An 83,717-nucleotide genomic window follows, 5' to 3' on the forward strand; every position below is an offset into this window, starting at 1 on the left:
AGCTCTTTAGAGATTTTTTTCAAATAATCCCAACTGAATTTCAAATACGCTTCTTTTTCTAAAGCGCTAGCCCATGAGTCAAAGATCATCACCGCATTGACCCCTGCTTGGATTTGAAGGCTCAAATACTCTATCAATTCAAGGCTTAATTTTTCTAAAAGCGCTTTTAAAACTTCAGGCTCGCTATAGAGCATTTTCTTGCTTTTAGCATACGATTTGCTCCCTTCGCCTTCTATCATGTAAGTCGCTAAAGTCCAAGGCGATCCGCAAAAACCGATTAACGCTTTTTCTTTAGAAAGCTTTTGGCGCGTTTGAGAAATCGTATCATAGACATAATTCAGTTGTTTATAAGCCCCTACTTTTAGGCTTTCCACGCTTTTTAAATCCGTAATAGTTTCTAAAAAATGCGGCCCCTTTTTGGGAATAAACTCCAAATTCAAGCCCATTTCCAAAGGCACTACTAAAATATCGCTAAACAAAATAGCCGCATCCACGCCTAAAATCTCTACTGGCTGTAAGGTAACTTCTGTGGCTAAATCGCTATTTTTACACAATTCCAAGAAACTCCCCGCTTTTTTACGGCTCTCTTGGTATTCGCTAAGGTAACGCCCCGCTTGTCTCATCATCCAAATGGGCGTATAGGGTGTTTCTTTTCTAAAACATGCATCAATGAAAATCATCATAAATCCTTAAAGGTTTGTCTGACTATGGTTTTTATACTCTATAGTTAATTTTTAAAATGAATATTTTACCCTAAAAATCTAGTAAAATCATAAAAGGTGAATGTGATACCAATAGAATAGATATTCAATCGTGGCGTGCCAAAAGCTTTAGAAAATTTGCTTTGGATAAAATAAAAAGGGATACCACCCCTTGCTTCTATGCTCAAGCCAAAATTTTTAGCCGCATTGAAAAACAAGCCCACACTCCCCACCGCTGATTGGATATTGAATTGATACTTATCAATCTTAGCCCCTAAAATTTGGAGCTGATAGCCTAAGGCGATTTTAGGGATAACCCACCCCTTAAAAAGCCTAACCCCAGCGACTAGCCCAGCGCTCATGAAATACGAATCGCCCATTCCTGCATCCAAATACCCCCCTAATAAAGCTTTCTTTTTTAAAATATATCCTGCTTGAAAGCCTAAAGAAGCGTCATGGTAAATTTTATCCATTAAAATAGGAGGGCGGTTTTTAGGGCGGATAGGGGATCTTTTAGTCGTCTCTGCATGCTGATACAGATAGCCGATTTTAAAAGAGCCAAAATATTTTTTAGTAGGCTCTAAAGGTTTGAAAAAATTCCAATTCTTTTTGGCCAGTAAAACGCCTTTTAAAAGGCTTAAGATTAAGAAAAATCTAAAAATCAAAGCTTTAATTCCAATTTTTGTTTGGAAAATTCTACAATCTTTCCATGGAATCTCGCATAAAGTTGCGCTAAAGGAATGGTGTTTTCATAAAGCGCTAAGGCGGCTTTTAAATTCTCTTGAACGCCTTTTTCAAAAAAATGTTGCAATTCGTCATAATCTTCTATCTCTATGCCTAATTTTTTTAAAAAAAGATAGCTGTATTTATCCACCACCATCACTTCTTTAGCGCACACATAGCATAAAATCGCATCCGCGCTTTCTTTGCCAATGCCCTTTTGGTCTAAAAGCCACTCCCTAGTAACTTCTTGTTTAAAATTTTCAAAACTTTGAAAGTCTTTTAAAATATTCTCGCTCAAATCAATCAGTCGTTTGGCTTTTTGGTTATAAAACCCGCTAGGGCGGACACACTCTGCAAGCTTTAAAAACTCTATATAAGCGATTTTTTTAAGATTGATTTCATCATCATTTTCTAAAATGAAAGCGTTTTTTAGATTTTCTAAAGATTTCAAAACGGATTCAAATTTAGTGTTTTGCGTTAAAACCGCCCCTAATAGAGCTTCAAATTTCAAAGCGTTAGGCCACCACCAAGCAGGGGCGTTTTTCAATAAATCCAAACTCTTTAAAGCCTTTAAAATCTCAAAACTATCTAACACAATAACCGCCTATGATAAGAAAGAATCAAAAAGAGTATTTTATTAAAAAAGAAGTAAAAATTAAAGCGAAAAGCCAACGCTTAAAGCGTTAGCCCCATACAAACACCTTTCTTAAAACTAAGTTAAAAGCCTTAAGATATTTTGTTGAACGGTATTGGCTTGACTCATCGCATAGCTACCTGATTGCGCCAAAATGTTGTTTTTGTTGAAATTCGCACTCTCTTCAGCGAAATCCACATCCCTGATTTGAGATTCAGCCGCTTTAACATTCACTTGAGTGATGCTGATGTTATTCACGGTGCTAATCATTTGATTTTGCACAGAACCTAAATCAGAGCGGACTTTATCCAACATTTTCATCGCTGATTCGGCAATATCAATCACCACCATCGCGCCTCTTAAGGTAGTTACCCCAGATCCCAAGCTTTGGTTACCGCTAGCAATGACGGCGTTATAGTTCGCGCCACTGGCTGATTTGACATTAGCGTTAAAATTCCCGGTAACATCGCGCAAATTCACCGTGGTTTCTGCCACTTGAGATTCCCCAAAACCAATCGCTGTGAAGCCTAAATGTTGCGAGTCAGAAGCCGAAACCACATTGATGCTCTTAGCATCTAAGCGTGTGAGAGAAAGCCGCCCGTAGTTAGTAGAGCCTTTTGTTAAATCCTGACCGCCATTAACCATCGTTAAAGCGCTAGGCCCATTACTGACGCTGTCGGTTTTGATTTCAATCCCACGACCATCTATACTGCGCAAATTCAAGCGCCCTTTTTGATCCGTATAAGCTTCTACACCGGTTTCTGAAGTAACCGCATTGATCGCTGCGACTAACCTTCCGTCTGAGTCATTTTTCTTAATATCTGCGATATTACCCAAATGAATCCCATTTAAGGTTAAATTACTCAAACTTCCTGATTGGACCGCCACATCGCTCGTGGTGATAACGCTCGCATAAGCTTTAACCCCTGTTCGGTTAGAGTTCTTGTTAATCACTTCTGCTAACACGCCAATCCCTGTGCCTGCTGAACTAGAGACTTTTACGCTCTCTAAAGTTACATCATTCACGCCATCCACTTGTTTGAAAGTCAAGCTAATATCCCCAGAAGCCGTGATTAACGCGCCTGTAGCGATACGAACCTGACCGATTTTATCGGAAGTGGTAGAGCCGATAGAAGCCTTAATACTTTGGTTAGAATAAGCCCCTACTTGGAATTCTTTGTTAGTGAATTGACCAGACAATAACGCTTGCCCGTTATAAGTAGTCGTGTTACCGATATTGTCTAAACCTTGAATCAAACGAACGATGTCAGATTGAATCGCCTTACGAGATTCAGTAGTTTGCCCGTCTTGAGCCGCTTGAGTCGCTTTAACCTTAACGGTGTCTAAGATTTTCAACTGCTCATCCATAGCCTTATCCGCAACTTGGATAATCCCCATGCCGTCATTCGTGTTGGCAATCGCTTGACCCAAACTGCTCGCTTGTGAACGCAAAGAATCCGCCACCGTCATGCCTGATGCGTCATCAGCCGCTTTATTAATCCTTAAACCTGAACTCAATCGCTCCAATGAAGTTTTAAGTGCATTTTGAGTAAGTGCGGATTGCACATGCGCATTCATCGCATTGATATTTGTATTGACCTGAAAAGCCATTGTTGTAACTCCTTGTTATAAAAAACCCAAAGGCATCCTTGCTTTTGGTTAGAACTACTATCGGTTAAAGTTTGAAATTTTAAAGGGCTTTATTTTTTAAAAATAAAATTAGGGGCATGAAAATGGGTTATGATAAAGAAAATTTGATTATTGAATTCAGACACCGATGGATACGATAAAAAGCATTCCTCTAAGGACTTTTGTTTTACTCTATAAAAGCTCACCAAAATGTGTTGTGTTGGCGTCAATTATAGTGCTGTTTGTCGGCAACAATTTTCTATAAACATCATCACTCAGCTTGCTAATAAACTCACAAAAGTTAAAAAACTAAATTTTTTTGAAAACAAAGATCACACTATTAAGCTTAACGCTATCCATAACGGTCTACACATCCGTCCCCTAAATTATGTCAGTAATCTATTTTTTAACTTGCAACGCATTATAGGGCTTATTAGTCTATTGGGTATATTATTTTCTATTAGTATTTATCTACCCTTTATAATAATTTTTGCAACAGTTCCTTGCATGTTTATCACTAATCATATAGCAAAAAAACATAGTGCTTCCATAGATAAACTTCAAGACCAAAAAGAGAGCATGCAAAATTACCTATACTCTGGACTAGATAACCAAAAGAACAAGGACAACCTATTATTTAACTTCATGCTAAATTTTCATCATAAATTTATTGAAAACAAAGAATTATATATCAATCATTTTGTGAAAATCGCCCAAAAAAACTTAATGCTTACCATATATGCTGATATTTTAATCACCACTCTAAGTATCGCACTATTTTTTCTAATGGTTTTTATTATCCTTTCAAAATTAATTGGTGTGGGAGCAATTGCTGGGTATATCCAAGCATTTAGCTCTACCCAACAGCAACTACAAGATTTATCATTTTATGGAAAGTGGTTTTTTACTATCAATAAATACTTTGAAAATTATTTCTGTATTTTAGATTACAAAATGCCAAAACCAGAAACACAAATCAAATTAGAAGAAAAAATCCATAGCATTACATTTGAAAATATTAGTTTCTCTTATCCTAATTCAAAACTTATTTTTGAAAACTTTAATCTTTCTTTAAGCACTAACAAAATTTATGCATTAGTCGGTAGGAATGCTAGCGGAAAAACCACGCTGATTAAACTATTGTTAGGTTTTTATATCCCAAATTCAGGTCAAATTATTATCAATAACAAATACTCGTTACAGGATTTAGAGCTAAACAGCTACCACCGACAAATGAGCGCTGTATTCCAAGATTTTTCTCTTTATGCTGGGTATAGCATTAATGATAATCTTTTCATGCAAAATAACCCCACAAGAGAGCAATTAAAGCAAAAGAGAGAAATGCTAAAATCTTTTGATGAAAATTTTCAAAATTGTCTTAATGATTATAGCAACGCATTATTCGGAACACAGTATAATGGGATAGATTTTTCTCTGGGTCAAAAGCAACGCATAGCCACTATAAGAGCCTTTTTAAAACCAAATCACTGTGTTGTTTTAGATGAGCCAAGTAGCGCTATTGATCCCATTATAGAAAAAGAGTTTTTGGATTTTATTTTTAAAAAATCGCAATCTAAGATTGCTTTAATCATTACACACCGCATGGGTAGCGTCAAACAGGCTGATGAAATTATTGTGTTAGACAAAGGCAAACTTATAGAACAGGGCAACTTTGAAACCCTTATAAAGAAACAGGGCTTATTTTACGAATTGTTTTTGAAACAACAATACTAACGAGCGCTTAAATTGTTTGGTAATTTTGGGTATAATTTCAAAAGATTCAAATTTAAATAAGGAATGCCACCATGTTTGGGAATAAGCAGTTACAGCTTCAAATCAGTCAAAAAGATTCTGAAATTACGGAGTTAAAAAAGGAAGTCAATCTCTATCAAAGCCTTTTAAATTTGTGCTTGCATGAGGGTTTTGTAGGTATTAAAAACAATAAAGTCGTTTTTAAAAGCGGGAATCTTGCAAGTTTAAACAATTTAGAAGAACAAAGCGTTCATTTTAAAGAAAACGCAGAGAGCGTTAATTTGCAAGGGGTTTCTTATTCTTTAAAAAGCCAAAATATTGATGGCGTGCAGTATTTTTCCCTAGCCAAAAAAACAGGGGGTGTGGGGGAATACCATAAAAATGATTTGTTTAAGACTTTTTGCGCGAGCTTAAAAGAGGGCTTAGAGAACGCGCAAGAAAGCATGCAGTATTTCCATCAAGAAACCGGTGCTCTTTTAAATGCGGCTAAAAATGGCGAAGCGCATTCTACTGAAGGATTAGAGACCGTTAATAAAACAGGTCAAGACATTGAATCGCTTTATGAAAAGATGCAAAACGCCACTTCGTTAGCGGACTCCCTCAACCAACGGAGCAATGAAATCACTCAAGTCATTTCTTTGATTGATGATATTGCAGAACAAACCAATCTCTTAGCCCTAAACGCCGCTATTGAGGCCGCACGAGCGGGCGAGCATGGGAGAGGGTTTGCGGTGGTGGCTGATGAGGTGAGAAAACTCGCTGAAAAAACCCAAAAAGCCACTAAAGAAATCGCTGTCGTGGTTAAAAGCATGCAACAAGAAGCGAACGATATTCAAACCAACACCCACGATATTAATTCTATTGTAGGTTCTATTAAGGGCGATGTGGAAGAGCTTAAATCCACCGTGAAAAATAACATGATTGTTGCGCAAGCGGCAAAATACACCATCTACAATGTCAATAACCGGGTGTTTTGCGGTCTGGCTAAATTGGATCATGTGGTCTTTAAAAACAATCTTTATGGCATGGTTTTTGGCCTCAATTCCTTTGATATTACCAGCCATAAGAATTGCCGTTTAGGCAAATGGTATTATGAGGGCGCGGGCAAAGAGAATTTTTCCAACACTTCAGGCTATAGAGCTTTAGAAAGCCACCATGCGAGCGTGCATGCTGAAGCTAATGATTTGGTTAAAGCCGTTCAAGAAGACCACATTACCGATTCAAAATACCTAGAACATAAAGTGCATTTAATGGAAGATAGCGCTAAACATGTCAAAGAAAATATTGATAAGATGTTTTACGAAAAACAAGATGAACTCAATAAAATCATTGAAAAAATTCAAAAAGGCGAATGATTCCATTCAATGAAGTGTTTTGATGTTTTCTAAATCTTTAGAAGCCCTACGCCATGCCAAACGCTACCGCAAAAGAGAGTTGTTTGACCCTTCATTAAAGGATTACGCTTCTAACGATTATTTGGGTTTGAGCGTTAAAAAAGATTTGCTTGAAAACGCCTTTGATAAGCTCCAATCCTTTGTTTCTCATTCCCCCAAGGCTTCCATGCTAGTGAATGGCTACCACCCTTTGCATGCAGAATTGGAAGAACGATTAGCGGATTTGTTGGGGTTTGAAAGCGTTCTTTTAGTGGGGAGTGGTTTTTTGGGCAATCTGGCTTTAATAGACACCCTTTTAGTCAAAAACGCTCTCTTATTCATGGACGAACACTACCATGCAAGCGGGATTTTTAGCACCAAAATTAAATCTAACCAAGTGGTTTTTTTCTCGCACAATGACGCTAAGGATTTACAACAAAAACTCTTTAACGCTCCTAAAAATAAACTCAAATTCATCGCCATTGAGGGGGTTTATTCTATGGATGCGAGCGTCGCTCCTTATGATTTTTATGCAATCACTCAAGAGATTCCTAACGCTTTTTTAATCGTAGATGAAGCCCATAGTTTTGGGACTATCGGCGAGAATTTATTGGGTTTTTTAGAATATTATCGCATCAAAGAAAAAGACAAAATCATTAAGCTCAGCACTTTTTCTAAAGCGCTTGCGAGCTATGGGGCGTGTGTTTTAGCCCCCTTACAAACCATAGAGTTTTTAACCAATCGCGCTAAAAGCGTGATTTACACCACCGCTTTAAGCCTGTTAGACACCGCTTTAACTTTAGCCCATTTAGAATACTTTATCGCGCAAAAACAAGAATTAAAAAATGAGCTTAGCAAACACCAACAGATTATTTTTGAAACCTTAGGTATTAGAACGCTCGCAGGATTTTTTACTCTAGAATTTGAAAACAATCCCGCTCTTTTAAACGCTCATCATTTTTTGAAAGAAAAGGGGTTTTTAGTGGGAGCTATCCGCCCTCCTACGGTTTCTAAACCCCTTTTGCGCGTCTCTTTGTCTCTCAAAAACAGCTTAGAAGACACTAAAGAGCTTGCAAACACCCTTTTAAATTATTCTAAAATACAATCTTCTTTTAAGAGTGATTAAATGCTAAAAAAGATTTTTTATGGTTTTATCGTTTTATTTTTGATTGTCATGGGGTTATTAGCCATTCTTATCGCTCAAGTTTGGGTAACTACGGATAAGGATATTGCTAAAATTAAAGATTATCGCCCGGGCGTCGCTTCACAGATTTTAGACCGAAAAGGGCGTTTGATCGCTAATATTTATGATAAGGAATTCCGTTTTTATGCGCGTTTTGAAGAAATCCCCCCACGATTTATTGAAAGCCTTTTAGCGGTAGAAGACACCCTCTTTTTTGAACATGGGGGGATCAATTTAGACGCTATCATGCGCGCTATGATTAAAAACGCTAAAAGCGGTCGTTACACTGAAGGGGGTAGCACCCTAACCCAACAACTCGTTAAAAACATGGTGCTCACACGAGAAAAAACCCTAACCAGAAAACTCAAAGAAGCTATCATTTCTTTACGCATTGAAAAAGTCTTAAGCAAAGAAGAAATTTTAGAGCGCTATTTGAACCAAACTTTTTTTGGGCATGGGTATTATGGCGTGAAAACCGCAAGTTTAGGGTATTTTAAAAAACCCCTTGACAAACTCACGCTTAAAGAAATCACCATGTTAGTCGCCTTACCCAGAGCCCCAAGTTTTTATGACCCTACCAAAAATTTAGAATTTTCACTCTCTAGGGCTAATGATATTTTAAGACGGTTGTATTCTTTAGGTTGGATTTCTTCTAACGAGCTCAAAGGCGCTCTCAATGAAGTGCCAATTGTTTATAACCAAACCTCCACGCAAAACATCGCCCCCTATGTCGTAGATGAAGTGTTGAAGCAATTGGATCAATTAGACGGGCTAAAAACCCAAGGCTATACCATAAAGCTCACGATAGATTTGGATTACCAACGCTTAGCGTTAGAGTCCTTGCGTTTTGGGCATCAAAAAATCTTAGAAAAAATCGCTAAAGAGAAGCCAAAAACTAACGCCTCTAATGATGAAGATGAAGACAACTTGAACGCTAGCATGATAGTTACAGAAACGAGTACCGGTAAGATTTTAGCCTTAGTGGGGGGGATTGATTATAAAAAAAGCGCTTTCAATCGCGCCACGCAAGCCAAACGGCAATTTGGGAGCGCGATCAAGCCCTTTGTGTATCAAATCGCCTTTGATAATGGCTATTCCACGACTTCTAAAATCCCTGATACCGCGCGAAATTTTGAAAATGGCAATTATAGTAAAAACAGCACGCAAAACCACGCATGGCACCCTAGCAATTATACTCGCAAATTTTTAGGGCTTGTAACCTTGCAAGAAGCCTTGAGCCATTCGTTAAATCTAGCCACGATCAATTTAAGCGATCAGCTTGGCTTTGAAAAAATTTATCAATCTTTAAGCGACATGGGGTTTAAAAATCTCCCTAAAGATTTGTCTATTGTGTTAGGGAGCTTTGCTATCTCACCCATTGATGCGACTGAAAAGTATTCTCTATTTTCTAATTACGGCACCATGCTCAAACCCATGCTCATTGAAAGCATCACCAACCAACAAAACGAAGTCAAAACTTTCACGCCCATGGAAACCAAAAAGATCACTTCTAAAGAACAAGCCTTTTTAACCCTTTCAGTGCTGATGGATGCGGTAGAAAACGGCACAGGGAGTCTAGCTCGCATTAAAGGTTTAGAAATTGCCGGTAAAACCGGGACTTCTAACAACAATATTGACGCTTGGTTCATTGGCTTTACCCCTACCTTACAAAGCGTGATCTGGTTTGGGAGAGACGATAACACGCCTATTAGCAAAGGAGCGACAGGAGGTATTGTGAGTGCGCCTGTGTATTCGTATTTCATGCGTAATATTTTAGCGATTGAACCCTCTTTAAAAAGGAAGTTTGATGTCCCCAAAGGCTTGCGTAAAGAAATCGTGGATAAAATCCCCTACTACTCAACTCCCAATTCCATCACCCCCACCCCCAAAAGAACAGACGATAGCGAAGAACGCTTGTTGTTCTAATCCTACATGGCTATAGGGACTTTAACATCTCCGTAATTGACAGAATCTTTAAAGATTTCTTCCACTTTAGCCACAAGGATACTCACCGCTTGATCGTCTAAGCCCATTTTATGCAATCCTTCGCTCAAAGCGTCCTTATCAAAACCACGCGCGCGCACCAACGCAAACACTTCCTCATTGTTAGGATTGATATAAATCCCTAAACGATCCACATTCATCAAGCTATCATAAATAGGCTGTGTCATTTGGATAAACATTTCATTAGTGATCTTTTGCTTGATGCGGTTAGATTTGGAAAGGTAAGCCTCTTTGAGTTTGTGCACAATATTTTGCGCCACTCTTATTGTCGCTCTTTTGGTAGCGATTTTTTCTATCTCTTCAGTTTTCTTACCATCCACAATGTGCGAGCTATCCACCCCTTGCGTGATATACTCACTGCGATTTTGTAACATCCAATAAGGCACATCTTGTAAGAAAGAATTCCTTTGTGAAGTGTTTGGGCAAGTGCAAGCTTGCAACATTAAAACACCCAACCCGCATAAAACCAATTGCTTGCTTTTTAAAAAAGATTTTTCTAACACGCTATCCCCTTTGATTTTGATTTCACAGAGTGTAACATAAATCTTTAAGATTTTAAACAATAATTAGGTAAAAAATAAAAAAAAATAAAATGATTGAAACTTTATTAAAAAACCAACACGCAGTTGAGCATTAGAATAAGCCGGGTTCTGTCAATGGATGGCCATTTATCTGGGAAATATTTTGCAATATTCCTCAAGCGAAGCGCGTATCAATTTAGACTTACCATGCGCTTCTTGCTACAAATTGGGTTTACCCAAACAAGCTAAATTGCTTTAGCTCTGGTGGGCTCTTACCCCACCCTTTCACCCTTACCTTAAAAAGGCGGTTTGCTTTCTGTGGCACTTTCCCTTAGCTTGCGCTAGCCATCCGTTAGATGGAATTTTGTCTAATGTAGCCCGGACTTTCCTCTATTCTAAAATAGCGACCATCTTCTAATGCACTAATATATTAGAAAAAAGTAGCTTTAAAAGAGTTTAAAAATTAAGAGTATAGAGAATATTTTTATCATTCTCATAGCTCACAAGGATAAGCTCATTATCCCTAAACCCACAAGCGCTGATATTTTTAATCTCTTTAGGCAAGCCATAAACTTCAAGAATCTCTTCTTTTATAGGGTCTATGACTAAAAGCGTGTTAAATTCCTTACTGAACGCATAAAGCTTGTTATCTTTTAAAGCCAGCGCGCTAATGACTAGCTCGCCCAGTTCCCTTTTTTCTTTAAGTTTGGCATTACCTAGTTCAAGTAAAAACTCCCCATGCACCTGTTTGTCGCTATTGAGCATGGAGATAATCATCAAATCCTTATAACGCTTGTTAGGAGCGGTGATCAAATAAGTGAATTTAGCCCCTCTTCTTGCAGCGCTAATATAGTAGTTTTTCGCCCTAGAAGTTTTTAAGCGGCTGCGTTCCACTTCGTCAAAAGAGTTGGCCCCTTCTAAAAAATAAGGGAAGTTTTTAAGCGCGTTGGCGTTTTTGTTAGGAGTGATTTCTACGCTTGTTTTATTATTGCCCATGATCACAATGTTTTCATCTTCGTTAAAATCCGCCCCCACGAAAGCCCCCACCGTCGCGCTATAATAGCTATCCAACACCATATGGCTATGAATGGTTTTCAAATCGTTACTTACAAGATAAAGCCCTTGGTTTTCTGTTGTAAGGATCGCCTTGTCTTCATTGAAATTCAAATCCGTGATCGCTCCATTCAATTTTAAAAAAAGCTCTTCTTTTTTCCCAATCTTCAAAATTTTAGCGATTTCTAGAGGCGAATGCTCATAATCATTATCTTTAGGCAAAGCGCTCAATTTCAAAGGCTCACCCACATCTCTTCTGCCCAAAACGCTTCTTGGGAATGGGGATTTAAAATCATTCCAATTTTCCATAGACCAAACAGATTCTTTCAAATTCCAAGAAAAACGCACCGGACTGCTTTGCCCTATGTAAGGGAAAGGCCCGGTAGAGAAAAACGCTTGCACGGCGTTAGACCCCACCACAATAAAGAAAACATAAAAAGCGCTTTTTTGGAGCGTGTTTAATGGATAATCTTTAAAAAGTTGGGTATTAGGGGCAAAAAAGAGTAAAACCGCTAAAAGCACCACCACGCTAAAAAAGACAAAAAGCGCCCAAAACTGCGTGTGCAATCCCAAAATAGGGAGTGCAAAGCCTTGCCCTACATCTTCTAATGCATGGCTACCAGTATAATAAAAGCCCTCATATAACCCACTACCAGCCATGAGTAATAGCAAGGCGATGTATTTAGGCTTAAACCCAAAACGCACCACCAAAAGTGCCACAGCCCCTATTAAAATCATTTTGATGCGTAGCGCCCAGCAAAAAATACAAGGCGAATCTTGCAAAACATAGCCAAAATAAAAATTCGCCAAACCCACAGGAAAGATTAAAATCCCTAAAATCGCCAAAGAAAAAAGATTATAAAATCGGGTTTCTTTATTCATGTATCCTCCTATAAATTCATATTAGGCAAAACGCTAGAGCTGTGGGCTATAAAAATAATAAGCTCCACCAACCACACCACAATCAAAATCCCAAACGCCCAATTTTCTTTTTCAGGCTTTTTAAACGCCATTAAAACAGCGGCTAGACTTAAAAGCAGTCCTAAAAACTCCATGCCATTCCTTAAAATAAAATTCTCGTAGGGTAGGATTATACTCAAAAACAAACTAAAAAACAAACTATTGGGTAAATAAAAAAATTAGAAGCGAAACAACTCAAGCGGTTTTTAACCCCTTTTTTTTCCAATCAATACACCACGCTTAAACGCTCTTTAAAGCCGGCGTTGAGATTGAGGAAGGCTTGTAAATCTATCTCTTCATAGCCGTCTAAAAATATCATTTCGTTTTTACTTTTGGCTAAATATTCTTGCACTTCTTCATCACACACGATACAAAAGTAAGCGTCTTCGCATTGGTAGAGTTTGTCTTTGATGATGATCTCTAGCGGTTGGTTGAGCGTTTTGCCGCATTGTAAGGCTAAATTTAGGGCTTTGTCAAAGGGCGTTAAAATAGAATGGTTGAAAAGCGTTATTCCCTCTTTGTCGTTTGCGATTTGCGCTTTGTCTTGTAAAGTATAAACTTTAAAGCCACAATTCAAACCGCTCTCTTTTGATAATTGGATGATTTTTTGAGCGGCTCTTTTAACCCTTTCTGTGGTAATATCGCTAATGATAGGCTTTGTGCTTTTTAAAACATTCTTACAAAAATCATAAGCACTCTTGCTTTTATCTTCTTTTATCTCTTCATCAATTTGAACTAAAATAAATTCCCTATTGCCTTTATCTTCTGCGTTTAATTCCATCACCGCTTGCGCGGTTGTCCCGCTCCCGGCAAAAAAGTCTAAAATGATGTCGTTTGAGTTTGGCGTAGTTGAATGCAGAATGATTTTTTTCATAAATTCTACGCCTTTTGGATAAGTAAAATATTCTCCCATTCCCAAACTTAAAAGCTCTTTCGTTGCGGTTTGGTTCATGTAACAATTATCGCTAAATATCAAACTATCAAAAATCTTTTGCGTGGTTTTTAAATCCTTTAAATAGCGTTTGTAAATAAAGCCCCTTTCATTATCCTTATGCTCTTTTTTAAAGCAAATCCGCCCCTCATCAATGTGTTTTTGTATTGTATTTTGTGAAAAACGCCAAAACATACCCACAGGCGGATAATCCACTTTGTTTGTGTAAGGGTTAGTAACTCCAAAATACCCTGTTTTCATATTCCCACTTTTTGCACTAGGGTCAGCACTAATCCATGCTCCATTAGGATCGTTATCGGGGTTTTTGTAATTTTCTAAATTCTTTTCTCCTCCCAAGAGATTGACAAATTCTTTATTTTTCGCATAACAGAGCAAAAACTCATGCTGGTAATTGACGCCCGTTTTAGCGTCATTAGTCGTGCTTTTAGTTTTTCTAATGAAATCAGCCACAAAATTCTCCTCCCCAAAAATTTCATCGCATAAAAGTTTGAGTTGGGCGGCTTCGTTATCGTCAATAGAAATGAAAATCACGCCGTCCTCTTTAAGCAAATCGCGCGCTAACTTTAAGCGAGGCAGCATGAAAGAGAGCCACCCGCTATGCGTTTTACTCCCTTGAATGTTTTTAAAAAATTTCAAGCTTTCGCTTTCTATTTCCTCCCCGTTTTCATCTATTTCCATTAAGCCCACTTCTCTTAAAATCTTTTGATAATCTTGCCTGAAATTATCCGGATAAATAAAATCATCGCTTTTAGTGTTGTAGGGCGGATCAATGTAAATCATCTTTATTTTTTCGCTGTAAGCGGATTTTAAAAGTTTGAGCGCATCAAGATTGTCGCCTATGGTAATAGCGTTGTTGGGGTGTTTGCTCGCTAAAGTTTGGGGCGTAAAGCTTTCTTGTAATTTGAGTTGTTTTTGGCAAGGTTCAGAATAAAGGGCGTTAGCAAGCCCTTTGCCCGTCCAAGTGAGCTCATAGCCGCTTACATCACGCATGCTTTCATTGAAGCCTAAAAGCATTTTGATAGCGCTCAAGCTTACTTGATTGTCTTTTATCGTCTGCGGGAAGTCCTTTAAAAGCATGTCAAAAAGGGGATTCTTTTCTTGCTGGCTTTGGATGATATTGATACCCATTTTTTTGGCTTGATTTTTATCTGTCATTGCGTTTCCTTTAATGCGTTTTTAAGCGTGTTTAATAAATCTTGTTTGTTGATGCGTGTGGCAAAAACGACTCGTATTTCTTTTTTCGCGTTTTTTAAATTTTCAGATAGCGTTTCAAAAAAGATCTTAGCGTATTCAATTTTACGCCTTTCATCTTGCGGGATGCCGCTTTCTTTTTCATAACCTTTGGTTTCGCAAACAAAAAAGATTTTTGCACCCTTGTTGTCTTTAAGCAAATAAGCAAAATCGGGCTCATAGTTTTTATAAGGCGTTGGGATTTTAAATCTAGGGAGCTTGGCAAAAACTTCTATACTTCTATCTTCCACTTTTTGCACCGATTCTTTGCTCACTTCTTCTTCAATTTTAGAATCATAAATGATCGTATCATAAAGATAGTTTTGGCTTGGAGTTTGCACGCTTTTGTATTTTCCTAATTTGTGTTTTTCAATCTCAGTTTTGGGCGAGCCATCTTCAAAATAAAGCGGATCGGTTTTATCAAAAGCGGTGTTAAAAAAGGCGTTTTGGCAAAATTCATAACTCACGCAAGAAAGCAAATTCGCATGCAACTCGTCTTTAATGATGCCTTTAAGCAATTTAAAGGCTTTTTTGGGTGAGTTTGTGAAATGCTCTTTATTTAAAGCGTTGTAGAGTTCAAGCGTGAATTTTAAGGGTAACGATTCGTCTTTGGCAAAGTCAAGCAAAAGCGCGTTTATTTCTTTTTGTAAGGTGTTAGCGTAGTTTTTGGCTTTTAAAACGCTTGATGACTCTTCTGTGATGATCTTGTTGGTTTTTGGGTCATACCTTTTGCTTTCAAATTTGATCACCTCAGCGCTCACATGGCTTTCATTAAACGCTTTGGCGATAGATTCTATCAGCTTGGTTTTTTGGATATTTTGGTAGCTTATATGGCTTTGCGCGTTGATGGTTTGCCATAACTCTTTAAATTCTTTAGCTAAATTTTGGCGGATTTTGACTTTTTCTAGAGGTTGGTTAGCGTTTATAATTTGATCGCGCTTGTTGGTTGGATTTTCAGCCATTTTAAAGGCGCTTAAAACGGCGTGGTATTCTTCATTGCTTAAAAAGCTTTTTATCATTTCTTCATTGTTTTGCATCGCCTCACAAATAGGGGAAATGATTTTGTAAGCGTTGTTTGTTTCGTCAAATTCTACGGTGTTTAATTGTTCTAACGCATCGCAAAATTTATTGATCTTTCTTTCATTAAGCCCTAACTTGGCTAAATCCTCTCTGTCTAGCGCGCTGCCATTACCAATAAAGCTACTCGCTTCAATCTCTTTTTGCAAACCCTCCATAAAGCCCACTTCTTCGCCACTCACTAGCATGTCAAGGTGGTTTATTTTATAAAAAGCGTCGTCGTTTGCCTTTAAAAATCCATGCGTAATGCGCTTGCCCTCTTGATTAAGCGCGATTCTTAACCCGCGCCCCACTTGCTGATGGCGGCTTGTTTCGCTAGTGGAGTTTGCCAGTTTAACAAGGGTAAAAATATTTGGATTATCCCAACCCTCTTGCAAAGCCCACACGCTAAAAATAAAACGCAAAGGCGTTTGAAATGAAAGCAGTTTTTCTTTTTCGCTCAAAATCATTTTAATGTCGTTGGCTTCAATGTTTTCTTTGCTGCTTTCTTTTTTGCCTTTATTGAACGCTATGCTATCGCCACTAAAATAGCCTTGATGGACGCGTAAGTTACCGCTCTCATCAAAATCTCTTTTCAAATATTCTCTATAGCTTGGCGATAAATTTTCCCTTGTTAGAATTGAAGCGCGTTTGAGTTTGTAAAGCCTTTCAAATTCGGTTTTAATAAAGGGCGTGCCTTTGTTATCAATTTGCCTAAAATCCTCAATTTTTGGGATAAAAAACAGGCTTAACGCTTTAATGTTTTGGTCAAATAAAAACGCCTCTTTTTCAAAATGCAAGTCAATGGCTTTTTCTAAAAGAGTGCTGATTTCATCTTGCGTGAGTTTATAAGAAGCCTTTTCAAGCGTAGTGCCATCGCTCAAATAAACCTTGTCTTTGGTAGTTTTAACCAAGCTAACGCCGTTAAAAGAAGCGTTAATTTTGCCTAAATCCTCTCCTTTTGAAAGCGTAATTTGTTTAAGAATGCCCGCTTTGTAAAAGGCAATTTTTGCGCTTTTTGAATTCGCATTGAGCAAAAACGGGCTTTGCGCATCTTGCTTGACAGAATGGATGCGGATTTGTTTGACAAGGTAATTTCTAAACGCGCTGATTGAATCCAAACAAAAGGCGGCATTGCTTAAAGCATGTTCTTTTTCTTTGGCAAAAGTCGCCCCAAAGCGAAAATAAAGCGTGCCTATTTTACTAAAATACTTACCAAACGCTTCACCTTTAAGCAAATGCGGCTCGTCTATGATGGAAATAGGCTTTAAATCAGCGATATTTTCAAAAATGCTTTTGGTGTTGAAAAGGGTTTCGCTGTTTTTATTAAGTATGTTTTTTTCACCCTTGTCAATCGCGCTGTTAGTGAGAAGCAAAACACTCAGTTCATCTTGGTTTTTAATGTAATGATTGATAATGTTGCTTGGTGATTTAACCCCTTCATAAGTGTAGGTTTTCAGGTGGCGTTTGAATTCTAAATAAAAATAATCTTTCGTAAGGCGGATATTTTGCTTAACCGACTCCAAAATGGCTTTTCGTGGGACAAAGATGATGAATTTATTTTGCCCATAAGTCTTATGGAGTGCAAAGATCAAATTCAAGTAAGTGAAAGTTTTGCCCGTGCCTGTTTCCATTAAAACATCAACATTGAGCTTGCCGCTTAAATTTTTGACAGGAATTTCGCATGCAGCATGAAATTGATTTAAACAATCTTTTAGATTTAAGGCATCGTGGCGCTTAAAATCAAAGCCATCTAAAAGCGTGATAATGTTATTAATACACTCTTGCTGGTAGTCTTGTTTTTCAAAAATCATTGGTGTTTTTGCCTTTGGTGTTTGCGAGCGTCTTAATCTGAAAGTGGTAAAAACGCAACCTAAAGCCCCTTTTTAGAGCTTGAGTTATCTTGAACCCATCACAATCAAGTTCTCAAAAATTTATCAAAAGAAAAAATTTAAAACGAGAATTTAAGGCACTAACCCCTAACTTTCAAAGCTTCTAAAGCATGTTTTTTGCCAATTTCAAAGGCTTTTTTGTTCGTTTCAGCGACTTTTGCGGGGACTTTTTTAAGCATGGTGTCTAGCACGATATTTTCTTCTACGCATTTAGTAAGCTCCACAGTAATCGCTAACGCTACCACAGATTGCGTGATAATGTTACCCACTTCATCTTTAGCGATACTAATGATAGGGATTTTATAAAGCTGGTATTTTTCCTCATCTTCTTTAGTGGGCGTTACCAGATTGGGATCAATGACAACGATACCGCCTTGTTTAATATCGCTTTTAAACTGGTTGTAGCTGATTTGAGCGACTGAAAGCATGAAATCAATCTCGCCCTCTTTAGCATAAGGAAAAATAATTTCATCTTTGTCTAGCAAAATATCCACTTTAGTGGGCCCTCCACGCACTTGCGAAGTGTAAGTGGAAGTCTTAGTGCCATAGCCCCCACTCACAATTTTCGCTTCAGCTAAAATTTCTCCCGCTAACAGCACGCCTTGCCCTCCAACGCCCGTAAATCGTAATTGCGCTTCCATTATTGTTTTCCTTGTGCTTTTTCAATGATTTCTTGATACGCTTCACAATATTCTTTCCTGTCCGTGTCATGCTTTAAAACGCCTGTAGGGAATTTATCCACCCTTTCTTCAGGGCTCATGGCTTCAAATTGGCGTTTGCTCACCAATCGGCTTTCCATCCATTTTAGCATTTGAGACGCTTCGCCCATTTTATTCTTACGCCCTAAATTGATATGGCAATTGCTATGGACATCAAAGAAGCTAAAACCCTTATGCGTGAAACCTTCTTTAAGCACTTTTTCTAATTTTTGAGGGTCTAAGACGCTCTCTCTAGCCACAAAGCTCGCTCCTGCAGCGGTGGTTAAAGCGCATGGGTCAAATTGGTTATCAATATTCCCCCATTGAGCCGTAACCGTCCACATGCCATTAGGCGTGGTGGGCGAAGTTTGGGAGTTAGTCAAACCATAAATGAAATTATTCACTAAAATAAAATTCAAATCAATGTTTCTTCTGCATGCGTGCATGGTGTGATTGCCTCCAATCGCAAAGCCATCGCCATCGCCAGAAACCACGATCACATGCTTACTGGGGTTAGCCATTTTAATCCCTGTCGCATACGCTACAGCCCTACCATGCGTGGTATGAACGGTGTTGCAATTCACATACGAACTCATGCGCCCGCTGCAACCAATCCCGCTCACCAAGCACACATCATCCATTTTCCAACCTAAAGCGTCAATCGTGCGGATAATGGATTTCAAAATCACGCCATCGCCACAGCCCCAACACCACAAAGTGGGTATTTTATCCACACGCAAATATTCATCATAATTAAACGCCATTTTAAAGCTCCTTCAACTTTGCGATGATTTGTTTAGGCGAAATCGTGCGCCCATTGGCTTGCCCAAAGAAATGCACCTTTCTTTGCATAGCCCTTTCAATTTCTTCTAAATACTGCCCCTTATTCAATTCAATCACAAGGATTTTTTCGTATTTGTCCCCTATTTCTTTCAAGCGTTTAGCCGGGCTTGGCCATAAGGTTTTAGGCCTGAAAAAGCCGACTTTTTGCTTGCTCTCTTTGTTGTAATCTTTCAAGGCTTCTTTAACCGCTAGAGAAACCGAACCATAAGCGATGATAATAATTTCAGCGCCCTCTAAATCCATTTCCTCATTTTCATTGATAATGTCTTGCTTGGATTCAATCTTATTGAATAATCTGTCAATCAAATCCCCCCCGATTTTAGCGTCTTCAGTAGGAAAGCCAATAGGCCCATGGTGCAAGCCTGAAACATGGTAGCGATAGCCTTTGAAGAAAGGGTTTAAAACGGCCGGCTCATCTTGCGCGACCCCATAAGGCTTGTAGTCTTTTTTATCGCCCACAAATTCCTTACGATTAATAGTCATCTTTTGCACTTCTTCTAAATCCGGGATTTGCACCTTGCCATACATATGCCCCACGGTTTCATCCATGAGCAAGAATACAGGAGTCATGAGCATTTCAGCCAAATTGAACGCGCGAACGGTCTCTGTGTAAGCTTCTTCCAAACTAGCAGGAGCGAGCGCGACGGCTTTAAAATCCCCATGTATGGGGTGTCTTAAAAAATTCACATCGCCTTGAGCCACACGAGTGGGCATTCCGGTTGATGGGCCTGAACGCATCACATCAGCGATCACTAAAGGGATTTCTGCCATGAAAGAATAACCGATTTGCTCCACTTTCAATGAAATACCAGGTCCAGAGCTCGCTGTCATAGACTTCGTCCCGCTCATGCTCGCCCCTAAAGACACGCTAATCCCGCTGATTTCATCTTCCATTTGGATAAAATGTCCGCCGCATTTGGGTAAAGCCACGCTCATCGCATGCATAATATCCGAACTTGGCGTGATAGGATAGCCCCCAAAAAACCGACACCCCACTTCAATCGCCGCTTTAGCGACTAATTCATTCCCATCAGAAATAATCTCACGCATTACTTGCCTCTCCCTTCTAAAATAGTCTCTTCTAAGAGCATGTATTTATTGGCCTTAACCTTTTCGCTTCTTTCTTGGGCTTCTTTAGAAACTTTAGCGAATTTGAAATCCTTCCTGTCAGCCACATAAATCGCAAAATCCGGGCAGTGCAACTCGCATTGCACGCAACCGATACAGCTCTCTGGGTAGGCTACTTTGGCCACTTTTCCAAGCACCCTTTCTTTTTCAATCCCCATGCCAAGAACCCCAGCAGGGCATACCGATACGCAAATATCACAACCCTTACACCTATCTTCATTCACCCAAACGGCAACCCCATCTGGAGCGCTCATTTTAGCCATTCATTCTCCTTTGTGCTAAAAGCTGTATTCTAAAGCCCTAGCAATCAAAATTTGCCTAAAATTGTAGCAAGCCTTTTTTAATAAAATCTAAAATGCTTTAATAGTAGGAACTTAAAATTGAAATGAGAAAATACTAAACACTTTTTACTCAATTTAAAAGAAAAAACGCCCCATTAACCCTAATTTTAAAAATGATTATTAGAAAGATTGATATTTTTTAAATGCTCCTTATAAGTCGCGCTGAAAGCATGTTTTTTATCCGGCATTTTCACAAAATACAAGAAATCCGTTTTTTTAGGGAAAACCACGGCTTTAATCGCTTCTAAGCTCACGCTCCCTACAGGATTTTTAGGCAAGCCCTTAAATTTATAGGTGTTATAGGGGGTGTTATCGGTTTTAATGCGTTCTTTGGTTACTTTAGCGTGTGAAAATTCCTGATAATTCAAAGCCCCATCCATTTGTAAAGGCATGCCTTTTTTCAAGCGGTTAAAAATCACGCTCGCAATCAAGGGCATTTCTTCAACATTAGCGGCTTCTTTTTGCACAATAGAAGCGAGAATGATTTTTTCAAACCACTCTTCTTTATGGTAGTATCCAAGCCATTGTTTGCTTAAAGCTTCGTGTTTTTTCATGGATTGACCAATCAAAGTTTGCATGATTTTAAAAGCGTCCTCCCCTAAAGGCAAATGATAAGTGTCTGGCCATATCACCCCATCTTCTATCACAGAGCCATTCAATCGTGGAGCGATGCTTTCATAAGCCTGATTGAGTTCGCTTGTTTCTAGTTGGTAAGTCTCGCTCAAAATTTGCGTGAAAAAATAGCGGGTTTCTCCAGGGATTAAAGTAACGCTTTTTTGCGCCGCTTTCGCTTTAATCAAACGGACTAAAAAATCCCCCTTCCTTAAAGCCCCATCGCCCATGTCAATATAGCCTTTTTTAGGCATGCCCATTAGGCGCAACAAAAGCAAATCCAAAGCGTTAATATCCACGCCTTGCTCTTTCAAAGAAAAAAACACTTTTTTGAGCGAACCTTGCGGGACAACCACCACTTTGTTAGGATAAATTGGTATACTTAAATAAAAAAGAATACTGATGAATAAAAGAAAACATGTATCTAAGAAAGTGTTTAATGTCATTATTTTGTTTGTGGCAGTATTCACTCTTTTAGTTGTCATTCACAAAACCCTTTCAAACGGCATTCACATACAAAATTTAAAAATTGGAAAACTTAGCATTTCTGAATTATACTTAAAACTCAATAACAAGCTTTCTTTAGAAGTTGAGCGGGTTGATCTCTCTTCTTTCTTCCATCAAAAACCCACTAAAAAGCGTTTAGAAGTTTCTGATCTGATTAAAAATATCCGTTATGGCATTTGGGCGGTGTCTTATTTTGAAAAACTTAAAGTCAAAGAAATCATTTTAGACGATAAAAATAAAGCCAATATCTTTTTTGATGGGAATAAATACGAGTTAGAATTCCCGGGAGTCAAAGGGGAATTTTCCCTAGAAGATGATAAAAATATCAAGCTTAAGATCATCAATTTGCTTTTTAAAGATATTAAAGTCCAAGTGGATGGCAACGCCCACTATTCACCTAAAGCCAGGAAAATGGCGTTTAATTTGATTGTCAAGCCTTTAATTGAACCCAGTGCTGCAATTTATTTGCAAGGGCTAACCGATTTAAAAACCATAGAATTAAAAATTAACACTTCTGTAATGAAAAGCCTAGCGTTTTTAAAGCCTCTTTTCCAACGCCAATCGCAAAAAAATTTAAAAACATGGATTTTTGACAAGATCCAATTTGCTAGCTTTAAGATTGATAACGCTTTAATTAAAGCCAATTTCACTCCTAGCGAGTTTATCCCATCGCTTTTAGAAAATTCTGTAGTTAAAGCCACTTTGATTAAACCTTCAGTCGTTTTCAATGATGGCTTATCGCCCATTAAAATGGATAAAACCGAATTGATCTTCAAAAACAAACAGCTTCTCATACAGCCCCAAAAAATCACTTATGAAACCATGGAATTAACCGGCTCTTACGCCACTTTTTCCAATTTGTTAGAAGCCCCCAAGTTGGAGATTTTTTTAAAAACGACCCCTAATTATTATGGCGATAGCATTAAGGATTTATTGAGCGCTTATAAAGTCGTTTTACCTTTGGATAAAATCAGCATGCCATCTAGCGCGGATTTGAAACTCACCTTACAATTTCTAAAAAACACCGCCCCCTTATTTAGCGTTCAAGGCAGCGTTAATTTGCAAGAAGGCACTCTCTCGCTCTATAATATCCCCCTTTATACACAAAACGCTAATATAAGCTTAGATATTACCCAAGAATACCAATACATTTACATAGAAACTACCCACACCCGCTATGAAAACATGCTGGATTTAGACGCTAAAATCGCTTTAGATTTGAATAAAAAAACCCTTTCTTTAGATTCTTTAGTCCATAAAATACGATTCAACACTAATAATAACATCAACATGCGTTCTTATGGCTTGAATAACGACCAAGATAACCCACAGCCTACTAAATTTTCTTTAGATTTAAAAAGCTTGCATTCTGTTATTCAAGAGGGTGAAAACTCAGAGGTGTTTAGAAGAAAAATCATAGACACCATTAAAGCCCAGAGCGAAGACAAATTCACTAAAGATGTTTTCTACGCTACAGGAGACACTCTTAAAAACCTTTCTTTGAATTTTGATTTTTCTAACCCCAACCACATGCAATGGAGCGTGCCACAACTTTTATTAGAGGGCGAATTTAAAGATAACGCCTATGTTTTTAGAGTCAAAGATTTGAAAAAAATCAAGCCCTATTCCCCTATTATGAAATATTTCGCCTTAGAAGATGGCTCTTTAGAAGTTTCTACGAGCGATTTTATCAATATTGATTTTTTTGCTAAAGATTTGAAAATCACTTTACCCATCTATCATAGCAACGGCAAGCAATTTAATTCCCTCTCTTTATTTGGCTCTATCAATAAAGATGAAATTTCTGTCTATACTCCAAGCAAAAGCATATCTATAAAAGTTAAGGGGGATCAAAAGGATATTACCCTTAATAACATTGATTTGAGTATTGATGATTTTTTAGATAGCAAGATGCCAGCGATTGCGGGATTATTCTCAAAAGAACGAAAAGAAAAGCCTAGCTCTAAAGAAATCCAAGATGAAGATGTTTTCATTAGCGCCAAACAACGCTATGAAAAAGCCCACAAAATTATCCCTATCTCTACACGCATCCATGCTAAAGATGTCGTGTTAATCTATAAAAAAATGCCTTTTCCTTTAGAAAATCTTGATATTGTCGCTCAAGACGACAGAGTGAAAATTGATGGCAATTATAAAAACGCCATGATCATGGCAGATTTAGTGCATGGGGCTTTGTATCTTAAGGCCCATAATTTTAGCGGGGATTATATCAACACCATCCTCCAAAAAGATTTCGTAGAAGGGGGCTTATTCACGCTTATTGGGGCTCTTGAAGATCAGGTTTTCAACGGCGAATTGAAATTCCAAAACACAAGCTTAAAGAATTTCGCCCTCATGCAAAACATGGTCAATCTCATCAACACCATTCCCTCTCTCATTGTCTTTAGGAACCCTCATTTAGGGGCTAATGGCTATCAGATCAAAACCGGCTCCGTTGTTTTTGGGATCACTAAAGAATATTTAGGGTTAGAAAAAATTGATCTTGTCGGCAAAACGCTTGACATTGCTGGCAATGGGATCATTGAATTGGACAAAAACAAATTAGATTTGAATTTAGAAGTTTCCACTATCAAGGCTTTGAGTAATGTCTTAAATAAAATCCCTATTGTTGGCTATCTCGTTTTAGGAAAAGGAGGTAAAATCACCACTAATGTGAATGTCAAAGGCACGCTGGATAACCCTAAAACCAAAGTAACTTTAGCGTCAGATATTATCCAAGTGCCTTTTAAAATCTTGCGCCGTATTTTCACGCCTATTGACATCATCGTAGATGAAGTCAAAAAAAACATTGAATCAAAAAGGAAATTAAAATGACGCTCAATGAAGCCATTAAAGACAAAACTTATGAAATTGTAGAAATCGCTAACTGCGATGAAGCCCTTAAAAAACGCTTCCTCTCTTTTGGTATCCATGAAGGGGTTCAATGCATTCTTTTGCATTATTCCATGAAAAAAGCCACGCTTTCGGTTAAAATCAACCGCATTCAAGTGGCTTTAAGATCCCATGAAGCGCAATACCTTGTCATCAAAGAAAGCGTGTGAAAATGACCTTAAAACGCGCTAAAACTTACCAAAAAGCCCAACAAATCAAAGAGCTGCTTTTAAAACATTACCCCAACCAAACCACCGAATTGCACCATAAAAACCCCTATGAATTGTTAGTGGCTACCATTTTAAGCGCCCAATGCACAGACGCTAGAGTGAATCAAATAACGCCCAAGTTATTTGAAAAATACCCAAGCGTGAATGATTTAGTGCTCGCTTCCTTAGAAGAAGTTAAAGAGATCATCAAATCCGTTTCTTATTTTAACAATAAAAGCAAGCATTTAATCAGTATGGCGCAAAAAGTGGTTAGGGATTTTAAGGGCGTTATCCCCTCTACGCAAAAAGAATTGATGAGCTTAGATGGCGTAGGGCAAAAAACTGCTAATGTGGTGCTTTCAGTGTGCTTTGACGCAAATTATCTAGCGGTAGATACCCATGTGTTCCGCACGACGCACCGCTTAGGATTAAGCAACGCTAACACGCCCATTAAGACCGAAGAAGAACTCAGCGATCTTTTTAAAGACAACCTGTCCAAACTCCACCATGCCTTAATCTTGTTTGGCCGCTACACCTGCAAGGCTAAAAACCCCTTATGCGGCGCGTGTTTTTTAAAAGAATTTTGCGTTTCTAAAGCTAGCTTTAAGGCGTAGTGGCTTTATTTGTTATAAAATTTATAGTAAAATTAAGATTTTATAATCAAAGTCAAATCATTCTTGAAAGAGTAGAGTTTTATGCTAGAAACAGAATCTAATAAGTTAAAAATAGCTGAAAAAGAAAAAGAGAAAGCGAGTAAAGAAAGAGAACTAGAGCTTTCCACTTATTTAGAAGAACTCATTTGCGATTATAAAAATCTTTTAGACATGGAGATTGTTTTTAGCGCAGAACTTGGCTCTACGCAAATCCCTTTATTGCAAATTTTGCGTTTTGAAAAAGGCTCTGTGATTGATTTGCAAAAACCCGCCGGAGAAAGCGTGGATACTTTTGTGAACGGGCGGGTTATTGGTAAGGGTGAGGTGATGGTTTTTGAAAGGAATTTAGCCATTCGTTTGAATGAAATCCTAGATTCTAACGCTATTGTGTATTATCTCGCTAAAAATTCATGAGATTGTTATTCTTGTTATTGAGTGCTACTTTGATGTTACTGGCTGAAGAAAAAATACTTTTAAACGATGACGCTCCCATTAAACTAGCACATTGGCAAAATGCATTAAAAGAAGTCCAACCCAATTCAAACACTCCAGCAACACCACCTATAAAAGCCGTGCAAACCACGCTCACTTTTGAAACGCCTTTTAACAAAACGCCTAAAATCATGGAAGTTGAAGGGCAAAAGGTGATCGTTTTAAAAAACGCTCAATTGGATTCTAAAAAAACCATGGACTTTAAAGAAGCCTCTTTAAATGCCTTAGAAATGTTTTCCTACCAAAATGACATCTACCTCTTGTCTAAAAAAGCTAAAGTGGAATTAGAAATCCAAGCTTCAAACAGCAAGGATAAAAAACAGCTCCGCTTTCTTTTTTTGCCTAAAGGTTTTCATTTAGCCCCACCGCCTAGCTTGAAAGAAAAATCTCAGCATGCCAATCTCGCAAGCCAAGATGAAAAAGAGCAAGCCAAAAACCCCTCAAACGCTCTAGAGTTAAAACCCCCACTGGATTTAAGCCATGCTTATAAGGCGCTAGCGGTTATTGCTGCCTTACTCTTAATATTGTATATAATCAAAAAAAAAATTGTTCCCACACAAAGGTCTTTTTCTGCAAAAGATTTTAAGTTAGAAGTTAATGTTTTGGGTCGTGTTGGTGCGAACCATAAAATCATTTCAATAGAAACCAATAAGGAGCGTTACTTGGTCTTACTAAGCGATAAATACGGCCTGCTTTTAGACAAAATAAGCCCAAAAACATCTAAGGAAGAACTGATTAAAGAAGCTGAAAATAATATAAAGAATTCAAAATTAGGAAATTTATATGCCGGAAAATTCTAAACTACAACCTGCTAAGTTAGGGAAAAATTTTGACCCCGTGGATCATTCTAATAGGAATTTTTTCTTTTCTCTCATTCTGTCTGTATTGTTGCATTGGTTGATTTATTTTTTATTTGAACACAGAGAAGATTTTTTTCCTTCAAAACCCAAGCTTGTTAAATTAAATCCTGAAAATTTATTGGTTTTAAAAAGAGGCCATTCACAAGATCCCAGTAAAAACACCCCAGGCGCTCCTAAACCCACGCTGGCTGGCCCCCAAAAACCTCCAACGCCTCCCACACCCCCAACTCCGCCAACCCCACCAAAACCCATAGAAAAGCCAAAGCCTGAGCCTAAACCAAAGCCCAAACCAGAACCCAAAAAGCCCAACCACAAACATAAGGCTCTTAAAAAAGTGGAAAAAGTGGAAGAGAAAAAAGTAGTAGAGGAGAAAAAAGAAGAGAAAAAAGTAGTAGAACAAAAAGTAGAGCAGAAAAAAATAGAAGAGAAAAAACCTGTCAAAAAAGAATTTGACCCTAACCAGCTTTCTTTCTTGCCTAAAGAAGTTGCGCCACCCAGAAAAGAAAATAATAAAGGCTTAGACAACCAAACCAGAAGGGATATTGATGAATTGTATGGCGAAGAATTTGGGGATTTAGGCACAGCCGAAAAAGATTTCATCAGGAATAATTTAAGGGATATTGGGCGCATCACGCAAAAGTATTTAGAATACCCTCAAGTAGCGGCTTATTTAGGGCAAGACGGGACGAATGCGGTAGAGTTTTACTTGCACCCTAACGGCGATATTACCGATCTTAAAATCATTATTGGCTCTGAATACAAAATGCTTGATGACAACACTTTAAAGACCATTCAGATCGCTTATAAGGATTACCCACGCCCCAAAACTAAAACCCTCATTCGTATTAGAGTGCGTTATTACTTAGGAGGCAATTAAAAAATGGAAATCACGCTTTTTGACCCCATAGACGCCCACTTGCATGTGCGAGAAAACGCGCTTTTAAAAGCGGTGTTGAAATATTCTAGCGAGCCTTTTAGCGCCGCAGTGATCATGCCTAATCTCAGTAAGCCTTTGATTGACACTCCAATCACCCTAGAATATGAAGAAGAAATTTTAAAAAATTCTTCAAACTTCAAGCCTTTAATGAGTTTGTATTTTAACGATGGTTTGACTTTGGAAGAATTGCAACGAGCTAAAAACAAAGGCATTAAATTTTTAAAACTCTACCCCAAAGGCATGACCACAAACGCGCAAAACGGCACTTCAGATTTGTTGGGTGAAAAGACTTTGGAGGTTTTAGAAAACGCCCAAAAATTAGGCTTTATTTTATGCATCCATGCAGAACAAGCTGGGTTTTGTTTGGATAAAGAATTTTTATGCCATAGCGTTTTAGAAACTTTCGCCCTTTCATTCCCTAAGCTCAAAATCATTATAGAGCATTTGAGCGATTGGCGCAGTATCGCTTTAATTGAAAAGCATGACAACCTCTATGCGACTTTAACTTTACACCATATCAGCATGACTTTAGATGACTTATTAGGGGGGAGTTTGGACCCGCATTGTTTTTGCAAACCCTTAATCAAAACCAAAAAAGACCAAGAAAGGCTTTTATCCCTTGCTTTAAAAGCCCACCCTAAAATCTCTTTTGGCTCTGATAGCGCCCCGCATTTTGTCTCTAAAAAGCATAGCGCTAACATCCCGGCAGGCATCTTTTCTGCTCCTATTTTGTTGCCTGCGTTGTGCGAACTTTTTGAAAAACACAACGCTTTAGAAAATTTGCAAGCCTTTATCAGCGATAACGCTAAAAAAATCTACGCGTTAGACAATTTGCCTAATAAAAAAGCACATCTGTCTAAAAAACCCTTTATAGTCCCTACACACACGCTTTGTTTGAATGAAAAAATCGCTATCTTAAGAGGGGGCGAAACGCTATCTTGGAACCTTCAAGAAATCGCCTAAAAAACACCGCCTTTTTCGTGGGGCTTTTTATCGTTTTGTTTTTAATTATAATGAAGCGCCAAACCCCCCCCTATGCTTTCACGCATAATCAAGCCCTTGTTACTGAAAACCCCCCTTATTTCACGCAACTTATTATCCCTAAACCAAATGACGCTTTAAGCGTGCATGCGAGCTCTTTAATCAGCTTGCCTAATGATAATCTTTTGAACGCTTATTTCAGTGGCACTAAAGAAGGGGCAAGGGATGTGAAAATCAGCGCAAATCTTTTTGACAGCAAGACTAATCGCTGGAGCGAAGCCTTCATTCTTTTAACTAAAGAAGAGCTTTCTCATCATTCGCATGAATACATCAAAAAATTGGGTAACCCCTTGCTTTTTTTGCATGATAATAAAATCTTGTTGTTTGTGGTAGGGGTGAGCATGGGCGGGTGGGCCACTTCTAAAATCTATCAACTTGAAAGTGCTTTAGAGCCGATTCATTTTAAATTTGCGCGAAAACTCTCTTTAAGCCCTTTTTTAAACTTAAGCCATTTGATAAAAAATAAGCCTTTAAACACCACTGATGGCGGGTTTATGCTACCACTCTATCACGAATTAGCCACCCAATACCCCCTGTTGTTGAAATTTGACCAACAAAATAACCCAAGAGAGCTTTTAAGGCCTAATACCCTAAACCACCAGCTCCAACCAAGCCTAACCCCCTTTAAAGACTGCGCTGTCATGGCGTTTAGAAACCATTCTTTTAAAGATAGCCTCATGCTAGAAACATGCAAGACCCCCACCGCTTGGCAAAAACCCATTTCTACAAATCTTAAAAACTTAGATGATTCTTTGAATTTACTCAATTTAAATGGAATATTGTATTTAATCCACAACCCTAGCGATTTATCACTGCGTCGTAAAGAACTTTGGCTTTCTAAATTAGAAAACTCCAACTCGTTTAAAACCTTAAAAATTTTAGATAAAGCGGATGAAGTGAGTTACCCAAGCTATAGTCTTAACTCGCATTTTATAGATATTGTCTATACCTACAACCGCTCTCACATCAGACACATCCGTTTCAATATGGCTTATTTAAAATCCCTTCTCAAGTGATTAATGATGCTTATACCTTCTTCTTACACGCTGAGTTTTGTATGGGTTTTTTTAATTTTCTTTTTTTTTAAAAATAAGGCATTAAGTTTGAGGTTTTCGCTCTCTTTAATAAGCGTGATTTTAAGCAATATCGCTTTTAAAGGCTCTCTATCGCTCAATGCATTTTTAAGCAGTTTTACAGCCCCCTTAAGCCCTTTTAGCTGTCTTTTGATCCTTGCGTATGCAAGCTTTTCTTGTCATATGCTCAAAAAACCCCCTTTAGAAACCTTGCAATCTTATAGCGTCATGCTGTTTTTCAATCTGTTGCTTTTGACAGATATTTTAGGGTTTTTGCCTTTTTCAATCTATCATCATTTCATGGCTTCTCTGATTTTTAGCGCGCTTTTTTGCAGCAGTTTGTTTTTGAGCAGCCCCTTATTGGGCGTGATCGCTTTAGTAGCGTTATCCAGTTCGCTTTTGATGCGTTCTCATTTTCAAATCTTGGATTCTTTATTGGATTTCCCCTTATTTCTTTTTGTCTTTTTTAAGACTTTATCTCTTGTTAAAAAAAGGTTATAGTAACGCTTATGAAATCCCTATCTCATGCCCTATTTTCGCTCTTTTTAAAAGGTTTTTATTTCACCTTTTTTATGAGCTTGTTGTTTGTGTTCAATCGTATCGGCTTTATCCTTTATACTGGCTATTATAAGCATGCCTTAAAAAACCCTATTTTTGATGAAATCATCAAAACCCTATTCAATGGAGCCAGATACGACAATCGTGTGGTTTCAAGCTTAGCGATTCTTTTTATCCTCATCGGGTTATTAGGGTTATTGGCCCCTAAACACCAAGTAAAAATGCTTAATATTGTGGCGTGTTTTTCTATCGTTATTATCCTGTTTTTAAATATTGCGAACATCGTTTATTATGGCATTTATGGGAATGTGTTTGATGAAAATTTATTGGAATTTTTGCATGAAGACACGCTCACGATTTTAAAAATGAGTGGGGAATACCCTATTTTTTCTAGTTTTTCACTCTTTGTGATCCTTAGCGTTTTAATTTCTTTTATCTATTTCAAACTCCAAAACGCCCTTTTTAAGCCCACAAATGTTTATCAAACCACCAAACCCCTTAAAACTTTCATTTTATTTGCGCTTTTTTCGCTCACGCAAATGTTTTACATTAACGCGCAATTGAGTTTTGTGGGTGCGTCTTTAGATCTCAGCATAGAGCCAGCCAAAGATCCTTTTTTAATGAAAATCACCCCCGGGGCGTTTCGTAACCTTTATCTTTTGGTGCGCAATTACAGACAAAGCCATAACCTTAAATTCAGCGATTTTGCTAAAGGATCGCCTTTAGAAGTGGCGAAAAATTATTTCCATCTCAAAGAAAACCCTTCAAACAATCTCTATGAATTGCTTTCTCAAACAAGCCACAACAATTCTCTTCAAACCATTCAACATGTTTTCTATATCGTTTCAGAGTCCTTGAGTTCATGGCATTTTGATAAAAAATTTGATTCCATAGAGCTAACGAGTGCCTTACAAGATTTGGTTAAAAAAGAACATGCTCACATGCTTTCTGCTTTTATTGAAGGTGCCCCACGGACCGTTAAAAGCCTGGATGTCCAAATCACAGGCTTACCCTATATTAATGATAATAATTTAGTCAATTCAGGGGTGATCCTCCCTAGCTTTCCTATGGCGATTGGCAATATCATGAAGACTCTAGGGTATAGAAACAACTTTTATTATGGAGGCAGCGGGATTTGGAATAAACTCACCAGTTTCACCAAAAAACAAGGTTTTCACGCCCTTTATTTCAATAACCATCTCTTAGAATTTGTTAAAAACAAGCCCTACCCCAAACCCATAGAGAGCAACTGGGGAGTGCATGATAATATTTTATTTGACTACATTTTAGAAAACACCAACCCCCATGAAAAAACTTTCAGCATGGTCATGACTTTAAGCAACCACGCGATCAAAAACGTGAATCTCAAAGCCTTTGGCGTGCCTTTAGAAAAAATCCAACAATTTGTGGAAAAAACCCCCAAATCAGAAAATCTACCGGACGCTAATTCTTTAGGGCATATTTACTGGTATGACAAAGTGGTGGTTGATTTCATCAAAAAAGCCAGCCAAAAATTCCCTAACTCGCTTTTTATCATCACAGGGGATCACTTTGACAGGAGCTATGAATACGCTAAAAACGATTTGTATATCATTAAATCCGTGCCGCTTATTTTATATGCCCCCACTTTAAAGCCTAAAAAAATCAGTCAAGTCGGCTCGCATTTAGACATCGCCCCTACGATTATTGAATTAGTCGCCCCTGAAGGTTTTCAATTTGTGAGTTTTGGGAAGCCTTTATTTTCTAACAACACAACAAACCCCCCAAGCCACCCCAATTACGCGCTAGGCTATGAAGCGATCGCTACTAAAGATTACTTTTATAACCCAAGTTCAGGGTTAAGGTATTTGAATGAAAACCCTAAAGAGCCAGAGGATAAACAAAACGACAAGAAACAAAACGACAAAATAGAAGCTTCTAAATTTTACCAGCAATTAGAATCTTTGAAAGCCCTTAGTTATTACTTGCTCTATCATGGGGCTAATCTTAAAGATTGACAAGCTAAAGGGAGTTTTTAATTCCCTTAAACGCATGATTTTTGCTACAATAATAGGATTTTAATTATATAAAGGATAAATGGGCATGCCAAATAGGGGCGTTGTTTTATTAGACGGGCAAGCGTTAGCTTATGATATAGAAAAAGATTTGAAAAATAAAATCCAAACAATAACCGCACAAACGCATAAACGCCCCAAACTAGCCGTGATTTTAGTAGGGAAAGATCCCGCTAGTATCACTTATGTCAATATGAAGATCAAAGCATGCCAAAGGGTGGGCATGGATTTTGATTTAAAAACTCTCCAAGAAAATGTTACTGAAGCCAAATTGCTGTCCTTGATTAAAGATTACAATACCGATCAAAACATTTCAGGCGTTTTAGTCCAGCTCCCTTTGCCCAGACACATTGATACTAAAATGATTTTAGAAGCCATTGACCCCAGTAAAGATGTGGATGGTTTCCACCCCCTTAATATCGGCAAACTCTGCACCCAAAAGGAATCGTTTCTGCCAGCCACCCCTATGGGCGTGATGCGTCTTTTAGAGCATTATCACATTGAAATCAAGGGCAAGGATGTGGCGGTTATTGGGGCGAGCAATATCATTGGAAAGCCTTTGAGCATGCTCATGCTAAACGCTGGGGCTAGCGTGAGCGTGTGCCATATTTTGACTAAAGACATTAGTTTTTACACCCAAAACGCTGATATTGTCTGCGTGGGCGTGGGTAAGCCTGATTTGATTAAAGCGAGCATGTTAAAAAAAGGGGCTGTAGTGGTGGATATTGGGATCAATCATTTAAATGATGGGCGTATCGTGGGCGATGTGGATTTCACCAACGCGCAAAAAGTCGCCGGTTTTATCACCCCTGTGCCTAAAGGCGTGGGGCCTATGACGATTGTCTCGCTTTTAGAAAACACTCTAATCGCTTTTGAAAAACAACAAAGGAAGGGATTTTAATGAAATTTTTACGCTCTGTTTATGCATTTTGCTCCAGTTGGGTGGGGACGATCATTATCGTGCTGTTGGTTATCTTTTTTATCGCGCAAGCCTTTATCATTCCCTCTCGCTCTATGGTAGGCACGCTCTATGAGGGCGACATGCTCTTTGTCAAAAAGTTTTCTTACGGCATACCCATTCCTAAAATCCCATGGATTGAGCTTCCTGTTATGCCTGATTTTAAAAATAACGGGCATTTGATAGAGGGGGATCGCCCTAATCGCGGCGAAGTGGTGGTGTTTATCCCGCCCCATGAAAAAAAGTCTTACTATGTCAAAAGGAATTTTGCTATTGGAGGCGATGAGGTGTTATTCACTAATGAGGGGTTTTATTTGCACCCTTTTGAGAGCGACATGGACAAAAATTACATCGCTAAACATTACCCTAACGCCATGACAAAAGAATTTATGGGTAAAATTTTTGTTTTAAACCCTTATAAAAGTGAGCATCCGGGTATCCATTACCAAAAAGACAATGAAACCTTCCATTTAATGGAGCAGTTAGCCACTCAAGGCGCAGAAGCTAATATCAGCATGCAACTCATTCAAATGGAGGGCGAAAAGGTGTTTTATAAAAAAATCAATCACGATGAATTTTTCATGATCGGCGATAATAGGGATAATTCTAGCGACTCGCGCTTTTGGGGGAGTGTGGCTTATAAAAATATCGTGGGTTCGCCATGGTTTGTTTATTTCAGTTTGAGTTTAAAAAATAGCCTGGAAATGGATGCAGAAAATAACCCCAAAAAACGCTATTTGGTGCGTTGGGAACGCATGTTTAAAAGCGTTGGAGGCTTAGAAAAAATCATTAAAAAAGAAAAAGCAACGCATTAAGGTTTTTTGTGCAATTTTTTGATTTTTCTTTAGAAAGTTTTATCACCACCTTAATGAAGATCCTAGCCCTTTTAATCGCTATCATAGGACATGAGATCATGCATGGCTTGAGCGCGTTTTTATTTGGAGACAGGAGCGCTAAAAACGCTAATCGTTTGAGTTTAAACCCTATCAGGCATTTAGACATGATGGGTTCGGTGCTTTTACCGGCTTTATTACTCATTTTTCAAGCCCCTTTTTTGTTTGGGTGGGCTAAACCCGTGCCGGTGGATATGCGCTATATTGTTTCTCAAAAAGGCTCTCTGGCATGCGTAGTGGTGAGTTTAGCCGGGGTGGCTTATAATTTCACCCTAGCCGTTCTGCTCGCTTCCATCACGCATTTGAGCTTCCAAAAACTAGGGATCAACGCTTTAAGCATCAATGAATTGAATCTTTATCAGCTCGCTTTAGTAACCTTTCTCATTCAAGGCATTCTTTATAATCTTGTCTTAGGCGTTTTCAACAGCCTCCCTATCCCGCCCTTAGACGGATCCAAAGCGTTAGGCTTTTTAGCGTTGCATTTTAAAAGTTCGTTTTTATTGGAATGGTTTTCTAAAATGGAACGCTACGGCTTGTTGGTAGTGTTTATCTTTTTGTTTATCCCCCCTTTATCGGAGTTTTTTATCCATGCGCCCACAAGATTTTTATTTTCCTTACTCCTTTCTTAATCTTTTATCAAGGAGAGTTTATGAATAAGCCCTTAAAGTTTTCTCAAGTTTTTATAGGCAGCGATCATGCAGGGTTGCATCTTGCAGAGTTTGTTAAACATTTTTTAGAAGACAAGCGTTTTAAAATCCAAGCTTTTTTACCCACTATGAGGGTGGATTACCCTGATTACGCCAAATTAGTGTGCCAAAAGGTCTTAGAAAATCCGCAAAGCTATGGCATTTTAGTGTGCGCCACAGGGATAGGCATGAGCATGGGCGCTAATCGCTTTAAGGGTATTAGAGCCGCTTTGTGCCTTGATGCTTACATGGCTAAAATGACTCGCTTGCACAATAACGCTAATGTCTTGTGCTTGGGTGAAAAGATTAGCGGTATTGGCGTAACAGAAAGCATTTTAGAAGCGTTTTTCTCTACAGAATTTGAACAAGGCCGCCATGTGTTGCGCATCCAAAAGCTAGATGAATCGCTGAAATCATCAACCTAATGTAGTATAATTACATCGTTTCGCTAAAAGGATATTTTAATAGAATGTTTACCCAATGGTTTATCATCACTATCGCTATTGTTTTTATCCTTTATATGGGTGTGCGTACTTTCTTTTTTAAAACCGTGGCTAAACGGCAAGAACGCACCAACGCATCCATGAAGCTCACCTTACAAGAAGCTGAAATTTTGATCCAAAAACACCAGTTGCAACTCCAAAGAGCTTTGGGTAATATTGATATTCTTACCCAAGAAATGAGCTCGTTAAAAACAGAACTAAAAGCCCTTAAACAGCGCAACTCTGAATACAAAGGCGAATCGGATAAATATAAAAATCGCATTAAAGAATTGGAGCAAAAAATAGAAGCTCTCCTTTAAAAACGCTATAATAAACCAAAATTCTACAACCAATCCGTTATATTAAAGGAAATCAAAATGAATGAAACGCTCAAAGAAGAACTTTTACAAAGCATCAGAGAAGTGAAAGACTACCCTAAAAAAGGGATTTTATTCAAAGATATTACCACGCTACTCAACTACCCTAAACTCTTTAACAAACTCATTGACGCGCTCAAAAAACGCTATCTCGCTCTCAATATAGACTTTATCGTGGGCATTGAAGCTAGGGGGTTTATTTTAGGCTCTGCTTTAGCTTATGCGCTTGGGGTGGGTTTTGTGCCTGTGAGGAAAAAGGGCAAACTCCCCGCACACACCTTATCTCAAAGCTATAGTTTAGAATACGGGAGCGACAGCATAGAAATCCACTCCGACGCTTTTAGGGGAATTAAGGGGGTAAGGGTGGTGTTAATTGATGACTTATTAGCCACTGGAGGCACAGCTTTAGCGAGCCTTGAGCTTATCAAAGCCCTACAAGCTGAATGCATAGAAGCATGCTTTTTGATAGGATTAAAAGAATTACCGGGTATCCAACTTTTAGAAGAACGCGTGAAAACCTTTTGTTTGTTAGAGTGCTAGAATAAGGGTGAATTTTGGAAGAATACATCATTAACTTATGGAATCAGCATGCAGCGACTTGGGGGTATCTCATTTTATTTGGGTGGAGTATTTTAGAAGGCGAAATTGGGTTAATTTTAGCAGGGATTGCCAGCTATACCGGTCATATGCATTTAGGGTTAGCCATTTTAGTCGCAGGGATTGGGGGCTTTGTGGGGGATCAGATCTATTTTTACATCGGCCGCACCAATAAAGCTTACATCCAAAAAAAGCTAGAAAAACAACGCCGAAAACTAGCCCTAGCCCATTTATTGTTGCAAAAACACGGCTGGTTTATCATTTTTATCCAACGCTACATGTATGGCATGCGCACCATCATTCCCATTAGTATAGGCCTCACGCGCTATAGCGCTTTAAAATTCGCTATCATCAATCTCATTAGCGCGATGGTGTGGGCGAGCATTACCATTATTCTAGCGTGGTATTTAGGAGAAGAATTATTGCATGCGTTAGGGTGGCTTAAAAAACACCCTTATGCGCTAATATTACTATTAGTATCTTTCTTGGCGTTGGTTCTATGGTATTTCCAATACTATAGTAAGAAAAACCGCTAGAGTGCAATACAATTCTTGAAAGATATGAAATTAAAAAAGGAGACTTTATGTTAAAAATCAAATTAGAAAAAACCACTTTTGAAAACGCAAAAGCTGAATGCGGTTTAGTTTTTATTGTCAATAAGGATTTTGATCATGCTTGGGTCAAAAATAAAGAATTGCTAGAAACCTTTAAATACGAAGGCGAAGGCGTATTTTTAGACCAAGAAAATAAAATCCTGTATGTGGGCGTTAAAGAAGATGATGTGCATTTATTGAGAGAGAGTGCGTGTTTAGCCGTTCGCACCCTTAAAAAACTCGCTTTTAAAAGCGTTAAAGTGGGGGTCTATACTTGTGGTGCGCATTCTAAAGATAACGCGCTTTTAGAAAACTTGAAAGCGTTGTTCTTGGGCTTAAAATTGGGCTTGTATGAATACGACACTTTTAAATCCAACAAAAAAGAAAGCGTTTTAAAAGAAGCCATTGTCGCTTTAGAATTGCACAAACCTTGCGAAAAAACTTGCACAAATTCTTTAGAAAAGAGCGCTAAAGAAGCTTTAAAATACGCTGAAATCATGACAGAAAGCTTGAATATCGTTAAAGATTTAGTCAATACCCCCCCTATGATTGGCACCCCGGTTTATATGGCTGAAGTGGCGCAAAAAGTGGCTAAAGAAAACCATTTAGAAATCCATGTCCATGATGAAAAATTTTTAGAAGAAAAGAAAATGAACGCCTTTTTAGCGGTCAATAAAGCCTCTCTTGGCGTCAATCCTCCTCGCTTGATCCATTTAGTCTATAAGCCCAAAAAAGCGAAGAAAAAAATCGCTTTAGTGGGTAAGGGCTTGACTTATGATTGCGGAGGGTTGAGCTTGAAACCGGCCGATTACATGGTTACCATGAAAGCGGATAAAGGCGGTGGCTCTGCGGTGATTGGGCTTTTGAACGCGTTAGCTAAATTGGGCGTGGAAGCTGAAGTGCATGGCATTATTGGGGCTACAGAAAACATGATAGGCCCGGCTGCTTATAAACCTGATGATATTTTAATCTCCAAAGAAGGCAAAAGCATTGAAGTGCGTAATACCGACGCTGAAGGGCGTTTGGTTTTAGCGGATTGTTTGAGCTACGCTCAAGATTTAAACCCTGATGTGATCGTGGATTTTGCGACCCTTACTGGGGCATGCGTTGTAGGCTTAGGCGAATTCACTTCAGCGATCATGGGGCATAATGAAGAATTGAAAAACCTCTTTGAAACTTCAGGGTTAGAATCCGGCGAATTATTAGCCAAACTCCCCTTTAACCGCCATTTAAAGAAATTGATTGAATCTAAAATCGCTGATGTGTGCAATATTTCTTCTTCACGCTATGGCGGTGCGATCACAGCGGGCTTGTTTTTAAATGAATTTATTAGAGATGAATTTAAAGATAAGTGGCTACACATTGACATTGCAGGCCCCGCTTATGTGGAAAAAGAATGGGATGTGAATAGCTTTGGAGCGAGTGGGGCTGGCGTGAGAGCTTGCACAGCTTTTGTGGAAGAGTTTTTGAAAAAGGCTTGAAATGGGCTTGTCTGTAGGCATTGTGGGTTTGCCTAATGTGGGCAAATCCAGCACCTTTAACGCACTCACTAAAACCCAAAACGCCCAAAGCGCGAACTACCCTTTTTGCACCATTGAACCCAATAAAGCCGTCGTGAATGTGCCTGACAGGCGGCTTGGTGCGTTGGCTCAAATCGTAAAGCCTGAACGCATTTTGCATTCTGTGGTGGAATTTGTGGATATTGCCGGGTTGATTAAGGGAGCGAGCAAGGGGGAGGGTTTAGGCAATCAATTTTTAGCCAATATCAAGGAATGCGAAGTGATCTTGCAAGTGGTGCGCTGTTTTGAAGATGACAATATCACGCATGTGAACGATAAAATTGATCCTTTGAATGATATAGAGACCATTGAATTAGAGTTGATTTTAGCGGATATTGCCACTTTAGACAAAAGGATCGATCGCTTGCAAAAAGCCCTAAAAAGCTCAAAAGACGCTAAAAATCTTTTAGAATGCGCTTTGAGTTTAAAAACGCATTTAGAAGAATTAAAACCGGCGAAAACTTTCCCCTTGAATACAAGCGAGGCTTTTTTGGAGTTGGACAAGGAATTGCGTTTTTTATCTCATAAAAAAATGATCTATGTTGCTAATGTGGGCGAAGAATATTTAAACGCTCTCAATGAGCATGCCAAAAAAGTCCAAAATTATGCCAAAGATCAAAAGAGCGAGTTTGTTTCCTTGTGCGCTAAATTGGAAGAAGAAATGGTTTCTATGGATGAAAATGAAGTCAAAGAATTTTTGCAAAGTTTAGGCGTAGAAGAAAGTGGGCTAGAAAAGACCATTCGTTTGAGTTTTAAGGAATTAGGTTTGATCAATTATTTTACCGCTGGAGTCAAGGAAGTGCGATCATGGACGATTAAAAAAGGCTCTAGCGCGCCTGTGGCTGCTGGGGTGATCCATAAGGATTTTGAAAAAGGCTTTATCAGAGCTGAAACCATCAGTTATGATGATTTTATCGCTTATAAGGGCGAAGCCGGAGCGAAAGAAAAGGGAGCGTTACGCATTGAAGGTAAGGATTATATCGTTCAAGATGGCGATGTGTTGCATTTTCGCTTCAATGTCTAGTTCTATTCGTTACTATTTTCTCATAAGAATTGACACCCAACAAGAAACTTTTTAAAAAAATCTATATAGAATTAAGTGATATTTGCGGGTTGCAATGCAGTTTTTGCCCTAACCCCAAAAATATCAGAGGCGTGATGCCTTTAGAATTATTTGAAAAAGTTTGTAAAGAAGTGGCCTCCCTAACCCCAATTATCACCTTGCATGTCTTAGGTGATCCTTGCAAACTCAAAAATTTAAACCACTATTTAAGCGCCGCTAAACGCTTTTCTTTGAAAGTGGATTTGGTTACTAGCGGGGTGTATTTGCACGATTTTGAGATGCTTTTACAAGATGTGATCTATCAAATTTCTATTTCTTTAGACGCGGGGCTAGACAATCATAACAAACTCAACCAGCACCGCTATATCCAAAAAATTTTAGAATTTTGCCGCTACAAATTTGAAAAAAATAGCGAAGTGTTTTTGAATTTACGCATTCAAGATAGCACCCTTGAAAAACACCAGAATTTGATCAAGCCTTTTTTAGAAAGCTTTGAATGCGTTTCTTTAGAGGGTTTAAAATCGCAAGGCCGCGCTCGTTTGTTTAAAAAAAGTTTTTTGAATATCCAAAAGACCTTTAAATGGCCGGATTTGAACGCCCCAAACCCTTTAAACCAGGAATCAAAAATCCCCTATTGTTATGGGCTTATTAAACAAATCGCTATTTTATCTAATGGCATTGTCGTGCCGTGTTGCATGGACACGCAAGCTCATATCAGCCTTGGCGATTTAAACCATATGCCCCTAAAAGATATTTTAAACAGCCAAAAAGCTATAGCTATCAAAACCCATTTTTTAAAGGGCGAAGCGTTAGAACTTTTATGCAAAAACTGCTCCTACCCTTTGATCCGCTACAAAAAATGAAACCACTCAATAGTTTGTTGGTCATTGGTTTTGCAATTGTGGCGGCGTTTAGTTCGCTTCAATTAAAAGCTTTTACTCTTTATATTCTTATCTTTTATGTTTGGATTGGTGCGTTAGAATTGTCAAAATTTTAAGGGTTAAAAGGCAAATGGCTCTCTCTTTTTTTGTAATAGCTTGTGGGATCGGAAAATGCGTGGGCTTCTCTCGATGCCATTCAAAAACACTAATTGACCCCACTCTTTGATTTCTACGCTTTTTAGTTGTTTTGCGTTATTTCATTCAACATTCGCATGCTTTTTGATCGTTTTGGATAAAGTAATTTTCATACAATCGCAATAACGCAATAAAAAACGCCGTGATAGTAGGCCCTACAATAATCCCCCAAAAACCAAATTGTGAAATCCCAGCAATCATGGAAAAGAAAATCAACATTTCATTGATTTTAAGGGTGGTTTTAAAAATTCTTTTTTTGATGAAGACGATTAAAATTGGCTTGATCACGCTATCAATCAGCACGCTAATCAATAAAATAGAATACAAAGCGATAAATATCGCTTCATTCACATGCCCATGATAAAGTTCATAAATCGCTATAGGGATCCAAATCAAAGCCCCCCCAACAGCCGGCACTAAAGACGCCAGGCCGTATAAAATCCCCAAAGACCAGCCGTCATGCCCAAACCATACGATCATCACCCCAAACGCCACACCCTCTAAAATAACCGTGATGAGAGAAGTTAAAAGCACGATGCGTAAAATCCCAGCCACTTCTTCAAAAATCTTTTTGCTTTGATTCATTCCAAGAGGCAAGACCCCCAAAAAATAACGATAAAATCTCTCCCCATAATAAAAAAAGAAAAACAACAGCCCCAAGATAAACAAAGCGTCTGTAATGAGTTTCAAGCTGTATCTTCCCACATAGCTGCTTATTTTCAACAAATAACCCGTGATTGAAGCGGCGCTAAAATTTTCTAAAAACTTGCTAACCCCATCATGAATGGCAGGAAAATGCGACAAATTTTCGGTGATTGTCCCTTTAAGCCATTTGATTAAGGCTGAAAGTTTTTCAAAATTGATTTCAAAAATGACATTAGAACCCTTATAAACAATAAAATACAACGGCACAATCACAACGCTCGCTAAAACCAAAACGCATAAAAACGAACTGATAACATTAGAAAAGCGTTTATTCAAAAAAACTTTCACTTGAAAAAGCCCCACGCACAAAAGCCCAGCGATCAATGCATCCATTAAAAAATCTTGATACAGATAGATCATCCAATAAAAACCAATCAAAAAAAGAATCCAAAAGAAATACTGAGCTTTCATGCAATTATCCCCATTAAACTGAACCAAAAATTATCAAATGTTAGCTAAAAAACGCTCTTTTAAGGATAAAAAACCTCTTTTAACTTATAATTAAAAGCAAAAAGGCTTGTATTAATGGTGTTTTACAAATATTCAGGGAGCGGGAATGATTTTTTAATCACGAAAAGTTTTAAAAAAAAAGATTTTTCCAATTTAGCCAAACAGGTGTGCCATAGGCATGAGGGTTTTGGGGCTGATGGGCTTGTGGTCGTCTTACCGAGTAAAGATTATGACTACGAATGGGATTTTTACAATTCAGACGGCTCTAAAGCTGGCATGTGCGGGAATGCGAGCCGTTGCGTGGGGTTATTTGCCTACCAACATGCTATAGCCCCTAAAGAGCATGTTTTTTTAGCCGGAAAAAGAGAGATTTCTATTCGCATAGAAGAGCCCAATATTATAGAGAGCAATCTTGGTAACTACAAAGTCCTAGACACCATACCCGCCTTAAGATGCAAAAAATTTTTTACTAACGACAGCGTTTTAGAACATATCCCTACTTTCTACCTCATAGATACAGGAGTGCCGCATTTAGTGGGATTTGTGAAAAATAAAAGGTTATTAAATTCTCTTAACACACTGGAATTAAGGGCTTTAAGGCATGAATTTAACGCTAATATTAACATCGCTTTTATAGAAAATAAAGAGACGATTTTTTTACAAACTTATGAAAGGGGGGTTGAAGATTTCACGCTAGCTTGCGGGACAGGCATGGCAGCGGTTTTTATCGCCGCGCGCATTTTTTATAACACGCCCAAAAAAGCCACTCTCATCCCTAAAAGCAACGAATCTTTAGAGCTTTCTTTAAAAAATGATGGAATTTTTTATAAAGGAATCGTGCGTTATATTGGCATGAGCGTTTTGGGCAGTGTTTTTGAAAATGGGTGTTTTTGATCATTATTTCTTGTAATGGTAATCAAAATGATTTTGTTGTAATTAAACATAATGCGCTATCATTTGCGAGCTGTTTTTAGCAATATAAAAAATATCCTAAAGGAATAAAACCATGCAAGCGTTAAAATCATTGCTTGAAGTGATTACAAAACTCCAGAATCTAGGCGGCTATTTGATGCATATAGCTATTTTCATCATTTTTATTTGGATTGGAGGGCTTAAGTTTGTGCCGTATGAAGCCGAAGGGATCGCTCCTTTTGTGGCTAATTCCCCTTTCTTTTCTTTCATGTATAAATTTGAAAAACCCGCATACAAACAACACAAAATGTCTGAATCCCAATCCATGCAAGAAGAAATGCAAGATGACCCTAAAATCGTTGAAAACAAAGAATGGCATAAAGAAAACCGCACTTATTTAGTGGCTGAAGCTTTAGGGATTACGATCATGATCCTAGGTATTTTGGTGCTTTTAGGGCTTTGGATGCCTTTAATGGGCGTGATTGGGGGCTTGCTTGTCGCTGGAATGACGATCACGACTCTATCCTTTTTATTCACAACACCAGAAGTGTTTGTCAATCAGCATTTCCCATGGCTTTCTGGGGCTGGAAGGCTAGTGGTTAAAGACTTGGCGTTATTTGCTGGAGGCTTGTTTGTGGCCGGATTTGATGCGAAACGCTATTTGGAGGGTAAAGGGTTTTGCTTGATGGATCGCTCATCGGTGGGGATTAAAACTAAATGCTCTAGCGGGTGTTGCTCTTAAAGAGCGAATGCCTTAAAGTAGGCTTAAAGCCTACTAGAAGAATCACAATTGATAGAAGAATCTTGGTTAGTGCCTTTTTTGTAAATGATTGTTTTTAAAATGTGGCGTTTGACAAAGGAATTGACGCTTTCTACTTCTTCATCCGCTAGTCGTCTTAAAACATCATGCTCTTCTTTAGAGAGATAAAAAGTAACTGAAAAATTGCGTTTCAACTCATCTACAGCGACACGCTTACGACCGGGTTTTATATTTTTATTTCCTAATTCCATTAAAATTTCCTTTTTTAGTTAGTATGTTGTAACATCATAACGGCTATTCTAACATGAAATAAACGCCATTTTATATTAAATCTAAAGAAAAATATTTTTAGATGTGCTAGAATACCCATTTGTTACAAGATAAGCTTTTTTATCAAAAAAATGATGACATAGGGGTAACAAGTGGCAATAAACACCTTTTTAAAACATTCTTTTTTAGTCTGTTTATTAGCGGTTAATTCTTACGCTTTTGATTGGAACATTTTTAAATACAATCTGGGTTTCAATATGTTCATCATGGACCATGAAGGCTCAACGCCTTATTGGGTCAATACTAACACCAATCTTAAAACCCGTTTGACTCCAAATTTTGGAATCCAATTTTATACAAGAGGTGTGGAGCAAAGCTTGACTGTGGGGGCGTATTTCTTTCAAAACTTCCATAATTACAGCACTAATTTTCCCTACCGTTGGGGGCCTACTATGTATTATAAGGCTAGAGGGAAGCGTTTTACTTTTTATGGAGGGATTTTCCCTAGGAAAAACCTCTTAGGGAGGTATGGTTTGAATATTTTTGCCCCTTATTATTGGTTTATAGATCCCAACGCTAGAGGGTTTTTATTGCAATTTCAAAACCATTATTCGCCTTCAAAACCCTATTATGGGCATGCGGAATTCATGCTAGATTGGTTTGGAGGCAATTGTTACAACACTTGTAAATTCGGGAGAAACCCTTATGGGAATGCAATGGACAGGTTTCAAATGAACGGCTCTGTCGCTTATAATTTCTTTAAGGATTTATTGGGTATTGGAGGGTATTTTGTCTTGTTCCATAATGAAGACAAATACCTTTTAAATGGCGCTGATGGCATGCAGTTTAATGAAAAAAAAGCGATTGATAGCAATAATATTTATCTTATGGATCGCCTCTACTTTAACGCTTACATAGGGACAAGCCTTTTAGACATCGCCCCCTTTATGGAAAAGCTCAACGCCAGTTTTGGCATGGTTTCTGAATCAAGCCGATTAAGGCAAATTCACAAAAATGTGCCTTTTATGAATAGCGTGGGCGGGCAATTTGATGTGGAGATTCAATACAAAGGCTTTGGAATACACAATTTATTTTTCTTCGCCAAGACCCCAGAGATGCCTTTTTATAACCAATACCAGTATGTTGAAATGTATTGCACACCTTCGTATTGCCCCACGCCTATTTATCGTGGCGTGCCATTCTTTCAAGCCAACATGTATAACCGTTTTGATTTTTATTACAATTGGAAAAACGACTTCGCATCGGTCCGCATCAACTTCGTGCTTAATGCGATGCGTGGGGGCTTTGATAGGAGCTTGCCTTGGTCAGAATCTTACCAAGTGTATATGACGGTCGCCTTTGATCCTTATAACCTTATTAACAAAATTGCTAGAAAAAAGTGAAAATTCTTGACAATCGGTTAATCTGTCTTATATAATATTATTTCGTTTGTAGCCATTGTTAAGCAATGATTTTAAGCTATGGAAAAGAGGTGATAGCAGTATGCCAGGGATTAAGGTTAGAGAAGGCGATGCGTTTGATGAAGCTTACAGAAGATTCAAAAAGCAAACCGATCGCAATTTGGTGGTAACAGAATGTCGCGCTAGAAGGTTCTTTGAGTCTAAGACTGAAAAACGCAAAAAACAAAAAATCAGCGCTAAAAAGAAAGTTTTGAAGCGTCTTTATATGTTAAGGCGTTATGAATCAAGACTGTAAGAACTTGAACGAATTTAAAATTTAAGGATTATTGAATAATGCAATTCACAGGGAAAAATGTTCTCATTACTGGAGCTTCTAAAGGCATTGGGGCCGAAATCGCCAAGACTCTCGCTTCTATGGGGCTGAAAGTTTGGATCAACTACCGCAGTAATGCTGAAGTGGCTGACGCTTTGAAAAATGAGCTTGAAGAAAAAGGCTATAAAGCGGCCGTTATTAAATTTGATGCGACTTCTGAAAGCGATTTTGTTGAAGCGATACAAACCATTGTCCAAAGTGATGGAGGTTTGTCTTACTTGGTGAATAACGCTGGTGTGGTGCGCGATAAATTAGCGATCAAAATGAAGACAGAAGACTTTCACCATGTCATAGACAATAACCTCACTTCAGCTTTTATAGGTTGCCGAGAGGCTTTAAAGGTGATGAGCAAGAGTCGTTTTGGGAGCGTGGTCAATATCGCTTCTATCATTGGTGAAAGAGGCAATATGGGGCAGACAAACTACTCAGCGAGTAAGGGGGGAATGATTGCGATGAGCAAGTCCTTTGCTTATGAGGGAGCTTTAAGGAATATTCGTTTCAACTCTGTAACGCCCGGTTTTATAGAAACCGACATGAACGCCAATTTGAAAGACGAACTCAAAGCGGATTATGTTAAAAACATTCCTTTAAACAGGCTAGGGTCTGCTAAGGAAGTGGCAGAAGCGGTAGCGTTTCTTTTGAGCGATCACTCTAGTTACATCACTGGGGAGACTCTCAAGGTCAATGGCGGGCTTTATATGTAGTCCTAAACAAAGGGTTCTTTTAGCGATAAAAGTTTGTAAGTAGCAAAAATCATGCTAACATTATGAGGTTATTCTAAAACAAAGAGGTTATTGTCAAATGGGGATTATTTACTTAATATTGTTTCTCATTGTAATTTATTTGTTGTATAGGATTTTAGATGTTTTGGAGCAAAAATAAACGCTCCAATGATGGTTGATTTAATTTTTACAAAAACAAGGGAGTTTTAATTATGGCTTTATTTGAAGATATTCAGGCAGTTATTGCTGAGCAGTTGAATGTGGATGCAGCACAAGTTACGCCAGAGGCGGAATTTGTGAAGGATTTGGGTGCGGACTCTTTAGATGTCGTGGAATTAATCATGGCGTTAGAAGAAAAGTTTGGCATTGAAATTCCTGATGAGCAAGCGGAAAAAATCGTCAATGTGGGCGATGTGGTGAAGTATATTGAGGATAATAAACTAGCTTAATCTTTTTAACTTGGAGCGTTTGTCTTTAGGTTTTAGTCAAAAATTTGACTTTAGCTAAGTTTTATCCTAACAGCACAAAAAAATCCGTCCTTTAGGTCGCAAGATATAAGTGCATAGCTGTTAGGCTATATTCAAGCTAAAAGAGGTTAAAATAGTCTTTTTGGGGTAGGAAATATCCATGCAGACTTTAAAGAACAAAGCCTTTCGTGTTAGCATTCAATGGAATGCTTTAGTTAGGAAGCCCCTTGCTTTAGAAAGGGGCGGTTTCACTGAATTAAAGTTTTGAAATGAGGAGCTATTGGTGCGTCGGATTGTAGTAACTGGAATGGGAATGATCAATTCGCTAGGTTTAAATAAAGAAGATTCTTTTTTAGCGATCGCTAAGGGAGAATGCGGTATCAAACACATAGAAAGTTTTGATGCGAGCGCGTTTCCTGTGCGTATTGCTGGAGAAATCACTGACTTTGACCCTACAGAGGTGATGAATCCCAAAGATGTTAAAAAGGCGGGTCGTTTCATTCAATTAGCCTTGAAAGCCACAAGAGAGGCGATGAAAGATAGTGGGATTTTAGACGCTCATAATAGATGCCCTGAAGAATTGGCAAACCGCATGGGCGTAAGCTCTGGCTCTGGGATTGGCGGGTTAGGCAATATTGAAGCGAATTCCATTTTTTGTTTTGAAAAAGGCCCTAGAAAAGTCAATCCCTTTTTTATCACTTCTGCGTTAGTGAATATGATTGGTGGTTTCACTTCCATTGAGTTTGGCATTAAAGGGCCTAATCTCTCTAGCGTAACGGCTTGTGCAGCAGGCACTCATGCCATTATTGAAGCCGTTAAAACCATTTTGCTTAATGGTGCTGATAAAATGCTAGTCGTAGGAGCGGAATCCACCATTTGTCCTGTAGGGATTGGGGGGTTTGCGAGCATTAAAGCCCTTTCTACAAGGAATGATGATCCCAAAAAAGCTTCAAGACCTTTTGATAAGGATCGCAATGGCTTTGTGATGGGCGAAGGCGCTGGGGCTTTGGTGCTTGAAGAATACGAGAGCGCAAAAAAAAGAGGGGCGAAAATTTATGCAGAATTTGCCGGGTATGGCGAGAGCGGCGATGCTAACCATATCACAGCCCCGGCCCCTGAGGGTGAAGGAGCTTTTAGAGCCATGAAAATGGCTTTAGAAATGGCGAAAGTGGAAGTAGGCTATGTGAACGCTCATGGGACTAGCACGCATTATAACGATTGGTATGAAAGCATCGCTCTAAAAAATGTGTTTGGCTCTAAAGAAAAAGTCCCTCCTGTTAGCTCCACTAAAGGGCAGATTGGGCATTGTTTGGGCGCTGCGGGTGCGTTAGAAGCCGTTATTTCTATCATGGCCATGAATCAAGGGATCTTACCTCCTACCATCAATCAAGAAACGCCTGACCCAGAATGCGATTTGGATTATATCCCTAATGCGGCCAGAGAAAAGCAAGTGGATGCGGTGATGAGTAACTCATTTGGTTTTGGTGGCACTAATGGTGTTGTGATTTTCAAAAAAGCCTAGTTTTACGAAGTTAGGATTTTGAATGGCCATTTATTTAGATTTTGAAAATCATATTAAAGAGATTCAAAATGAAATTGAATTAGCCCTTATTAGAGGCGATGAGGACGCTAAAGAAATCTTAGAAAAAAGATTGGACAAAGAAGTTAAAAGCATTTACTCCAATCTCACTGATTTTCAAAAACTCCAATTAGCAAGACACCCTGACAGACCCTACGCTATGGATTACATTGATTTGATCTTAAAAGATAAGTATGAAGTCTTTGGGGATAGGCATTATAACGATGATAAAGCGATCGTGTGTTTTATAGGGAAAATTGATAATGTTCCGGTTGTGGTGATCGGAGAAGAAAAAGGCAGAGGGACTAAAAACAAGCTCTTAAGAAATTTTGGCATGCCTAACCCTTGTGGCTATCGTAAGGCCTTGAAAATGGCAAAGTTTGCTGAAAAGTTTAATTTGCCTATTCTAATGCTTGTAGATACAGCCGGGGCGTATCCGGGGATTGGTGCAGAGGAAAGAGGCCAGAGTGAAGCGATCGCTAAAAATCTTCAAGAGTTCGCTTCCTTAAAAGTCCCTACTATTTCTGTAATTATCGGTGAAGGGGGTAGTGGTGGTGCGTTAGCGATTGCAGTGGCAGACAAGTTAGCCATGATGGAATATTCCATTTTTAGCGTTATATCCCCAGAAGGCTGTGCGGCGATTCTTTGGGATGACCCTAGCAAGACTGAAGTGGCTATTAAAGCGATGAAAATCACGCCCAGAGACTTAAAGGAGGCGGGGCTTATTGATGATATTATCTTAGAGCCTAGCAAAGGGGCTCATAGAGACAAATTTTCAGCCGCTAACACGATCAAAGAGTATTTTTTAGACGCTCTAAGGACTATCCAACAAGACCCTCATTTCCTTGACAACCGCTATCAAAAATTGATGTCGCTTGGTTCGTTTGTGGAGGGCATGAATTAGATCTATAAAAAACTTTGTGTTTTTAAACTTTATTTTAAACTCATTCTCTTAAGGAAATAAGGGGCGTTTTGGAATAATTCTCCAACTAAAATCCCCCCTAAAGACCGCTTTTAAAAATACCGCTTGAATAAAATCAAACTCTCTACTATCCAATCTTAAAAAATGCAATATTTTTTTGATAACCAACGCTCAATAAAAACAAAGCCAAATTTTTCACCACTTGCTATCATTTTAGAAAAAGGAGAATATTTCACATAGTTTGTATAATAATATAAAAAATATCATTGTGTTACTAATCTGCTATATCTATCCTTTTGTTTGAATATAAAAAGACAATCATCATGCTCAGCGTATTGAATGAAAGCATTCTTATTTTACAATACAAAAGTTAGGTCTAATGGTATTTTAAAAAAGAAAGAAACCCCATGGTTATATATAAAAAAATCAAAAGCCGCTTTTCTAGAAATCGGTCTTTAAGGAATAGGGGCAGGCATTTTGCATCTGCAAGCGTGTATTTTTTCTCACTTCTTGTCATTACAGCAGTTAATAGAAGTAGTGCAGTTGCTTGGTTATTGATGCCTGAACATTTGATTGGGTGGTTTTTGATTTCTTTTAGTGGGGAATTTGTAGCAGACATGGCGTTTGGCAAAAAAAGTAAGATCTTTAAAACCCGCTTTGGAATTTCTATTGTGAGCGGCGTTTCACTATTGCTTGGTGCTTTACCAGCGCATTTATTTTTGTATGGTTTGGTTTCATTAATTGGTGGGCTGTCCTTTTTATAGAAGCGGGAGCTGATCTATTGGTGGGCTGTGTGATACAAAAGATTTTTTTTGGTAAATATTGGGTGGATCGCTATTATTAAGGCTCTCTTTTTTCAAATTTAAAAGCGGATTTTCTCATATTCCAATCAATTAAATAAGGGTTACCCCTACTTAAGGCATCGCATCAAAAACCACGCTGATCCCATTTTTTAAAATGATAGGGTTTTTTGCGTCAGTGATCTGGATAAAACGCACGCCATCAAGCAAGTTAAGAGCGATTTCTTGTTGTCTGTTTTCTTTAGCAATGATTTGAATGATCTTTAAGTTTTCATCATAAAAAATGATTTTGGGTTGCCACAAAGGGTTATTAGAGCTTATTTTTAAATACGCGTTTTGATCCACGCTCAGCCAATATTTCCCGCTCGCTTCCTTAAACTCCACAGGATCGCTACTCAAAACTAAGGCTCTCGCATTAGGGAGCTTGACTTCTTGTAAAGAAAAATCGTATTCCCACTCTTTCAAGGATATGCGCCTAATATCCACAAAATCAAAACCATGCCTTTTCATCGTCTCTATCAAAATGTTAGGGTCTAAAACATATTCCGTTTTAAGCTCGTATGAAAAAACATTCTCGCCCAAAGAGCTTTGCATTTTAATAGGCAAAACATACGAATACCCCATCATGTTCAAAGAATTGTTGATGCTTTTGGCAAACGCTAGGGGATTGCTTGAAGCCTTGAAAGTGATTTTTAACACGCTTGGTTTGTCAAAATTAAACGATAAAAGCCCGTTTTCTTTGAGAGTGTTAAGCAATTTTAAGGAATCCAAACGCCCCATTGCATAGAAATCCTTACGATTTTTAAACAAACGCTCTAAAAAAAGCTTGTTCATGTGGTAGGATCGCTCCCCCATTAAATTCTCAACCTTATCGTTTAAAGCATCAGCGTTTAAAAGCATTCCCCCAACAATAAAAGCTAAAAAAAGCTTGTTCATTGCTGGAGCGCTTTGTATTGGGCCTCATTGATGAGCGTTAAGCCTTTATTTGGCTCGTATAAAAACCGCCTAGTTTTGCTGTCGTTATAATCTTGTTCTTGATGGTTGTTTTTAAGAATAAGATGCCCATGCCCAAAGCGTAACAACAAGCGGTGGTTTTTAGCCTCTAAAGGATAACTTTTTTTAAAAACCTTTTGAAAAGAGTTTTTTTTCTCATCTAAATCAATCACTTCTACCCAAATATCTTTTTTAGGGATAATGTAAATGGTATTAGGATTTTCTTTGATCGCTTCTTTGCCTTGCTTGTCGTGTTCTTTGTGTTTTTCTTCTGGTTTAGGCGTTGGCTCTGGCTTATTTTCTTCTGTAGGACTAACTTCATTGAAAGAACTATTTTTAGTGTCGGGCTTAATAGCGCTTTCTTGCTCTCTCTCTTCTTTTAAAGAAGAGCTGTTTTGAATGATAACGACCACTAAAATAATGACAACCACCCCTAAAACGATAACAAAGGGTTTCCATTTGGAAGACTTTTTGGATAATGAAGTATTGGCTTGATTGATGCTGTAATCCAATTCAACCTTAAGGGGTTTTTTTGCTGTTTCTTCAGGGCTTGTTTCTTGTTTTTGCTCTTCTCCCACGCCCTCTTTAAAAACACACACTTTGTCAAATTCTTTCACCCATGCGCTCAAATCAATTTTATACTCGCGCTCTAAAATCTGTATAAAACCCCTAGCATGCACCCTTGATAAAGACTCATAGCGTTTTTCCAAGATAGAATGGATATTTTTAGAAGCGATTTTAGTCGCCTTGCAAATTTCTGCCACTCCAACTTCTTTTAAAATCTGCAAATTTTTATCTAAATTTTTAAGCGATAATTCTTCTAAAGCCGCACCAGAAATATCTTTAGAAATGTTTTGAACATCAGAAAGATCTAAATTTTCTAAACTTTTTTTATTCTGTTCCATTCAATTGACCACCTAGTTGATTTTATCCATTAAGATCCCTGCCGCCACGCTCACATTGAGCGAATCAAAATCCCTTCGCATCTTTACACTTAATATCATATCCATTTTAGCAAGGATTTTTTTAGACAACCCCTCATGCTCGCTCCCCAAAAAAAGAGCACATTTTTTTAAGGATAGATTTTCTGCTTGGCTAGAGCCTTGCATGCTCGCACCCAAACATAAAAACCCGCTCGTTTTCAATTCATTGATTAAATCCAGCGTGTTAGGCATAACGCTAAAAGGCAAATCATACATAAGCCCCAAGCTGGATCGCACAATCCCCTCATAAGCCAATTCTTTAGCAAAATCTAAAATAACGCCATCCATTCCTAAGCAATACGCGCTCCTAAAAATACCTCCAATATTCCCCACATCCGTAATCCCGCAAAGCACCAAAAGTTTTTGAGCTTTTTTAATTTCTTTTAAAGAAACCGCTAAGGGCAGTTCCACTTTAGCTAAAACCCCTTGATGATTGCCCCCCTTAGCCAAGCTTTGCGCTTTTTTATTATCCACTTTGATGATATTAGGGCATGCTTTTTTGAGCGCGAAAAAAAACTTTTTGTCTATTTCTTTAGAAAGATAGATTTCTTGCAATTTTTCTTGATGAGAGTTTAGAATATGCATAACCACCTGCTTGCCATAAATTACTGCTTGCATGCTAAACCCCTTTTATTGATTTTTTTCTTCTAACAAACGCTGGAAATAAAGCTCTTTAGCGTTTTTTTGTGTTATAGCGGCTTCAATTTTAGCCTTAATTTTAGGAGGCAAATCCAACTCCAATAACGCTGATAGCCCCATGCAAGGCTCTATTTTTTTCTCGTTCAAAAGCACTAAAACCCATTCCCCTTGGATATTGCTCTTTTGCAATTGCGTCATGATTTGAGAAACCTCTCCTAAATAATATTGTTGATGAAGTTTGGTAAGCTCCTTAGCCGCAAACAAATGCATGCCTTGAGCCAGATCGTTTAAATCCTTTAAAGTCTCCAACAATCGGTGCGGGCTTTCATAAAAAACCACCGGGGTTTTTTCCTCCAAATACGCTAAAGCGTTTAAAATTTTAGCGATTTTTAAGCGCCTTTCCTTGCTCTTATGGGGTAAAAAACCGGCGTAAAAAAACCGCCCTTCTAAAAACCCGCTCGCGCAAAACGCCGTAATGAGCGCGTTAGCCCCGGGCAAAACATCGTATTGGAGGTTGTGTTTTAAAGCGTAAGCGGCTAAACTCATGCTCGGATCACTCAAACTAGGCATGCCCGCATCGCTCATCACAGCGATTTCTTTGTCAAAAAAAGAAAGCTCTATTTGGTTTAAAAATTCCTGGTCATTGTGCGAATGGAAAGCGATAAACTCCCTTTTTTTAGCCGCAATATTAGGGAAAGAATGGCTAATAATAGGGTTTTTTGCAAGCAAATGCAACAGCCTCTTACTCACCCTTGTATCTTCGCACAAAAAAACCTCGCAACGCTCTAAAACTTCTAATGTGCGTAGCGTGATGTCAGCGAGATTACCTATTGGGGTGGGCAAAAAATACAACACAAAAAGCCACGCTTTTTAAAAAAATTACTTCAAATTGTAGCGTTGCTTGAATTTCTCTACTCTCCCTGCAGTGTCAGCGATTTTATCGCTACCGGTATAGAAAGGGTGGCAAAAGCTAGAAATATCAATACGCATTTCAGACTTGGTGCTTAAAACTTCAATTTCTTTCCCGCTAGTTACGCAAGTAACTTTGCATGGGATATATTCGGGGTGAATGCCTTTTTTCATCAAGTATCCTTTATTCTTAAATTTAAACCTAAAATTATAGCATAAGTCATAATAAATTAAAACCACTCTAAAGTTAAAATAAAATTTGACTTTGTTAAAAAAATTATGATAGCATAACGAAGCATTACGAAATTCAACGCTTGTGGCATGCGCCACTTATTAGCATCTTTTGATTACACTAATTCTTTAAGAATGCTTTAGCTTTTTGTACTTTTATCTTAATTGAAACAACTAGAAACCTCTTTTTAATTAAAAGGAAATTTAATGAACGAAAACGCGCCTACGCACAAAAGTTCGCACAAGGTCAAAACCCACACGCCAGTGAGCGGTTATCACATTGAAGATTTACGCACCTACCCTACTGAAAAGCTTTTAGAAATCGCTAACAAGCTCAAAGTGGAAAACCCCCAAGAATTCAAACGACAAGACTTGATGTTTGAAATTTTAAAAACCCAAGTCACGCAAGGCGGATACATTCTTTTTACCGGGATTTTAGAAATCATGCCTGATGGCTATGGCTTTTTAAGAGGGTTTGACGGGAGTTTTTCAGACGGGCATAACGACACATATGTTAGCCCTTCTCAAATCAGGCGTTTTGCTTTAAGGAATGGCGATATTGTTACCGGTCAAGTGCGATCCCCCAAAGACCAGGAAAAATACTACGCCCTTTTAAAAATAGAAGCCATCAATTATTTGCCTTCAGATGAGATTAAAAACCGCCCTTTGTTTGACAATCTAACCCCCCTATTCCCTGATGAACAGATCAAATTAGAATACGAATCCACTAAAGTTACCGGCAGAATGCTAGATTTATTCAGCCCTGTGGGGAAAGGGCAAAGGGCTTTGATCGTCGCGCCGCCAAGGACCGGGAAAACAGAGCTGATGAAAGAGCTCGCCCAAGGCATCACTTCTAACCACCCTGAAGTGGAACTGATTATCCTTCTAGTGGATGAGCGCCCTGAAGAAGTTACGGATATGCAACGAAGCGTTAAAGGTCAAGTCTTTAGCTCCACTTTTGATTTGCCGGCCAATAACCACATAAGAATCGCTGAATTGGTTTTAGAAAGGGCTAAAAGGCGAGTGGAAATGGGCAAAGATGTGGTGGTTTTATTGGATTCTATCACCCGTTTAGCCAGGGCGTATAACGCTGTAACGCCTTCAAGCGGTAAGGTTTTAAGCGGGGGCGTGGATGCGAACGCCTTGCACAGGCCCAAGCGCTTTTTTGGGGCCGCAAGGAACATTGAAGAAGGTGGGAGCTTGACGATTATCGCTACGGCGTTGATTGAAACGGGATCCAGAATGGATGAGGTGATTTTTGAAGAATTTAAAGGCACCGGGAATAGCGAAATCGTTTTAGCGAGGAATATTGCAGACAGGCGCATTTACCCGGCCTTTGATATTTTAAAATCCGGCACACGAAAAGACAATATCTTGCTTGGCAAAGACCGCTTGACTAAAGTGTGGGTTTTAAGGAATGTGATGCAACAAATGGACGACATAGAAGCCTTAAGCTTTGTGTATTCTAAAATGCAACAAACTAAGGACAATGAAGAATTTTTAAATTTAATGAATGAAAAATAAAATCCCTAATTAATCCCATTAAATTAAAAATAGTGTCATGAAAATAGGCGTTTTTGATAGCGGTGTGGGAGGGTTTAGCGTTTTAAAAAGCCTCTTAAAAGCGCAACTATTTGATGAAATCATCTATTATGGCGATAGCGCTAGAGTGCCTTATGGCACTAAAGACCCCACCACGATCAAGCAATTTGGCTTAGAGGCTTTGGATTTTTTCAAACCGCACCAGATTAAATTATTGATTGTAGCATGCAACACAGCAAGCGCTCTAGCTTTAGAAGAGATGCAAAAGCATTCCAAAATCCCTATTGTGGGCGTGATTGAGCCAAGCATTTTAGCGATCAAACAACAAGTGGCAAATAAAAAAGCCCCTATTTTGGTGCTAGGGACAAAAGCGACGATCCAATCCAACGCTTATGATAACGCTCTGAAACAACAAGGCTATTTGAATGTTTCGCATTTGGCCACTTCTCTTTTTGTGCCTTTGATTGAAGAAAGTATTTTAGAGGGCGAATTGTTAGAAACTTGCATGCGTTATTATTTCACTCCCTTAAAGATTTTACCTGAAGTGATTATTTTAGGTTGCACGCATTTTCCCTTAATCGCTCAAAAAATTGAGGGCTATTTTATGGGGCATTTTGCCCTTCCAACGCCCCCCCTACTCATCCATTCTGGCGATGCCATTGTGGAATATTTGCAACAAAAATACACCCTTAAGAAAAACGCATGTGCATTCCCTAAAGTGGAATTTCATGCGAGCGGTGATGTGATCTGGCTAGAAAAACAAGCTAAAGAATGGCTCAAATTGTAACGCTAATAAAATAACTCAACTCCAAAAAGGGGCTATAGCTCACATTATAAAGGGTATTGTGTTGATTATAAAAAGCGCTTTAGAGAGATTTATGAAAGCGTTTTGAAAAAGCGTTTTGAAGCGAATAATATCTGATGATTATCTTTGGAAAAGATTACCTATCTGAAGACTTGCAAAATAGTGCTAAAGATATTCTTCTCATCGCTTCGCAAATTCTCAAAGAAAGACTTTTTGCCCACAAAAATGAGATTTTCTTTTGCCCTAGAAATAGCTACATTCAAGCGTTTAGAATCTAGCAAGAAAGAAAGATTACCATAAGTTTTCACGGTGGAATAAATAATAATATCTGCCTCCTCGCCTTGAAAGGCATCCACAGTGTCTATCTTGAGTTCATCAAAATTCTTGAAGCCGCATTTTTCCACTTCTGATCGCAAGCGTCTTTTTTGGGCATTATAAGGTGTGATAATTCCTATGGTTTTTCTGATTTTTCTTTGGTTAAGAGCGCGATTGATTTGCTCTAAAAGCTCTATGATTTTTTGAACTTGATCTTTGTTATAGCTACTTGTTTTTTCTAGTTGATGCTCTCTTTATAACCCTTAATTAATTCTGCACTATAAAGCACGAACGCACAATCAAATTTAATTTTAAGCAAAGGGTTAAGTTTTTTTGGGGTAGGAAATATCCATGCAGACTTTAAAGAACAAAGCTTTTCGTTAGTGTCTGTCGGGATATTTTAAGTTAAAAAACCCCTTGTTTTTAGCAAGGGGTGGTTTTTGCGTTTTTGGTATTCCTTAATCCTTTAAGATTTTTGGAAACCACCTTTTGTATTAACATTTTTGATTCCATGCTCTGCATTTTCCCCCGCCAAGCAGTAATATCCTGTAGAAAATGCATTGGCTAAAAATTGCGTAAAGCCAGACTTAACGTCTTTTACAGCATTGTTCAACTTGGTGGAAAACTTGAACGAATCAGAATAATCTTTCATATTCTTCTGGTTGAAGCCAATTTTATCATACTCTGACAAAGGAACGCTTCCCACATTATGCGCAACTATCTTATCATTCACGAGCTTGAGCCACTCAGGGTTTTTTTGCGTTAGCATACCGGTCGCTTTTTCATTGATTGCTCCATTTTGGACATTGCTATTAATGCGTGTGTGGCTGTTAGTAGCGTAATTGTCTAGTTTCGCCGACAAACTAGCAGGCACTTTTTTTGCACTTTCAGCCCATAGATTCATAGTATTGTTTTTTGTAGAATCTTTGAGCTTGTCTATCATTCGCTCTAGATTGCCAAAAAAACCTGCTTTAGCTTCTGATACCGCTTGATTGAGATTGTCAATTTTCTGAGCCAATTCTTGATTCCTTGAAAGCCCTACCTTACTGAGATCATCAACTTTATCATGCCTTTTCAAAGGGAAAGGTCCGCCGAGATCATCAATTGTAGCATAAATGGGTTCAGGGCTAACCGATCGCCCTACCTTACTGAGATCATCAACTTTATCATGCCTTTTCAAAGGGAAGCCCGCTGCTTGCCCTACACCACCCAAACCACTTGCTATTTGATTGAGTCGGTCAATTTTTGCATTTACCTTTTTAGCAACTTGAGCGTAAATGGGTTCTTCAGGGCTAGCTACTTGTCCTGCTTTCTTTTTATTAACTTTAGCATAAATGGGTTCGTTTTTGAGTCCATTATTGTTATTGTTATTGAAATTTCCAAGTTTTGCATTCAACTCTTTCTTGATGTCCGAAAAGTTTTTAGAAAGAGTTGTGGCTTCTGCTTTAGATAACCCATTACCGACTAGGGTTCCGTTTACACCATTCTTAACGGATTGGTATATTTCAGATTTTTTTCCAATATTGAAACTTTCATTTTTTTGAGCTTGTTGAGCCAATTGCTCCTTTGAGAAGTTTTTGAGATCGGCTAACGCTTGCTCTACCCTACTGAAATCACCCGTTGCTTTAGCCACTGATACCGCTTGATTGAGATCATCAACTTTAGCCGTTATCTTTTGATTGAAGATCGCATCTTTAATGGAATTTTCAAGGTCGCTTTTTGCTTGCGTTACCTTGCTGAAATCCTTATTTTTGCCATTTTTGAAGTCATTCAAAGCTGCATTAAGGTTTTCAACTTTTGAAATCCATTCTGGATTGATACCTAAATCTTTCACCGAGCCTTTAAGGGCTTTTAGTGTTTCTTCTGCCTTGCTGAAATCCTTATTTTTGCCATTTTTGAATTCATCAAAAGATTTACTAAAGTCTTTCAAATCCTTGTTGACATTTTCAAGTTTATCAGACAATTCCCTTTTGATGCCTTTAAGATTTTGAGCGTAAGCGATTGCTCTTGCATCCCTATTAGCCTCTTTATTGATCAACGCAAAAATCTCATCTTTTTTGCTGTTAGCTTGAGCTTTTGCTTCCATTTTATTTTTGTTGCCGCTTTTGCTCTCCAATTTTTTCTCTACTTCTTTCTCCAAATGCTCTCGTTTCCTTAGAGATTTTTCAAGATCTTTCTGAGCTTTTTTCACTTCATCATAGTTGCCTGTGTTTTTAGCGTCAGCTACAGCTTTATTGAAGTTTAAAGCTTTTCCAACCAATTCTTTGTTGCTGCTCAAAAAATCTTTGATAAGCTTATTAGCTTCTTGTAGGGACAATCCTTTAGCGGCTAGTTTATCCTCTAAATTCCGCCTTACGAAACTAGTGATAGCGAGATTATTTAAATCAGGCAAATTAAAGACAGCTACCTTGTTAAAGCCTGCGTCTAAATGGGAAACGCCATTCGTAGCACCCACACCCTTATTGGGATTCTTGGAGGCGTTGGTGTATTTGAAATTAGAATAATCAACAAACATCACGCCATCATGTTTTAGGTTACCTTGAAGAGTAACATTTTTCTCCCTATCTAAAGCTTTATCTGCTTTTTTCCCATAATCTTTGAGAGTGTAGCTCAAATCCCCATTACCAAACTCAGTAATTAAAGCTGAATGTTTTGGGTCTTTTTTAGAAACAAAAGCAATACGATCATTCCCTAGGGCGTCTAAATAAGCCTTAGAGTCTTTTTGGAAATCCTTAATCTCAGTTCGGAATTTTTCTTTCTCTTTCTCGCTCAAGTTGTCTAATTTAGCATTATTTTGTGCAAGAAATTCCATGAAATCTACTTTGTTTCGGATCTCTTCTTGACTCAATGCTCGTTGTGAGCCTGTGAGTTGGTCTTCTTTGTAGAGATAAAAACTAGGATTATTAATCCCTTTCTCACCACCTGCTATGACTAAGCCACTGCCGTTTTTCATATGCACATTAATTATTGTAGCCACATTGTTACCTTGTTGGTCTTTATAACCAACGGTGGCGTTCCAATCGTGTTTGGCTCCAAAACCACCATTGCCCGCATACAATAATGAAACTTTTTCAGGTTCTATGCCATTATGACTCCCCATTAACACAGAAGACAGAGCGTTATTGTGAATCAATAATTGATTGAACTTGTAATTAGGATCAATGTCGGCGACGCCCTCAACATCTAACATTTCCATATCGCCAAGAGTGAATTTAGAAAAATTACCCCTTTCATCAAGCAAATCCCTAGCTTCAGGCGGTAAGCCTTGTATGTCGGTGGTGGTAGTGGCTATATCTGGTTGGACATGGGGAACTGGCTCTTGATTGATTGCTTCTTTGACATCAGAAGATTGTTTTTTGTCAAATATAAACGAGAGAAAAATATCCAACCAATCCCCACCAGTAGGCCCTCCATTTTTTTCTGCTTCTTGCCTTTCTTTCAAGGATTCATCAAACACGCCCATGAACTTTTGATCCGTTCGGATTTGATTCCCTATGATGATTCCTGCAAAAGATTGTTTGGCAGATTTCAAAAACTCTGCTTTTTCTTTGTCATCAGAGATAGGGGGTTGTATGATATTTTCCATAAAATTTCGGATCGATCGGGTGTTGATTTTAGACGGATCGTTTTGATGGGACACCCAACTTGTGAAAATTCGGTAACGCTGATCCCCAAATTTCTGAAAGCTCTTTGTGGAAGATTCTACATCAATGAGATTGTCTTTGTTGATTAAATCATTGCTCTTATTGATAAAGTCTGAAAAATACTGATTCTTTTTGGTAGGATTTTTGATCGCTTTATTGGAGTATTCTTCCCTTAATTGCGAGATTCCATCAAAAGCTTGCCTGTTATCCCTATCGTTCTTATCAACGATTGGTTTTTGATCAGGATCAAATGAAGCGACAGCGTTATCAAGCTTAAGAAAAGCCACTTGAAGATTATTGATAAATTGCTGCGGGTTAAAAGCCGCTTCGGTTTGTGGTTGTTGGTCAATAGTTTCGTTAGTCATTGTTTCTCCTTACTATACCTAGTTTCATACCTATCGGTATGGTATCAAAGACTGCTAAAAATCGCTACACACTTGAGTAATCAATTCATGTCTTTGAACATTATTACTATACCACAATATTGAAAATATTTGGCATTTTTTCATCAATATTGAAAAAGCCCGATCGTTGCAGGCGTCTAAAGGCTAGGGACGATTCACATTTTTACCCACAATTAACAAAAATTTGCTAAAATGGACAAATTTTAACAAGAACAATAAACTAAGAAATGAGCCTTTTTGAAGAAATCAAATGCAACGCTAAAGATGGTTGGAGAAATGGTTGGACAAGGTGAGTGCATGAAGCGTTCTAAAAATAGTTTGGTTTGTGTGTCATGCTTACTATAGCATGTATAATTAAGCGTTTGTGATCCACAGATCCGCATGGGAAACAAAATGGAAAACAAATCAATAGGACAGATTTTCAAAGACAGCTTCAAAAAAAGTTTCTTTAGTGGTCTATGGAGTTGCTTAAAGTGGAGCTTTATTCTCACTCTGATCAGCTTGGGTTTGTTTCTGCTTGTTTTTAGGTTTCAACCTGAGACGATTAAAAAATACATCAAAGATCCTAAAGATCTACAATTCTACGATGACTTGAGAAAGAAAAATGGTTGGGACAAGTAGGTTTATTGTTCCTGAATGATGTCAGTTGTCAAACAAAAGCGTCGGTTTTGATTTAAATTTATGAAGTAGTGCTTGTATGAATAGTATAAAAATACTTTTTTTTGATATACTCAAGCGATTGATTTCAATTTGAAAGGAAACGCATGAAATTTTTTACAAGAATCACTGACAGCTACAAGAAAGTTGTAGTAACTTTAGGGCTAGTGATGACAACCAATCCTTTAATGGCGGTTACCAGTCCTGCAACAGGCGTCACTGAGACTAAAACTTTGGTTGTTCAGATCATTTCTGTTCTAGCGATCGTAGGTGGTTGCGCTCTAGGGGTCAAAGGCATAGCGGATATTTGGAAAATCTCTGATGACATCAAAAGAGGTCAGGCGACTGTTTTTGCTTATGCACAGCCCATAGCTATGTTAGCGGTGGCAGGCGGTATTATCTATTTGAGCACTAAGTTTGGCTTCAATATTGGCGAGAGTGGAGGAGCTAGCTAAATTGATCAACAATAATAGTAATAAAAAACTAAGAGGCTTTTTTTTGAAAGTTCTCTTAAGTTTCGTTGTTTTCAGTTCGTATGGGTCAGCAAATGACGATAATCAAGCCAAAAAAGAAGCGCTAGAAAAAGAAAAAAACACTCCCAATGGGCTTGTTTATACGAATTTAGATTTTGATAGTTTTAAAGCGACTATCAAAAATTTGAAAGACAAGAAAGTAACTTTCAAAGAAGTCAATCCCGATATTATCAAAGATGAAGTTTTTGACTTCGTGATTGTCAATAGAGTCCTTAAAAAAATAAAGGATTTGAAGCATTACGATCCCATTATTGAAAAAATCTTTGATGAAAAGGGTAAAGAAATGGGACTGAATGTAGAATTACAGATCAATCCTGAAGTGAAAGACTTTTTTACTTTTAAAAGCATCAGCACGACCAACAAACAACGCTGCTTTCTGTCATTGCGCGGGGAAACAAGAGAAATTTTATGCGATGATAAGCTATATAATGTTTTATTGGCCGTATTCAATTCTTATGATCCTAATGATCTTTTGAAACATATTAGCACCGTAGAGTCTCTCAAAAAAATCTTTTATACGATTACATGTGAAGCGGTATATCTATAAAGAGAGGGGTGTTTGTGGCAAGCAAACAGGCTGACGAACAAAAAAAGCTAATCATAGAGCAAGAGGTTCAAAAGCGGCAGTTTCAAAAAATAGAAGAACTTAAAGCAGACATGCAAAAAGGTGTCAATCCCTTTTTTAAAGTCTTGTTTGATGGGGGGAATAGGTTGTTTGGTTTCCCTGAAACTTTTATTTATTCCTCCATATTTATATTGTTTGTAACCATTGTATTATCTGTTATTCTTTTTCAAGCCTATGAACCTGTTTTGATTGTAGCGATTGTTATTGTGCTTGTAGCTCTTGGATTCAAGAAAGATTATAGGCTTTATCAAAGAATGGAGCGAGCGATGAAATTTAAAAAACCTTTTTTGTTTAAGGGCGTAAAAAACAAAGCGTTCATGAGCATTTTTTCCATGAAGCCTAGTAAAGAAATGGCTAATGACATCCACTTAAATCCAAACAGAGAAGACAGGCTTGTGAGTGCTGCAAACTCCTATCTAGCGAATAACTATGAATGTTTTTTAGATGATGGGGTGATCCTTACTAACAACTATTCTCTTTTAGGCACAATCAAATTGGGGGGCATTGATTTTTTAACCACTTCCAAAAAAGATCTCATAGAGTTACACGCTTCTATTTATAGCGTTTTTAGGAATTTTGTTACCCCTGAATTCAAATTTTATTTTCACACTATTAAAAAGAAAATCGTTATTGATGAAACCAATAGGGATTATAGTCTTATTTTTTCTAATGATTTCATGCGAGCCTATAATGAGAAGCAAAAGAGAGAAAGTTTTTATGATATTAGTTTTTATCTCACCATAGAACAAGATTTATTAGACACTCTCAATGAACCCGTTATGAATAAAAAGCATTTTGCAGACAATAATTTTGAAGAGTTTCAAAGGATTATTAGAGCCAAGCTTGAAAACTTCAAGGATAGGATAGAGCTCATAGAAGAGCTATTGAGTAAATACCACCCCACTAGATTGAAAGAATACACTAAAGATGGCGTTATTTACTCCAAACAATGCGAGTTTTATAATTTTCTTGTGGGAATGAATGAAGCCCCTTTTATTTGCAACCGAAAAGACTTGTATCTCAAGGAAAAAATGCATGGTGGGGTGAAAGAAGTTTATTTTGCCAACAAGCATGGAAAAATCTTAAATGATGATTTGAGTGAAAAATATTTTAGCGCTATTGAGATTAGTGAATACGCCCCTAAATCACAAAGCGATTTGTTTGATAAAATCAACGCCCTAGACAGCGAATTTATTTTCATGCATGCTTATTCGCCTAAAAACTCACAGGTTTTAAAGGACAAGCTAGCTTTCACCTCTAGAAGAATTATTATTAGTGGAGGCTCTAAAGAGCAGGGCATGACTTTAGGTTGCTTGAGCGAATTAGTGGGTAATGGTGATATTACGCTAGGCAGTTATGGTAATTCTTTAGTGCTGTTTGCTGATAGCTTTGAAAAGATGAAACAAAGCGTTAAGGAATGCGTCTCTAGTCTTAACGCTAAAGGTTTTTTAGCCAGCGCAGCGACTTTCTCTATGGAAAATTACTTTTTTGCCAAACATTGCTCTTTTATCACGCTTCCTTTTATTTTTGATGTAACTTCTAATAATTTTGCTGATTTCATCGCTATGAGGGCTATGAGTTTTGATGGCAATCAAGAGAATAACGCTTGGGGTAATAGTGTGATGACGCTAAAAAGCGAGATCAATTCGCCTTTTTATCTGAACTTCCACATGCCTACTGGTTTTGGTTCAGCTTCAGCAGGACACACTTTGATACTTGGCTCAACCGGTTCAGGTAAGACAGTGTTTATGTCCATGACTCTAAACGCTATGGGACAATTTGCTCACAATTTTCCTGCTAATGTCAGCAAAGACAAGCAAAAGCTCACTATGGTCTATATGGATAAAGATTATGGTGCTTATGGGAATATTGTCGCAATGGGTGGGGAGTATGTCAAGATTGAGCTAGGGACAGATACAGGATTAAATCCTTTTGCTTGGGCGGCTTGTGTGCAAAAAACAAATGCAACAATGGAGCAAAAACAAACGGCTATTTCTGTTGTCAAAGAGCTTGTGAAAAACCTAGCGACCAAAAGCGATGAAAAAGATGAAAATGGCAACAGCATCTCTTTTAGCCTAGCAGATTCTAACACGCTTGCAGCGGCAGTAACCAACCTTATCACAGGAGATATGAACCTAGATTATCCCATCACTCAACTTATTAATGCTTTTGGAAAAGACCACAATGATCCTAATGGGCTTGTCGCGCGATTAGCGCCTTTTTGCAAATCAACCAATGGTGAATTTCAATGGCTTTTTGATAATAAAGCAACAGATCGCTTAGATTTTTCAAAAACGATTATTGGCGTTGATGGGTCAAGTTTCTTAGACAATAATGATGTTTCGCCCTTTATTTGTTTTTACCTTTTCGCTCGTATCCAAGAGGCAATGGATGGGCGTAGATTTGTCTTGGATATTGATGAAGCTTGGAAATATTTAGGCGATCCAAAGGTCGCTTATTTTGTAAGAGACATGCTAAAAACTGCAAGGAAAAGAAACGCTATTGTCAGACTTGCGACTCAAAGCATCACTGATCTTTTAGCTTGCCCTATTGCTGATACGATTAGAGAACAATGCCCTACAAAGATTTTTTTAAGAAACGATGGGGGCAATCTTTCTGATTACCAAAGATTGGCTAATGTTACAGAAAAAGAATTTGAAATCATCACTAAGGGACTAGATAGGAAAATTCTCTACAAACAAGATGGAAGCCCTAGCGTTATCGCTAGTTTTAATTTGAGAGGCATTCCTAAAGAATATTTGAAAATTTTATCCACAGATACTGTATTTGTCAAAGAAATTGACAAGATTATCCAAAACCATAGTATCATAGATAAATATCAGGCCTTGAGGCAAATGTATCAACAAATAGAGGAGTATTAAAATGAAACAAAATTTGCGTGAACAAAAATTATTGAAAATTTTAGAAAATGATGTCTTGACGATTTTGGATAGTTTTTCTAATTATCTTTTTGAACTGAGAGAAGAATTGGACTTCATAGAAGAAGAAATGGAAGGCGAAATCACTGAACAAAACCTTACCACTCTTTATGATTTTTCTAATTTCTTAGAAGACCATGTCAATGTGTTTTATGAGGATGTTTTGAATATAGATGATATCAAAACAGAACACCTTTATTCAGGTCTCATAGACAGTCTTAACGCTAATCTTCACTTTGTCAAGTCATTTCTCAGTAATCAGGATTTAGACTTCCGCTTTTTTAAAGAAATAAACGAAGGGCAAGATCCCCAAAAAACATTATCAAGATTAATTCCTCTTCAAAGTGGGAAAAATGATGCAAACTCGTTTAAAGCCAATAATTCTTTTGTATCATTAGTTTATGTTTATACTTTCTTCATGCTAGAAACTATCATGCAGTCGTATAGGATTCTCAGATTACTAGAAAAACCTATCAATAACAACATAAGCGAGGACATGCAGAGCGATATAGAGAATTTTTTTGTTCAAGCGAATTTTTTAGAATACTATGTTCAGAACAAAATATACCCAACCAATCATGCCTATGACTTCACGCATTTGATCATGGACTCCATTATTCCTAATTGGATTCAAACTGATATGAGCGTTGAAGCTAAAAAGAAAGAGCTTTTTGAAAAATATTTTCAAAACATTGATGAAGTAACAAACAAAATGCTCGATCAAGAAAATCAAAACAAAAACAGCGATTGAGTGGTGTTAATGCGCTAGAATAATGCTAAAAATAAGAATAAAGGAGTCAAAAGTATGAAAACGAATTTTTATAAAATTAAATTACTATTTGCTTGGTGTCTTATCATTGGCATGTTTAACGCTCCGCTTAACGCTGACCAAAACACGGATATAAAAGATATTAGTCCTGAAGATATGGCACTAAATAGCGTGGGGCTTGTTTCTAGAGATCAACTAAAAATAGAGATCCCTAAAGAAACCCTAGAGCAAAAAGTGGCCATACTCAATGACTATAATGATAAGAATGTTAATATCAAATTTGACGACATAAGTTTAGGGAGTTTTCAACCTAATGATAATCTAGGCATCAATGCGATGTGGGGCATTCAAAATCTTCTCATGAGCCAGATGATGGGCGATTACGGTCCAAACAATCCTTTCATGTATGGTTATGCACCAACATACTCAGATTCATCGTTTTTACCACCAAGCTTAGGAGGGTATTAACATGGCAGGTACACAAGCTATATATGAATCATCTTCTGCAGGCTTCTTATCGGAAATTTCCTCAATCATCTCAAGCACAAGTGGTGTCGCAGGGCCATTTGCAGGAATAGTAGCGGGTGCTATGTCAGCAGCGATTATTCCTATTGTTGTGGGATTTACTAATCCGCAAATGACCGCTATCATGACCCAATACAATCAGAGCATCGCTGAAGCCGTAAGCATGCCTATGAAAGCCGCTAACCAACAATACAACCAATTGTATCAAGGTTTTAACGATCAAAGCATGGCTGTGGGGAACAATATCTTAAATATCAGCAAATTAACAGGGGAATTTAACGCACAAGGCAACACGCAAGGCGCGCAAATTAGTGCTGTTAATAGTCAGATTGCAAGCATTTTAGCGAGTAACACCACCCCTAAAAATCCTAGCGCTATTGAAGCTTATGCGACGAATCAAATCGCTGTTCCTAGCGTGCCAACAACGGTTGAAATGATGAGCGGTATCTTAGGCAATATTACAAGCGCAGCACCAAAATACGCCCTAGCTCTACAAGAGCAACTGCGTTCTCAAGCAAGCAACAGCTCAATGAATGATACAGCCGATTCCCTTGATAGCTGTACCGCTTTAGGTGCACTTGTTGGCTCATCAAAAGTGTTTTTCAGTTGCATGCAAATTTCTATGACTCCTATGAGTGTTTCTATGCCCACTGTTTATGCCAAATACCAAGCGTTAGCCACTAATGCCCTAACTTCAGGCGCTAATCCTATGACCACTCCTGCATGCCCTATTGGGGATAAAGTTCTTGCTGTTTATTGCTATGCTGAAAAAGTAGCAGAAATTTTGAGAGAATACTATATAGAATTTGTGAAAAACAATACTAATTTGTTGCAGAACGCTTCTCAAATGATACTTGGTCAATCAGGATTAGCTACTAGCACCTATGACACTCAAGCGATTTCTAACATAAGTTCGCTATATAATTACAATATAGTAGCGAATAAATCTTTTTTGAAATCGCATTTGACTTATCTTGATTACATCAAAGACAAGCTTAAGGGGCAAAAAGATAGCTACTTAACAGAAAGGGTGCAAACTAAAATAATCGTGAAGTGAGGAAAGAGATGTGAAATGTTTTTTAAACATATTTTCTTTCTTGACTTTTTGTGGTTTGTCCTTGAATGGTGCAGAGGTAGTAATGACGCTTGAACCTGCCTTAAAAGCCATTCAGGCGGACGCACAAGCCAAACAAAAAACCGCTCAAGCCGAATTAAAAGCCATAGAGGCCCAATCTAATGCCAAAGAAAAAGCCATTCAAGCGCAAATAGAGGGAGAATTGAGAACCCAGCTTGCAACCATGAGCGCTATGTTAAAAGGGGCTAATGGCGTTATTAATGGTGTCAATGGCATGACAGGGGGGTTTTTTGCAGGTTCAGACATCTTGCTTGGCGTCATGGAAGGGTATTCAAGCGCGCTTAGTGCATTGGGGGGGAATGTCAAAATAATCGTGGAAAAACAAAAAATTAATACCCAAACAGAAATCCAAAACATGCAAATCGCGCTCCAAAAAAATAACGAAATAATCAAGCTCAAAATGAATCAGCAAAACGCTCTCTTAGAAGCGTTAAAAAACAGCTTTGAACCGAGCGTTACTCTAAAAACACAAATGGAAATGCTTTCTCAAGCTCTAGGAAGTTCTTCTGATAACGCTAAATACATCGCTTACAATACGGTCGGCATCAAGGCGTTTGAAGAAACCTTAGAAGGTTTTGAAACATGGTTGAAAGAGGCTATGAAAAAAGCGACCCTTATTGACTATAATTCCTTAACAGGTCAGGCTTTGTTTCAAAGTGCCATCTATGCGCCTGCTCTTAGTTTTTTTTCAAGCATGGGCACACCATTTGGAATCATTGAAACATTCACTCTAGCGCCCACAAAATGCCCCTATCTTGATGGGCTAAAAATTTCAGCATGCCTTATGGAACAGGTTATTCAGAATTACAGAATGATTGTAGCCCTTATTCAAAATAAACTGAGTGATGCAGATTTTCAAAATATCGCTTATTTGAATGGGATCAATGGAGAAATCAAAACCTTAAAAGGATCAGTAGATTTGAACGCGCTCATAGAAGCTGCTATCTTAAACGCAGAAAATCATTTAAACTATATAGAAAATCTTGAAAAAAAAGCCGATCTTTGGGAAGAACAACTGAAATTAGAGAGAGAAACGACAGCAAGAAACATTGCTAACTCTAAAGTTATTGTCAAATGAAAACACTCGTGAAAAATACCCTATTTTCTTTTTTGCTATTGTCTGTTTTGATGGCAGAAGATATAACAAGCGGCTTAAAGCAACTGGATAGCACCTACCAAGAGACCAACCAACAAGTGCTCAAAAACTTAGATGAGATTTTTTCAACCACTAGCCCTAGCGCTAATGATAAAATGGGTGAAGAAGATGCTCTAAACATCAAAAAAGCGGCCATGGCTTTGAGAGGAGATTTAGCGTTATTGAAAGCCAATTTTGAAGCGAATGAGTTATTTTTCATCTCAGAAGATGTGATTTTTAAGACTTATATGTCTAGCCCTGAACTTTTATTAACCTATATGAAAATCAATCCCTTAGACCAAAAGACTGCTGAACAGCAATGCGGAATATCCGATAAAATTTTAGTTCTTTATTGTGAAGGGAAGTTGAAAATCGAGCAAGAAAAACAAAATATAAGAGAGCGTTTAGAAACTTCCCTAAAGGCGTATCAGAGCAACATTGGAGGTACAGCTTCTTTAATCACTGCGTCACAGACGCTTGTAGAAAGCCTAAAGAATAAAAATTTCATCAAAGGAATCAGAAAGCTTATGTTAGCTCACAACAAGGTCTTTTTAAATTATTTAGAGGAGTTGGACGCATTAGAAAGATCCCTAGAACAAAGTAAGCGACAATACCTACAAGAAAGGCAATCAAGTAAGATCATTGTCAAATGATTTTTCTGAGACGACAAGCTATGATTTCTAACCTTTGGGATTTGTTTCTCTAGTTGTTTTTTGGGCTAATAATTTGGATCGCTATTTTTTTCCATGAGCGATGCTTTGTTCTATTTGATTAATGACGCTATTGGGCAGTTCGGATTTAGAGCGATTGTTTGAGGATGTTGCATCTTTTGCTTCATTTTCTTTTGTATCAGTAGTGCCAAACTCACTTGCATTTGTAGTATCTTGGTAGTTATTTTCTTGCTCCATTTCTTTTTTTCTCTTCTCACAAATAGCGCACGAAGCTATAAGAAAGGTTCTATTGTTGCTGTTATTAAGAGCGAGTTTTAAACCACTTAGGTGTTGTCTAGAAAACTTGTTATTTTCTGTCTCTATTTCTTGAATTTTTTCTAATAAGGGGGCAAGAATTTTTTGATCCTTGATGTCTTTGATCAAACACTTTCTTAACCCATCGTAATCGTTGCTTGAAATAATACACTCATTGATAATGATTTCAATTTCAGGCGTTCTCCACTCATCAGGCACAAGCGGAGCAGCATGTTTCACAAAAGCTTCATTCACCTTATTGATCATCTCATCAAAGTTATCATCTTTATTAGATTTGGTTTCAGTGGAAGAATTGCCATTAGGGTTGTCATTCAAAGGGTTAGCGTTAGTTTCGTTTAATTCTTGCAATCCTCTGTGCTTAGCTGCTCTTTTTTGAACAGAAGAGTTGTTCTTTTTTTCAAACGCTTCAATATTCTTTTGAATTTGCTCTGCTCTCGCCCTATCATTCCGTAATTTTTCTCTCAAAGCGTTAGTAGCGAATTCTTTTTCCTCTTTTGTAATTTCTTTGTCGTCATGTCTTTGATAGAGTGTTTTGATTTTTTTAAAGCCTAAAGCCACCAATTCTTTGTATTCACTCGGTAATAATGCTGTATTGATAGCGTTTAAGCCCCCATAAATAACCAAAGAATAAAGAGCGACAGAACCTAATTTTTTGAAGATACTTTTCAAGAGCGTCTCCTTTCCTATTCAAAGGGGTTATTCTTGGCAACATTGTTTCGGTATGCAGAAACCACTGTTTTAAAGAAATTAAATATCTTGTAGTGTTCTTTTTGCATAGTTGTTTTGTCGCTCATCATAGGATCGCTATCTACGAAGATATTGTATTCATTAGTCTTTTTTAATATAGATTTTTTGGATTGGGTATCAAAATTGAAGCTGTCTAAAACCAACAAACACAATTTTTGTTTTTGAGCGAAACTCAATTTTTGATTAGTAAAGTTTTTAGTCAAAGTATTCAATTCCACATCATCTTTGACATTTTTCAACAAGTTAGAAAAAGCTTCATAGCCCCTTAAGTATTTCTCATTGATCTTATCAATCGCCATGCTAAACGCCAAGCGTTCCGAGTTAAAAATAAGCGTGTTGGTGGCTTTTTGGGCAATATCTTTTGCTTTGGAGTCAAATTTGTTTCTTTCAAGCTGTAAGTAATAATCTATATTATCCAATTCTTTTCTGCTCAATAAATTAGAAACGTTATTGGAATATTCTTCAATCGCTTGCTTGTAAGATAAAGCTAGTCGGCTCGCTTTTTTGTTTTGCTCTTCATCTAAAGAAAACACACCCATTTGAAGCAAAGCCTGAGCCTTATCTTTAGTGGTAGCGGTAGTTTTTTTAAAAATACTGCTCGTTTTCACTTGGGGGTAGTAATAACTCAAACGATCCTTATCTTCTTTGGTGAATGTTTCTTGGTTTAAAACATAGGCATAGGGGTTAGGAAGAAGTTTCTTATAGAGAGGGTTATCTTTTAAGGCTTGCTCTAGATCACCATAAGCCTTTGACTTAGCAGTAAGGATTTTACCTCTTGTCTCTTTCTCTAGAGCCTCTTTTTCTTTTTTGTATTTGTTTTCTAAATCTAAAAGAACTTTAGCTCTGTAATCCACAAGCTCTTTGATTTTTTGTTTTCTAAAAACCAAGTCTTCTAAGAAATCATGCGTATTGCTTAAGAGCTTCTTGCGAGCCTTAAGAGCGTCTTCTTTTGCAGCCACTTCTTCTTGTTCTTTTTTTATCTCGTTGAAAAATGAACCAAACTGCTCCACATTAGCCGACAAAACTCCAAACGCAACCAATGAGCTAAAAACGATTTTTGCAAGCATCTTATAGTTTTTGTAACCTTAAATTTTCAAAAAATATCAACACATTTTACCACAATTTCCACAAAACTATGGATCAAAACTTTTCCATATTCAAAAGGTAAGTAAAATCTAGGTCTTATAGTATTATGTTTTGCTTGCTTATATGCGGCTTGTTGGTATTTTTTAAGTTTTTCTTAAGGTTGTTTTTATACAATGGACTTGTGTTTTTTGGATAGAAACTCCTTTATTCTTTAGATAGATGTTTTCTATTCTTTGTTTGACATAAACAAACAAATCGTTGGTTTGTGTTATATCGCATGTTAGTATCAGCATAGTAGGGTATTCTTTGGGATTTTGAGCTAGATTAAGGTGGTTTTGTAAAATACTTATTATTTCCTATGCTCCTTTGCTCCTTTATAGGTTCACCGCCTTGAACTAGTTCTTTCAAAACCAAAATGAAACGACCGATTAGCAAATTAAAACAAAACTTTTTACAATTCAAACATTCTTTCAACAAACATTTAGATAAATACAGCCTTTATTATAGGCTGTTCAATATCAGTTCTATCGTTATAGGTTTTTTAATAGCCCTTTTTTCTTATGGGGCAGGGGTGATTTTAGTTTATCCAATATTATTCCTATTTGCTCTTATAATAAAACCTAGCTTTTTTTATTACACTACTTATCTTTTGCTACTCGTTTCTCTCAGCATAATAAGCAAATACTATCTCTTAAGCCACGCAAATTTCACAATGAAGCTAATCATACTTATGACTCAATGGCAAAATTGGTTCTTATGATTCGTTCAAAAATTTCTCAAGACTTGATTTAGAGAAATTTCTTTATTTCCAAACATTAGCATAAAACCTTACTGACTAAAAACTAAAATCTTTTTAAGTGCATACCCAAAGCTAGCTTATTTGAAAAAACCAATCTATTTTTGGTATTCAAATCCTAAAACCCCATGATTTTAAATTTAAAGGAGCGTTTTTTAAAAATAATTCTGCATCTAGTGTGTTAGTAATTTGTTTTTGATATGGTGGTGGTTTTCCAAATTAATATTGAGAAAAATTTGCTATAATTAGGAGATAAAAATAAAAAGGATATGGCTTGTTTGGTGGCAAAATATTTGATTTTTTTGCGATTGGTGGTTACTTATCGCTTGATTTCATGAGTAATCTTACCAATAGATTCAAGAATTTTCTTAGTAGCTTTAGGTATGCTATTGTGAAATGCTTCCTACTAAAACACGCATTAGAGATCCGAACAAGCAAGAACTTACACAACCAAAAATAAAAGGACTGAGTATGGGAAAAATTTTAGCTTCTTTGTTGGGTGGCGGAACAAATCTTTTTACAGGTTTATCCAGTGATTTGTTTTCTATGATATTAAATTTTTTGTTCTTTCTGATGTTAATGATGGGACTTAATGAAGCATTAGGGAAAAAATTTAACTTGCCTATGGACAATATCAAGAATTTTATGGCAGAAGTGCTGAAGAATGGATTCGATAGTATCAAAAACATGGGATCTGCTTTGGTTGGTAATGGTTTTGGTAGCAGCAAATCAGACAAAACCACTAATAAAATGAATGTCTCTCAAGTAAGACTCTAGTGGTGTATTAACTATCTAAAGATGAAATTTTTTCATCTTTCATGCAGAGCTTTGTTTGATCAACAAGGCAATAGATTACTAGCTGAACATTATGATTTTATTACTTAAGACTCCTTTTTGAAAATGAGTTATCTTAACTCTTTATTTTAGTTGTAACGCATTCTTACAACCGATCTTGCTTTTTAAAAATAATTATAATATTAAAACTTTTTAAATCGGTTTTTAGGGCTATTCGTGAAAGCGTTTTTGTAGGTTTTGAAAAATAGATATAAGAGTGATTGAAACAATATTTTATGGTTAAAAAAATAGTTTCTTGCTCTTTGAATTATGACCGCTCTGAAATTTTCACACAACAGATATTGTATAATTTTAATATAAACCTTTACGATCTGAACAATCTAAAGAGAAACCAAATCCATTGAAGGGATCAAGAGCGATATGAGTAATAACATGCGAAAACTCTTCTTAATGATTGCCAACTCAAAAGATAAGAAAGAAAAACTTATTAAGAGCTTGCAAGAGAACGAACTTTTAAACACTGATGAAAAAAAGAAAATCATAGATCAAATAAAAACCATGCATGATTTTTTCAAACAGATGCATACAAACAAGGGAGCGTTAGATAAGGTTCTAAGAAATTACATGAAAGATTATCGCGCTGTTATCAAAAGCATTGGTATTGATAAATTTAAAAAGGTTTATCGTTTGCTTGAGAATGAGACTATGGAACTGTTGCATGCGATTACGGAGAATCCTAATTTCTTATTCTCCAAATTTGATCGATCAATTCTTGGAATATTTCTGCCTTTCTTCAGCAAGCCCATCATGTTTAAGATGAGTATTAGAGAAATGGACTCGCAAATAGAATTGTATGATACTAAGCTCCCACTATTGAAATTGTTTGTGATGACAGATGAAGAAGTGAATTTCTACGCTAATCTAAAAACCATTGAACAATATAACGACTATGTTAGGGATTTGCTGATGAAATTTGATCTTGAAAAATACATGGAAGAAAAAGGAGTGCAAAATGCTTGATGTGGAAAACGAACAAAAAATCTCGGTGTAACTAACAAAATTCAGTTTGAAAAATATTCGTCTTGGGCAGAGACAGAATTAAAAAATGATGAGTGCTTTAAAAAGATTACCTACCTGATCGCCTTACCTATCAAGTAAAGCTAACGCCCGTTGGCGTTGCTCTCTACCCTTAGAAAAATCTATTCTCTCCTTTTCTTTCAATCACTTACCACTGAGCAAACTTCTGATTTGATTGCGTAAGTATTCATTCTCTCTTTCTTCTTGCAACTTCTCCCTAACTTCTTCCTCTCTGGCTTGCATGTTCAAGTTGCCATTCTTAAAAATCTCAGAACTAATCACATTTTGCCTCATTTGATAACCTGCACGATTACTCAAGGTTTCTAAAATTTCTCGTTGGTTATTTTTCCTAGTGGTATATTCTTGTTCCTTGTCTTGCAAGAGAGTTTTGTAATACTGATTGATTTTTTCCAGCTGGGCTTTTTCTCTTGCCACTTCATTGATCACTTGCTTGTTGTTTGCTCCACTCACATCATAGCCATGCAAGTTTTTTGTGTTAGCTCCTAGCATTGGCTGACTCCCTTGCAACACATCAAAGGTCTGTGGTTTTTCTTTGCTGTTAGGATTATCATTGTAGTTACTCGCTATCATCACCACACCCTTTTGATTCAAAGTGGGTTGCAAGTAAAAATCAATGTCAGATCTCGCTCCATTAGCTTGGAAGTAATTCTTGTATTGAAGGATCTTATTGGCATCGCCTATGAGCGTAATCTTTTTAGAATGATGAACAAGTTTGAAAGTTAGTACAACTTGTTTATTATCCAACAAATAGTCCTTGTAATTTGGCAACTTCACTTGCACCATGAATGGTGTGTCTTTGAGTTTGTCATTTAAGGGTATCTCACTATACTTCTCTATCAGTTCATTATACACAGGCGTATAAACATGGTTCTTTTGTTTCACCACTTTTTTCGCATAGTTACTGCACGCGCTTAAAATTAAGCACAGAATTGCCGCACCGATTAAAACACTTGCTCTCAGTTTCATTAGTTGTTTCTCCTTATTGCTCTTGTTTCTTTGAAGTGAAAAGACCATTGATAAAATTTTTTATACCAATAACTTTAATAACTTTATAGATCAAATAGCCCATACCTATAAAGCAAATGTTTTTCAAAACAAAGAGCACCTTGTCGTTAGTGCTACCAATTCCTAAGATATATAGTTCATAAATCGATCTAATTGTTTCTAATCCAAAAAACAAAACCGCACCCACACCAAAGGCATAGTAAAAATACTGAAGTTTTAATTTTGTTTTTAGACTTTCCACTAGCTCTGTGTTTTTGCTAGTTCTTAAAAATACAAAATAGATTGCAAACAAAACAAATATCCCACCCATACATAATCCTAACAGATGCTCTAGTCCCCCTATATATCCTAAGAATGAATGAGCGTATGCTTCCATTATTCTTTGTTTGGCTTGTCCTATCTGCATCAGAAGTTCATACCTTTTTTCTTGCGGTAGCTTTTCTATTTCTATTAGGATATTTTTCAACTCTTCTTGATTCTTTAAAGCTTCGTGAAATCTTTGCTCCCCTAAACTCCCTTTGGGATATAATGAGTCTAGCAAATTTAAGAGATCATTGCTCTGTGAGTTGCTAGGTGGTGGGGCGTTTAGCGGATTAGGTCCATGATGCTCTGTTGTATCGTTCATGAAGCTCCTTTCAAGAATTAAATTGAGAACTTATTTTGATATTATACCATTCTCTCTCTGGGTTGCGATTGTCTTATCTCTTTGAATTAGGCGCTTCTAAAATTTCATTACTAAGTTACGACTGCTTACTCATTGCTCTTACTTTTTGAGTTGCATCGTGTTTCATCTTGCTTCTTGTTTGAAACAATCCGCTGCTTACATTGATTATCAAGGTATCTTTGTTCAACGCCTTATCCAAAAAGGTTTTTGTTAAAGGTTTTTCAAATACATAGTTTTTACAGAAATTTTGCTATAATTAGGGTTATTTTAAGGAGTTTTTAATGAAGAATCTCTCAAATTTTACAACCAACAAACCAATAATTAAACAATAAAGCTGTCGCATGTTAGGGAAAAAAAACGAGGAAGTCTTGGTTGATGAAAATTTGGTTGGGGGTGTGATAGCCCTTGATAGATTAGCAAAACTCAATAAGGCCAATAGGACTTTCAAAAGGGCTTTTTATCTCTCTATGGCACTCAATGTCGCCGCTGTAACGAGTATTGTGATGATGATGCCTTTGAAGAAAACGGATATATTTGTTTATGGCATTGATCGATACACAGGAGAATTTAAAATTGTCAAACGCTCCGATGCTAGGCAAATTGTCAATTCTGAAGCTGTTGTGGATAGCGCAACTTCAAAATTTGTCTCATTGCTGTTTGGTTATAGTAAAAATTCTTTGAGGGATCGCAAGGATCAACTAATGCAATATTGCGATGTGAGTTTCCAAACCCAAGCAATGAGAATGTTCAATGAAAATATCAGACAATTCGTGGATAAAGTCCGAGCAGAAGCTATCATTAGCTCTAACATACAAAGAGAAAAAGTCAAAAATAGTCCCTTAACGAGATTAACATTTTTCATTACCATCAAAATCACACCCGATACGATGGAAAATTATGAATATATCACTAAAAAACAAGTAACTATTTATTATGATTTTGCTAGAGGTAACTCTTCTCAAGAAAATCTTATCATCAATCCTTTTGGCTTCAAAGTGTTTGACATTCAAATCATGGATTTACAAAACGAACAGACAGTAAGCGAAATTTTGAGAAAGATTAAAGAAGTGGAAGCGAAAAATAAGGCATTAAATAAATAAGAACATGTTTAATATTAAAAGGACTTTTTTAGTAACGATCATAAGTTTTTTTCTCATTGTTCCTAATTGGTTGAAAGCTATTGATTTGCCCATTGTTTCCAATCTCAAAATTTACCAAACAGTTTATTGCATGCTGATACCAAGTTATGTTTTAACCAACAAGAGTTTTGCAGATATTTTGACAGGCTATACATCTATTGGTGCATCAGGGAGTGGAAAGAGTTCAGGGCAGGGTGTGATCGAAGCGCTTAGCACACCATTAGCCACAAGTTTAGCCGCTAGCAATCTGGTGAAATATTTGAATACTTTAGGTCCTTTATGGGGATCGGCGTGGGCAAGTGTTGCTACAGCTATACAAGGTTTTGCTCTAACGCCATCAAGTGGCTGTAATTTTGGTTGGAACGCATTGATAAATAAAAACATAGATGTATCCATGGATAGCGTGCTAGACAATTTGAGCAACAAGATTCAGAATTTTACCAAAGGCGGTGTTGAGGACAATGTGAAAGGCAATATTCTTTTGCAAATAATTGGCTCAATAACCGCTCAAGCTTCTACGAATATTACAGCTGATGGTTTAATTTGGCTGATTGGTAAAGAATTCACTGCAAATAAACTGCAAAACAACACTACAGCCATGCTTGCTTTTGCCGCATTAGAATCTGTTGTCAAAGGAGCGGACGCTGCTGTTCTTCCTGCATATGGTGTAGTCAATCTGCCTGATATTATCATAGGGCAAGGGTCATATCTTGATTTTGTTTCTTACCTAATTTATATTGTTTTTGGGATTTTTGTTTTCATTTCTTTTATGAAATTGAGGGATATTTCAAATGGCATTCAGCTTAACATAGGTTTTGAATACATGCGATTTATTGGGGGGACATTATTCAAAATGGCGATGGTCTCTTTTATCGCCTATGCAGGTTTTGGTTATCTTTATAAAATCTCTTATTCCATTTATTTTGGTTTAGCAGGCGCTTTTGGGCTGAATCAAGTTCTTTTTTGGGCTTTAGATTTAGTGCTGAATTACACTGTTAATTCAATTTTACCTGCGGTAAGAGCTGTTTTTTCTAATGTTGGCAACAACGCTCCTAGTTTGTTACAAGGCTTGCAAGTGGCAGGTATTTCTTTATTTGCTATTTTTATGCAAGTAACTATCATTATGAGAATAAGCACTGTGGTTGTGAAACCTTTGATAGCTGGGGCTTTTAGCGGTATTGTGTTCCCTATTGCGGTATGTTTGATCGTGCTAGATTGGTTCAAAGATTCTATGAAAAACATATTGATATGGTTTATTAATAATTTGTTTATCCTGGTTCTAGCTATTCCTATTTTGCTCTTTGGTGTTTTGGCATTATTGGCATTCAATTTGACCATAACGCCCTCTGTTGCTATACAAAACATCAATCAAGGGGGACTGGGCATCGATTCAACTATTGCGAGTTTGATCACTCTATTTATTTTAAAAGGTTTCATAGAGACGATTATTGAGAGTGTCAATGCGATCGTTAATACCATTTTCAGCTCTGTCTCTATGGATGGCAGCAGGATGGATAGAGAAAGAGATGCCTTAATGGTAGGAAGAGTTGGTGGATCTATGTTTAAAGGATAAGCCACTTTATTCTTGTGTTACAATTACAAATATTTTTTAAGAGGAATTGTTGATGGAGCAGGCATTTTTTAAAAAAATTGTTGGCTGTTTCTGTCTTGGTTATTTATTTTTATCTAGCGTAATAGAAGCAGCAGCACCTGACATTAAAAATTTTAATCGTGGTAGGGTGAAAGTGGTGAATAAGAAGATTGCTTATTTGGGAGATGAAAAACCTATTACGATTTGGACTTCATTAGACAATGTTACCGTGATCCAACTTGAAAAAGATGAAACTATTTCTTACATCACAACAGGTTTCAATAAAGGTTGGAGTATTGTGCCTAATTCTAATCATATATTCATTCAACCTAAATCGGTAAAAAGTAATCTCATGTTTGAAAAAGAAGCAGTGAATTTTGCCCTAATGACAAGAGATTACCAAGAATTTTTAAAAACAAAAAAACTTATCGTAGATGCGCCTGACCCTAAAGAATTAGAAGAACAAAAAAAAGCTCTAGAAAAAGAAAAAGAAGCTAAAGAACAGGCGCAAAAGGCGCAAAAAGATAAAAGAGAAAAAAGAAAAGAAGAGCGCGCAAAAAATAGAGCCAATTTAGAAAATCTCACTAACGCTATGAGTAACCCACAAAATTTGAGCAATAACAAAAATCTTAGCGAATTGATCAAGCAACAGAGAGAAAGTGAATTAGACCAAATGGAACGACTAGAGGACATGCAAGAGCAGGCTCAAGCTAACGCGCTCAAACAAATTGAAGAACTCAACAAGAAACAAGCTGAAGAGACAATCAAGCAAAGAGCCAAAGATAAAATCAGTATTAAGACAGATAAATCTCAAAAAAGCCCCGAGGATAACTCCATAGAATTATCTCCTAGCGATAGTGCTTGGAGGACTAATCTTGTTGTGCGGACCAATAAAGCCTTGTATCAATTCATTTTGAGGATAGCTCAAAAAGACAATTTTGCTTCAGCGTATCTAACGGTCAAATTGGAATACCCACAAAGACACGAAGTTTCTAGCGTTATTGAAGAAGAATTAAAAAAGAGAGAAGAAGCAAAGAGACAGAGAGAATTGATCAAGCAAGAAAATCTCAACACCACAGCCTACATCAATAGAGTAATGATGGCGAGCAATGAACAGATTATCAACAAAGAAAAAATAAGAGAAGAAAAACAAAAAATTATACTAGATCAAGCAAAGGCGCTAGAGACCCAATATGTGCATAATGCGTTAAAAAGAAACCCTGTGCCTAGAAACTACAATTACTACCAAGCGCCTGAAAAACGCTCTAAACATATTATGCCCTCTGAAATTTTTGATGATGGCACATTCACTTATTTTGGTTTCAAAAACATCACTCTCCAACCTGCTATTTTTGTGGTTCAACCTGATGGGAAATTGAGCATGACTGATGCTGCCATTGATCCTAACATGACCAATTCAGGATTGAGATGGTATAGAGTTAATGAAATTGCAGAGAAGTTTAAGCTCATTAAAGACAAAGCCCTTGTAACAGTGATCAATAAAGGCTATGGGAAAAATCCATTGACAAAAAATTACAATATCAAAAACTATGGTGAATTGGAGCGTGTGATTAAAAAGCTCCCTCTTGTCAGAGATAAATAAAAAGGCGTTAAGACATGAATGAAGAAAACGATAAACTTGAAACTTCTAAAAAAGCCCAACAAGATTCACCCCAAGATCTATCTAATGAAGAAGCAACAGAAGCCAATCATTTTGAAGATCTTTTAAAAGAAGAAAGCTCAGACAATCATCTTGACAACCCCACAGAAACTAAAACCCAAGAAACTAAAACCCATTTTGATGAAGACAAGCTAGAAGAAACCCAAACTCAAATAGATTCTGGAGGTAATGAAACTTCAGAATCTAGCAATGGCAGTCTGGCAGACAAGTTATTCAAGAAAGCCAGAAAATTAGTTGATGATAAAAGACCTTTCACTCAGCAAAAGAGTTTAGATGAAGAAGCCCAAAAACTGAACGAAGAAGACGATCAAGAAAATAATGAGTATCAAGAAAATAATGAGTATCAAGAAGAAACTCAAACGGACTTGATTGATGATGAAACTTCTGAAAAAACCCAACAAGATTCACCCCAAGATCTATCTAATGAAGAAGTAACAGAAGCCAATCATTTTGAAGATCTTTTAAAAGAAGAAAGCTCAGATAATCGTCTTGACAACCCCACAGAAACTAAAACCCATTTTGATGGAGACAAGTTAGAAGAAATAACTAACGACTCTAACGATCAAGAGATTATTAAAGGAAGCAAGAAGAAATACATTATTGGTGGCATTGTAGTCGCTGTTCTTATCGTGATTATTTTATTTTCTAGAAGCATTTTTCACTACTTTATACCTTTGGAAGATAAAAGCTCTCGTTTTAGCAAAGACAGGAATCTTTATGTCAATGATGAAATCCAAATAAGGCAAGAGTATAACCGATTGCTGAAAGAACGGAATGAAAAAGGCAATATGATCGATAAAAATCTTTTCTTCAATGACGATCCCAATAGAACCTTATACAACTATTTGAATATTGCAGAAATTGAGGACAAAAACCCATTGAGAGCCTTTTATGAGTGTATTGGTAATGGTGGCAACTATGAAGAATGTTTGAAGCTTATCAAAGACAAAAAACTTCAAGATCAAATGAAAAAGACTCTAGAGGCTTATAACGACTGCATCAAAAATGCCAAAACTGAAGAAGAAAGGATCAAGTGTTTAGATTTAATCAAAGATGAAAACCTGAAAAAAAGCTTACTGAACCAACAAAAAGTTCAAGTGGCTCTAGATTGTTTGAAAAACGCTAAAACCGATGAAGAACGAAACGAGTGCCTAAAACTCATAAATGACCCTGAGATTAGAGAGAAATTCCGTAAGGAATTAGAGCTTCAAAAAGAGCTTCAAGAATATAAGGATTGTATCAAAAACGCCAAAACAGAAGCTGAGAAAAACGAATGCTTGAAAGGCTTGTCTAAAGAAGCTATAGAAAGATTGAAACAGCAAGCGCTAGATTGTTTGAAAAACGCTAAAACCGATGAAGAACGAAACGAGTGCTTGAAAAATATTCCCCAAGACTTGCAAAAGGAACTACTAGCTGATATGAGTGTCAAGGCTTACAAGGATTGCGTATCAAAAGCTAGGAATGAAAAAGAGAAAAAAGAATGCGAGAAATTACTCACGCCTGAAGCGAAAAAAAAGTTAGAACAACAGGTTCTAGATTGTTTGAAAAACGCTAAAACTGATGAAGAACGAAAAAAGTGTTTGAAAGATCTCCCTAAAGACTTACAGAGCGATATTTTAGCTAAAGAGAGCGTTAAAGCTTATAAAGACTGCGTTTCAAGAGCTAGGAATGAAAAAGAGAAAAAAGAATGCGAGAAATTACTCACGCCTGAAGCGAAAAAGCTTTTAGAAGAAGAAGCCAAAGAGAGCGTTAAAGCTTATTTGGATTGCGTATCTCAAGCCAAAACTGAAGCTGAGAAAAAAGAATGCGAGAAATTACTCACCCCTGAAGCGAAAAAAAAGTTAGAAGAAGCTAAAAAAAGCGTTAAGGCTTATTTGGATTGCGTATCTCAAGCTAAAACTGAAGCTGAGAAAAAAGAATGCGAGAAATTACTCACCCCTGAAGCGAAAAAACTTTTAGAGCAACAAGCGCTAGATTGTTTGAAAAACGCTAAAACCGAAGCTGAGAAAAAAAGGTGTGTCAAAGATCTCCCTAAAGACTTGCAGAAAAAGGTTTTAGCCAAAGAGAGCGTTAGGGTTTATTTGGATTGCGTATCAAGAGCCAAAAACGAAGCTGAAAGAAAAGAATGCGAGAAATTGCTCACGCCTGAAGCGAGGAAACTTTTAGAAGAAGCTAAAAAGAGCGTTAAGGCTTATTTAGACTGCGTATCAAGAGCTAGGAATGAAAAAGAGAAAAAAGAGTGTGAGAAATTACTCACGCCTGAAGCGAGAAAACTATTAGAAGAATCTAAAAAAAGCGTTAAGGCTTATTTGGATTGCGTGTCAAAAGCCAAAAACGAAGCTGAAAGAAAAGAATGCGAGAAATTGCTCACGCCTGAAGCGAGGAAACTTTTAGAAGAAGCTAAAAAGAGCGTTAAGGCTTATTTAGACTGCGTATCAAGAGCTAGGAATGAAAAAGAGAAAAAAGAGTGTGAGAAATTACTCACGCCTGAAGCGAGAAAACTATTAGAGAATCAAGTGCTAGATTGTTTGAAAAACGCTAAAACCGAAGCTGAGAAAAAAAGGTGTGTCAAAGATCTCCCTAAAGACTTACAGAAAAAGGTTTTAGCTAAAGAGAGTGTTAGGGTTTATTTGGATTGCGTGTCAAAAGCCAAAAACGAAGCTGAAAGAAAAGAATGCGAGAAATTACTCACGCCTGAAGCGAGAAAACTTTTAGAAGAAGCTAAAGAGAGCGTTAAGGCTTACAAAGACTGCGTATCAAGAGCTAGGAACGAAAAAGAGAAGCAAGAATGCGAGAAATTACTCACGCCTGAAGCGAGGAAACTATTAGAGCAAGAAGTTAAAAAGAGCGTTAAGGCTTATTTAGACTGCGTATCAAGAGCTAGGAATGAAAAAGAGAAAAAAGAGTGTGAGAAATTACTCACCCCTGAAGCGAGGAAACTATTAGAGAATCAAGCACTAGATTGTTTGAAAAACGCTAAAACCGAAGCTGAGAAAAAAAGGTGTGTCAAAGATCTCCCTAAAGACTTACAGAAAAAGGTTTTAGCTAAAAAAAGCGTTAAGGCTTATTTAGACTGCGTTTCAAGAGCTAGGAATGAAAAAGAGAAACAAGAATGCGAGA

79 protein-coding genes, 1 other RNA gene and 2 pseudogenes (1 of these 82 only partly in view) are annotated in these 83,717 nt (G+C 37.5%); 53 read left to right on the forward strand and 29 right to left on the reverse strand.

The window, feature by feature from the left end; genetic code table 11:
• From hemE to G6069_RS01945, 4 genes are all read right to left on the reverse strand, one after another.
• Window positions 1–680, reverse strand: the 5' portion of a protein-coding gene (gene hemE, locus G6069_RS01930; protein ID WP_197293248.1) for a uroporphyrinogen decarboxylase. It extends 340 nt beyond the left edge of the window; the window shows 680 of its 1,020 coding nt (coding positions 1–680); its start codon is at window positions 678–680; its stop codon lies beyond the left edge, outside the window.
• Window positions 681–748: 68 nt separating this feature from the next.
• Entirely contained in the window at window positions 749–1,366 is a 618-nt protein-coding gene (locus tag G6069_RS01935; RefSeq protein WP_197293210.1) for a hypothetical protein, read from the reverse strand.
• Window positions 1,363–2,019 (reverse strand): 3-methyladenine DNA glycosylase, encoded by a 657-nt coding sequence (locus G6069_RS01940; RefSeq protein WP_197293211.1) that lies wholly within the window; start codon window positions 2,017–2,019, stop codon window positions 1,363–1,365. Before G6069_RS01940 ends, G6069_RS01935 begins: the two co-directional genes overlap by 4 nt.
• A 117-nt stretch (window positions 2,020–2,136) precedes the next feature.
• Entirely contained in the window at window positions 2,137–3,669 is a 1,533-nt protein-coding gene (locus G6069_RS01945; RefSeq protein WP_000885496.1) for a flagellin A, read from the reverse strand.
• 228 nt (window positions 3,670–3,897) lie between these two features.
• On the opposite strand from G6069_RS01945, the gene G6069_RS01950 reads away from it, so the two are divergent.
• The 4 genes from G6069_RS01950 to pbp1a all read left to right on the forward strand — a co-directional run bounded on the left by G6069_RS01950 (window position 3,898) and on the right by pbp1a (window position 9,921).
• Window positions 3,898–5,421: an ATP-binding cassette domain-containing protein gene (locus G6069_RS01950; protein ID WP_197293212.1), complete on the forward strand. Its 1,524-nt coding sequence runs from the start codon at window positions 3,898–3,900 to the stop codon at window positions 5,419–5,421.
• A 71-nt stretch (window positions 5,422–5,492) separates the two neighbouring features.
• Entirely contained in the window at window positions 5,493–6,794 is a 1,302-nt protein-coding gene (gene tlpD / locus G6069_RS01955; RefSeq protein WP_197293213.1) for a chemotaxis chemoreceptor TlpD, read from the forward strand.
• A 22-nt stretch (window positions 6,795–6,816) separates the two neighbouring features.
• Complete coding sequence (locus tag G6069_RS01960; RefSeq protein ID WP_197293249.1) at window positions 6,817–7,938, forward strand: aminotransferase class I/II-fold pyridoxal phosphate-dependent enzyme; 1,122 nt, start codon at window positions 6,817–6,819, stop codon at window positions 7,936–7,938.
• A complete protein-coding gene (pbp1a, locus tag G6069_RS01965; RefSeq protein ID WP_197293214.1) occupies window positions 7,939–9,921 on the forward strand; it encodes a penicillin-binding protein 1A in 1,983 nt (660 codons plus the stop codon).
• A gap of 2 nt (window positions 9,922–9,923) precedes the next feature.
• Here the strand turns inward: pbp1a and G6069_RS01970 are convergent, their stop codons facing one another.
• From G6069_RS01970 to mltG, 11 genes are all read right to left on the reverse strand, one after another.
• Window positions 9,924–10,442: a tumor necrosis factor alpha-inducing protein gene (locus tag G6069_RS01970; protein ID WP_231627813.1), complete on the reverse strand. Its 519-nt coding sequence runs from the start codon at window positions 10,440–10,442 to the stop codon at window positions 9,924–9,926.
• Between the two features lie 181 nt (window positions 10,443–10,623).
• An RNA gene (rnpB, locus tag G6069_RS01975) (RNase P RNA component class A) lies at window positions 10,624–10,943 on the reverse strand.
• Between the two features lie 33 nt (window positions 10,944–10,976).
• The gene (locus G6069_RS01980; protein WP_197293216.1) at window positions 10,977–12,455 is read right to left on the reverse strand and encodes a disulfide bond formation protein B; all 1,479 of its coding nucleotides are present in this window, start codon (window positions 12,453–12,455) and stop codon (window positions 10,977–10,979) included.
• An 8-nt stretch (window positions 12,456–12,463) separates the two neighbouring features.
• Window positions 12,464–12,628 carry a hypothetical protein gene (locus G6069_RS01985; protein ID WP_180394404.1) on the reverse strand — a complete coding sequence of 55 codons (165 nt, stop codon included), beginning with the start codon at window positions 12,626–12,628 and terminating at the stop codon, window positions 12,464–12,466.
• A gap of 131 nt (window positions 12,629–12,759) precedes the next feature.
• Window positions 12,760–14,640, reverse strand: a complete 1,881-nt coding sequence (locus G6069_RS01990) for a site-specific DNA-methyltransferase (RefSeq protein ID WP_197293217.1) — start codon at window positions 14,638–14,640, stop codon at window positions 12,760–12,762.
• Window positions 14,637–17,585 carry a restriction endonuclease gene (locus G6069_RS01995; protein ID WP_197293218.1) on the reverse strand — a complete coding sequence of 983 codons (2,949 nt, stop codon included), beginning with the start codon at window positions 17,583–17,585 and terminating at the stop codon, window positions 14,637–14,639. The genes G6069_RS01990 and G6069_RS01995 overlap by 4 nt, the downstream gene beginning before the upstream one ends.
• Before the next feature lie 158 nt (window positions 17,586–17,743).
• Window positions 17,744–18,304 (reverse strand): 2-oxoglutarate:acceptor oxidoreductase subunit OorC, encoded by a 561-nt coding sequence (locus G6069_RS02000; RefSeq protein ID WP_108316711.1) that lies wholly within the window; start codon window positions 18,302–18,304, stop codon window positions 17,744–17,746.
• Window positions 18,304–19,125, reverse strand: coding sequence for a 2-oxoglutarate ferredoxin oxidoreductase subunit beta (locus G6069_RS02005; protein ID WP_000885326.1), 822 nt, complete (start codon window positions 19,123–19,125; stop codon window positions 18,304–18,306). The genes G6069_RS02000 and G6069_RS02005 overlap by 1 nt, the downstream gene beginning before the upstream one ends.
• A 1-nt stretch (window position 19,126) precedes the next feature.
• Window positions 19,127–20,254: a 2-oxoglutarate synthase subunit alpha gene (locus G6069_RS02010; protein ID WP_033756399.1), complete on the reverse strand. Its 1,128-nt coding sequence runs from the start codon at window positions 20,252–20,254 to the stop codon at window positions 19,127–19,129.
• Window positions 20,254–20,595, reverse strand: a complete 342-nt coding sequence (locus G6069_RS02015; RefSeq protein WP_001096895.1) for a 4Fe-4S dicluster domain-containing protein — start codon at window positions 20,593–20,595, stop codon at window positions 20,254–20,256. The genes G6069_RS02010 and G6069_RS02015 overlap by 1 nt, the downstream gene beginning before the upstream one ends.
• A 185-nt stretch (window positions 20,596–20,780) precedes the next feature.
• Window positions 20,781–21,770 carry an endolytic transglycosylase MltG gene (gene mltG / locus G6069_RS02020; RefSeq protein WP_197293219.1) on the reverse strand — a complete coding sequence of 330 codons (990 nt, stop codon included), beginning with the start codon at window positions 21,768–21,770 and terminating at the stop codon, window positions 20,781–20,783.
• On the opposite strand from mltG, the gene G6069_RS02025 reads away from it, so the two are divergent.
• The 20 genes from G6069_RS02025 (at window position 21,688) to G6069_RS02120 (ending at window position 40,632) form a co-directional block, all read left to right on the forward strand.
• Complete coding sequence (locus G6069_RS02025) at window positions 21,688–24,627, forward strand: DUF3971 domain-containing protein (RefSeq protein WP_197293220.1); 2,940 nt, start codon at window positions 21,688–21,690, stop codon at window positions 24,625–24,627. The genes mltG and G6069_RS02025 overlap by 83 nt on opposite strands.
• Complete coding sequence (locus tag G6069_RS02030) at window positions 24,624–24,854, forward strand: FeoA family protein (RefSeq protein ID WP_000174103.1); 231 nt, start codon at window positions 24,624–24,626, stop codon at window positions 24,852–24,854. The genes G6069_RS02025 and G6069_RS02030 overlap by 4 nt, the downstream gene beginning before the upstream one ends.
• Before the next feature lie 2 nt (window positions 24,855–24,856).
• A complete protein-coding gene (gene nth / locus G6069_RS02035; RefSeq protein WP_197293221.1) occupies window positions 24,857–25,507 on the forward strand; it encodes an endonuclease III in 651 nt (216 codons plus the stop codon).
• Window positions 25,508–25,588: 81 nt separating this feature from the next.
• Window positions 25,589–25,960, forward strand: coding sequence for a flagellar motor switch protein FliN (gene fliN, locus G6069_RS02040; RefSeq protein ID WP_000894334.1), 372 nt, complete (start codon window positions 25,589–25,591; stop codon window positions 25,958–25,960).
• A complete protein-coding gene (locus G6069_RS02045; protein ID WP_197293222.1) occupies window positions 25,957–26,838 on the forward strand; it encodes a hypothetical protein in 882 nt (293 codons plus the stop codon). The genes fliN and G6069_RS02045 overlap by 4 nt, the downstream gene beginning before the upstream one ends.
• Window positions 26,822–27,775 (forward strand): energy transducer TonB, encoded by a 954-nt coding sequence (locus G6069_RS02050; RefSeq protein WP_121004944.1) that lies wholly within the window; start codon window positions 26,822–26,824, stop codon window positions 27,773–27,775. Before G6069_RS02045 ends, G6069_RS02050 begins: the two co-directional genes overlap by 17 nt.
• 3 nt (window positions 27,776–27,778) lie before the next feature.
• Window positions 27,779–28,798, forward strand: a complete 1,020-nt coding sequence (gene pyrC, locus G6069_RS02055; protein ID WP_197293223.1) for a dihydroorotase — start codon at window positions 27,779–27,781, stop codon at window positions 28,796–28,798.
• A complete protein-coding gene (locus tag G6069_RS02060; protein WP_197293224.1) occupies window positions 28,774–29,892 on the forward strand; it encodes a 3-deoxy-d-manno-octulosonic acid hydrolase subunit 2 in 1,119 nt (372 codons plus the stop codon). Before pyrC ends, G6069_RS02060 begins: the two co-directional genes overlap by 25 nt.
• A gap of 6 nt (window positions 29,893–29,898) precedes the next feature.
• Entirely contained in the window at window positions 29,899–30,450 is a 552-nt protein-coding gene (locus G6069_RS02065; protein ID WP_197293250.1) for a 3-deoxy-d-manno-octulosonic acid hydrolase subunit 1, read from the forward strand.
• Between the two features lie 8 nt (window positions 30,451–30,458).
• Window positions 30,459–32,504, forward strand: a complete 2,046-nt coding sequence (locus G6069_RS02070; protein ID WP_197293225.1) for an LTA synthase family protein — start codon at window positions 30,459–30,461, stop codon at window positions 32,502–32,504.
• A gap of 85 nt (window positions 32,505–32,589) precedes the next feature.
• Window positions 32,590–33,462: a bifunctional methylenetetrahydrofolate dehydrogenase/methenyltetrahydrofolate cyclohydrolase FolD gene (gene folD, locus G6069_RS02075; protein ID WP_197293226.1), complete on the forward strand. Its 873-nt coding sequence runs from the start codon at window positions 32,590–32,592 to the stop codon at window positions 33,460–33,462.
• The gene (gene lepB / locus G6069_RS02080; RefSeq protein ID WP_197293227.1) at window positions 33,462–34,334 is read left to right on the forward strand and encodes a signal peptidase I; all 873 of its coding nucleotides are present in this window, start codon (window positions 33,462–33,464) and stop codon (window positions 34,332–34,334) included. Before folD ends, lepB begins: the two co-directional genes overlap by 1 nt.
• 8 nt (window positions 34,335–34,342) lie before the next feature.
• Window positions 34,343–35,041: a site-2 protease family protein gene (locus G6069_RS02085; RefSeq protein WP_197293228.1), complete on the forward strand. Its 699-nt coding sequence runs from the start codon at window positions 34,343–34,345 to the stop codon at window positions 35,039–35,041.
• 20 nt (window positions 35,042–35,061) lie between these two features.
• Window positions 35,062–35,523 carry a ribose 5-phosphate isomerase B gene (rpiB, locus tag G6069_RS02090; RefSeq protein ID WP_097686050.1) on the forward strand — a complete coding sequence of 154 codons (462 nt, stop codon included), beginning with the start codon at window positions 35,062–35,064 and terminating at the stop codon, window positions 35,521–35,523.
• A 44-nt stretch (window positions 35,524–35,567) separates the two neighbouring features.
• Window positions 35,568–35,900, forward strand: coding sequence for a hypothetical protein (locus G6069_RS02095; RefSeq protein ID WP_000495089.1), 333 nt, complete (start codon window positions 35,568–35,570; stop codon window positions 35,898–35,900).
• Between the two features lie 57 nt (window positions 35,901–35,957).
• A complete protein-coding gene (gene apt / locus G6069_RS02100) occupies window positions 35,958–36,497 on the forward strand; it encodes an adenine phosphoribosyltransferase (protein WP_001006106.1) in 540 nt (179 codons plus the stop codon).
• A 14-nt stretch (window positions 36,498–36,511) separates the two neighbouring features.
• On the forward strand, window positions 36,512–37,090 hold the full coding sequence (locus tag G6069_RS02105) for a DedA family protein (protein WP_000393426.1): 579 nt from the start codon (window positions 36,512–36,514) through the stop codon (window positions 37,088–37,090).
• Between the two features lie 47 nt (window positions 37,091–37,137).
• Complete coding sequence (locus tag G6069_RS02110) at window positions 37,138–38,628, forward strand: leucyl aminopeptidase (protein WP_079353973.1); 1,491 nt, start codon at window positions 37,138–37,140, stop codon at window positions 38,626–38,628.
• A 1-nt stretch (window position 38,629) separates the two neighbouring features.
• Window positions 38,630–39,730 (forward strand): redox-regulated ATPase YchF, encoded by a 1,101-nt coding sequence (gene ychF, locus G6069_RS02115; RefSeq protein WP_197293229.1) that lies wholly within the window; start codon window positions 38,630–38,632, stop codon window positions 39,728–39,730.
• Between the two features lie 29 nt (window positions 39,731–39,759).
• Entirely contained in the window at window positions 39,760–40,632 is an 873-nt protein-coding gene (locus G6069_RS02120) for a radical SAM/SPASM domain-containing protein (protein ID WP_197293230.1), read from the forward strand.
• A 279-nt stretch (window positions 40,633–40,911) separates the two neighbouring features.
• Here the strand turns inward: G6069_RS02120 and G6069_RS02125 are convergent, their stop codons facing one another.
• On the reverse strand, window positions 40,912–41,961 hold the full coding sequence (locus tag G6069_RS02125; protein ID WP_197293231.1) for an AI-2E family transporter: 1,050 nt from the start codon (window positions 41,959–41,961) through the stop codon (window positions 40,912–40,914).
• Window positions 41,962–42,075: 114 nt separating this feature from the next.
• Here G6069_RS02125 and dapF point away from each other — a divergent pair, with 114 nt between their 5' ends.
• Both dapF and G6069_RS02135 read left to right on the forward strand, forming a co-directional pair.
• On the forward strand, window positions 42,076–42,894 hold the full coding sequence (dapF, locus tag G6069_RS02130) for a diaminopimelate epimerase (RefSeq protein ID WP_197293232.1): 819 nt from the start codon (window positions 42,076–42,078) through the stop codon (window positions 42,892–42,894).
• Between the two features lie 112 nt (window positions 42,895–43,006).
• Window positions 43,007–43,654 (forward strand): YkgB family protein, encoded by a 648-nt coding sequence (locus G6069_RS02135; protein WP_001148292.1) that lies wholly within the window; start codon window positions 43,007–43,009, stop codon window positions 43,652–43,654.
• 23 nt (window positions 43,655–43,677) lie between these two features.
• Here the strand turns inward: G6069_RS02135 and G6069_RS02140 are convergent, their stop codons facing one another.
• Window positions 43,678–43,923 carry a ribbon-helix-helix domain-containing protein gene (locus G6069_RS02140; RefSeq protein ID WP_000418875.1) on the reverse strand — a complete coding sequence of 82 codons (246 nt, stop codon included), beginning with the start codon at window positions 43,921–43,923 and terminating at the stop codon, window positions 43,678–43,680.
• A gap of 171 nt (window positions 43,924–44,094) precedes the next feature.
• Between G6069_RS02140 and G6069_RS02145 the strand changes: the two genes are divergently transcribed.
• From G6069_RS02145 to G6069_RS02175, 7 genes and pseudogenes are all read left to right on the forward strand, one after another.
• Window positions 44,095–45,345: a hypothetical protein gene (locus tag G6069_RS02145; RefSeq protein ID WP_039091967.1), complete on the forward strand. Its 1,251-nt coding sequence runs from the start codon at window positions 44,095–44,097 to the stop codon at window positions 45,343–45,345.
• Window positions 45,346–45,445: 100 nt separating this feature from the next.
• Window positions 45,446–45,658, forward strand: a complete 213-nt coding sequence (rpsU, locus tag G6069_RS02150) for a 30S ribosomal protein S21 (RefSeq protein WP_001117778.1) — start codon at window positions 45,446–45,448, stop codon at window positions 45,656–45,658.
• A gap of 38 nt (window positions 45,659–45,696) precedes the next feature.
• Entirely contained in the window at window positions 45,697–46,440 is a 744-nt protein-coding gene (gene fabG / locus G6069_RS02155) for a 3-oxoacyl-ACP reductase FabG (protein WP_001160854.1), read from the forward strand.
• A gap of 230 nt (window positions 46,441–46,670) precedes the next feature.
• A complete protein-coding gene (gene acpP, locus G6069_RS02160; RefSeq protein WP_001163091.1) occupies window positions 46,671–46,907 on the forward strand; it encodes an acyl carrier protein in 237 nt (78 codons plus the stop codon).
• 301 nt (window positions 46,908–47,208) lie between these two features.
• The gene (locus G6069_RS02165) at window positions 47,209–48,447 is read left to right on the forward strand and encodes a beta-ketoacyl-ACP synthase II (RefSeq protein ID WP_033638988.1); all 1,239 of its coding nucleotides are present in this window, start codon (window positions 47,209–47,211) and stop codon (window positions 48,445–48,447) included.
• A 22-nt stretch (window positions 48,448–48,469) separates the two neighbouring features.
• The gene (gene accA / locus G6069_RS02170) at window positions 48,470–49,408 is read left to right on the forward strand and encodes an acetyl-CoA carboxylase carboxyl transferase subunit alpha (protein WP_001029385.1); all 939 of its coding nucleotides are present in this window, start codon (window positions 48,470–48,472) and stop codon (window positions 49,406–49,408) included.
• Between the two features lie 425 nt (window positions 49,409–49,833).
• Window positions 49,834–50,270: pseudogene (locus G6069_RS02175) on the forward strand (hypothetical protein).
• Window positions 50,271–50,340: 70 nt separating this feature from the next.
• Here G6069_RS02175 and G6069_RS02180 read toward each other — a convergent pair.
• From G6069_RS02180 to rpmE, 5 genes are read right to left on the reverse strand one after another with little or no spacing between them, the layout of a single operon-like run.
• Window positions 50,341–51,162: a hypothetical protein gene (locus tag G6069_RS02180; RefSeq protein ID WP_197293234.1), complete on the reverse strand. Its 822-nt coding sequence runs from the start codon at window positions 51,160–51,162 to the stop codon at window positions 50,341–50,343.
• Window positions 51,159–52,124: a sialidase gene (locus G6069_RS02185; protein ID WP_197293235.1), complete on the reverse strand. Its 966-nt coding sequence runs from the start codon at window positions 52,122–52,124 to the stop codon at window positions 51,159–51,161. Before G6069_RS02185 ends, G6069_RS02180 begins: the two co-directional genes overlap by 4 nt.
• A gap of 12 nt (window positions 52,125–52,136) precedes the next feature.
• Window positions 52,137–52,820: a 23S rRNA (guanosine(2251)-2'-O)-methyltransferase RlmB gene (rlmB, locus tag G6069_RS02190; protein ID WP_197293236.1), complete on the reverse strand. Its 684-nt coding sequence runs from the start codon at window positions 52,818–52,820 to the stop codon at window positions 52,137–52,139.
• 12 nt (window positions 52,821–52,832) lie between these two features.
• Window positions 52,833–53,696 (reverse strand): 16S rRNA (cytidine(1402)-2'-O)-methyltransferase, encoded by an 864-nt coding sequence (rsmI, locus tag G6069_RS02195; RefSeq protein ID WP_197293237.1) that lies wholly within the window; start codon window positions 53,694–53,696, stop codon window positions 52,833–52,835.
• Window positions 53,697–53,720: 24 nt separating this feature from the next.
• Window positions 53,721–53,924 (reverse strand): 50S ribosomal protein L31, encoded by a 204-nt coding sequence (gene rpmE / locus G6069_RS02200; RefSeq protein ID WP_000715281.1) that lies wholly within the window; start codon window positions 53,922–53,924, stop codon window positions 53,721–53,723.
• A gap of 264 nt (window positions 53,925–54,188) precedes the next feature.
• Between rpmE and rho the strand changes: the two genes are divergently transcribed.
• On the forward strand, window positions 54,189–55,505 hold the full coding sequence (rho, locus tag G6069_RS02205; protein ID WP_001004710.1) for a transcription termination factor Rho: 1,317 nt from the start codon (window positions 54,189–54,191) through the stop codon (window positions 55,503–55,505).
• 37 nt (window positions 55,506–55,542) lie between these two features.
• Window positions 55,543–56,310: a glutamate racemase gene (gene murI, locus G6069_RS02210; protein ID WP_039086272.1), complete on the forward strand. Its 768-nt coding sequence runs from the start codon at window positions 55,543–55,545 to the stop codon at window positions 56,308–56,310.
• 158 nt (window positions 56,311–56,468) lie between these two features.
• Here the strand turns inward: murI and G6069_RS08090 are convergent, their stop codons facing one another.
• The gene (locus G6069_RS08090; protein ID WP_197293251.1) at window positions 56,469–56,843 is read right to left on the reverse strand and encodes a C-terminal helicase domain-containing protein; all 375 of its coding nucleotides are present in this window, start codon (window positions 56,841–56,843) and stop codon (window positions 56,469–56,471) included.
• Between the two features lie 99 nt (window positions 56,844–56,942).
• On the opposite strand from G6069_RS08090, the pseudogene G6069_RS08175 reads away from it, so the two are divergent.
• Window positions 56,943–57,047 (forward strand): annotated as a pseudogene (locus G6069_RS08175) (RNA-guided endonuclease InsQ/TnpB family protein); the annotation flags it as partial.
• Between the two features lie 62 nt (window positions 57,048–57,109).
• On the opposite strand, the gene cagA reads toward G6069_RS08175, so the two are convergent.
• A complete protein-coding gene (cagA, locus tag G6069_RS02225) occupies window positions 57,110–60,652 on the reverse strand; it encodes a type IV secretion system oncogenic effector CagA (protein WP_197293238.1) in 3,543 nt (1,180 codons plus the stop codon).
• 432 nt (window positions 60,653–61,084) lie between these two features.
• Between cagA and cagB the strand changes: the two genes are divergently transcribed.
• From cagB to cagG, 6 genes are all read left to right on the forward strand, one after another.
• Entirely contained in the window at window positions 61,085–61,312 is a 228-nt protein-coding gene (gene cagB, locus G6069_RS02230) for a cag pathogenicity island protein B (protein ID WP_033595527.1), read from the forward strand.
• A 143-nt stretch (window positions 61,313–61,455) separates the two neighbouring features.
• The gene (gene cagC, locus G6069_RS02235; RefSeq protein ID WP_197293239.1) at window positions 61,456–61,803 is read left to right on the forward strand and encodes a cag pathogenicity island type IV secretion system protein CagC; all 348 of its coding nucleotides are present in this window, start codon (window positions 61,456–61,458) and stop codon (window positions 61,801–61,803) included.
• A 1-nt stretch (window position 61,804) separates the two neighbouring features.
• The gene (cagD, locus tag G6069_RS02240) at window positions 61,805–62,428 is read left to right on the forward strand and encodes a cag pathogenicity island type IV secretion system protein CagD (protein WP_187884699.1); all 624 of its coding nucleotides are present in this window, start codon (window positions 61,805–61,807) and stop codon (window positions 62,426–62,428) included.
• A gap of 8 nt (window positions 62,429–62,436) precedes the next feature.
• Complete coding sequence (gene cagE, locus G6069_RS02245) at window positions 62,437–65,388, forward strand: cag pathogenicity island type IV secretion system ATPase CagE (protein WP_197293240.1); 2,952 nt, start codon at window positions 62,437–62,439, stop codon at window positions 65,386–65,388.
• Window position 65,389: 1 nt separating this feature from the next.
• Window positions 65,390–66,196: a type IV secretion system chaperone CagF gene (cagF, locus tag G6069_RS02250; RefSeq protein WP_165520579.1), complete on the forward strand. Its 807-nt coding sequence runs from the start codon at window positions 65,390–65,392 to the stop codon at window positions 66,194–66,196.
• A gap of 54 nt (window positions 66,197–66,250) precedes the next feature.
• Window positions 66,251–66,682, forward strand: a complete 432-nt coding sequence (gene cagG / locus G6069_RS02255; RefSeq protein WP_000855885.1) for a cag pathogenicity island type IV secretion system translocation protein CagG — start codon at window positions 66,251–66,253, stop codon at window positions 66,680–66,682.
• Here cagG and G6069_RS07940 read toward each other — a convergent pair.
• Window positions 66,668–66,865, reverse strand: coding sequence for a hypothetical protein (locus G6069_RS07940; RefSeq protein WP_000562353.1), 198 nt, complete (start codon window positions 66,863–66,865; stop codon window positions 66,668–66,670). The two genes, cagG and G6069_RS07940, sit on opposite strands and share 15 nt — an antisense overlap.
• Between G6069_RS07940 and G6069_RS02260 the strand changes: the two genes are divergently transcribed.
• Genes G6069_RS02260 through cagL form a run of 3 tightly spaced genes read left to right on the forward strand, consistent with a single transcriptional unit; the run spans window position 66,852 to window position 69,662 of the window.
• Window positions 66,852–67,796, forward strand: coding sequence for a sodium:calcium antiporter (locus G6069_RS02260; RefSeq protein ID WP_231627802.1), 945 nt, complete (start codon window positions 66,852–66,854; stop codon window positions 67,794–67,796). The two genes, G6069_RS07940 and G6069_RS02260, sit on opposite strands and share 14 nt — an antisense overlap.
• Window positions 67,797–67,806: 10 nt before the next feature.
• Complete coding sequence (cagI, locus tag G6069_RS02265; protein ID WP_197293241.1) at window positions 67,807–68,952, forward strand: cag pathogenicity island type IV secretion system translocation protein CagI; 1,146 nt, start codon at window positions 67,807–67,809, stop codon at window positions 68,950–68,952.
• The gene (cagL, locus tag G6069_RS02270) at window positions 68,949–69,662 is read left to right on the forward strand and encodes a cag pathogenicity island VirB5 family T4SS-associated adhesin CagL (protein ID WP_097694137.1); all 714 of its coding nucleotides are present in this window, start codon (window positions 68,949–68,951) and stop codon (window positions 69,660–69,662) included. Before cagI ends, cagL begins: the two co-directional genes overlap by 4 nt.
• A gap of 81 nt (window positions 69,663–69,743) precedes the next feature.
• Here cagL and cagN read toward each other — a convergent pair whose 3' ends face one another.
• Both cagN and cagM read right to left on the reverse strand, forming a co-directional pair.
• Window positions 69,744–70,664 carry a cag pathogenicity island type IV secretion system protein CagN gene (gene cagN, locus G6069_RS02275; protein WP_197293242.1) on the reverse strand — a complete coding sequence of 307 codons (921 nt, stop codon included), beginning with the start codon at window positions 70,662–70,664 and terminating at the stop codon, window positions 69,744–69,746.
• Between the two features lie 14 nt (window positions 70,665–70,678).
• Complete coding sequence (gene cagM, locus G6069_RS02280; protein WP_197293243.1) at window positions 70,679–71,809, reverse strand: type IV secretion system apparatus protein CagM; 1,131 nt, start codon at window positions 71,807–71,809, stop codon at window positions 70,679–70,681.
• Between the two features lie 434 nt (window positions 71,810–72,243).
• Here cagM and cagP point away from each other — a divergent pair, with 434 nt between their 5' ends.
• From cagP to cagS, 4 genes are all read left to right on the forward strand, one after another.
• Window positions 72,244–72,588: a cag pathogenicity island protein CagP gene (gene cagP / locus G6069_RS02285; RefSeq protein WP_001958601.1), complete on the forward strand. Its 345-nt coding sequence runs from the start codon at window positions 72,244–72,246 to the stop codon at window positions 72,586–72,588.
• A 310-nt stretch (window positions 72,589–72,898) separates the two neighbouring features.
• Window positions 72,899–73,084 carry a hypothetical protein gene (locus G6069_RS07945; protein ID WP_079337943.1) on the forward strand — a complete coding sequence of 62 codons (186 nt, stop codon included), beginning with the start codon at window positions 72,899–72,901 and terminating at the stop codon, window positions 73,082–73,084.
• Window positions 73,021–73,401, forward strand: coding sequence for a cag pathogenicity island type IV secretion system protein CagQ (gene cagQ / locus G6069_RS02290; RefSeq protein ID WP_197293244.1), 381 nt, complete (start codon window positions 73,021–73,023; stop codon window positions 73,399–73,401). Before G6069_RS07945 ends, cagQ begins: the two co-directional genes overlap by 64 nt.
• 438 nt (window positions 73,402–73,839) lie before the next feature.
• Window positions 73,840–74,439, forward strand: a complete 600-nt coding sequence (cagS, locus tag G6069_RS02295; protein WP_097567385.1) for a cag pathogenicity island protein CagS — start codon at window positions 73,840–73,842, stop codon at window positions 74,437–74,439.
• A gap of 201 nt (window positions 74,440–74,640) precedes the next feature.
• Here the strand turns inward: cagS and cagT are convergent, their stop codons facing one another.
• Both cagT and cagU read right to left on the reverse strand, forming a co-directional pair.
• Window positions 74,641–75,483 carry a type IV secretion system apparatus protein CagT gene (cagT, locus tag G6069_RS02300; RefSeq protein WP_021174732.1) on the reverse strand — a complete coding sequence of 281 codons (843 nt, stop codon included), beginning with the start codon at window positions 75,481–75,483 and terminating at the stop codon, window positions 74,641–74,643.
• A 13-nt stretch (window positions 75,484–75,496) separates the two neighbouring features.
• Window positions 75,497–76,147, reverse strand: coding sequence for a cag pathogenicity island translocation protein CagU (gene cagU, locus G6069_RS02305; protein WP_078248823.1), 651 nt, complete (start codon window positions 76,145–76,147; stop codon window positions 75,497–75,499).
• 380 nt (window positions 76,148–76,527) lie between these two features.
• Between cagU and cagV the strand changes: the two genes are divergently transcribed.
• The 4 genes from cagV to G6069_RS02325 all read left to right on the forward strand — a co-directional run.
• Window positions 76,528–77,286, forward strand: coding sequence for a cag pathogenicity island type IV secretion system protein CagV (gene cagV / locus G6069_RS02310; protein WP_197293245.1), 759 nt, complete (start codon window positions 76,528–76,530; stop codon window positions 77,284–77,286).
• A gap of 4 nt (window positions 77,287–77,290) precedes the next feature.
• A complete protein-coding gene (gene cagW / locus G6069_RS02315; protein ID WP_108339126.1) occupies window positions 77,291–78,898 on the forward strand; it encodes a cag pathogenicity island VirB6 family T4SS protein CagW in 1,608 nt (535 codons plus the stop codon).
• A gap of 52 nt (window positions 78,899–78,950) precedes the next feature.
• Window positions 78,951–80,519 carry a type IV secretion system apparatus protein CagX gene (gene cagX / locus G6069_RS02320; protein ID WP_165567944.1) on the forward strand — a complete coding sequence of 523 codons (1,569 nt, stop codon included), beginning with the start codon at window positions 78,951–78,953 and terminating at the stop codon, window positions 80,517–80,519.
• A 14-nt stretch (window positions 80,520–80,533) separates the two neighbouring features.
• Window positions 80,534–83,717 (forward strand): CagY family CD-EC repeat-containing protein (locus G6069_RS02325; RefSeq protein WP_275951775.1); only part of this gene is annotated, 3,184 nt, incomplete at its 3' end.

The sequence above is a fragment of the Helicobacter pylori genome, from assembly GCF_017594925.1.
In the GTDB taxonomy this organism is placed as follows: domain Bacteria; phylum Campylobacterota; class Campylobacteria; order Campylobacterales; family Helicobacteraceae; genus Helicobacter; species Helicobacter pylori_DP.

Bases quoted from the DNA above. Each gene is read 5' to 3' on its own strand.
- cagM (WP_197293243.1), bottom strand. From the start codon at position 71,809: ATGCTTGCAAAAATCGTTTTTAGCTCATTGGTTGCGTTTGGAGTTTTG.
- G6069_RS02005 (WP_000885326.1), bottom strand. From the start codon at position 19,125: ATGGCGTTTAATTATGATGAATATTTGCGTGTGGATAAAATACCCACT.
- pyrC (WP_197293223.1), top strand. From the start codon at position 27,779: ATGGAAATCACGCTTTTTGACCCCATAGACGCCCACTTGCATGTGCGA.
- G6069_RS01985 (WP_180394404.1), bottom strand. From the start codon at position 12,628: ATGGAGTTTTTAGGACTGCTTTTAAGTCTAGCCGCTGTTTTAATGGCG.
- fabG (WP_001160854.1), top strand. From the start codon at position 45,697: ATGCAATTCACAGGGAAAAATGTTCTCATTACTGGAGCTTCTAAAGGC.
- G6069_RS02015 (WP_001096895.1), bottom strand. From the start codon at position 20,595: ATGGCTAAAATGAGCGCTCCAGATGGGGTTGCCGTTTGGGTGAATGAA.
- rpiB (WP_097686050.1), top strand. From the start codon at position 35,062: ATGAATAAGCCCTTAAAGTTTTCTCAAGTTTTTATAGGCAGCGATCAT.
- cagB (WP_033595527.1), top strand. From the start codon at position 61,085: ATGGAAAACAAATCAATAGGACAGATTTTCAAAGACAGCTTCAAAAAA.
- G6069_RS02135 (WP_001148292.1), top strand. From the start codon at position 43,007: ATGCAAGCGTTAAAATCATTGCTTGAAGTGATTACAAAACTCCAGAAT.
- G6069_RS02045 (WP_197293222.1), top strand. From the start codon at position 25,957: ATGAGATTGTTATTCTTGTTATTGAGTGCTACTTTGATGTTACTGGCT.
- G6069_RS02065 (WP_197293250.1), top strand. From the start codon at position 29,899: ATGCTTATACCTTCTTCTTACACGCTGAGTTTTGTATGGGTTTTTTTA.
- cagG (WP_000855885.1), top strand. From the start codon at position 66,251: ATGAAAACGAATTTTTATAAAATTAAATTACTATTTGCTTGGTGTCTT.
- cagL (WP_097694137.1), top strand. From the start codon at position 68,949: ATGAAAACACTCGTGAAAAATACCCTATTTTCTTTTTTGCTATTGTCT.
- G6069_RS01995 (WP_197293218.1), bottom strand. From the start codon at position 17,585: ATGATTTTTGAAAAACAAGACTACCAGCAAGAGTGTATTAATAACATT.
- apt (WP_001006106.1), top strand. From the start codon at position 35,958: ATGAATGAAACGCTCAAAGAAGAACTTTTACAAAGCATCAGAGAAGTG.
- mltG (WP_197293219.1), bottom strand. From the start codon at position 21,770: ATGACAACTAAAAGAGTGAATACTGCCACAAACAAAATAATGACATTA.
- G6069_RS01960 (WP_197293249.1), top strand. From the start codon at position 6,817: ATGTTTTCTAAATCTTTAGAAGCCCTACGCCATGCCAAACGCTACCGC.
- folD (WP_197293226.1), top strand. From the start codon at position 32,590: ATGCCAAATAGGGGCGTTGTTTTATTAGACGGGCAAGCGTTAGCTTAT.
- G6069_RS02010 (WP_033756399.1), bottom strand. From the start codon at position 20,254: ATGCGTGAGATTATTTCTGATGGGAATGAATTAGTCGCTAAAGCGGCG.
- cagP (WP_001958601.1), top strand. From the start codon at position 72,244: ATGAAACGACCGATTAGCAAATTAAAACAAAACTTTTTACAATTCAAA.
- pbp1a (WP_197293214.1), top strand. From the start codon at position 7,939: ATGCTAAAAAAGATTTTTTATGGTTTTATCGTTTTATTTTTGATTGTC.
- G6069_RS02000 (WP_108316711.1), bottom strand. From the start codon at position 18,304: ATGGAAGCGCAATTACGATTTACGGGCGTTGGAGGGCAAGGCGTGCTG.
- G6069_RS02140 (WP_000418875.1), bottom strand. From the start codon at position 43,923: ATGGAATTAGGAAATAAAAATATAAAACCCGGTCGTAAGCGTGTCGCT.
- cagV (WP_197293245.1), top strand. From the start codon at position 76,528: ATGTTAGGGAAAAAAAACGAGGAAGTCTTGGTTGATGAAAATTTGGTT.
- accA (WP_001029385.1), top strand. From the start codon at position 48,470: ATGGCCATTTATTTAGATTTTGAAAATCATATTAAAGAGATTCAAAAT.
- acpP (WP_001163091.1), top strand. From the start codon at position 46,671: ATGGCTTTATTTGAAGATATTCAGGCAGTTATTGCTGAGCAGTTGAAT.
- G6069_RS01945 (WP_000885496.1), bottom strand. From the start codon at position 3,669: ATGGCTTTTCAGGTCAATACAAATATCAATGCGATGAATGCGCATGTG.
- rlmB (WP_197293236.1), bottom strand. From the start codon at position 52,820: ATGCAAGCAGTAATTTATGGCAAGCAGGTGGTTATGCATATTCTAAAC.
- dapF (WP_197293232.1), top strand. From the start codon at position 42,076: ATGGTGTTTTACAAATATTCAGGGAGCGGGAATGATTTTTTAATCACG.
- G6069_RS01950 (WP_197293212.1), top strand. From the start codon at position 3,898: ATGTGTTGTGTTGGCGTCAATTATAGTGCTGTTTGTCGGCAACAATTT.
- G6069_RS02180 (WP_197293234.1), bottom strand. From the start codon at position 51,162: ATGAACAAGCTTTTTTTAGCTTTTATTGTTGGGGGAATGCTTTTAAAC.
- cagX (WP_165567944.1), top strand. From the start codon at position 78,951: ATGGAGCAGGCATTTTTTAAAAAAATTGTTGGCTGTTTCTGTCTTGGT.
- murI (WP_039086272.1), top strand. From the start codon at position 55,543: ATGAAAATAGGCGTTTTTGATAGCGGTGTGGGAGGGTTTAGCGTTTTA.
- cagT (WP_021174732.1), bottom strand. From the start codon at position 75,483: ATGAAACTGAGAGCAAGTGTTTTAATCGGTGCGGCAATTCTGTGCTTA.
- G6069_RS02095 (WP_000495089.1), top strand. From the start codon at position 35,568: ATGTTTACCCAATGGTTTATCATCACTATCGCTATTGTTTTTATCCTT.
- G6069_RS07940 (WP_000562353.1), bottom strand. From the start codon at position 66,865: ATGATAGCGGTCATTTGCGGATTAGTAAATCCCACAACAATAGGAATA.
- cagS (WP_097567385.1), top strand. From the start codon at position 73,840: ATGAGTAATAACATGCGAAAACTCTTCTTAATGATTGCCAACTCAAAA.
- G6069_RS02260 (WP_231627802.1), top strand. From the start codon at position 66,852: ATGACCGCTATCATGACCCAATACAATCAGAGCATCGCTGAAGCCGTA.
- G6069_RS02025 (WP_197293220.1), top strand. From the start codon at position 21,688: ATGAATAAAAGAAAACATGTATCTAAGAAAGTGTTTAATGTCATTATT.
- rpmE (WP_000715281.1), bottom strand. From the start codon at position 53,924: ATGAAAAAAGGCATTCACCCCGAATATATCCCATGCAAAGTTACTTGC.
- G6069_RS01970 (WP_231627813.1), bottom strand. From the start codon at position 10,442: ATGTTGCAAGCTTGCACTTGCCCAAACACTTCACAAAGGAATTCTTTC.
- G6069_RS01990 (WP_197293217.1), bottom strand. From the start codon at position 14,640: ATGACAGATAAAAATCAAGCCAAAAAAATGGGTATCAATATCATCCAA.
- cagW (WP_108339126.1), top strand. From the start codon at position 77,291: ATGTTTAATATTAAAAGGACTTTTTTAGTAACGATCATAAGTTTTTTT.
- G6069_RS02050 (WP_121004944.1), top strand. From the start codon at position 26,822: ATGCCGGAAAATTCTAAACTACAACCTGCTAAGTTAGGGAAAAATTTT.
- rho (WP_001004710.1), top strand. From the start codon at position 54,189: ATGAACGAAAACGCGCCTACGCACAAAAGTTCGCACAAGGTCAAAACC.
- cagF (WP_165520579.1), top strand. From the start codon at position 65,390: ATGAAACAAAATTTGCGTGAACAAAAATTATTGAAAATTTTAGAAAAT.
- rpsU (WP_001117778.1), top strand. From the start codon at position 45,446: ATGCCAGGGATTAAGGTTAGAGAAGGCGATGCGTTTGATGAAGCTTAC.
- G6069_RS02110 (WP_079353973.1), top strand. From the start codon at position 37,138: ATGTTAAAAATCAAATTAGAAAAAACCACTTTTGAAAACGCAAAAGCT.
- cagQ (WP_197293244.1), top strand. From the start codon at position 73,021: ATGCTTCCTACTAAAACACGCATTAGAGATCCGAACAAGCAAGAACTT.
- cagA (WP_197293238.1), bottom strand. From the start codon at position 60,652: ATGACTAACGAAACTATTGACCAACAACCACAAACCGAAGCGGCTTTT.
- cagC (WP_197293239.1), top strand. From the start codon at position 61,456: ATGAAATTTTTTACAAGAATCACTGACAGCTACAAGAAAGTTGTAGTA.
- lepB (WP_197293227.1), top strand. From the start codon at position 33,462: ATGAAATTTTTACGCTCTGTTTATGCATTTTGCTCCAGTTGGGTGGGG.
- G6069_RS02070 (WP_197293225.1), top strand. From the start codon at position 30,459: ATGAAATCCCTATCTCATGCCCTATTTTCGCTCTTTTTAAAAGGTTTT.
- G6069_RS02030 (WP_000174103.1), top strand. From the start codon at position 24,624: ATGACGCTCAATGAAGCCATTAAAGACAAAACTTATGAAATTGTAGAA.
- G6069_RS02125 (WP_197293231.1), bottom strand. From the start codon at position 41,961: ATGAAAGCTCAGTATTTCTTTTGGATTCTTTTTTTGATTGGTTTTTAT.
- ychF (WP_197293229.1), top strand. From the start codon at position 38,630: ATGGGCTTGTCTGTAGGCATTGTGGGTTTGCCTAATGTGGGCAAATCC.
- nth (WP_197293221.1), top strand. From the start codon at position 24,857: ATGACCTTAAAACGCGCTAAAACTTACCAAAAAGCCCAACAAATCAAA.
- G6069_RS01980 (WP_197293216.1), bottom strand. From the start codon at position 12,455: ATGAATAAAGAAACCCGATTTTATAATCTTTTTTCTTTGGCGATTTTA.
- cagU (WP_078248823.1), bottom strand. From the start codon at position 76,147: ATGAACGATACAACAGAGCATCATGGACCTAATCCGCTAAACGCCCCA.
- tlpD (WP_197293213.1), top strand. From the start codon at position 5,493: ATGTTTGGGAATAAGCAGTTACAGCTTCAAATCAGTCAAAAAGATTCT.
- fliN (WP_000894334.1), top strand. From the start codon at position 25,589: ATGCTAGAAACAGAATCTAATAAGTTAAAAATAGCTGAAAAAGAAAAA.
- G6069_RS02185 (WP_197293235.1), bottom strand. From the start codon at position 52,124: ATGGAACAGAATAAAAAAAGTTTAGAAAATTTAGATCTTTCTGATGTT.